66 protein-coding genes, 5 tRNA genes, 6 rRNA genes, 3 pseudogenes, 1 riboswitch and 1 other annotated feature (1 of these 82 only partly in view) are annotated in these 82,071 nt (G+C 36.1%); of the genes and pseudogenes, 13 read left to right on the top strand and 67 right to left on the bottom strand.

Annotated elements, in window-relative coordinates; genetic code table 11:
• The 7 genes and pseudogenes from FP433_RS07030 to FP433_RS07060 form a co-directional block, all read right to left on the bottom strand.
• The gene (locus FP433_RS07030; RefSeq protein ID WP_265486670.1) for an IS3 family transposase occupies positions 1–431 on the bottom strand (it extends 975 nt beyond the left edge of the window). Within the gene, positions 1–431 belong to an annotated coding region that runs on past the window's edge; the region does not span the whole gene.
• 82 nt (positions 432–513) lie between these two features.
• Positions 514–1,143 carry an LVIS_2131 family protein gene (locus tag FP433_RS07035; RefSeq protein WP_265483881.1) on the bottom strand — a complete coding sequence of 210 codons (630 nt, stop codon included), beginning with the start codon at positions 1,141–1,143 and terminating at the stop codon, positions 514–516.
• Between the two features lie 20 nt (positions 1,144–1,163).
• The gene (locus FP433_RS07040; protein ID WP_265486671.1) at positions 1,164–1,670 is read right to left on the bottom strand and encodes a hypothetical protein; all 507 of its coding nucleotides are present in this window, start codon (positions 1,668–1,670) and stop codon (positions 1,164–1,166) included.
• 255 nt (positions 1,671–1,925) lie between these two features.
• Entirely contained in the window at positions 1,926–2,396 is a 471-nt protein-coding gene (locus FP433_RS07045; RefSeq protein ID WP_265484614.1) for a threonine/serine exporter family protein, read from the bottom strand.
• Positions 2,397–2,399: 3 nt separating this feature from the next.
• Complete coding sequence (locus FP433_RS07050) at positions 2,400–3,182, bottom strand: threonine/serine exporter family protein (RefSeq protein ID WP_265486672.1); 783 nt, start codon at positions 3,180–3,182, stop codon at positions 2,400–2,402.
• Positions 3,183–3,195: 13 nt separating this feature from the next.
• Positions 3,196–4,736 (bottom strand): annotated as a pseudogene (locus tag FP433_RS07055) (ABC-F family ATP-binding cassette domain-containing protein).
• A gap of 191 nt (positions 4,737–4,927) precedes the next feature.
• Positions 4,928–6,067 (bottom strand): LCP family protein, encoded by a 1,140-nt coding sequence (locus FP433_RS07060; protein WP_265483877.1) that lies wholly within the window; start codon positions 6,065–6,067, stop codon positions 4,928–4,930.
• Between the two features lie 105 nt (positions 6,068–6,172).
• Between FP433_RS07060 and pepF the strand changes: the two genes are divergently transcribed.
• On the top strand, positions 6,173–7,972 hold the full coding sequence (pepF, locus tag FP433_RS07065; protein ID WP_265486673.1) for an oligoendopeptidase F: 1,800 nt from the start codon (positions 6,173–6,175) through the stop codon (positions 7,970–7,972).
• Between the two features lie 130 nt (positions 7,973–8,102).
• Here pepF and guaA read toward each other — a convergent pair whose 3' ends face one another.
• The 20 genes from guaA to rsmG all read right to left on the bottom strand — a co-directional run bounded on the left by guaA (position 8,103) and on the right by rsmG (position 29,883).
• Entirely contained in the window at positions 8,103–9,653 is a 1,551-nt protein-coding gene (gene guaA, locus FP433_RS07070) for a glutamine-hydrolyzing GMP synthase (protein WP_416202973.1), read from the bottom strand.
• Positions 9,654–9,667: 14 nt separating this feature from the next.
• Positions 9,668–10,822, bottom strand: a complete 1,155-nt coding sequence (guaB, locus tag FP433_RS07075) for an IMP dehydrogenase (RefSeq protein ID WP_265486675.1) — start codon at positions 10,820–10,822, stop codon at positions 9,668–9,670.
• Positions 10,823–10,892: 70 nt separating this feature from the next.
• Positions 10,893–10,990: riboswitch (purine riboswitch) on the bottom strand.
• A 54-nt stretch (positions 10,991–11,044) separates the two neighbouring features.
• Complete coding sequence (locus tag FP433_RS07080; RefSeq protein WP_265486676.1) at positions 11,045–11,836, bottom strand: metal ABC transporter permease; 792 nt, start codon at positions 11,834–11,836, stop codon at positions 11,045–11,047.
• Positions 11,836–12,459, bottom strand: a complete 624-nt coding sequence (locus FP433_RS07085) for a metal ABC transporter ATP-binding protein (protein ID WP_265484613.1) — start codon at positions 12,457–12,459, stop codon at positions 11,836–11,838. The genes FP433_RS07080 and FP433_RS07085 overlap by 1 nt, the downstream gene beginning before the upstream one ends.
• Before the next feature lie 125 nt (positions 12,460–12,584).
• The gene (locus FP433_RS07090; RefSeq protein ID WP_265486677.1) at positions 12,585–14,579 is read right to left on the bottom strand and encodes a PTS fructose transporter subunit IIABC; all 1,995 of its coding nucleotides are present in this window, start codon (positions 14,577–14,579) and stop codon (positions 12,585–12,587) included.
• Positions 14,580–14,600: 21 nt separating this feature from the next.
• The gene (pfkB, locus tag FP433_RS07095) at positions 14,601–15,515 is read right to left on the bottom strand and encodes a 1-phosphofructokinase (RefSeq protein ID WP_265483871.1); all 915 of its coding nucleotides are present in this window, start codon (positions 15,513–15,515) and stop codon (positions 14,601–14,603) included.
• The gene (locus FP433_RS07100) at positions 15,515–16,267 is read right to left on the bottom strand and encodes a DeoR/GlpR family DNA-binding transcription regulator (RefSeq protein ID WP_265483870.1); all 753 of its coding nucleotides are present in this window, start codon (positions 16,265–16,267) and stop codon (positions 15,515–15,517) included. Before FP433_RS07100 ends, pfkB begins: the two co-directional genes overlap by 1 nt.
• 128 nt (positions 16,268–16,395) lie before the next feature.
• Positions 16,396–17,145: an aspartate/glutamate racemase family protein gene (locus FP433_RS07105; protein ID WP_265483869.1), complete on the bottom strand. Its 750-nt coding sequence runs from the start codon at positions 17,143–17,145 to the stop codon at positions 16,396–16,398.
• A gap of 19 nt (positions 17,146–17,164) precedes the next feature.
• On the bottom strand, positions 17,165–18,736 hold the full coding sequence (locus FP433_RS07110) for a UDP-N-acetylmuramoyl-L-alanyl-D-glutamate--2,6-diaminopimelate ligase (protein WP_265486678.1): 1,572 nt from the start codon (positions 18,734–18,736) through the stop codon (positions 17,165–17,167).
• Between the two features lie 45 nt (positions 18,737–18,781).
• Complete coding sequence (locus FP433_RS07115) at positions 18,782–19,939, bottom strand: sensor histidine kinase (RefSeq protein ID WP_265486679.1); 1,158 nt, start codon at positions 19,937–19,939, stop codon at positions 18,782–18,784.
• Positions 19,939–20,628 (bottom strand): response regulator transcription factor, encoded by a 690-nt coding sequence (locus FP433_RS07120; protein WP_265483866.1) that lies wholly within the window; start codon positions 20,626–20,628, stop codon positions 19,939–19,941. The genes FP433_RS07115 and FP433_RS07120 overlap by 1 nt, the downstream gene beginning before the upstream one ends.
• A 130-nt stretch (positions 20,629–20,758) precedes the next feature.
• The gene (locus FP433_RS07125) at positions 20,759–22,609 is read right to left on the bottom strand and encodes an ABC transporter ATP-binding protein (protein ID WP_265483865.1); all 1,851 of its coding nucleotides are present in this window, start codon (positions 22,607–22,609) and stop codon (positions 20,759–20,761) included.
• Between the two features lie 10 nt (positions 22,610–22,619).
• Positions 22,620–24,338 carry an ABC transporter ATP-binding protein gene (locus tag FP433_RS07130; protein ID WP_265486680.1) on the bottom strand — a complete coding sequence of 573 codons (1,719 nt, stop codon included), beginning with the start codon at positions 24,336–24,338 and terminating at the stop codon, positions 22,620–22,622.
• A 49-nt stretch (positions 24,339–24,387) separates the two neighbouring features.
• Positions 24,388–25,245 carry a DUF1129 family protein gene (locus FP433_RS07135; RefSeq protein ID WP_265486681.1) on the bottom strand — a complete coding sequence of 286 codons (858 nt, stop codon included), beginning with the start codon at positions 25,243–25,245 and terminating at the stop codon, positions 24,388–24,390.
• Positions 25,246–25,255: 10 nt separating this feature from the next.
• The gene (gene ychF, locus FP433_RS07140; protein ID WP_265483862.1) at positions 25,256–26,356 is read right to left on the bottom strand and encodes a redox-regulated ATPase YchF; all 1,101 of its coding nucleotides are present in this window, start codon (positions 26,354–26,356) and stop codon (positions 25,256–25,258) included.
• 23 nt (positions 26,357–26,379) lie between these two features.
• Entirely contained in the window at positions 26,380–26,628 is a 249-nt protein-coding gene (locus tag FP433_RS07145; protein ID WP_265483861.1) for a DUF951 domain-containing protein, read from the bottom strand.
• 12 nt (positions 26,629–26,640) lie between these two features.
• Positions 26,641–27,528 (bottom strand): ParB/RepB/Spo0J family partition protein, encoded by an 888-nt coding sequence (locus tag FP433_RS07150; RefSeq protein WP_265486682.1) that lies wholly within the window; start codon positions 27,526–27,528, stop codon positions 26,641–26,643.
• The gene (locus FP433_RS07155) at positions 27,512–28,285 is read right to left on the bottom strand and encodes a ParA family protein (protein WP_265486683.1); all 774 of its coding nucleotides are present in this window, start codon (positions 28,283–28,285) and stop codon (positions 27,512–27,514) included. The genes FP433_RS07150 and FP433_RS07155 overlap by 17 nt, the downstream gene beginning before the upstream one ends.
• A complete protein-coding gene (gene noc, locus FP433_RS07160) occupies positions 28,285–29,142 on the bottom strand; it encodes a nucleoid occlusion protein (protein WP_265483857.1) in 858 nt (285 codons plus the stop codon). The genes FP433_RS07155 and noc overlap by 1 nt, the downstream gene beginning before the upstream one ends.
• Before the next feature lie 21 nt (positions 29,143–29,163).
• A complete protein-coding gene (rsmG, locus tag FP433_RS07165; protein ID WP_265486684.1) occupies positions 29,164–29,883 on the bottom strand; it encodes a 16S rRNA (guanine(527)-N(7))-methyltransferase RsmG in 720 nt (239 codons plus the stop codon).
• Between the two features lie 188 nt (positions 29,884–30,071).
• Between rsmG and FP433_RS07170 the strand changes: the two genes are divergently transcribed.
• Entirely contained in the window at positions 30,072–30,608 is a 537-nt protein-coding gene (locus tag FP433_RS07170; RefSeq protein ID WP_265486685.1) for a CvpA family protein, read from the top strand.
• 36 nt (positions 30,609–30,644) lie between these two features.
• Here the strand turns inward: FP433_RS07170 and FP433_RS07175 are convergent, their stop codons facing one another.
• The 5 genes and pseudogenes from FP433_RS07175 to FP433_RS07195 all read right to left on the bottom strand — a co-directional run bounded on the left by FP433_RS07175 (position 30,645) and on the right by FP433_RS07195 (position 34,136).
• Positions 30,645–31,562 (bottom strand): FAD:protein FMN transferase, encoded by a 918-nt coding sequence (locus tag FP433_RS07175; protein WP_265483854.1) that lies wholly within the window; start codon positions 31,560–31,562, stop codon positions 30,645–30,647.
• Positions 31,555–32,346 (bottom strand): tyrosine-protein phosphatase, encoded by a 792-nt coding sequence (locus tag FP433_RS07180; RefSeq protein ID WP_265483853.1) that lies wholly within the window; start codon positions 32,344–32,346, stop codon positions 31,555–31,557. Before FP433_RS07180 ends, FP433_RS07175 begins: the two co-directional genes overlap by 8 nt.
• Before the next feature lie 8 nt (positions 32,347–32,354).
• Positions 32,355–32,905 (bottom strand): annotated as a pseudogene (locus FP433_RS07185) (NADPH-dependent FMN reductase).
• Complete coding sequence (locus FP433_RS07190; protein WP_265486686.1) at positions 32,905–33,459, bottom strand: NAD(P)H-dependent oxidoreductase; 555 nt, start codon at positions 33,457–33,459, stop codon at positions 32,905–32,907. The pseudogene FP433_RS07185 and the gene FP433_RS07190 overlap by 1 nt, the downstream one beginning before the upstream one ends.
• A gap of 98 nt (positions 33,460–33,557) precedes the next feature.
• Complete coding sequence (locus FP433_RS07195) at positions 33,558–34,136, bottom strand: TetR/AcrR family transcriptional regulator (protein WP_265483850.1); 579 nt, start codon at positions 34,134–34,136, stop codon at positions 33,558–33,560.
• Between the two features lie 239 nt (positions 34,137–34,375).
• On the opposite strand from FP433_RS07195, the gene FP433_RS07200 reads away from it, so the two are divergent.
• On the top strand, positions 34,376–35,782 hold the full coding sequence (locus FP433_RS07200; RefSeq protein WP_265486687.1) for a C69 family dipeptidase: 1,407 nt from the start codon (positions 34,376–34,378) through the stop codon (positions 35,780–35,782).
• A 17-nt stretch (positions 35,783–35,799) separates the two neighbouring features.
• Here FP433_RS07200 and FP433_RS07205 read toward each other — a convergent pair whose 3' ends face one another.
• Genes FP433_RS07205 through FP433_RS07215 form a run of 3 tightly spaced genes read right to left on the bottom strand, consistent with a single transcriptional unit; the run spans position 35,800 to position 38,190 of the window.
• Positions 35,800–36,486, bottom strand: coding sequence for an ABC transporter ATP-binding protein (locus FP433_RS07205; protein ID WP_265486688.1), 687 nt, complete (start codon positions 36,484–36,486; stop codon positions 35,800–35,802).
• A gap of 16 nt (positions 36,487–36,502) precedes the next feature.
• On the bottom strand, positions 36,503–37,561 hold the full coding sequence (locus FP433_RS07210) for an ABC transporter permease (protein WP_265486689.1): 1,059 nt from the start codon (positions 37,559–37,561) through the stop codon (positions 36,503–36,505).
• 32 nt (positions 37,562–37,593) lie between these two features.
• Positions 37,594–38,190 (bottom strand): histidine phosphatase family protein, encoded by a 597-nt coding sequence (locus FP433_RS07215; RefSeq protein ID WP_265486690.1) that lies wholly within the window; start codon positions 38,188–38,190, stop codon positions 37,594–37,596.
• Positions 38,191–38,277: 87 nt separating this feature from the next.
• Between FP433_RS07215 and FP433_RS07220 the strand changes: the two genes are divergently transcribed.
• A complete protein-coding gene (locus tag FP433_RS07220) occupies positions 38,278–39,018 on the top strand; it encodes an alpha/beta hydrolase (RefSeq protein ID WP_265486691.1) in 741 nt (246 codons plus the stop codon).
• A 40-nt stretch (positions 39,019–39,058) separates the two neighbouring features.
• Here FP433_RS07220 and phnE (FP433_RS07225) read toward each other — a convergent pair whose 3' ends face one another.
• From phnE (FP433_RS07225) to FP433_RS07245, 5 genes are all read right to left on the bottom strand, one after another.
• Positions 39,059–39,871 carry a phosphonate ABC transporter, permease protein PhnE gene (gene phnE / locus FP433_RS07225; protein WP_265483844.1) on the bottom strand — a complete coding sequence of 271 codons (813 nt, stop codon included), beginning with the start codon at positions 39,869–39,871 and terminating at the stop codon, positions 39,059–39,061.
• Entirely contained in the window at positions 39,871–40,662 is a 792-nt protein-coding gene (phnE, locus tag FP433_RS07230) for a phosphonate ABC transporter, permease protein PhnE (protein WP_265486692.1), read from the bottom strand. The genes phnE (FP433_RS07225) and phnE (FP433_RS07230) overlap by 1 nt, the downstream gene beginning before the upstream one ends.
• On the bottom strand, positions 40,655–41,428 hold the full coding sequence (gene phnC, locus FP433_RS07235) for a phosphonate ABC transporter ATP-binding protein (RefSeq protein ID WP_265486693.1): 774 nt from the start codon (positions 41,426–41,428) through the stop codon (positions 40,655–40,657). The genes phnE (FP433_RS07230) and phnC overlap by 8 nt, the downstream gene beginning before the upstream one ends.
• A 23-nt stretch (positions 41,429–41,451) precedes the next feature.
• Complete coding sequence (locus tag FP433_RS07240) at positions 41,452–42,381, bottom strand: phosphate/phosphite/phosphonate ABC transporter substrate-binding protein (protein WP_265483841.1); 930 nt, start codon at positions 42,379–42,381, stop codon at positions 41,452–41,454.
• A 378-nt stretch (positions 42,382–42,759) separates the two neighbouring features.
• The gene (locus tag FP433_RS07245; RefSeq protein WP_265486694.1) at positions 42,760–43,575 is read right to left on the bottom strand and encodes a hypothetical protein; all 816 of its coding nucleotides are present in this window, start codon (positions 43,573–43,575) and stop codon (positions 42,760–42,762) included.
• Positions 43,576–43,719: 144 nt separating this feature from the next.
• On the opposite strand from FP433_RS07245, the gene FP433_RS07250 reads away from it, so the two are divergent.
• Complete coding sequence (locus tag FP433_RS07250; protein WP_265483839.1) at positions 43,720–44,424, top strand: hypothetical protein; 705 nt, start codon at positions 43,720–43,722, stop codon at positions 44,422–44,424.
• On the opposite strand, the gene FP433_RS07255 is transcribed toward FP433_RS07250, so the two are convergent.
• The 3 genes from FP433_RS07255 to FP433_RS07265 are packed head-to-tail and all read right to left on the bottom strand — an operon-like array spanning position 44,421 to position 47,888.
• Positions 44,421–46,175, bottom strand: coding sequence for a glycerophosphodiester phosphodiesterase (locus tag FP433_RS07255; protein ID WP_265486695.1), 1,755 nt, complete (start codon positions 46,173–46,175; stop codon positions 44,421–44,423). The genes FP433_RS07250 and FP433_RS07255 overlap by 4 nt on opposite strands.
• Positions 46,176–46,178: 3 nt before the next feature.
• Positions 46,179–46,970, bottom strand: a complete 792-nt coding sequence (locus tag FP433_RS07260; RefSeq protein ID WP_265486696.1) for a DUF4931 domain-containing protein — start codon at positions 46,968–46,970, stop codon at positions 46,179–46,181.
• Positions 46,971–47,018: 48 nt separating this feature from the next.
• Entirely contained in the window at positions 47,019–47,888 is an 870-nt protein-coding gene (locus FP433_RS07265) for a cytochrome C5 (RefSeq protein WP_265486697.1), read from the bottom strand.
• A gap of 142 nt (positions 47,889–48,030) precedes the next feature.
• Between FP433_RS07265 and FP433_RS07270 the strand changes: the two genes are divergently transcribed.
• Entirely contained in the window at positions 48,031–49,251 is a 1,221-nt protein-coding gene (locus FP433_RS07270; protein WP_265486698.1) for an MFS transporter, read from the top strand.
• A 26-nt stretch (positions 49,252–49,277) separates the two neighbouring features.
• Here FP433_RS07270 and FP433_RS07275 read toward each other — a convergent pair whose 3' ends face one another.
• Both FP433_RS07275 and FP433_RS07280 read right to left on the bottom strand, forming a co-directional pair.
• Entirely contained in the window at positions 49,278–49,763 is a 486-nt protein-coding gene (locus tag FP433_RS07275) for a hypothetical protein (RefSeq protein ID WP_265486699.1), read from the bottom strand.
• 188 nt (positions 49,764–49,951) lie between these two features.
• Complete coding sequence (locus FP433_RS07280; RefSeq protein WP_265483833.1) at positions 49,952–51,910, bottom strand: sucrose-specific PTS transporter subunit IIBC; 1,959 nt, start codon at positions 51,908–51,910, stop codon at positions 49,952–49,954.
• A 225-nt stretch (positions 51,911–52,135) separates the two neighbouring features.
• On the opposite strand from FP433_RS07280, the gene FP433_RS07285 reads away from it, so the two are divergent.
• Both FP433_RS07285 and FP433_RS07290 read left to right on the top strand, forming a co-directional pair.
• Entirely contained in the window at positions 52,136–53,602 is a 1,467-nt protein-coding gene (locus FP433_RS07285) for a sucrose-6-phosphate hydrolase (RefSeq protein ID WP_265486700.1), read from the top strand.
• A 9-nt stretch (positions 53,603–53,611) separates the two neighbouring features.
• Positions 53,612–54,600: pseudogene (locus tag FP433_RS07290) on the top strand (LacI family DNA-binding transcriptional regulator).
• 37 nt (positions 54,601–54,637) lie between these two features.
• Here the strand turns inward: FP433_RS07290 and FP433_RS07295 are convergent.
• On the bottom strand, positions 54,638–55,096 hold the full coding sequence (locus FP433_RS07295; protein WP_265486701.1) for a tyrosine-protein phosphatase: 459 nt from the start codon (positions 55,094–55,096) through the stop codon (positions 54,638–54,640).
• Between the two features lie 17 nt (positions 55,097–55,113).
• Positions 55,114–55,407: a tyrosine-protein phosphatase gene (locus FP433_RS07300; RefSeq protein WP_265486702.1), complete on the bottom strand. Its 294-nt coding sequence runs from the start codon at positions 55,405–55,407 to the stop codon at positions 55,114–55,116.
• Positions 55,408–55,497: 90 nt separating this feature from the next.
• Here FP433_RS07300 and thiD point away from each other — a divergent pair, with 90 nt between their 5' ends.
• The 3 genes from thiD to FP433_RS07315 all read left to right on the top strand — a co-directional run bounded on the left by thiD (position 55,498) and on the right by FP433_RS07315 (position 58,484).
• On the top strand, positions 55,498–56,313 hold the full coding sequence (thiD, locus tag FP433_RS07305) for a bifunctional hydroxymethylpyrimidine kinase/phosphomethylpyrimidine kinase (protein ID WP_265486703.1): 816 nt from the start codon (positions 55,498–55,500) through the stop codon (positions 56,311–56,313).
• A gap of 121 nt (positions 56,314–56,434) precedes the next feature.
• On the top strand, positions 56,435–57,118 hold the full coding sequence (locus FP433_RS07310; protein ID WP_265483828.1) for a type 1 glutamine amidotransferase: 684 nt from the start codon (positions 56,435–56,437) through the stop codon (positions 57,116–57,118).
• On the top strand, positions 57,099–58,484 hold the full coding sequence (locus FP433_RS07315; RefSeq protein ID WP_265486704.1) for an APC family permease: 1,386 nt from the start codon (positions 57,099–57,101) through the stop codon (positions 58,482–58,484). Before FP433_RS07310 ends, FP433_RS07315 begins: the two co-directional genes overlap by 20 nt.
• 387 nt (positions 58,485–58,871) lie before the next feature.
• Here FP433_RS07315 and FP433_RS07320 read toward each other — a convergent pair whose 3' ends face one another.
• The gene (locus tag FP433_RS07320; RefSeq protein WP_265486705.1) at positions 58,872–59,786 is read right to left on the bottom strand and encodes a DMT family transporter; all 915 of its coding nucleotides are present in this window, start codon (positions 59,784–59,786) and stop codon (positions 58,872–58,874) included.
• Between the two features lie 117 nt (positions 59,787–59,903).
• Positions 59,904–60,162: a binding site (T-box leader), on the top strand.
• A 60-nt stretch (positions 60,163–60,222) separates the two neighbouring features.
• On the opposite strand from FP433_RS07320, the gene asnA reads away from it, so the two are divergent.
• Positions 60,223–61,236, top strand: coding sequence for an aspartate--ammonia ligase (asnA, locus tag FP433_RS07325; protein WP_265483824.1), 1,014 nt, complete (start codon positions 60,223–60,225; stop codon positions 61,234–61,236).
• A 95-nt stretch (positions 61,237–61,331) separates the two neighbouring features.
• On the opposite strand, the gene FP433_RS07330 is transcribed toward asnA, so the two are convergent.
• From FP433_RS07330 to FP433_RS07365, 8 genes are all read right to left on the bottom strand, one after another.
• Positions 61,332–62,729 carry an APC family permease gene (locus tag FP433_RS07330; protein WP_265486706.1) on the bottom strand — a complete coding sequence of 466 codons (1,398 nt, stop codon included), beginning with the start codon at positions 62,727–62,729 and terminating at the stop codon, positions 61,332–61,334.
• A 13-nt stretch (positions 62,730–62,742) separates the two neighbouring features.
• Positions 62,743–63,468 carry a gamma-glutamyl-gamma-aminobutyrate hydrolase family protein gene (locus tag FP433_RS07335; RefSeq protein WP_265483822.1) on the bottom strand — a complete coding sequence of 242 codons (726 nt, stop codon included), beginning with the start codon at positions 63,466–63,468 and terminating at the stop codon, positions 62,743–62,745.
• Positions 63,469–63,546: 78 nt separating this feature from the next.
• Entirely contained in the window at positions 63,547–64,932 is a 1,386-nt protein-coding gene (locus FP433_RS07340) for an amino acid permease (RefSeq protein ID WP_265483821.1), read from the bottom strand.
• A 4-nt stretch (positions 64,933–64,936) separates the two neighbouring features.
• On the bottom strand, positions 64,937–66,316 hold the full coding sequence (locus FP433_RS07345) for an amino acid permease (protein ID WP_265486707.1): 1,380 nt from the start codon (positions 66,314–66,316) through the stop codon (positions 64,937–64,939).
• A 158-nt stretch (positions 66,317–66,474) separates the two neighbouring features.
• The gene (locus tag FP433_RS07350; RefSeq protein WP_265483819.1) at positions 66,475–66,837 is read right to left on the bottom strand and encodes a DUF956 family protein; all 363 of its coding nucleotides are present in this window, start codon (positions 66,835–66,837) and stop codon (positions 66,475–66,477) included.
• A gap of 31 nt (positions 66,838–66,868) precedes the next feature.
• Positions 66,869–67,807, bottom strand: coding sequence for a PTS system mannose/fructose/sorbose family transporter subunit IID (locus tag FP433_RS07355; RefSeq protein ID WP_265483818.1), 939 nt, complete (start codon positions 67,805–67,807; stop codon positions 66,869–66,871).
• A 19-nt stretch (positions 67,808–67,826) separates the two neighbouring features.
• Entirely contained in the window at positions 67,827–68,630 is an 804-nt protein-coding gene (locus tag FP433_RS07360) for a PTS mannose/fructose/sorbose transporter subunit IIC (RefSeq protein ID WP_265486708.1), read from the bottom strand.
• A gap of 11 nt (positions 68,631–68,641) precedes the next feature.
• Positions 68,642–69,643, bottom strand: a complete 1,002-nt coding sequence (locus FP433_RS07365; protein ID WP_265483816.1) for a PTS sugar transporter subunit IIB — start codon at positions 69,641–69,643, stop codon at positions 68,642–68,644.
• Between the two features lie 547 nt (positions 69,644–70,190).
• On the opposite strand from FP433_RS07365, the gene FP433_RS07370 reads away from it, so the two are divergent.
• Positions 70,191–71,840, top strand: a complete 1,650-nt coding sequence (locus FP433_RS07370) for an IS1182 family transposase (RefSeq protein ID WP_265486709.1) — start codon at positions 70,191–70,193, stop codon at positions 71,838–71,840.
• 85 nt (positions 71,841–71,925) lie between these two features.
• Here the strand turns inward: FP433_RS07370 and rrf (FP433_RS07375) are convergent.
• The 11 genes from rrf (FP433_RS07375) to FP433_RS07425 form a co-directional block, all read right to left on the bottom strand.
• Positions 71,926–72,042, bottom strand: a 5S ribosomal RNA gene (gene rrf / locus FP433_RS07375).
• Between the two features lie 59 nt (positions 72,043–72,101).
• Positions 72,102–75,008, bottom strand: a 23S ribosomal RNA gene (locus FP433_RS07380).
• Positions 75,009–75,137: 129 nt separating this feature from the next.
• Positions 75,138–75,210 (bottom strand) — tRNA-Ala (locus FP433_RS07385).
• Between the two features lie 36 nt (positions 75,211–75,246).
• A tRNA-Ile gene (locus tag FP433_RS07390) sits at positions 75,247–75,321 on the bottom strand.
• 140 nt (positions 75,322–75,461) lie between these two features.
• Positions 75,462–77,032, bottom strand: a 16S ribosomal RNA gene (locus FP433_RS07395).
• A 237-nt stretch (positions 77,033–77,269) separates the two neighbouring features.
• A tRNA-Asn gene (locus tag FP433_RS07400) sits at positions 77,270–77,342 on the bottom strand.
• A 12-nt stretch (positions 77,343–77,354) separates the two neighbouring features.
• Positions 77,355–77,471, bottom strand: a 5S ribosomal RNA gene (gene rrf / locus FP433_RS07405).
• A 59-nt stretch (positions 77,472–77,530) separates the two neighbouring features.
• A 23S ribosomal RNA gene (locus FP433_RS07410) occupies positions 77,531–80,437 on the bottom strand.
• A 129-nt stretch (positions 80,438–80,566) separates the two neighbouring features.
• Positions 80,567–80,639 (bottom strand) — tRNA-Ala (locus FP433_RS07415).
• A 36-nt stretch (positions 80,640–80,675) separates the two neighbouring features.
• Positions 80,676–80,750 (bottom strand) — tRNA-Ile (locus tag FP433_RS07420).
• A gap of 140 nt (positions 80,751–80,890) precedes the next feature.
• A 16S ribosomal RNA gene (locus FP433_RS07425) occupies positions 80,891–82,071 on the bottom strand.
• The 16S, 23S and 5S rRNA genes sit together here with 5 tRNA genes alongside, the layout of an rRNA operon.

Genomic DNA, 82,071 nt, shown 5'->3' on the forward strand with positions numbered 1-82,071 from the left:
TTCTCTTCATATTTTTGCTTCTCACTAAGTTTTATCTTTTGAGCTTGTTTCTTTTTAGGTTTCTTAGGCATTTTGGATGGATGTCCTTTCTGCTTAGGAAGTAAACCAGCCATACCTTCTTTTTTAAATTTATTAACCCAAGTGTAAACCTGAGAAGAATTTATATTGAACTTGGCAGCTACCGGAGTTATTCCTAAATTAGGATTATTTAAATAATAGCGTACCACATTTAACTTAAACTCAGGAGAATAGTTCATCTTCTTATGTTTAATTTTAAGAGATTCAAGGCCATTTTCATCAGCCTGATGAATCCATTTATATACCATAGAGTAAGGAATATTGTACTTTCTACTTAATCCCTTTATTGAATCTTGATGATTAAAGAATTCAGAAACAATCTTAATTTTGAACCCATTAGAATATTTAGTCATAAAAAATACCTCACAATCGTTAGATCTATGTCTAACAATTATGAGGCACTTCAGACTAAGCAGATTCTTTTTTATGCTCAAATTAGTGAGTTACTTCTTTAACAAAGGTCCGATCTGGAACGCGAATTAAGTAATATTTAGTAGCTTGTCGACCACTATGAAGGGCTAAGCCATTGTACCAGTTCTTTTTATAGGTTGCTGTATAAATGGCGACGTAAGCTTTTTGATATTCCTTATCTGCATTTTTTAAAGCCTTGGTTGAAAATGGAATAACGTTAGATGCTATATTTTTAGGATCTGTACCATCAGAAATAGTAGCGTAAGTACTTTTTACAGTATAACGACTGCCATTGCTGTAAAAATTATAAGTCTGAACTGGACGCATCCCTTTATCAGAATTAGCTGTCACATAGTATGACTTGTGACTGTTAGTACTTAAAATTAGTGGCTGATACTCCACCTCACTAGTAATTAAAGTATTATCTTCTAAAACTGGTTGACTAAAGAAAGTTAAAAAGATCATTCCACTTGTAGCTGCTAAAAAAATAAAAACTTCAATCGCATCTACAAATGTTGTTTTCCATTCAAAGCGTTTGCGATCCCTAACAATCATCATTAAATGTCGCTTACGAATGTTTTGCACAATAAATACTAAATACAAAACAATTGCCAACCAGGCAATAATTCCTAAGATATTCCAACCAATGCTCATTTTAAATCCTTCACTTTTCTTTACTTACTAGTTTCCTTTTTGGCTGCAGTTTTTTTAGTTGTTGGTTCTGGCTTTTTATAAGAGCGAACTTCTTTTAATTTTTCAACAATATTTTCTGCCAAAATTTCACTAAATTTTTCTGCGTCAGCAACTATTTCATCTACACTTGCCAAAATATCAATTCTAAAATGCGAAACATTAATATAGTCTGAAATTGTTTCAAAATAAATATTTACTGGGACTGGGGTCTCATCATCAAAAAAGTTACTAATCTTCTTATAGTTGGCAAATGGCAAGTTAATAATATTACTTTCCAAAGCAAATGTTACTGGTCGCTGTCCACTAACTGCTAACTGCGTTTGAATCAATGAATCATGGTTGCTAGCTTGCACAACTTCTTGAATCATTTTACTAGCAAATTTTTTGATTTTTGTTTTATTTAGTTCACTATATTTTACAGTTTCTAAATCCTGTAAATAATCTTGATCTTCAATTTTTTTGGTAATTGCTTCTTGATTAATTTTCACAGTAAATCTGTTCCTTTTCACATTATTTCTTTTATTAACCATAATTGATTAAGACAAAAGTTTCAAGAAAAACAAAAAAGAGATTGGAAATTCCAACCTCTCTCAAGCAAAGAAGATATAAATATATCTCAGGGTCTTCGTTTCACAACCGAAGTAGCCCAACATCAACACTTCCCGTGTTTTAGTATCTAAACTTAGATGTCTTTTGTCAAAGAACGCACTTCGCGTTTTTCCTCGACTCGTCGCTAACAAATATTATAACATATTACGTTTCCTTTTTCTACCATTTTTATATTTAAAAAAGAATTCAATTACTAATTGAGCTAACATAAAGCCCATCGCAATCGCAATTGTAACAATTGCTACTTTTAATAACAAATCTTCCCCTTCGGATAACTGACCACTAACTAAGGCACGGACAGCTTGATAGGCAGGCACGCCCGGAACCAAGGTTACAATTCCAGGAATATTAAAGATTATTGCAGGACATTTTTTTCTAATTGCAAACATATATCCTAAAATCCCAATTGTAAAAGCACCTAATAAGTTAGATCCAAGTCTACCAAAACTAGCTTGGGTCCCAAACCAATAAACCATCCACCCACTGGCTCCGGTAATTCCACAAGCAACTAATGCACGATGTGGCACATTAATAATCAGTGCAAAACCAACAGAGGCAATCCAGGAAAACGAAAGATTAATTAAAACATCTAACCAAGATGGTATCATTTAAAGCCCTCCTGCAAATACTTTAATCGCAAACCCAATTCCTCCTCCAAGTGCTACAGCGGTTAGCAAGGCTTCCACTGCTCGTGAAATTCCCGATAACAGATCACCAGTGAAAAGGTCTCGCAAAGCATTTGTAATTGCCACACCTGGAACTAAAGTCATTAAGGCTCCAATAATAATATTATCTACTTTCAAAATTGGCAATAAGCGGCATAAGCAAATCGTACTGGTTGCCATAACGATTGCAGTTACTAATTCTGCTAAAAATCTCACACTTGTGTAACGCTTCATCCCCAAGAAAAAGCCATAGCTTCCTCCACCAATAATCGCTGCTGGTAAAAAATCTGCCCAATCATATGCTCCCATAAACAAAATCATTAAGGTTGGACTCATAATCGTTGCCCCCAATATTTGAAGCCAAATTGGAAAATCTGGGAGTGCACGAGATATTTCTTGCAATTTTTTCCGTAGCTGTTTTAGCGTAATTTCTTTGGCTGCGAATTTTCGTGAAAGCTCATTAACACGATCTACTAGCTCTAAATTAATATTCCGATTCTTTACCTGGGTAATTTGAGTATAGGAATGCTGACCTAAACTCATGAAGATTCCTGTAGGCGTAATAAAGCAGCGTGCTTCTTCTACTCCGGCATTATGTGCAATTCGGAGCATTGTGTCTTCAACACGGTAAATTTCACTTCCACCTTCAAGCATCAGCCGTCCTGCTTTTAAGCAAGTATCTAAAATCTCATCCGCTTGCTTTTCAGCTAATTTTGTTTGTGTCATCTCTTAACCTCAATTACTGCATATTTTCAATGTCAATTGTTTTATCAATCCAATCTCCCCGGAAAAAATCACGCTCGTGACTTACGATAATTACCCCACCTGAAAATGCTTCAATCGCCTTGCGCAATGAATCTTTAGTAGCAACATCTAAGTGGTTAGTTGGCTCATCTAAAAATAATAAATTGGCAGGTTCAAAGGCCATCTGGGCTAATTTAACTTTTTCTTGTTCTCCTCCTGAAAGTTCCTTGAGCGGACTCATTGCTTGTTGGGCAGTTAACCCCATTCGTGCTAAGCTTTGGCGAAGTTCTCTTGGACGTAAACGAGGAAATTCTTCTTGCAAATATTGCAAGGGAGTCATGTTCTTATTTGGCCAAGCTAAATCTTGTTTAAAATAGGCTAATTTAGCAGTAGTAGAAAGCTCAAAAGAGCCATAGATCGGTTTTAATTTTCCCAATAAAGTTTTAAGTAAGGTAGTTTTTCCAATTCCATTAAAACCAGTGACTGCTACTTTTTCACCATTTCCAACGCTAAAATTAAAAGCCGACTTAACCAAAGCTTTATCATATCCAATTACCAAATCACGTGTTTGAAGTAATAAATTGGAAGCTGTTGCTACATAAGGGAAAACAACATGAGCCTTTTTATTAGTTTTAGGAGGATTTAAAAGTTCCATCTTAGAGAGCTGTCTTTCACGTGACTTTGCACTCTTTGATCGTGATCCAGCCTTATTTTTTCGAATGTAAGCTTCTGATTTTTTGATTTTTCGCTGCTGATTAGCATAAGCTTTCAAATAACTTTCTCGATCTGCTTCTTTTTGCCGCATAGCATGTTTTAAATCACCACTATAACGGGTAATAGTTCCAAAATCAATATCAATTATGCAATTAGTTATGCGTCCTAAAAAATCATAATCGTGAGAGACAACGATAAATGCTCCCTCAAAATCATTTAAGTAATCTGCTAGCCAATCAATATGATTAACATCAAGATAGTTTGTTGGTTCATCTAACACCAAAACATCTGGACTTTGAAGCAATAGCTTAGCCAAAATTAATTTTGACCGCTGACCACCTGACAATTTTTCGACATCATGGTCAAACCCTACTTCAGCTAATCCTAATCCTGTAGCCACACGTTCAATTTTGGTATCAATATCATAAAATTCTTTTTCTTCTAAAAGTGTTTGAATTTTACCAGCCTTTTCCAATAAGTCTTCATCCCCACTTTCACCATATTTCACATAGAGCTCATTAATTCTTTTTCTTTTTCAAAAAGTTCACTAAAAGCTGTTTGCAAAAATTGTTTAATTGTCATTCCAGGGGTTAATTTAGCATATTGATCTAAATATCCTACTTTAATTTTATTTTGCCACTTAATTTGACCGCTATCTTGGGTAATTTCTCCTGTTAACATTCTAATTAAGGTCGACTTTCCCACACCATTTTGGCCAGTTACACCCATGTGATCTTCTTTATTTAAAACAAAACTTGCATTTTCATATAAAGTTTTATCAACAAAAGTTTGACTTACATCTTTAACAGTTAATAAGCTCATATTTCCTCCGTAAGTTCAGGTTATTTAATAATAATTTTATGCGATTCATTGCTTTCTTCATCTTACCAATAATTAGTATTTTTACCACAAATTATTTAAAATTGGTTGACTTAATTAAAAAAAATACTAAGATAGACTTATCAACAGATACATAAGAAAAAGGAAACTAGTTTCATTACTAGCTTCCTTTTTTATTTGCTACTACTACTTGAATAAGGAATAGTATCAGAATTTTGATCGTAAACTACATAATTTTCAAATGCTGAAGGATCTTTCCAATCAAGATCTTTTTGTAGCTTATTTTGTCTTGTTTCCTCATTTTCTAATTTTTCTTTTGATAAATCTAAGTTAGTTCTTGTTAAATCAGAAGTATGCTGTAATACAGAAGTTGGAGCAACTTGCATAGCGGCATCCCCTATCCAAGCATCGTGTCCTTGAATGTAGCCACTCTTAACGTTTTTACCTGCAGAGCGATAATTCATTGCAATAGCCGTCATATCATCCGCTGTTAGGTTAGTGCGAACATATTTTGAAAAAACTTTCAAAATTTTACGATAATTTCCACTCATCACATTCACATTCATCCCTTTTTTGACAATGGCTTGAATCACTTGGCGTTGCCGCTTTTGACGTCCATAATCTCCGCGAGGATCATCATGACGCATGCGAACATAATTCAAAGCTTGTGACCCACTTAAGTGACGCCAACCTTTTTTAAAATGGTCGTTATAGGTAAAAGTAAATGGTACTTTAACATCAACTCCACCTAAGGCGTCTACTAAATTTTTTAAGGCATCCATTTGAACTTCCATTGTATAATCAACAGGAGTATTTAATAATTTCGAAACTGTGGCTGCTGATGCCTCTGAACCACCTACTTGATAGGCAGAATTAATTCTAAACATAAAGTATTTCCCGCCATCTTTACCATCGCCTTGAACATCTACAAGTAAATCACGAGGAATTGAGGTCATGGTGGCTTTTTGCTTCTGTGGATTCAAAGTTGCTAAAATCATTGTATCTGAATTTCCACGGTCATGACGTCCTTCAATTCCTTGATCTACTCCCAAAATCAAAATTGAAATCGGCTTTTTATTAATGATGGCAGTTGAAGTGTTTTTCCCAGGATGATAAGCATCTTGTGCACTTGAAAGAGCTGCAAAATAAATTCTTACAAAGTACGCAATTCCTATTCCTAATACGATAATGCCAATTAATCCTAAAAATTTAGGAAATTTTTTCCCTTTTTTGATCTTTGTCGCTTCCGCAGCAAAAAAACTATTTCTCTTTAGCTTCTTTGGCTTCTTCTTTTTACTCTTTTGAGGCTGCATTCCTATTTTCTCCCTTTTTCACACATTTTAATTATCGACAAACTTTTCCTATTTCGCAAGTCCTAACTAATAGCTTATAATTATTTTTAAAAAAGGAGAATTTTTATGGTATTACCAACAAGAAACGAAGTTAGCGATTCTTTAAAATGGGATCTAAGTCGCATTTTTAAAAACGACCAAGAATGGGAAGAAGAATTTAAAAATATTTCCCAGAAAATTGCTAAGATTCCAACTTATAGTCAGAATTTTACCCAATCAGCAACAAATCTATATAACGGGCTAACAGCCATCACTTCAATTGAGCGCCAGCTAGAAAAGCTTTATAGCTATGCTACTTTGTCTAGTGATGCTGACACTACAAATACCCACTACTTAGGTTATGTTGCACAAGTTCAAGATTTAGTTACTAAAATGAACGCTAATAGTGCCTTTGTAGATCCAGCAATTTTGGAAATTGACGAAAAAACATTAACTCAATTTATTGAGGATGATCCACGACTTGAACTTTTTACCCATAAATTTGAAGAACTTAACAAAAAGCGCCCTCATACCTTATCCGCAGATAAAGAAAAGATAATTGCTGATGCAAGCAGTGCACTTAATAGTTCTGCCAATACTTTTAATATTTTAACTAATTCTGATATTGAATACGGCTTTACTCAGGATGATAGTGGCGAAATGGTTCAATTATCAGAAGGAATTTACTCAACTTTGATTCAATCGGCCAACCGATCTGTGCGTAAAAATGCTTTTACTACTTTATATGATAGTTATGCTCAATTTACCAATACCCTTGCTTCAACTTTAGCAGGAAATGTCAAAATGCAAAATTACCAGGCTCAAGTTCATAACTATAACTCAGCTAAAGAAGCTTCTTTAGCTGCTAATAATATTCCTAATATTGTTTATGATACCTTAATTAAACAAGTTAATGAGCATCTACCACTTTTTCATCGTTATATTGCTTTGCGCAAAAAAATATTAGATCTGCCCGATTTACAAATGTATGATATGTATGTACCCCTAACTGGAAAGCCTGCCTTATCATATAACTTTGAAGAGGCAAAAATTGAAGCTAAAAAAGCACTTGCGATTTTAGGAGATGATTATTTAAAACAAGTTGATTATATTTTTAATAATCGTGTAATTGATCCTATCGAATCAAAAGGAAAAGTCACTGGTGCATACTCTGGTGGTTCTTATGATACTGATGCTTATGAGCTTCTTAACTGGACAAATGATGTCGATTCTCTCTATACCTTAGCCCATGAAACAGGCCATTCAGTTCATTCAATGTACACTCGACAAACTCAACCTTATATCTATGGTGACTACCCTATTTTTGTTGCTGAAATTGCTTCAACTACTAATGAAAATCTTTTAACGGAATATTTCCTAGAGAATATTCAAGATCCTAAAACTCGGGCTTTTGTCCTAAATTATTATTTAGATGCTGTTAAAGGCACTCTCTTTCGTCAAACACAATTTGCTGAATTTGAGCAATTCATTCATGAAGCTGATAGCCAAGGAATTCCGCTTACTGCAGAAACTTTAAATAATGCTTATTCCAACTTAAATAGTCGCTACTACGGTAAAGATGTCGAACCAGGTGGTGATATTGCGATGGAATGGAGTCGAATTCCACATTTTTACTATAACTTTTACGTTTACCAATATGCTACTGGCTTTGCAGCTGCTTCCGCTTTGGCAGATGGCATTATACATGGCGATTCTACGCAACGGAATAAATATCTTGAGTTTTTAAAGGCTGGCTCTTCCGATTATCCAGTTAATTTAGTAAAAAAAGCTGGTGTAGATATGACGAAACCAGATTACCTTGAAAATACCTTTAATACTTTTGAAAAGAGACTCAATGAATTAGAAAACTTGACTAATACATTATAAAATGTCTAGGATACTTTTGAAGAAATAACGGTTAAACCGTTAGCTAATCAAGACAATAGTTAAGATTGGTTACAGAAAAAAAGCTCCAACATAAGTTGGGGCTTTTTTGCATTATGTTCTATTAATTCTTTTATTCCCATTCAATTGTTGCTGGTGGCTTAGAAGTAATATCATAGACCACTCGATTAATATTAGGAACTTCATCAACGATTCGAGTAGAAATTCTGCTTAAAACATCCCAAGGAATTTGAGCAAAATCTGCTGTCATTCCATCAATTGAAGATACCGCACGAATTCCAATTGTATACTCATAAGTGCGCCCATCACCCATGACACCAACAGAACGCATCCCTGGTAAAACAGTAAAGTACTGCCAAATGGACTTATCTAAGCCAGCTTTTTTAATTTCATCACGTAGAATTGCATCACTATCACGCACAATTTCTAATTTTTCTGGTGTTACTTCCCCAATTACCCTAATTCCTAAACCTGGACCTGGGAATGGTTGGCGCCAAACAAGTGCATGGGGAATACCTAATTTTTCACCAAGTTCACGTACTTCATCCTTGAATAATTTACGCAATGGTTCAATCAATTTAAATTTCATATCCTTAGGCAAGCCCCCAACATTATGATGAGATTTAATTGTCCGCGCAGTATTTGTTCCACTTTCAATAATATCAGTATAAAGTGTTCCCTGAGCTAAAAAGTCTACATCAGTTAATTTTTGAGCTTCTTCATTGAATACATCAATAAATTCTTTTCCAATTATCTTACGTTTCTGTTCAGGATCGGTAACGCCCTTTAACTTACTCAAAAATCTATCTGCGGCATCAACGCGAATAATATTCACCCCTAAATCGCGACTTAAAGCAGCCATAACTTGGTCACCCTCATCTTTTCTCAGCATCCCATGATCAACAAAAATTGCTGTTAATTGATCACCAATTGCTCGATGTAATAAAGTTGCAGTAACACTAGAATCTACGCCTCCAGAAAGTCCTAAGATAACTTTTTTATCACCAACTTGTTTACGGATATTTTCAATTTCTACTTCAATAAAATCATCCATCGTCCAGTTAGCTTTTGCATGACAAATTTCAAAGGCAAAATTTTTTAAAATGTCGAGCCCATATTCTGAGTTACAAACTTCAGCGTGAAATTGGATGCCATAAATATTTTTCTCATGATTTTCAATAGCAGCAATCGGACAATTGTCAGATTTAGCTACTACTTCAAAGCCTTTTGGTACTTGCGTAACCAAATCGCCATGACTCATCCAAACTTCCTGCTTAGTCGGTAAACCTTTAAATAAAAGCGAATTTTTAGCGACTACTTCAATTTCTGCCCGACCATATTCTGAGTTAGCTGCTTTTTCAACTTTACCACCTAAGTTATGAGCGATTAATTGCATTCCGTAACAAATTCCTAAAATTGGAATTCCTAAATTAAAAATCTTTGGATTCACTTTAAAAGCTTCTGCATCATAAACACTATTAGGCCCACCTGAGAAGATAATTCCTTTAGGATTTATTTCTTTAATTTTCTCTAGTGAAATATCATGGGGTAAAAGTTCTGAATAAATGCCAAAATCACGTAAGCGTCTAGTAATTAATTGATTATATTGACTCCCAAAATCTAATACTATTATTTTATCAAAATCTTTATGTATGTTTTCCACTTGCAACCTCTTTCTTAATGGATATTATTGCTATAGTTAGGGGCACTTTTGGCAATTTGAACATCATGGGGATGTGATTCACGCAAACCAGCATTAGTAATTTGAACAAATTGACTTTCTTCAATTAATTCGTGAATATCTTTTGCTCCTACATATCCCATTCCTGCTCGCAGACCTCCATCAATTTGATAAATAATGTCACTTACATCACCTTTATAAGGGACCAAAGCTTCAATTCCTTCAGGAACTAATTTATTAGCTTCATTAACCCCACCTTGGAAATAACGATCGGAAGATCCATGTTGCTGTGACATGGCCCCAATTGAGCCCATGCCACGATAAGATTTGTATTTTTTCCCTTCATTTACAAAAATTGTTCCCGGAGCTTCCGTAGTTCCTGAAAGCATAGAGCCTAGCATGACAGCATTTCCGCCTGCTGCCAATGCTTTTACCACATCTCCTGAGTACTTTATTCCACCATCCGCAATGATTGTTTTATGATACTTTTTAGCAGCTTGAGCAGCATCATAAATTGCTGTAATCTGTGGTACTCCTACACCTGCTACTACTCGCGTAGTACAAATTGAACCAGGACCAATACCTACTTTGACAACATCAACACCGGCTTCAAATAGCGCCTCTGCTCCACTTTGAGTAGCTACATTTCCCGCAATTAAAGTAATATCTGAAAAATGTTTCCGGATCTCTGCAATTTTTCGCAAGACACCGGCTGAATGACCATGAGCTGTATCAATAACAATGGCATCTACACCGGCTTTAATTAAACCATTTGCTCTTTCAAAAGTATCACTCGTAATCCCAACAGCCGCTGCTACAAGCAGACGATTATTTTTATCTAAACTCGGATGCGGTAAATCCTTATTAATAGTTTTAGATTTTACAGTTACAACCTCTTGCGCCTGCGCTGGAATAGATAAATTTTTGTGAATAACACCTAAGCCGCCATTTTCAGCCATTGCAATTGCCATTTGTGCTTCAGTAACTGTATCCATCCCTGCCGAAATTAATGGTAAATGTAACTTCAAGTTTGGAGCTAGCTCAACTCCCAATTCAACCTCATTAGGCAAAATATGACTTTCAGCTGGAATAAGTAACACATCATCAAATGTTAAGCCTTTTTTAGCAAATTTATCTTCCCATGCACTCATTGTAATATCCTTTCAAAAACTTGATTTTCACTTATTCCGATAAAAAAAGCTTTATTGTCTCTAAGGCAATAAAGCTTTGGTATTGACCTATAGTCCAGAATTTCCGGTTCTGGGTAGAGACTGTCGACCATATTTCGACGTTATATAAGTGAATTTTATTTAAATAATTGTTTAACAGTTTAGCATGTTTTTTCCTATCAAGCAAGTTACGAAAAACATAAGCTACTTTCTTAAACGATGGATAAAATAAGCTACCAGATAAATTACAACCTCAATCATTGAAATGAAGAAGGTTACTGGTAAATTTGTCAAATAACCCAAAACTAATCCTACCCATACTCCAAAAAGAGCAATTCCAATTGACCAAATAGTCATCGAGCCGATACTGCGTCCTAAATAACGAGCAGTAGACGATGGTAGAGTCAACAAAATAAATACTAATAATGACCCAACAATCTGCGATCCAATCGCTACAGCCATTGCCAATACAATTAAAAAAATTATTGAGACTAAACCTGTATTCAAGTGATGACTTTTTGCTCCAATCGGATCAAAGGAATCATAATTTAGACTCCCTAAGACTGCTGCAATGAGCACTAAGACAATAATTGATAAGATGACCATCTGAATTACACCAGAACGATCAACACCAATAATACTCCCAAATAAGATACTAGTAGCGTAGCGGCTGTTTTCACCTGAAATCGCTAAAAATAAGACACCTAACCCAATAAAAAGGGCACTTATGGCTGAAATTGCAGATTCTTTTTGGTTAGTTTTAAGGGTTAATTCTCCTACACCTAAGGATCCTAATAACGTAAACAAAAGCATTCCCCATAACGGTTGCCAACCAAAAAAGGCCGCAAACGCACCACCAGCAAATCCAATTTCAGACAAAGTATGGGCTAAAAAACTATAACTACGCGCTACTACATATACTCCTACTACACCACATGTTATAGCAATAAATGTACTTGCTAAAAAAGCATAGCGCATAAATGCATATGAGACCATTACTCACTTCCCTCCTTATTAAAGTTTGCCATCTTTCCAGCCTGCATTTCTTTATTTTCAAAAAGCAAATAATCCTTCATATATTTTCTTGCTAAAGGAATATCATGGGTAGTAAACAACACAGTGATGCCGTGTTCTTCATTCAAATGCTTTATTAAAGCCATTAATTCTTCCTTAGCATTCGGATCTAAACTTGCAGTTGCTTCATCCAAAATAATAAAATTAGGATTATTAATTAAGGCCTGAGCTAAATAGGCACGCTGTTTTTGCCCTCCGGAAGCCTCTCCCATTCGAGTATTTTGAATTTCAGTTAAATTAGTTTCTTGTAAAATGTGATTTACACGCTCTTTAATTTTTTTATTTTTAAATAAAGGTGTATTAAGTTCGATAAAAGATTTAATTGACAAGGGATAGTCTGCTTCTAAATTCCTAAACTGCGGAACATAGCCAATTTTAGTATCCGGAGAAAATGTTACTTTCCCACTAGTTGGATGAATCATACCCATCAAAATTCTAATTAAGGTTGTTTTCCCAGTTCCATTTGCACCTAATAGCGCAGTCATTGAACCTTTTTCTAAAGTAAAGTTGACATTCTTGAAAACTATTTTATCCTCAAATTTCATTGATAAGTTCTCAACAGTCAATGCGGTATTTTCCAATTTCACCCATCCTTTCTAATGTAATTAATCTTACCACAAAAGAAAAAGCACTACGACACCGTAGTACTTTTTCTTTTGAATCTAATTGTTTATTCATCTGGATCTTCAGATACAGGTTTCTTCCAACGACTCATAATTACACCAGCTAAAATTGAACCGATAATAACTGATAAGAAGTAACCCCAAATATTAGTTGCAAGTGGTGATACCCAGAATCCACCGTGAGGAGCAGGAACTCCAACATGCCAAATTCCTACTAAAGCACCAGCAATACCTGAACCAATCATACATGATGGAATAACACGACCTGGGTCTGCTACAGCAAATGGAATTGCACCTTCAGTAATGAATGAGAATCCTAGTACCCAGTTTGAAACTCCTGCACGACGTTCTTCCTTAGTGTATTTATTCTTAAAGAAAGTAGTACCAATCGCAGTAGCAAATGGTGGAACCATTCCTCCAACCATAACAGCAGCCATTAAGATAGCAGCAGTAACTGATTTTGGATCATTAGCAAATGCACCGGAAGCAAATACGTAAGCAGCCTTGTTGAAAGGACCACCCATATCAATAGCCATCATGGCTGCAAGAACAGTAGTCAAAATAGCTAAGTTAGCAGTACCCATACTGTTTAAGAAGTGAGTAATAGCTAAGTTAATTCCTGAGAAAATTGGGTTTACAATGTAGTACATTAACAAAGCAATAATCAATAATCCCAAGATTGGATATAGAAGCATTGGCTTCATACCTTCAACAGATTTTGGTAACTTAGCAAAGATCTTCTTAAGCAAGACCATAATGTAACCTGCTAAGAAACCTGCAGCAAGTCCACCTAAGAATCCTGATGGTGAAGCAGTTTTAGCACCCATTACACTGGCTGTGTAAGTGCCACCATATGCGCCACCATAAACTGTAGCCATAAAACCACCAACAAAACCTGGCATTAAGGCTGGTAAATCACCAATTGATTCAGCGATATAAGCAGCTAGTACTGGTACCATGAAAGCAAAGGCCATATTACCTGCATTGTTTAAGAAAATAAATGCTGGATTGTTTGCTCCACCAGCAAAGTAGTTTTCCACAATGAAGGAAATAGCCATTAAGATACCACCACCAATGATGAATGGCAACATGTGGCTAATACCACTCATTAAGTGTTTGTAGATGGTTGCCCAAACACCTTGTTTTTCTTTACCACTATCATCAGAACTTGAAGCACTGCTATCAGCATGATAAATTGGAGCTTTATTTTCCAAAATATCTTCAATCAATTCTTTAGGGTGGTTAATCCCATCAACAACTGGCTTAATTACAACTTCTTTACCGTTGAAACGTGGCATATCAACCTTTTTATCAGAAGCAATGATAACACCCTTAGCTTCTTTAATTTCTTCTGGGGTTAATTTATCCTTAACACCTTCAGAACCATTTGTTTCAATGCGAACGTCCACACCCATCTTTTTACCGGCTTTAATTAAAGCTTCTTGGGCCATATAGGTGTGAGCAATACCGTTGATACATGCAGTAACTCCAACGATTAAAGGTTTCTTTTTATCATCTGGAGTTGAGTCTTTCTTTGATGCTGCGGCTTTTCTTGCTTCAGCATCAGCTTTATCTTGGGCATCTTTTTCTGCTTCAGCTAACTTAAAGATATCAATAACTTCTTCAGGTGATTTAGCTGCCTTTAAAGCATTAACAACATCGGGATTGATTAACAAACTTGATAATTTTGCTAAAGCTTGTAAGTGAGTATTATCAGCACCAGCTGGAGCTGTAATCATAAAGAATAAGTGAACTGGTTGACCATCTAAAGCATTATAGTCAATTCCCTTAGGACTTTTTGCAAAAAGCACTGCGGCACGATTAATATATTTATTACGTGCGTGTGGCATTGCAATTCCTTCACCAATCCCAGTGGTTGATTCATTTTCACGAGCCCAAATTGATTTAATGAATTCATCTTCATTATTTACAACCCCTTGCGCTACTTCTAAGTCAGCCATTTCTTTAATAGCTTCCTTTTGAGTAGTTGCTTTAAGGTCCATAATCATTAAATCAGGACTTAAAAGATCCTCAATTTTCATATCATTTCCCTTTCTTAAAAATTACTCTACTTCTTCAACTTTAATGTCAGGTAAAGTTGCTTCGATTTGACTTCTAACTGCAATATCTTCAGTAAAGGCAGTAGCTCCTCCACAAGCCATTCCCATTCTAAAGGCTTCAACAGGATTCTTAGTCTTATAATAAGTACCCACAAATCCTGCAATCATTGAATCACCTGCACCAACTGAGTTTACTGCAGTACCAATTGCAGGAGTTCCATGATAAACATGGTCCTTAGTTACTAAGTAACCACCATCGCCCGCCATTGAAATCATGACATTTTGGGCACCCATCTTGAGCAACTTTTTAGCAGCTTCAAGCATTTCTTCATTATTTGAAAAAGTAGTATGGAACAAATCAGCTAATTCATGATGATTTGGCTTAATAACTAAAGGTTTGTATTCCAAAGTATCAAGTAAAGCTTCTCCAGTAGTATCAATTGCAAATTGGGCACCAGCTTCTTTAATAGTTGGTAATAATTGCTTATAAAAATCAGTTGGTAAACTTGGTCCTAAACTACCACTTAAAACTACAATATCGCCCTCTTGCAAATCATCTAAGCGAGCTTTAAAAGCAGTAATTTCTTGCGCATCAATCTTAGGACCAGCCGCATTAATTTCTGTTTCTTTTTGAGCATGAATCTTAACGTTAACACGGGTATCATCACTGATAGTCACAAAATCACTTTCGATTTTTTTGACATTTAATTGGCGAACTAATTCTTTACCAGTAAATCCTCCGACAAAACCCCAAGCTGTATTTTCAACAGAGAGTTGATTAAGAATTTGTGATACATTAATTCCCTTTCCACCTGCTAAAAATTGGCAATCATTAGAACGGTTTACTTCTCCAGCATTTACTTTTTTTAATTGCATTACGTAATCTAGTGCTGGATTAACCGTAACAGTATAAATCATTATTTTGCCTCCTCAAACTTTAACTCCTTTGGTAGAAGAAGTTTTTGCTTACTTGATAATTGATTGGTAATTAAAACTGCATTTTCTGTATTAGATAAACTTGCAAAATTTGAAGTTCCAATCTTACTGTCATCCATTAAGATAAAACTTCTTTTTGCTTGAATAATAGCCGTCTGTTTTATCTCAGCTTCACTTGGATCTGGGGTAGTAAACTTACCTTGTTTATTTAAACCATTGGCTCCAATAAATGCAGTTGAAAAATTCATTGCTTGCATCTGCTTGATGGTAGAACTTCCAATAACCGCATTGGTTTGTTGCTTAATCTCTCCACCTAAAATTTGGGTTGAAATTCCAGCATCAATACATGCTAAGGCTGTATCTACTCCGTTAGTAATTACATGAAGGTCAGGAATATCTTTTAAAAAATTAATCATTTCATAAATAGTTGTTCCTGCATCTAAAAACAAATGCTCTGCTGAACTAATCTTTTTTGCAGCATACGCAGCAAGTCGATGTTTCTTGTCAATATTTAAATTAAATCTTACTTGTTGCTCTACATCACGAGAATAATTTTGCACTGAGCGTGCACCACCATGGACTCTAACAATAAGTCCACGCTTCTCCATCTCAATTAAATCTCGTCTGATGGTTGATTCTGACGAATTTGTCAATTTACATAACTCTGCTACTCGGCAGATGTCTTTATCATTGATGTAAGCAGCAATCGCTTGTTGACGCTTTTCCGTCAGCATCTCTTACCACCTCTATCTAATATGATAACCGCTTACATTATAAAAAGCAATCAAAATTAATCATTTTAATTCAAAATAATTCATTTTAATTCAAAAAAATAATTTGAGTTAAAGAACTCAAATTATTTTTACTTATACAAATATTTTTTTGTGGCCTCTTTAGGATCCATCCCATTACGGATGTTTTGCGCTAATTCTATAGAAACATCTGCAATAATTGATTGAGGATCAATAACATTATAAGGATGATCTGGTGCCTGCTCTTGAGCTAAAGAAAGTTCAGTACAACCTAACAGTATCACATTACAGTTATATTTATCATGCATTGTCTTTAAAATCTTATGGTAAAGTTTTTTATCAACAATCCCTTTTTCTTTAATATTACTGTAAATGAGCTCATTAACCATAGGCTGGATTTCAGGACCACCTAATTCAACTTTTTTTCCAACTTTTTCTAATTCATCAGCATACAGATGATCATAAATTGATCCTTCAGTAGCAATTAAGCCAATTTTATCTTCTTTAGGATAATTATCTACAAAATTATGAACTGCAATTCTCATCATATGCAAAAAAGGAACGTCAGTTAATGCAGCTAAATCATCATAAAAATAGTGAGCTGTATTGCAGACCATTATAATAAAATCAGGATTTAGCTTCGATTGATTTTCTATATCATCTTTTAAATCATAGAAAAAATTAGGTTTAGTATGATCCATAATATATGCTGTTCTATCTGGAACTTGAGCATCATTTACAAGTAAATAATTTAAATAGTCCTGGTCACGTTCTGCTTTTATCCGATGATTAATCAATCTTACATAGCTCTCAGTAGCAAGGGTCCCCATGCCACCAATTATTGAAAAAAAGTGTTTCATACTTTCTTTTCCTAACTAATTAGTCTTCGCCTTTTTCCAATTCTTTAAGAATACTTTCAGCAACCTTAATATCAGTTGGATATGGCGTATCAATTCCACGAATCTTTTGGAAAGGATCTGCTCCCTTTCCACAAATTAAGACTACATCATCTTTTCCAGCCAATTCTATTGCTTCATGGATAGCCTTTTCACGATCCAGCTCGATCTCAACATCTACTTTATCATGGTCAATGCCTGCATCAATTTCTTCAGCAATACTCAAAGGATCTTCAAACCCTGGATCATCAGTAGTCAAAAATACTTTATCAGCATAAGCTGTTAAACTTTCACTAAAGCCTGGACGCCGTGAAACTCCCTTATCTCCTGGAGCTCCTACCACTACAATAATTCTTGGATTATTAAATTCTTTTCGCATGAAACTCATTAAAGCCATCATTGAAGCTTTATTATGAGCATAATCAACAACAATTGTACCATGCTTCTTACTTGGCAAAGTTTCCATACGCCCTGGAATTGTCACATGGCGAATTCCTTTGGCAGCTTCTTCATAATTCTCTCCAGCTAAGCCGGCACCAATTATTGCTGCCGTTGCATTGATTTCATTAAAGTCACCAATCATTTGCAAAGTATACTCACCAGCAATTGGAAGTTTCTTTGCCTTGTCAGTTACACACTCCAAGTCAAATTTAGTTTCAGCCATATCAGTCTCTACTGACTTAAAGCGAAAATCAATTGGACTCTTTAAATTTTTTGGACTTTCAAAATCACTTCTTGCAAATAAGTAAATACTATCTGGTTGAGTAGTAGTTGTTGCAGCTGCATAAACTTCTTGGAAGTGATCGGTCATCGCATTAATGATACATTTACGAGAATTTACCATTAATTGTAATTTACAATGCAAATAATCATCAAAGTTAGGATGTTCATTTGGTCCAATATGATCAGGACTAATATTTAAGAAAAATCCTAAATCATAGGTTAATCCAAATACACGGTTCTTTTTATAAGCTTGTGATGAAACTTCCATGACTAGGTGGGTCATTCCATTGTCAACTGCAGTTCTCATATCTCTAAACAGGTCTAAAGACTCAGGAGTGGTTAAGCTAGACTTAAAAGTGTCTTCAGGTTTAGGACCTACAACATCATCTACCGATGAAATTAAGGCAGTACGGCCACCATTAATTTTATCGAGCATCCCCTTCAAAAAGTAAGCAGAAGTAGTTTTTCCTTTGGTTCCAGTGAAGGCCACCACATATAAATCGTCTTGTGGAAATTGGAAAAAGGCTGCAGAAAGAAGTGCCATTGCCTTTGAAACATCACGCACAATCAAGGCATGCATTCCCTTTCCTTCTGGATAAGGTTGCTCAGCTACATAACAGATGGCTCCATTATCTTTAGCCATTGAAAGATAAGTTGGTCTAAAGCCTTGTCCTTTACAGAAAAATAGGGTATTAGTTTTAATATCACGTGAATCATATGAAATATAATCCATTTTTGTAGGAACAGCATCTTGAACAGCGCTTGACTTGAGCAAGTGGTGTTCTTTTAATATTAAAATACATGTGTTTAAAGAAATGCTAGATTCACTCATTTTTTCTCTCCAAAATTAAATCTTTTCAGCTTAAATTATACCACATCATTTTTGAGGAAGGGATTCTGTAATTTTTAAAGGTAAACTAATAATAAAACTTGTCAATTTTTGGTTTGACTGACAAGTTATAGTTCCCCCATGTAACGCTACGATACTTTGTGTAATGGCTAAACCAAGCCCTGTGCCACCAGTTTTAAGATTACGAGAAGATTCTACACGATAAAATCTTTCAAAAATTTTTTCTTGTTCTTTCTTAGGAATCGGAGTTCCGTTATTCTCTACTCGTAATTCAACTTGATCATTATTTACCTTATTTGCAATTAGAAAAATTTTAGTTGCCCCATGCCCATACTTTAGTGCATTCGAAATTAAGTTATTCAAAACCCGCACGATTTTTTTAGCATCTGCATCAATAGTTAAATCATTGGGCCGACAAGCAATTTCAAAAGTAACTTTCTTTTTTTCTGCTTCTAATTCAAATCCTGCAGCCACTTGTTCTAACATTGATTTCACGTGGAGTGGTGCAATAGTTAATTTATTGCGATTTGTTGAACGTAGTGTTGTATATTCAAACAAATCTTCAGCCAAAGACTTCATTTGTAAAGCCTTTTGATAGGCAATATCAATATATTTTTTACTTTCTTCTGGAGTTGGATTTCCATCTTTTAACAAACCTAAGTATCCAATAATTGAGGTGAGTGGTGTTCGAATATCATGTGATACATTTGTAATCAAATCATCTTTGGATTTTTCAATTTGTCTTTCTTCTTCTAAAGAAGCAACAGTTGAAGCTACTAATACATTGATTGAATCTACAACGTGTTGTAGCTCTGTTCTTACCGTAAAGGGAATGGGATGATCAAAATGGCCATTAGCAATATAGTGCAATTCTTTAATCACATGACGCAGTTGCATTTGATGATAACGGCGAATTAGGCGCCAGTATACTACAGCAACATCAATTATAAGCATTCCACCGACAAACAATCTTTGCCATGACCATAAATGGTAACCACCTGCAAAGGTAACATTTTTTTTGAAGAAAAAAATACCATTTTCTAAGCCTGGATTATTGATTACGATTAAATTGATTAAAATTACTAGTGAAAGATTTAAAAGTAATAATAAAATTACTGTTACAATTCCCTCACCCAATAGTTCACTTTTTTCGCGACCAGTTAATTTAACCTTTTCTTTTTTCATTATTCTACTTCTACTTTGTAGCCAACACCCCAAACGGTTTGAATAACTTCTTCTCCATTAGTAGCTTTTTGAATTTTATCACGCAAGTGCGAAACGTGAACCATAACCGTCTTAGCTGAGACAACAGATTCTTGTTGCCATACTCGTTCAAAAATTTCTTCAGCACTAAATACTCGGTTGGGATGACTAGCTAACATGTACAAAATTCCAAATTCGAGGGCAGTCAATTGCACAGATTTTCCTTCAATTGTTTTAACTTCATGTGAATCCTTATTAATTACTAAAGGACCTACTTCTAAGATATCAGGTTTGTTATCAACTAGTTTCTTTTCACTGCGGCGTAACAATGAACGAACACGTGCCATTACCTCAAGTGGATTAAATGGCTTAACAACATAATCATCTGCTCCAGTGATTAATCCTTGAATTTTATCCATATCACTTGTTTTAGCAGAAACTACTAAAATTGGAATTTCAGAATCCTTACGTACTTCTTTGATTACTTCAATTCCCGTCATTTGAGGCATCATAATATCTAAAATCATACAACCAATTTCCGGAGTAGTTGATAATTTGGTTAAAGCTTCTTTTCCACTATAAGCAGGAATTGGTTCATATCCCTCATTTTTTAAATAAATACTTAATAATTCAACAATTTCTTTATCATCATCAACAACTAAGATTTTCATGCAGAATTTTCCTTTCTGTATTAATTTCATTAATTACTATTATTTCTATTGTACATAGTTTATGTGAATTATTTTAGATCAAGCAAATAATTTAAAAATTAGTTAAAAAAAGCGTCGTCAGACGCTTTTTTTAATCTAATTCTTTCTTACCAGTATAGAGTTGGTAATAATAACCCTTTTGTTTGAGAAGTTCTTCATGATTACCACGTTCAATAATATGTCCATGATCTAGTACTAAAATTAAATCTGAATTAACTATTGTAGAAAGCCGGTGAGCGATCACAAAACTTGTTCTCCCAGCTAGTAAGTTGTCCATCCCAGCTTGGACCATCTTTTCAGTTCTGGTATCAATACTTGAAGTTGCTTCATCCAAAATCATTACTGGTTCATCAGCAATCATTGCTCGAGCAATACTTAATAATTGCCGTTGCCCTTGAGATAATTCACTTCCATCTCCATCAATTACAGTATTATACCCATCTTCAAGCTCACGAATAAATTCATCAGCATGAGATAAACGTGCTGCTTGATAAACTTCATCATCACTTGCATCAGGTTTACCAAAACGAATATTATCCATAATTGTTCCAGAGAATAAGTGAGTTTCTTGTAAAACAATTGATAATGAGTGACGTAAATCATTTTTTCTAATTGTTTTAATTGGGACACCATCATAGGTAATTTCCCCAGATTGAATATCATAGAAACGGTTTAACATGTTAGAGATAGTAGTTTTACCAGCTCCAGTTTCACCTACCAAAGCAACCTTCATTCCAGGTTTAGCATTGATGTTAATATCGTATAAAATTTGATGCCCAGGAACATAAGAAAAATTTACATCCTTAAAAATGATGTGTCCTTTAATTGGAACTTTCTTAATGCTCCCATCTTTTTGAGGTACATCCCAAAACCAAGAATTGGCTACCTTATTACTTTGAGACATAATAACGTCACCATTATCTACTTCTGATGGCTCATCTTCTAACTCAAAAATTCTTCCTGCACCAGCTAGTGCTAAAACAATTGAATTCAATTGTTGTGAAATTTGAGAAATTGGCATTGAGAATGACTTCGATAATTGTAAGAAAGAAGCAATTGCACCTAAAGTTAAGGGTGCCCAACCATTAATTGCAGCTGCTCCTCCTAAAAACGCAATCAAAACATAAAGTAAATTACCCATGTTACCCATAATTGGGAACAAAATGGTTGCATAAGTATTAGCCTTACCAGACGCAATTCTTAATTCATCATTATAATTATCAAATCCTTTTTCTACTTCTTTTTCATGAGAGAAGACTTTAATGACTTTTAACCCATTCAACATTTCTTCATCGTATCCATTAATTTGACCGAGTTTATTCTGTTGTAATTTGAAGTAGTAAGCAGATTTTTTAGTTAAAAATCTTACAATTCCAATTGATAAAGCAAAAACAAATAAAGAAAAGACGGTTAATTGCCAGCTTAAAATAAACATTGCACTAACCACAAAAATCAAACTCAACAAGGAGTTTAAGAATTGCGGAATTGATTGTGAAATCATCTGCATTAAAGTATCAATGTCGTTAGTGTAGCGACTCATAATATCACCATAGTTATTTTGATCAAAATAAGCTACTGGGAGTGATTCCATGTGAGCAAACATTCTTGTTCTCACATCAAATTGTACTTTTTGTGCCAATACAGCCATTAAAACAGTGAAAAGATAGTTAGCTAATGCACCAATTGCAAAGATTCCTCCCATTACTAAAATTGCATTGAGTAATGGCGTAAAATCAGGATTACTTTGCTTAGTTAAAGGTGTGATGTATTCATCAATTAATCTTTCAATAAATAATGATCCATATACTGTTGCTCCTGCACTAAGCACAATACTGACCATTGAAACGATAAACATGCTAGGACTTGTACGCAAAATTAATTTCAAAAGTCTTCCTAATGTCTTAGCGTGTTTTACTTTAGGTTTTCCTTGAACTTCAGTCACTAATTTTCACCTACTTTTTTTCTTGGAATTCTACAATCGAACGATAAAGTTCATTTGTTTTCATTAATTCATCATGGGTTCCAATCGCTTGAATCTTACCATGATCCATTACAATAATTCGATCAGCATCTTTAATTGAAACTATTCTCTGGGAAATAATAATCTTTGTAGTCTGTGGCATATCATTTTTTAATGCTTCCCGAATATCACGTTCTGTCGAAGTATCTACTGCTGAAGTAGAATCATCTAAGATTAAAATTTCTGGATTTTTCAAAAGAGCACGGGCAATAGTTAAACGTTGTTTTTGACCCCCAGAAACATTATTACCACCTTGCTCAATCATTGTATTATAGCCATCTGGCATTTCTTCAATAAAGCCATTGGCATGAGCAATTTTAGCAGCCCTAATTATTTCTGCATCAGTCGCATGTTCGTTACCCCACATCAAATTTTCTTTGATTGTTCCAGTAAACAAGACATTTTGTTGAAGAACAACTGCTACTTTATCTCTTAAAGCCTTTAAATCATAAGCCTTCACATTATGACCTGCAACCCGAACTTCACCTGATGTCGGGTCATATAATCTAGGAATCATTGAAACTAGGGTTGACTTAGATGAACCTGTTCCACCAATAATTCCAATTGTTTCACCAGGTGCAATATGAAGATTAATATCATCTAGAGCATAATGTTTGTCATTTGGACTATACTTAAAACTCACATGATCAAAGATAACATCCCCATTAGTAACATCCATTAATGGCTTCTTAGGATCAGTAATAGCCGGCTTTTCCTTGATAACTGCTGCAATTCTTTTACCACTAGCATCTGAAATAACCAATTGTGTAGTAATCATTGCCAAAATATTCAAACTAAATAAAACTGAATTTGAATATGAAAACATTGATACTAATTGACCTGTTTGTAAGTTTCCACCAATAATTTCTTTAGCCCCAAACCAAGAAATCAACAGCATTGAAAGATCTAAGACCGCAATCATAATTGGTGAGTTTAAAGACATAATTTTTTGTGCAGTTGAAAATAGAGTGTAGATGTTGCCCGAAGCTTCATCGGCTTTTTGAATCTGTGATTCTTCTTGAACGTAAGTTTTAACTTCACGGATTCCCCGCACATTTTCACGTACAACCTGATTTAACTTATCGTACCCTTTAAAAATTTTAGGGAAATATGGATATGCATTTTTAATAATTAAAAATAATGCAAGTACCAAAATTGGTCCTAAAATCACAAAAATAAGTGCTAAATGCGGGCTCACTATGAATGACATAATTACTGAAATAATTAGCATTAGTGGTGCACGAACTGCAATACGGATTATCATCTGATAAGCATTTTGAATGTTTGTCACATCTGTTGTTAAACGCGTAACTAAACTTGCACTAGAAAATTTATCAATATTTTCAAAAGAATAATCTTGAATGTGATAAAACATATCTTTTCTTAAATTGGCTGCAAATCCTGCTGCTGCATGCGCTGAAACATAACTAGCGCTAGCTCCCAAAATAAGTGAAATGATAGTCAAAATCAATAAGATTAATCCCCACTTGTTGATATAACCCATATTCCCTTTTAAAATTCCGCGGTCAATTAAAAGACCAACTAAGTAAGGAATTAACATTTCAATTAATACTTCACCAGCAACAAGTACTGGAGAAGTAAGGGACAATTTTTTATATTGCCGAATAGATTTTTTTAGTGTATTGATCACAGGCACTTCTCCTTCCCTTGAATAAAAAAGACGCTAAGCGTCTTTTTTATTATTTATTTTTTGCATTGTTTACTGCACGTTGGCGTAATGGATCAATGACATGATATTTTTGTTTGAAATAGCGTCTTCCAAGAAAGGCTATCACTGCTAAAACAATTTCAACCCATGGATTAATTACCGGATTAATCACTCTCAATGCTGGTAAACTCGTTAAAGTGATCCAAGCAAATATTACAATTAAGACTCCAATTCCTCCTAAAATTAATTTCCAAATAGCTGGACGTTCATCTTTAGGTTGAACCAAAATATTATTGTAGTACGCCATAATTATTCCAAATAATACTGCTACAGAAATAAGGGTTAAAATTCCTAAAGTTTGTCCCCCTTGCAAAGATTTTTGTGGAGTAAATAGTTGAACTAGACCAAACATTCCAAGGAAAAATGTTAAATAAAGTAACACATTATCTACAGCTTGCATCCAGAATTTTTGCTTTATCGGCTTAGCCTTAGGATGAGCTAACTCTTTGGCTTTCTGAATTGGTGATTGATGGTACAAAGTAGCTGCTGGAACTCCCTTGTACTGGGCAATAACGATTTCTGGCAAAATTATATCTATTGTCTCAGTAACTTTTTCACTAGGTAGCCCTTCATTATTATTTAGGGCTTTTTCTAAGCGAAAAATATAATCTACATTTTTATTACTTAGTTGCTTTCGTAATTGTTCTGGTGATGCCTGTTTTATTTTTTCAATATTTGCAGCACTTTTTTCTCGTTTTTGAAGACGAGCTTGTTGCTTTTGGCTAACTTTGGCATTTGCGTTCTTTTTTTCAACATCTACTGCTTCAGCAGCTTTTTTATCTTCTTGGTTAAGTGAGTTTTTTTCTTTATTCTCGTTTTCTTGACTCATCTAACCCCTCCTAGACATTGAATCTAAATTCGATGATATCGCCATCTTCAACTAAATAATCTTTTCCTTCAAGACGAAGTTTTCCAGCTTCTTTTACTTTCTGCATAGTTTCTAATTCGTCTAAATCATCGAAGGAAACTACTTCTGCACGAATAAATCCACGTTCAAAGTCAGAGTGAATTACTCCAGCAACTTGAGGAGCTTTCATTCCTTCATGGAAGGTCCACGCACGAGTTTCAGTTCCACCAGCTGTAAAGAATGTTCTTAAACCTAAAAGGTGGTAAGCTGCCTTAATTAAACGATCTAGGCCTGATTCTTCTACACCTTCCATTTCTAAAAATTCTTTTCTTTCTTCATCATCCATAGCTGCAATTTCTTCTTCAGTAGCTGCACTAATTCCTAAAGCTTCAGCGTTTTCACTTTCTGCATGCTTTTTAACAATTTGGAAATATTTGTCAGCTTCTGGATCAGCCATTGACTCTTCTGCAATATTCGCTACATAAATAACTGGTTTAGAAGTTAGAAGGAAGAGACCTTTTACAATCTTTTTCTCGTCATCATTAAAGTCAATTGATCGAGCTGCTTTTCCTTCTTCCAAAACTGGTTTTAATTTTTCTAAAACTGCCATTTCTGCTTTAGCTTCCTTATCACCTTGTTGAGCAATTTTTTGTACCTTACCAATTCGGCGATTTACAGCGTCTAAATCTGCAATAGCTAATTCTAAATTAATTGTATTAATATCTTCTTCTGGATCTACTTTACCACTAACAGAAGTAATATTAGGGTCATCAAATGCTCGCACTACATGAACAATGGCATCAGTCTGGCGAATATTTTCTAAGAATTTGTTTCCTAATCCTTCACCCTTTGAAGCACCTTTAACTAATCCTGCAATATCAGTAAATTCAAAGGTGGTATGAACAACTTTTTTAGCAGGAATTAATTCTTGAATGCGAGCTAATCGTTGATCTGGAACTTCCACCATCCCCACATTTGGTTCAATTGTGGCAAATGGATAATTTGCCATTTCTGCTCCCGCTTTTGTAATTGCGTTAAACAAAGTTGATTTTCCTACGTTTGGTAATCCTACAATACCAGCAGTTAATGCCATTTTATTTTCTCCCTTATTAAAAATTAATCAAAATGTGGAATAACAATATTTTCCTTAGGTACATAATGAGCCAACTTTTTATTAGCTGGATCATTTTCTTTAGCTAATAATTTTTTTACTTTCTTATTAAACTCAGCATGGGGCATCATAATAATTCTGCCACATCCCATACACTTAAGTTTAATGTCAGCACCTAATCGCAATATTTCCCACTTATTTTCCCCACAAGCATGGGGCTTTTTCATTTGTACAATATCTCCTAATTGATACATTTTCAACCTCAATTATTTATCTAGATTTACTCCTAATAAATCTAAAATTCTATTTAACTCTTGCGTAGAATCAAAGTTAATTGACAAATGTCCCTTACCTTTTTTACTTTCAGTAATATTCACTCCCGTACCAAATCTATCTTTGAGCTGGGATTCACTAGCAACAATAAAAGCTGACTTTCTTATAACTTTTTTCTTAGTTAACTTGTTTTTTTCATTAAGCTTATTAACCAGTGCTTCTAATTGTCTAACTGTAATACCTTCACTTACTACTTTTTTAGCTAGTTTATCAATTCCTTCTTTATTTTTTAACCCTAATAAAGTTCTAGCTTGTCCCATGGATAACTGACCATGCTGAAGCATCCGCTTTGTTTTTTGGGGCAAAGTTAGTAAGCGTAAGTAATTAGCAATATAAGGGCGAGACTTTCCCAATCGTTTAGAAACTTCTTCTTGAGTAAGGCCAAGATTTTTTTGCAAGGTATCATAGGCTTGAGCTTCTTCTAATGGAGTTAAATCTTCTCTTTGTAAATTTTCTAAGATTGCCACTTCCATCATTTGTGCTTCATCAAAATCACGAATGATAGCAGGAATTGTTTTTTCTTTAGCTAGTTTAGATGCCCTAAATCTTCTTTCACCAGCTATAATTTCATAGCCATTGAGAGATTTACGCAAAATAATCGGCTGAAAAACTCCATTTTCTTTAATGGATGCTGAAAGTTCTTGCAAACTCTTTTCATCAAAAGTTTTTCGTGGCTGATAAGGATTAGGTCTAATCTCAGTTAAAGTAATCTTTTGAACTTCTTCACCTTGGTCATTTTTCACCTTAGGTGCATCTTCAAATAATGCCTCTAATCCGCGCCCTAATCCTCTTTTCTTCAAATCCTTAGAATTCTTTACCATGTGCACTTAATACCTCTTTTGCTAGTTCATCATACACTTTTGCTCCACGTGATTTAGGAGCATATTCTGTAATTGCCTCTCCATAACTTGGAGCTTCAGCAAGCTTTGTAATTCTAGGAATAATGGTCTGATAAACTTTTTCTCCAAAATATGATTGAACTTCTTTCACTACTTCAGCGCCTAAATTTGTTCGTGCATCCAGCATGGTCATTAATACACCTTCAACATCTAGGTTTTTATTAAAGTGCTTTTGAACTAAACGAATTGTATTTAAAAGCTGGCTTAACCCTTCCATAGCATAATATTCACTTTGAACTGGGATAAGAATTGAATCTGAAGCGGTAAAAGCATTGATTGATAATTGTCCTAATGAAGGTGGGCAATCAATAAAAATAAAATCATATTGATCATTTACTTCATCAATTCCTTGTTTTAATCTAGTTTCTCGTGCCATCATTGAGGTCAATTCCATTTCAGCACCTGCTAATTGAATTGTAGCTGGTACAATATCTAAGTTTTCAACTTCAGTATGATGAATAGTCGAAGCAATAGGCACTTCATCAATCAGAACATTATAGACATCTTGATCAACATCAGACTTTTCAATTCCAAGTCCAGATGTTGCATTCCCTTGTGGATCTGTATCTACTACTAAGACCTTATAGCCATGCTTTGCTACACTAGCTCCTAAATTAATTGTAGTAGTGGTTTTCCCCACTCCACCTTTTTGGTTAGCAACAGATATAATTTGAGCCATTAGTCCTCCTGCTTTCTGAGCATTTCAATGGTAAGAGTATATGAATCTTGATTCTTATCTTCCTTATATTTAACTTCCATTCCTGATTGTTTAGCCTTCTCAATTGCTTCTTTAAAAGTATTAATTTGTAACCTAAAGTCTTTAGGTGTACGCATCCGAACAGTTGGTTTTTTAACTTTTTTCTTTTTAACTTCTGGTTTTTCTTCTTCAGCTAAAAAGCCATCAATATCCTTTACTAAACGTTCAGTATCCTTAACATTCAAATGTTGCTCAATAATTATTTGAGCAGCTCTTTCTTGATCCGCTGGTGTTAATTTTAAAAGAGCTCGTCCATGACGTTGCGTTAAAGTCCTATTTACTAATAATTCTTGAATCTTAGGATCTAGTTTTAAAAGTCTTACCTTGTTAGCAATATAAGATTGACTTTTTCCCACTTGCTTAGCCAATTCTGTTTGCGTTAATTCATTTGATTGCATTAATTGAACATAAGCTTGTGCTTCATCAATTGGATTCAAATCTTCTCTTTGAAGATTTTCAATCACAGCTAACGAAGCTACTTTTTCATCATCCATCTCTTCAACAATGGCCGAAATTTTATTCCAGCCTAGCGATTTTGCAGCCCGATAGCGTCGTTCTCCTGCAATAATTTCATACTCGTCATTCTTTTGTGGACGAGAACGTAAAATGATTGGTTGGAGTAAACCTTGTTGTTCCAAAGTTTGTGCCAATTCTCCAATTGATTCCTCACTAAATGTTTTTCTTGGTTGATAAGGATTAGGAACTATTTTACTTAATTCAATTTCTTGAACTTGTTTTTCCTTAGGAACATCATTTTTTCGATTAAAGAATAATCCCATACTTTCCTCCACTTTATCTCATTATAACGGCTTGCGAGCAGGCGTACCTGCTTGACGCGGGTATTTTTTAGGGGTTACTGCCACCTTTTTTATGACAATTAAAGTTCTTTCATCTGTACTATTTGGTAGCACCAACTCTTTTACTTCTTGAACTTCTCCACCTAAAATTTTAATCGCCTTTTTTGCATCATTTAATTCTTCTTGAGCTTTAGGACCCTTTAAAGCAATTAAATATCCATCTTTTTTCACTAACGGCAAACAATACTCACTCAATACGCTCATTCTTGCAACTGCACGACCAGTTACCAGATCAAATTTTTCACGTAAAGCTGGATTTTTTCCTGCATCTTCTGCTCGACTATGAACTAATGTAACGTTCTCCAATCCTAACTTTTCAATTAAAGCCTTTAAAAAGTTTAATCTCTTTCCTAAAGAATCAATGATCGTTACTTTTAAATCAGGTTGCAAAATTTTAATAGGTAAACTTGGAAATCCAGCTCCTGCACCTACATCACAAAGAGTTTTATTACCTTCAAAAAGCTCCTTAAATTCTATTAAAGGAGTTACACTATCATAGAAGTGCTTACTGTATACTTCTTCTTTATCAGTAATTCGTGTTAAATTTACCTTTTCATTTGTTGCAATCAATTCTTCATAATATGTAGCAAATTGTTGTTTTTGTTTCTCAGTTAATTCAATTCCATTCTGAGCAAGATTTTTTGTAAAAATTTCTGGATTCATTTTTTCACCCGTGAAACCTTGTTTCACACCTATTTAATGTACCGCATTTTACGGTCATCGACAATATTAATTAAATAATTCTTCTTATTTAATTATGTAGTATTTTTAAAAAAACGTCAAAAATCTCATTAAAAATTTCTTTTTTAAAATTCTAATCTATAATAGAGCAAAGAAAGGTTGTAGTTAGAATGATCATTACTATTTTAGTGCTCTTATATCTTGGTTATGAAACCTATAGTGGCTATAAAATCGGATTTGCACAACGAATTATCAATATGATTTTTTCAGCAATTATCTTTGCGGCCGCAATTTTAGGACAAGATCCCCTAGGTAACTTGTTATACAGTAATTTTTCTGGAAACGTTGTTCCTACTTCTGGAAACATTAGCTTAGAACTAATGGCTTATAGATTTTTTGCTTTCATTGTTATTTGGCTTTTCGGAAAGTTAATTATTAAAACCATTCAAAGCTGGCTTTCTCGAAGAGATCCTACTCGCAAAGGATTAGGGCCATTATTAGACCATGTATTAGGAGCTTTAGTTTCATTTATCGCTTCTTATTTCGTTGTCTATGTTGTTTTATCAATGTGTGCCATTTTTCAAAATCAGTGGTTTATCCAACAAACAATCGATGCACCATTTTTAAGATGGATCATTTATAGTACACCTGGTCTCTCTAATGGTGTTTTCAAAACGATCTTCGGAATTAGTCGAACTGTAGGCTAACGAAAAAGGTGTCTAGTTTAATGCTAGACACCTTTTTTATACTCCCACTCTTTTTATAGTGCGATCTTTATAAATTATAATTGCTCCATAGCGACCTTTTTCACTATTTTGCCAATGATCTATCAAATCCGGGCAAAAAAACAATCGTTTACATTCTAACTCAGCTTGTATTGAATCTTTAGTAAAAGTAGTTACAGAAAAAAGGTTAGTTTCTAAAGGATAGCCTGTAGCTGGGTCAAGTAAATGATGGTAAACTTTCTCGCCCACTTGTAAAAAACGTTCATTTACGCCACTTGTTACTACTGAACATTCATTAACAGTAGCTAACGTAATATTTTTCCCTCGCTCTTTTTGCGGATCTTGGACTCCTACTAGCCAGCGTCCATCTTTTCTTTTAGGGGACTTATTTACAAACAAAATATTACCCCCTAAATTAATAATACCTGCTCTGACATCGTAAGCATGCCACAAATCACAGATCCTATCAGCAATATAGCCTTTAGCAATTCCACCTAAATCTAGTTCCATCCCAGAAGCTCGCAAAAAAATACTTTCTGTTTCCTGATTAATTTCAATATTTTTTGGATTAGTTAATGCTAACTTTTCTCTAATAGTTTCCTTACTGGGTACATGGGCATCCTCAAAGCCAATGCGCCAACTATTAACGACAGGACCCATTAGAGCATTGAATCCATAATTTTTTTGACTCTCTAAAATAGCTATTTTTGCTAATACAAAACTTGGGTGAGAGATAGTAACTTGGTTTTTACCAGCTGCTTGATTAACTGCTATTATTTCTGAATAAGATCTATTTACTGTAAACAGATCTTCATAATGATCAATTAACTTGACAGTCTCAGCTAAGATTGACTCATATCTGCTTCCCCAGACTTTTAAGGTGATCTTTGTTCCTAAGGCATAGTGCGTTGTTGTTAGTACATCTAAATTAGTCATCAGCTAAGTAATTATTTCTTAAACTTTCTTCAATATCAGGAGTAATTTGGAGTGCAGTCCGAATATAATTTTGGATGCTTCCCCATCTTTCTTTCATCAAAAAAATCCCTGTATCCAAATATTCATTGGCAACACTACCCAAAGATCGAATAGCTGCTTGTAATTGGAAATTACCACCATTTGCAATTACCCTTTTAGTCATTTGAGCCCGGTAATCATCTAACATTAAATTTGAAAACAAATAGTCTTGTCGAATTATTTCTAAGTCTACTCCCAAAATAAATAGAAGATAAAATGTTACCAGTCCTGTTCGATCCTTGCCTTCAGAACAATGAAAAATAGTTGCTCCTGATTTATTTTCTGCTAAGGCTACTAAAACTTTATGAAAAGCTGCCTGAGCACCTTTATCTAGCACAGAACTCCGATATTGCAAACACATCTTTTTAAAGCCTGCATATTGATCTTCAGCATATTTAGAGCGCAACTGTGCTAACCGTTCTTCAACATCTGCATCCCCACGGGCATGAATAGGGATCACCAAATGTTTTGCAGCTAAAATTTTACTATCAGGTTCAGCTTTAACTTCTCTTAAAGACCGTAAGTCAATGATTTGATTTACTCCATATTTCTCTAGAAAAGCTACATCACTTTGGGGCAGTTTGTATAATTTACCTGTTCTAATTAAACGTTGCTTTTTAATTCTTTGTCCAGATTGGGTAGAATAATTTCCTAAATCTCTCGCATTAGGAACTTTCTTTAGTGGTAAAATAAGCGGATCTATCATTTCTTTGCCTATTTTTTACTTTGATCCACAAACTTAACAAAGTTAGAAAATGCTTGATCAATTTCTTTAATTGTATCTTGATCCACTAACTTACCAGTTTCTTTATCAAACTTATCAGCAACATGTCCAATTAAAACTTCATTACCTGGTAAAACATTGGCTGTTAAATCGGGAGAAAGTAAGATTTCACGCATATCCTCCTGGGCACGACTAGCACCTTGAATCCCATAAGAACCTCCTAAGACCATAACAGGTTTCATATAAAGAGCGCTTTTATCAAAATTACTTTTACCAAGCCATTCCATAGCATTTTTAAGTGGAGCAGTAATTCCATGATCATATTCAGGGGTGGAAATTATTACGCCATCTGCTTGACTAACTTTTTTCTAAAATTTAAAACAGCATCATTTTCACTAGCTCCATTCTTAAAACGAGGAAGATCATTAATTTCTAGAATTTCGATTTCTGCCTCATCTTTATAATGGTTAGCCATAAACTTTTCGATTAAACGATTAAAAGAAAAATCTGCATTTGTTCCAACAATAGCTACTAATCTCATTATTTTCTCTCCTCTTTTCTAGAACTAACTGTATTATAAAATTCATCAAATTCTTCCAAGAAATATTTCAAGAATTTAGCAGTTCCTTCTGGCAAATTACCATCTTTATCAAATTGTTGGTGTGATGCTCCCATCATAAACTCATCATTGTTAAAAACAATTGCACCAATTCCTGGTGAAGCTAAAACATTTTTTAACCGCACTTGAGCGCGTGCTGATCCTTGAGGTTCTTTGGCTGCTCCAATAACTAATAGAGGCTTTTCTTTAAATGGATGTTCTGCTGAAGATAACCATTCCACTACACTTTTTAATGAAGACGGCACTGAATTTTGACTTTCAGCAGTTGAAATAATTACCGCATCCGCTTCATTAATCGCCTGTCCCATGTTTTTTAAATCTTCAGGTTCATCTACGCCCTCTTTAAACATAGGCATCGCTGCAGCTTCCATAATTTTAACATCATATTTATCATTAAAATTTTTCTTAATATATTCTAAAAGTTGAGTTTGATCAGAGTTAATTTCATTACTCCCTGCAATTGCAAGAACTTTCATTTAACTTTCTCCATTTCTACTAAATTATTCTTTACTATTATACGATTTATTTTTTCTAGAACCAAAAAAGATACTAGTAGCCCTAGTATCTTTTTACATTATTTTCCAACTTTATCTAAGTGGAAACGGTCATTCTTCATTGAATCCTCTAATTGAGATTTTAAAACAATAACAATTTGATCTTCTGAAAAATTAGACATTTGATTTAATTGCAAAGTAGCTAATCCAGTTGCAGATACCCAATTAGAGATTAGGATATTATGAATTCTTTCGTCAGAAAAGTCCGTTTTCCCAAATTGTTCCTTAAATTTTTCTTTTCCTAATTCCATTAATGTTTGTGAAATTCTATCAGTACCAAAAGTATTATTTACAAACATTGCTTTAAATAAACCAACATGATCCTTTACAAAATAAATATAAGAAAGATCTAAATCAATTAATGGTTCTCCTGTAAAGTGTTGTTGAAGAGTTCTGTTCTTTAATTCATCAGAAATTTTTGCTAATACTTGCTCTTGCAAGTCTGACATATTCGAGAATTCTAAATATATTGGTTGAGTAGAACAATGTGCTGCTTTAGCAATATTACGCGCCGTTAAGCTTTCTACACCCTCTCGAACAGCAAGCTTGTAAGCGGCATCCAAAATTTTCTTTTTATCTATTTCTTTTCGTCTAGCCACTTTTTCATCCCCTATTCACTCTATACATTAAGTAGTTATCGATGTTATATAACGTTAGTTACTTTACATTATATATTAAATAACCAAAATGTCCAACCTCTTAGATAAAATTCTTCCAACTACTTAACCTATCCTTCAAAAAAATCTGTATTGTTCATTTTTTTCAATTTCTAAATCTAAAACTGTTATAATTAATACACTATTAACGACCTAATGTATTTGTAAGAGAGGAATTTTATATGACACATCAACTTGGACGTTCTTCATGTACTTCTATTTTAATTGGAAAAAGTGCTACAACTGACGGAAGTGTAATTATCGGCCGCAATGAAGATGCAAAAACTGCTTGGCCTAAACATTTAGCTTTTAACCAACATGAAATAATTGAAAACAATTTTTTTAAATCAAAAGACAATAAATTTGAGTTAACTTTACCCCAAGAAAAATATGCTTATTCTTCTACCCCAGAGTGGACAGATAAATATGGTATTTTTGAAGAAGATGGAATCAACGAATTCCACGTAGCAATGAGTGCCACCGAAAGTGCCTATGCTAATGACCGAGTACAAGCTGCTGATCCATTTAATGAAAAAAGTGGGATTTTAGAAGAAGCAATGGTAACAGTAGTTTTACCTTATATCAAAACTGCTCGTGAAGGTGTAGAAAGACTGGGGAAAATCGTGCAAGAACATGGAGCAGCTGAAGCAGATGGAATTTTATTTGCTGACAAAAATGAAGCTTGGTACATGGAAATTGGTTCAGGGCATCACTATGTAGCCCAACGGATTCCTGATGACTCCTATGCCGTTGTGGCCAACCAACTCGCAATCGAAAAGGTTAATTTCCGTGATCCAGCTAACTTCATTACTTCGCCTGGCTTACAAGAATTTGTGAATCAAAATAATCTTTGGCCTCAAAACCAACCGTTTAATTTTCGGCTAATTTTTGGTACCCACGACGATAGTGATTTAACTTACAATACCCCTCGCATTTGGAGTGGGCAAAAACTTCTTACCCCTTCCCATGAACAAAGCCCTACCACTTTCAATCTTCCTTTTATTCAAAGACCAGACCATCCAATTGCCATTCAAGATGCGCAACGCGTGTTAAGCGATCATTATAACGGTAGTCAATATGATTTAAGTAAAGCTAAAAATCCTGCTCGTTTTCGTCCTATTAGTATCGCTACAACGCAAGAATCTCATCTATTGCAACTTCGAAATGATGATATGTACCACTGGTTAGCAATGGGAATTCCTTCTCAAAGTGTATATATTCCATTTTACCCACAAGGGACAAAAGTTCCTACCATGTTTAAGTACGGTAAGAAAGAATTTACCACCAACTCTGCTTATTGGGTCTTTAAAGAGGCAAGTGTATTAGTAGATCGAAATTGGAGTAAGTATGGTAGTTTACTTACCAATACTCAAAAACAAACCAATGAGCAACTTGTCAAATTACGTTATGATACTGACAAAAAATTACACAAATTATCTCAACAAGAAGAAAAATTAAAGCTTATTAACACCGCTAATCAGAAACTAGCAAACTGTGCAATAAAAAATTATCAACAATTAATCGCACAACTAATTACCTTACAAACTGAAGATTCTCCTTTAAAATTTAAAATTGATCCTAATTTATAAAAAATTAAAAACGTAGCTTAAGAGCTGCGTTTTTTTGTTATATCTGACATTCTTCCATCAATCATTTCATACACCTTATCAGCATACTTTTCTAACCGTAAATCATGCGTAACAAGTAAAATAGCTTTGTGCTGCTGGCGCGCTAAGTCCTGGAACATTTGCCCCACTTCCTCTACGCGTTCACTATCTAAGGAAGCTGTTGGCTCATCAGCCAATAAAATTTGTGGATTAGCAAATAATGCCCGGGTAATGGCTACCCGCTGTTTTTGACCACCAGATAATTCTTTCGGATACTTTCTCAATAAATTAGTAATTCCCAATTTTTTTAAAAGCTGATCTAACTTTTCTTGAGTTAAGTTATTTTTCTTAACTTTCTCTACCAATTTAAATTGTTCGTTCACTGTTAAATATGGAACCAAGTTGTAGGCTTGTAAAACAAATCCAATATCATTTAGCCGTAATTTTTCTGCCTGCTTGTTTTTTAAATGACTAACATCTTTACCATTAATTAACACTTGTCCACTGGTTGGTCGCTGCAAAGCTCCCGCAATTGTTAAAAAAGTACTTTTCCCTGCTCCAGAAGGTCCAATAATTAAAACAACTTCACCCTTATTTGCTTCAAAATTAATATTTTTTAAAGCTTGAACTTGTGCGTCACCTTTCCCATAAATTTTATTAACATCTTTTAAAGTAATTACTGGCATCTTTATCCTTCTTTCTTTAGCCAATTGCTTTCGCTGGATCTACTTTCATAATTGAGCGAATTGGGATTAAACCACCAATAATTCCTGTAGCAATCATCCCTGCAAAGCCACTAATCATGATCCATGGTGCAAAATCAAGCGGTACCGCTGCTGGTAATACTTTTGTCATAATTAACATTACTACCCAGGCAATAACTGTTCCTAAAATTACTAAAATTAATGATTGCCCTAAGGTAGCTCCGATTAATGTTTTCATTGGAATTCCTTGAGCACGTAAAACCGCATAATTTGGAAGTTTTTGAATAGTTAAGATATATAAAAAGACTGCAATTACAATTAAAGATATTACATATAAAAAGCCAATCATCATTTCAAAAGTTAAATTTTGTGCCATATAACCTGGAAGCTTTTTAACAAAAGTATTGCGGTCATAGGTTTTTGTATTTGTAGAATCTAGCTTAAAGCTATTTTTTGAGATAATCCCTGAGGCAACGGCATTAGGCATCATTGGCCGAATTGCCTTCCAAACAGATAACTTGCCGTAGATAATTGGTGCAATATTAATCTTGGCATTTTTTACAAAACCGACGATTTTATATTTTTTCTTGCTGCTATTAAAAGTTACTTCATTATTTAAGCGATATCCCTTTTCTTTTAAAGCAGTATCAGCTAAAACTTCATTATTTTTTGTTGGTTTTGTTCCTTCTACAATATCTAAGTTTTTATAAATATATTGTTTATAATCTAAACCAATAAATTGTGCTGAAACTGTACCATCTCCTGAATGTTTTACAACAACTGGTGTTTGACCCACGTATGCTTGCTTTTGGTTATTTAACGTGGTATCTTTCATATCCTGTTTGGTAATCACCGATTGGGCAAGATTAATATTTGAATTTTTATTCAATACCACTGAATTCGTCTCCCAACTATTAATTGCTTGTGTATTTTCAGAAGCCAAGCCTGTGGAGAGGGAAGCTAACATAAAAATTAAAAAAGCAATTAAAAAGATCATAAAGGTTATTAATCCGTACCGTAATTTTTCATATTTAATTTCTTTTAACGCTAAAAACATCAATCCACCTCAAAACTCTACTTCTATTCTTTCTAGGCATAATTTTTATTATAGAAAACTAAACTCTGCTTTTGCTCATCCAAATAAAGCTTACAGGCACAACAATTTCCCATTTGAGCAAAAGATGTCATATCTCCCTTACTAATATAATGGGCACAAATCATGCGACTAACTACTCCATGACAAACTATTAGTATTTTACCACTTCGAAGCTTTTGGACTAGTTCATTCATAAAACTTACGAGCCGTTTTTCAAAATGCTCTTTGCTCTCAATATCTTTTGCATACTTATACATATTAGTATTGGTAAAGCCATTTTTATCAAAAGCGTCAGGATATTTATCTTTTAAGTAGGAGACTGGTTGCTCATCCCATGATCCAAAATCAAATTCTTTAATTCGGTCATCAATCTGATAAGAACGTTCACCTACAAAAATTTTAGCCGTTTCTTGAGCTCTTTGTAAAGGACTCACATAAATAGCATCAAATAGACTGGCATCAAAGTTTTTTGCTGCATTTTCAGCATCTTCTCGTCCAGTCTTACTCAAACTTGGATCTACCCTAGCACCTTGAACCTTTCCTTGTGCATTTAATTCTGTTTCACCATGTCTTAAAATTACTACTTCCATTATTATACTTTCCCCATTAATAAGTCACTACTTTTCAATTTCTCTTATAAAAAGTATACAATACTCTTAGAAATGGAGGTTAATTTTATGACTCAAGTAACAGTTCAAAGAGATGGCTTAACACTAGTGGGAGACTATATTAAGCCTAATCAAGAAACTTATGATCTAGCCATTCTTTTTCACGGCTTTAAAGCAAATCGTAACTCACCAATTATTAAAGCAGTAAGCGATAGTCTGAACCAAGCAGGACTAGCAACAATGCGTTTTGATTTTGATGGTTGTGGCGATTCAGATGGTAAATTTGAAAATATGACTGTACCAGGAGAAATTGCAGATGCCAATGCAATTTTCCAATTTGCCTTAGCAGATCATCACGTTAAAAATATTTACTTAGTAGGCCACTCACAAGGTGGTGTAGTTGCTTCAATGCTTGCAGGGCTCTATCCTAATGCTGAGTTAATTAAAAAAGTTGTCTTACTTGCTCCTGCTGCCACCCTACGTTCAGACGCACTTAAGGGAGATTTACAAGGAATTCCCTATAATCCAAATGATATTCCGGAAGCAATTCAAATTGGTAACTTTACTGTGGGAGGTTTTTATCTACGAACTGCGCAAATTTTACCAATTTATGATGTTGCCAAGCACTATCAAGGGCCTGTTTGTCTAATTCATGGTACTAACGATCAAGTAGTGAGTCCTAACGCTTCCAAAAAATATCATGAAGTTTATAAAAATAGTATCTTACACCTAGTAAATGGAGCAGATCACCGCTTCACTCCTCCTTATCAAAAAATTGCTGTTGATTATACAACTAATTTTCTTCACTAAAAAATGTACCCTCCCGATGCAAGGGAAGGTACATTTTTTATTACACTAATTTTTTTCGAATCTTTCCAGAAATCCAATCGATTAGAATTACCATTACAATAATTCCTAATAAAATGATCCCTACTCTGTTCCATTCGCGATATTGAATAGCGATGATTAATGGATATCCAATACCACCTGCACCAACCAAACCTAGGATTGAAGCTGAACGTACCGAAACATCAAAACGATAAAGCGTAGTCGAAATTAACGCTGGCATTAAATTAGGCATCGTAGCAAACATTGTGATATTAAAACGTGATCCCCCAGCTGCTACTATCGCTTCATTGACATCCTTTTCTAAACTTTCAATTGACTCTGAATATAGTTTAGCTAGCATTCCAATTGAGTGAAATCCAAGTGCAAATACACCCGCTGGGGCTCCAGGGCCAACTGCTTTAATAAACATCAATGCTAGAACAATTTCAGGGAAGGCTCTAATAATTGCTAAGATAGTTTTTCCTGTTCTAGAAACATACCACTTCTTATGTTTCCCAGTTGCGGCCCAAAATGCAAGAGGAAGGGAAATAAACGCTGAAATAAATGTTCCTAAAAATGCAATACATAATGTATCCCATAGTTGTGAAATTAAGTCTTCTCCCGTACCGTTATAAACATATGACCAGTCGGGATGAATAATTCCATCAAAAATTGCACCTGTAATTTGCCCAGCTGTAGGTTTGATGCCAGAAAAATCTAACCCCGTGCATGACCAAACAACTAGTAATGCTACAATAATTCCAATGCACCAATTAATTATCTTCTTTTTATTTCCAGTATTTTGTGGGGGTAATTTTTTTACTGCATTATCCATTATTTCATCAATGCCTCCCTAAATTTACTTGAAATATAGTCAATTATTAACACTACAATAATAATCACAAAAATGATTAACCCAGTCTTTTCATACTCAAATACTTGAAGTGTCTGCTGTAAGTAAAGTCCGATACCACCTGCACCAATATAACCAAGTACTGTTGATGCACGAACGTTAATTTCAAAAGCGTAGAGAACATCTGAAATAAAATAAGTCATAATTTGTGGCAATACCGCATAATGAATAACTTGAATTTTACTCGCTCCACTAGCTGTTAAGGCCTCAATTGGGCCAGGATCAATGGTTTCAACAGATTCATAAAATAGTTTTACTACAATTCCAAAAGTGAACACTGACAGTGCCATAATACCAGCGATTGGTCCAATCCCCACAATTGCTACAAAAATCGCACCCAATAACAAATCTGGAATTGTGCGAATTACATTCATAATTAAACGCAAGATTCCAGTTACCGCTTTATTTTTAACAATATTTCTTGCAATTAATAAACCATAAATAAATGAAATTACTGATCCAATAAATGTTCCTAAGATTGCCATCTTCAAAGTTTCAATTAACTTAGGAATTGCTAAGGTTGCATAAGACCAATCAGGATGGAACATTTGAACCAAAATTTCTGAAAAATTATCAAAATTATTTGGATCAAATAACTCACTAATATGTGCCCCTGTATCTCCAATTGACACTACACACCCAACTATTAGCACTAGAATCCAAACAATCGTCCAGGTCTTTAACTTTTGTTTAGGTAACTTTTCCTTATTCATTTACTTCCTCCAACTTTTGTCCTTGATATATTTGATCAAAAATTGAATCAGGTGTTTCACTCATCTTTCCATCATAGACAATCTCGCCTGCATGTACCCCAATTACACGATCCCCAAATTCTTTAGCCAATTCAACACTATGGAGATTGGCTAACACAGTCATCCCATACTCTTGATTTAGCATTTTTAAATCATGCATAACATGGTGAGAAGTTTGTGGATCAAGTGAGGCTGTTGGTTCATCAGCCAAGATAATTTTAGGATCTTGTGTCAAGACTCTGGCAATTGCTACACGTTGCTGCTGTCCACCAGATAGCTTATCTGCTCGTACATAAATTTTTTCTCCAAGATTTACTCTTTGTAATGCTTCATAGGCTCTTAATTTATCTTCCTTTGTAAATAAATTAAAAGTAGTCTTCCACGTTGGATAATATGCTACTCTCCCAGTTAACACATTTCTTAAAACGCTGGAACGTTTTACTAGATTAAAATTTTGAAAAATCATACCAATATCACGTCTAATCAGGCGCAACTGCTTTCCACTTGCCTTAGTAATAGATTTACCATCAATTTCAATGTCGCCTTCACTAATATCTTGCAAACGATTAATGGAGCGTAATAGTGTCGACTTCCCTGCTCCCGATAAACCAACTATTACTACAAATTCACCCTTATTAATTGTTAAATTAATGTCCTTTAGGCCAACTGTACCATTAGGATAGACTTTTTTAACATTTCTTAATTGAATCATTGGTTGATTTTTCATTTATCTACTCCTTAACTTAATAATTAATTTTTCATATTTGAAATAACTTTATTATAGTCACGTACTACATTGAAATCGGCATCTTTTGTAGGAACATAAGCTTCATGACTATAGATTGATTCGATTAATGCTTTACCCTTCTTAGATTTTGAAATATTAACCATTGCCTTCATCAATTTTTTACGAAAACTTTGTGACATATCTGGTCTAACTGCAATTACGTCATTAGGTATTTCTCTTGTAAAGTAAATTGGTACAACTTCTTTTTTAATATTTGGTTGATCTTTAAGTACAGAATTTCTTGCATCCCCAAATACAAATGCTGCATCAGTATCACCATTCAAAACGTTTAAGACAGCTTCATCTTGTCCAGTAACAGTTACTAATTTACTATCTTTAGGGATGTTTAATCCTTTTTTATAAAGCTCTGCAATTGGAAAGACATATCCAGCAGATGACGTTGGATTCTGAACTGAGATGCTTTTTCCTTTTAAATCTTTCCACGATTTAATTTTTGATCCCTTTTTAACAAGAATTTCTGAAGTATAAGATCTTGTTAATGCCTTGGTCCAATTTCCATCTGGTTTCGTTACAGAAAAGCGCTCTGCTTGCAATAAAACGTCTGCTGCATGAAGTTTATCATGAGCTAGAACATAACCGTTAGGTGGTAAAAATCCTGCATCAATTTTTTTAGACTTCATTGCTTCGACTACAGTGGTATAGTCTGTCGACATTGTTACATGAACTGGTATTCCCAATTCTTTAGATAGCAATCCTTCTAAAGGCTTAGCTCTTCCCTCCAATTTATCAGCTGCCTGACTTGGGACAAATTGAATTTGAAGCTCTTTGGGAGTATAAGATTTAGTCTTTTCTTTATGATTTCCACAAGCAGTCATTACTGTAGTGATTAGTACTAAACCAATCATTACAATAATTTTCTTTAACCCTCTCATTTAAATCCTCCGAAACTTAGCATTACTAAATAAATGATAGAAAAAAAGACTTAAAAGAGACACCGGATAATGTTTCTAATAAGTCTTTTATGCGAACAGCAAAATATAAAAGTATAATTTTTAAAGAAGGCACAGATGAGAATGAGTCGTCAAAAACGCATACGTTAGATCTTTTAAGTTGTGATCTAGCTGGCTGACGCATTGTTTAATACCTCCTTAACAAATTTACTTTCACTTTTGTTGTATTATATAGTACTAAATATTTGACAATTTGAAAATATATATTTCTAAATTTAACCCGATTTTTTTATTGGTACCAACCAATTCTAAATGAAAAGATCACTGAATAATAAAATTCAATGATCTTAATTTAGGTTATTATTTTTTTCTAAACACTGGTTTTAAATCTTTGACATCACTTGCGCTTACCCAAAAGTTTGCAGACTTGTTTTTAACATGGTAGTAAATCTTTTTACCATTTTTTACTGGTGTTTCTAATTTAAAACTTTTTGCTTTAATCTTATATTTATTCTTCTTGAAAGTATAAGTTGCTTTAGTAGACTTCTTGGTACTTCTAGTTTTTCTATATAGGGTGTAGTAATAGGAAGATTTTTTGCTACTTTTCTTTTTAGCAGTATAGTAAAGAAATCTCTTTTTCAAATCTGCTTGTTTAGCTTCTTCTTTTTGAAGTTTTTCCTTATACTCTTTTTGAGCATTATTTAAATTAGTTTGAATGTTAGCAGAATACTCATCTCTTGTTGGAATAGAAGTAGATGCATTTACTTCATCTGCCAAAATAAAAATCCCGTATTCTTTTCCAGCAATTGTTTTTCTTTCTATAAAGTATCCCTTTACAGGTTGGTTGTTTTCTTTACTGGTAAATTCATAAGAATATTGAACCTTAATGGTTTCACCAGCTTTATAGTCACTTTTTTCTGGTGTAACAGCATTTGCTGAATCAACTTTTAAAATAACTGGATTATTTTCTTTAACTGTCACATTCACAGTAGAAAAAATAGGTTCAAAATGGATTGTGCCTTTTTCATCTTTAGTAATGTTAACAGTTTTATCTGTTGAAGTACCAATTATCGTATTAGCTGCTTTAACAATGTTAGGTGTCATACTGATTCCAGTCCCGATTAAAAGAGCAGTCGAAACTTCAGCCAAAATTTTAACAAAATTATTTTTTTTCATCATTTTCTCCGAATATTATATTAAATCATTAACCTTAAATATCATAACACATGTTACCTTTATTCAACTAGCTTCTTTTCTTTTATCCTTCACTTTGTGGTAGCATATTAAGTAAAGAAACTTTAGAAAGAATTGATAATTATCATGAGTGAAGATTTATATGCAGATAACCCTGAAGATTTAAATATTGGGATCGTTTTACAATACCATATTAACTGGGAAGGTAAGATCGACAGCGATACCTTGATCAAAAAAGCTCGGAATAATGGTTTTCGTGGTGTAAGTGTTCGTAACGCTACTAAGGAACAAATTACTAGTTTACAAAAAGCCTGTGAAAAATATAGCATTAAGTTTTGTCAATCACGTCCTGCTTTACGCCTTTACGATGCTGATGACATCACCAAAATTATTATTGCTCGTTTTGAAAAACGCAATGCTTATTTTGAAGTGGACTTAACTAAAGAAGGACATTTAACTTCTGAAGACAGTGACCTTTTACTTCACTTGCGTAACTGGCTTGATTCGTTTGGACATGCTTTTTACGAAGCACGACCTGAAAAAAATATTACTAGTAATCCTCATGCTTATATTTTTAAAAATGCAATTGCACCTTACCAGATTTATATTTTTATTCATCAACCTCTTCCAGAAACTATTACATTAGTTGGAATGCCCGAAATAAAACGTGCTATGTGGATTGATAGTCGCACTGAAATTGATTTTAACCAAAACAAAGATCAAGTAACTCTTGAACTTAAGCGTAACGATGAAGATAAAAAGTTCAACATCTACGGCATTCGTTTTGAAGCGCACCGACCTGAGGATGACTTAGGTCCTACTAAATATTAACTAGAAAATACTAAAACATAATTTGTCAGTTGCGTCGCATAGCTATTTGCTTGATTAAATTTTTTAATAGTTTGTCTAGTTTTTTCAATGTCATCTGTAATTATTCCATTTACATGGTAGTACATCATCTTTTTCATAATCTTAGAATTATTTACTGTCCAAGCATAAACAACTTTCTTCTGTAAATGCGCCTGCCAAACAAAGCTATTATTCAAAGTGGAGTATTCCATGGCATAGCCATCAGCTAAACTATGAGGGTAAGTAAAATTATAAGGCTGGATATAGATTAAAAATAATCTTGGATTAAGCTGATGTAGCTCTTCAATTACATGGTAATCAAGCGACTGAACTTGATAATTTTTACTCAAAATTAATTTTCCATATTTTTTATTAAATCGCTTTAACATCCCTGAAGAATCCTTTGGGGTTGTTTTTATTTCAAGCAAAAGTTTCTGATGCAATTTTTGCGCTTCTTTTATATACTCATCAAAACTAGCAATTTTCCCCTGATAACCATTTTCTGTAATTGTTATCTTTTGTAATTGACGCAAAGTTAAATCATGGGGAGATAAATTTTTACCTGCTAATTTTTTTAAATTTTCATCATGCAGTACTACAAACTTTTTATCAGCAGTTTCATGAAGATCAATTTCAACATAATCAGGTTTTAACGAGGATGTTTTCTTTAAAGCGGTTATCGTATTTTGGATGCCATTTTTATCACTAACCCCTCGATGTGAAATAATCAATGGCTTCTCAAACTTGATTTCTCTAAGATAAAAACTATTGTTCAAAAAAATTAATCCTGCTTCTACTAGTAAAAGGGCTCCTAAAAAGTATTTCCTATTACGCTGAAAACTAACTTTTCTACTATCTTTTTTCTCGTTATCTGTTTTATTCAACAACATCAAACTGCTCACGACAAAACTATAGCTAATTCCCACAAAGGCGATCATCTGAATTAATACTAAATTAACCTGTGCAAATCCAAAGGAAAAATTTCTTGGCAATAAGTCTACTCCAGTTTGAAAGGCAATGATTGCTCCATAGCCAATTGCCGTAGTAATACCAGCAAATATTTCTATTAAAAATAATTGCTTAATTATTCTTAACCCATTTTTTCTCCTAGTCCATTCCCAGCTTTTTTTACGTGCTTCTTTTGCAGATAAATTCTTATTAATCATTAACGGCAGAATAAAAATACTGCGAAATCCCAAATATAAAATTAGTAAATAGCTGCTTACTAAAAGCATAAAAAGTATCCCATTTCTTGTCATATAATCCATAATAAATTGTGGTAAATGGATCTTTGCCAATAATGGCGTCCGATAGACAAGATCTGCAAATGGAACAATTAAGAGAAAATAGATTATCAAATAAACCAAAGAACTTATTTTTACTTTTGTAAGTACTCCTTTAGTTCGAAAAATAGTTTTCCTTAGTCTAAACCCCTGTTTATTAATTTCCTCTATTCCTATCATCAAATAACTAAATTCACCATAAATTACAATAATTATTGCTACCAATTCTACCAGCAATAATAAACACACCAAGGGATGAGTAGTTAACAAGATAACAATATTTTGATAAGAAATGAAGGGAACTTTTCCCGCTTGTAAAATAAATGTTGTTAAGAATCGAAAAAATGGAATTAGGATTAACTCTAAAAATAGACTCACACTCAACAATAGACCAATATACTGCCAAAAATTTTGAAAAAATTTCCTAGTCCATAATTTTACTTCTTTCAATTTTTATTCACCCATTTTTTCTAATGCAAATTCATTTAATTTTTTAACTTCTTGTTTTAAAGTCTCATTATCATTACATTGAGAAAGTTTATAGCCTACAAAATAAGGTGAGGCATAGAAACGTGGAATTATTTTACAGCAGAATCCTTCACCTTCAAAGCGTGGATAGAAAAAGAGATTATAAGAATCTGTTCGTCCGTTATACATTTTTTCTAGGACATATTGCGCACTGATTTGGATCCAATCAGCCCACAGATCAGTTTCCCCATTATCTAAAATATTTACATTAATCTCTTGATAACCTTGAATTGGGTGCGTAGAAAAATTCACTTCAATATTTTCTTTTTTCAATACTGTAATGCCTTCAAAATTATTAGCCTGAATATATTTATATCCATCTTCTTTTTCTAAGCCGACAATTTGCATATGGGGGTGAATTAAGGAGCCACTAGATTTAGGACCATAATTTTTATACCATAATACACTTTGAAACCGTTCAGTCTTTTCTGTTTCCCAATAACAATCGCGTGCAAAAGCAATTAACTTTCTATTTTTATTTTTATCATAAGTCGTTATATCGCCATTATGATCATCTGATTCTATTAATACAGTTTGTAAAGTATCAGTCAAAGTAGGATAACGATTGTGGAGCCAAATCATTTCTTCTTTTTGCTTATAAATATCCGTCAAGTGCTCCACGTCACAAAATGGACAAACGTTGTTCTTGTCCTTTCTAAATGTCGATGGTTTATTTTTGGCAATTTTTAATTTAAAAATTAGAGGATTATTTTTCATAATTTTCCTTTCAAACAAAAAGTAGATAGTTTCCTATCCACTTATTACTTAATTAGCAAATTTATCTTGTGTCTTACTACGAAAAAGTGCAATCACAAATACTAAAATTCCGCATCCAATTGCAATGTAGGCCATGTATCCAACGCTGAAAGCTTGATGAACCTGCGCCTGGTTAAGTTGGTTATTTGCTGCAAAAACATTTGCCCAATGATAAATTAAAAAAGGTGTTAATGCAAAACAAATCATTGAAATTGCTGAACTAATCAATAACGCTCTTCTCGAATATGGTTCTCTAAAAAATTGTGCTAAAACACAAATAGCTGGTGCTACCATCAATACAAACATCCAAATCATAATTGCGCGGCCACCCGGATCATTCATAAACTGAGCACTATTTGTTGCATAACGGTAAGTTCCCCAAAGCGATCCACCTAGTAGTTGATTTAATGTTGAAAGAATGTTTGCCCCCTGAGCAGCATAAGCATTATTTGTTCGAGCTGCTGCTCCCTGAATTAAGTTCAAAGAATCTTGTGAGCCAATAACTTGAAAATTAATAGTTATTACTTGGCGCATATATGTGGCTAAAAACATTAATAATGAGCCACCCAACTGAAGTGCTTTTAATAAATTTAGTGTTCTTGACCCACCTAATTTAAATTCAAGACTAAAAATTCTCTGCGGATGTTTACTGAGTACAATAATCAAAATCCCAACAATAAATAAAACTCCTAAAATCGCTAACCCAAACCACCACTTTGCCATTATAAATAAAAGCGCCAATACAATGAACGCAACTGTTACATAAGGTCGATCTAAGCAAATATCCCAAATATTTAACTTACCTTGACGCTCTACTTGCTTGCGATATTCTTCTCTGGTAGGGATTTTTTTAGAATGCGGAGTTTTTGAATTTGCCATGTTCTTACTCACTTTCTGATTTCTTTCGTCTTTATCTTAGCAAACTCCATACCAATAGACTATTACAAAAGTTAAAAATTTGTGTAATTTTTTGTGATAAAATAATCACCGAATATTATTAATGAATATTGGAAGTGACTCTTTGAATAATACAGATTCTGTAAAACTACCAACTGGCTGGCATAAAACTTTTATTACCTTATGGGCCGGGTGTTTTATTACTGGTCTAGGGTATTCGATGACTATGCCATTTATTTCACTTTTTATGGAACAACTTGGCAATTATAGTAAATTTCAAATTAACCTTTATTCTGGTTTAGCATTCGCAATGACTTTTATTGCCCAAGCCATTATCTCACCTTATTGGGGAAATTTAGCTGACCGGAAAGGACGTAAGCTAATGTGTATGCGAGCAGCTGGGGTAATGAGCTTGACCATTTTTATTACTGGATTAGCCCAAAGCGCTATTTTTATCATTTGTATGCGTTTTTTACAAGGGCTATTTTCCGGCTACATTAATAATGCAACTGCCCTAATGGCTGGTGAAACACCTCATCAACGTAGTGGCTGGGTAATGAGTCAAATGATGACTGCAGGAACTGCTGGTAATTTAGTCGGTCCATTACTAGGAGGGGCTCTTTCTAGTGCCTTTGGATACCGTATTCCTTTCTTTATTACTGGAGGATTAATGTTTATGGTATTTTTAGGAACCTTGCTTTTAACTAAAGAAGACTTCACTCCAATTCCAGCTAAAAAGATGAAGCCAATGAAGAACATTATGCAAGAGCTACCTGATCTACGCTTAATTATCATTATGTTCATTACCACTATGATTGTTCAATCTTCCACTATGTCAATTGATCCAATCGTTTCCCTCTATGTAAAATCTTTGATGCCACATAGTCATAGTGTTGCACTAGTCGCCGGAATTGTTGCAGCTACTCCAGGACTCGGAACAATGCTAGCTGCTTCGAAAATTGGCCACCTGATGGATAATGTGGGAGCAAAAAAGGTGTTACGGTGGGGATTGTTAGTAGCTACTATTCTTTTTATTCCCATGACTTTGATTGCCAACGCTTGGTCCCTAGCTTTTTGGCGTTTCTTACTGGGGATTGCAAGTGCTGCCTTGCTTCCCGCTGCTCAAACTATTCTTACTTTAAACGTTCCACCTGAAGCCTTTGGTAGAATCTTTTCTTATAACCAGTCCTTTCAAGCAATTGGATCTGTTCTAGGATCATTACTTGGCTCATTAATTTCAGGTATTTTTACTTATCAATGGGTTTTTGCAGCTACTGGCGCTATCTTATTAGTAAACCTAATTATTGTTTTATTTGATAGAAGAAAAAACATTATAAAAGACTAGAACATTGGCTGTTCTAGTCTTTTGCTTTACTTTTTCACCTTAATTACAAATCCATTTGATAAAAGTTGGCCAACCAAATAATTTTGTCCAATATCAACTTGTTTTTCCAAACCGATTGCTCCTCTTGTTGGATTAAAGTAGCTATCTAATACTTTAGTTTCGCCAATTCTTTTTACCACTATTAGTTCACGTTCAGGGCCCGTGATCTTCACTCTTCCAGTAGTAAATAGTTCTTTGTGATCATCAATATACTGATTTAATCCTCTTACCCTTATCATTAAGTCTTCGGATAAGTCTTTTCCTTCATACTTTGTCCCATCAACGACTGCAATAAAGGCCAAAATTAAGAATTTTCTTTGCTCATCTTTGAATTTATCCAATAACTTGCTAATTTCCTCTTGGGATTCTTTACCAAAAGCTTCTTGACTTTGATTTAGAAAATCAACAAATTCTTTAGTATCAATTTTTCTATCGACACAATACTCTGTGAGCCCTTCAATTAATTCATGCATTCATTTTTTCCTCTACATAACAACTTACCTTCTATTTTTAATTTATTTTGTCTTACTTCCTTGCACATTTCAATTTTTTACTAGTTTAGTAAATAAAATGTTTACTTAATAATATCAATAGTTACTTCCTTCTCAAAAGCTATCTTAAAAAATATCCCACAGTCGTTCCAACCGTGAGATATTTTTAATTAGTTAATTATTCTTTTTGTAACAGCGATTAAATCATCACCATGATTCTTATTTTCACCGTCAATCTTTTGAACATTTGCATAACTTGGAGTGTTCGTAATAACTACCATTACAGTTGGATCGTAACCAGCGTCAATTACACCTTGTACATCCACTGTTCCTAAGACATCACCTTTTTCAACATGTTGTCCTTGTTTTACCTTGCTGGTAAAGTTCTTACCCTTCAAGTTAACTGTATCAATACCAATATGAATTAAAACTTCTGCACCTTCGTCAGACTTAATTCCATAAGCATGTTTAGTTTCATAAGCAACTGTAATTTCACCAGAAACTGGGGAATATACTGTACCTTCACTTGGAACAATTGCAGCACCTTTACCCATAGCTTCAGTTGAAAATACTGGATCATTAACTTCTGTTAAACTCTTTGCTTCACCAGAAACTGGAGCTGCTATAATTTCATCATGTAATTCTTTGTTTTCTTTGATAATCTTTTCTGCTTCCTGTTGTTGTTCAACAGCTTCGCCTGCAGAAACAACTTCTTGTTTTGGATTTACCAAAGCCATATGACTACGTCCGTATACATAAGTTACAGCAAATGCTACTACAAAGCTGATTAGTTCAGCTACCAGGTACATTGGAATTGAATGTGCATTAATTGATAAAAATCCAAGCAAACCTGCAGAACCTAAGGATACTGAAATAACTTTCATAATTCCTGCAAAAGCTGCCCCAACTGCAGATCCCACTAAAGCGCAGAAAAATGGGAATTTAAGTTTTAAGTTAACACCAAATAGTGCTGGTTCAGTAATTCCAAGTAAAGCTGAAATTCCTGATGATGATGCTAAACTTTTCATCTTATCATTTTTAGTTAATGACCAAACTGCAAATGTTGCAGCACCTTGAGCAATATTAGCCATTGAGGCAACTACAAAGATAAAGTCACCTGCACCTTGACCATTTCTAAAGGCAGTAATCAATTGAGTTTCAAATGCTGGGAAACTTTGATGAAGTCCAGTCATCACAATTGGTGAGTACAAAGCACCAAAAATTCCCATACCTACAAATCCTAAAGTATTGTAGAGCCAAACCAGACCATAAGTTATCCAGTTAGATACTTCACGAAAGACAGGTCCAATAATTATAAATGTTAAGAATCCTGTAATGAATACAGAAAGAAGTGGCGTAAAGGTAAAGTCCACCGCTTGTGGTAAATGTTTGTGGAAGAATTTTTCTAAAATTGCTAAAACCCATACTGCTACTAAAACTGGAATAACTTGGTAGTAGTAATTAGTTTGGGAAACATGGAGACCAAATAAATTCCAAAAATGTCCTCCTTTTGTTCCAACATCTACTAAATTTGGAGATGTCATCATCATACCCACAGCAGCACCCAAATATTGATTTGCTCCAAAACGTTTAGCAGCGGAAATACCTACTAAAACTGGCATAAAAATAAATGGAGCTGCAGACATGATTTGAATCATTTCAGAAGCACCAGCAATTTGTGGCACCATTTGGATAACTGATTTCGGACCAAATAATCCTGGTGAAGTTAAAAAGTTATTTAAAGCCATTAACAAACCAGCTGCAACTAGTGCTGGAATGATTGGTACAAAAATATCAGATAAAAGTTTAATAAATGACATTATCGGATTAAACTTTTGATTCTTTTCAGCTACCTTCTTTAGATCATCTGTAGATAATGGAGATAACCCTGTCATTTTAATTAATTCATCATAAACGTTATTTACATCCCCAGGACCAATAATAACTTGGAACTGACCATTAGTTTTAAAAGTTCCTTTGATATCAGGATCTGCATCAAGCATTTTAACATCAACTTTACTGTCATCTTTTAAAACTAATCGCAAACGGGTTGCACAGTGAGCAGCTGCGACTAAATTGTCTCTTCCAACAGCTTTAATCACAACTTCAGCAACTTTTTTGTGATCCATAGTGTTGTTCCTCCTCATTTTTGAAAGCGTTTTATATTACATCTATTATATTAGCGCTTTCAAAAAATATGTCAAGCGTTTGACAGAAAAAATATTTTATTTTTTCTTACTTATTCTTTAACAAGCTCACTCATCAGTTCAACGTTTGACATCTGATAGTATTTACCTTAAACTTGCTTATATCAAAACGAATGCGTTTACATTTTAAGATTAAGGTGATAATTTATGGAATGGTCTCGAGAAAAAAGATATACTCCCTACAATAAATGGGATGCAGAAACTTTACTAAAGTTGCAAACACAAGCAGCAACTTCCCCTTATCAAATGCACTATCATGTGCACCCTCTTTCAGGATTAATGAATGATCCAAATGGATTTTCTTATTTTAACGGTGAATATCACTTATTTACTCAATCTTACCCATTTGGACCAGTTCATGGCTTAAAATCTTGGGCACAATTCGCCTCAGATGACTTAGTGCACTGGCACTATTTAGGCCAAGCTATCTTTCCAGATAGCGATTTAGATAATGCAGGTGCATATTCTGGCTCTGCTTTAGAAAATGATGGTAAGCTTTTACTAATGTATACAGGTAATCATCGCGATCCTGACTGGACACGGATCCCTTATCAAATCATTGCAGAAATGGACGAAAATGAAAATATCACTAAACCTGCTAAACCTGCCATTCTGCCCCCTGATCATGTTAGTGAACACTTCCGTGATCCTCAACTAATTAAACATGATGGAACTTACTTTGTATTAATCGGGGCACAAGATAAATTAACCAAAGAAGGTAAAATTGATATTTTCAAATCTAAAGATCTAGAAAACTGGCAAGAAGTTGGCTATCTTGATTTTTCCAAACAAAAAATGGGGTATATGATTGAATGCCCTAATATTATTTGGGTAAACAAGAAACCTGTCTTAATTTTTTGTCCTCAAGGATTAGAAAAAAATATATCAAATTATAGTAATATTTACCCCAATATGTATTTAATTGGTGACAAGGTTGATTTAAACACAGGTAGTTTTTCTACTACACACTCATTACTTAATTTTGATGATGGTTTTGATGTTTATGCAACGCAAGCTTTTAATGCTCCTGACGGAGAAGCTTACGCTATTGGATGGGTTGGACTTCCTGATTTATCTTATCCAACTGATAAAGAAAACTGGGCAGATGTCTATACTCAAGTTCGGCGTCTTGAAATTAAAGATAATCATTTATACCAACATCCAGTAGATTCAATCAAAGAACTCCGCTATCAAGAAAAGGAAATAGTTAATACTCCAATTATTTCCGATAAAAGTGGACGCCAATATGAATTAAAGTTACACATTGATGCAGATCAAGCCTCTACTTTATTTTTAAATGCTGATGATAAATTAGAACATGGCTTGAAAATTACTTTTAATACAAGAAAAAATGCTAGCTTAACTGTTGACCGTGGTCAATTAAAAGAAGCTGTCAACCCTGAATATGGCACTGAAAGATCCATTCACTTGCCAGGTAATCAAGCCTTGGATCTAGATATTTTTGTTGATGGCTCTTTAGCAGAAATTTTTGTTAATGATGGCCGGCACGTCTTAACCTTGCGCTTTTTCGCTGATAAAAAGGACCAAAAAATTGCGTTTTCTGAAACTATCAAATACACAGGCCAACTTTGGAAGATGCATTCAATTCTTTAGGTGAAAATTATGATCAAATTAACTGATGTAGCAAAGAGAGCTCATTGTTCTCCCACTACAGTTTCCCGGGTAATAAACAACTATGGCTATATAAGTGAAAAGACTCGCAACAAAGTCTACCAGGCCATGAGAGAATTAAATTACCAACCAAATACTGCTGCGCGTTCACTTCAAGGCAAGAAAACTAAGCTAATAGGTGTAATTTTCCCCGATGTAGCGCATCCCTTTTTCGGAGAACTAGTTAGTAAAATAGAAGATTCTCTTTTTCAAGCTGGTTACAAAATGATTCTCTGTAATGCCGGAAAAATAAAAAAAAAGAAAAAATGTACTTGCAAATGTTAATGGCAAACAAGGTAGATGGAATTATTGCTGGTGCGCACAATTTAGGTATCGAAGAATACAAAAAAACTGGACTCCCAATTGTCTCCTTTGATCGGAAACTTTCCCCCAATATTCCAATTGTAACTTCAGATAACTTTCATGGCGGAGAACTAGCTACTAAAGACCTCTTTCAAAACGGCGCTTCCAAAATTTACTTTGTTGGTAATCCAATTTCTGATGGTCATCCTACTGACCGACGCTTAAAAGGCTACCAAAAAGCTATGGCTGATTTACAGCTAAACCAACATATTTATCCTGTAATTTTTGGTGATACTCCGGCTCTTAAAGAAATGGCTATTGAAAAACTACTAAAAAATCATCAAGTTGATGGAATTGTAGCTGCAGATGATCTAACAGCCCTCTTAATCATTAAAATTGCAAAAAGACTAAAAATTTCTATTCCCCAAGAATTGAAAGTCGTCGGTTTTGATGGAACAAATTTTATTCAAACCTACTATCCAACTCTCTCTACAATTGTTCAACCAATTAGTGATATTGCCCAAGTATTAGTAAAACTTTTAGAAGAAAGAATTAAAAATCCTGACTTAACACTTTGTAATTCCCCCTACATTTTGCCTGTCAAACTTTTAAAAAGTACTTCTTCTACCGCTCTTTAAAAAGACTACCGTACCAATTTAATGTACGGTAGTCTTTTTAGTTTAAATAGTTTTCTCGAAAAGATTTAAAGTCACTTTCTGTAAATCCTAATTCATTAATAAAGTAATTTTTGAATCCTCCAAAACTTTTGAGGGTTTCAATGAGTGCTAAAATTGATTCTTGATCAGCGGCAGTCACATTCATCTTTTCAATCATTTCTTCTAGATCATTGCCAGAGCCATATTGGTCCTGCCAATTAAGAAGTTCCACTTTATTAGTTAATAAGTAGTCTTTTGTGATTGTCTCTAAGTCCACACTTAGACCTATTAAAATTAGAGCTGCTACTATTCCTGTACGATCTTTGCCCATCGTACAATGAAAAACAAGTGCTTGGTCTTGCTTTAAGGTTAATAACGTTTCAAAAACTTTCCTAAAAGCCATTTTAGCTACAGGATTTAAAAGAGCCTTTTGATAAATTTGCCCCAAATAGGTCTTCACCAAAGGTAAAGGTTCCACTAATACACTTTTTTCATTTATTTCCGGAGAAATTTTCTCATCTCCTTCTTCATAAAGATGAACATCAATTTTTTAACATTTTTCCATACTCGATCAGGGGCAATTGTTTGTTCATAATTTGAACGTAAGTCTAGATCCTCTACAATATTCAACGCAGAGAGTTTTTCCAAATCCCTTTTTGTAAGGTCTGCTAATGAATCAGAGCGGTATATCTTATGCCACTTTACTGTTTTACCTTCCTTATTTTGATATCCACCTAAATCTCTAAAATTACTTGCTCCTTCTAATTTTACTAAACGTTCATTTTTCATATCTTTTTTCCTTCTTTAGTTTCTTTTCTGTGACTAAACTTCTATACTATAATAAAACAACAAAAAAGTATCAATAGAAAGGAGTTTTTTATGGCTCAATTTACACAAGCTCTTACTATTGCAGGACATGACAGTGACGGTAGCGCAGGAATGCCTGCTGACCTTCATGCATTTTACGCACGAGGTGTTTATGGCATGGGATTATTAACAGCCGCTGTAGCAGGGAATTCTAAAGGAATTTTTGACCAACAAATTATGCCTGCAAGTTTTATTAACAAGCAATTCGAAGTCTTAAATGACGACTTTGATATTAAAGCAACAAAAACAGGAATGTTAGCTAATAAAGAAATTATTGATTTAGTAGCGCATAATATCAAAAAGTATCATATGAAAAACATCGTGTTAGACCCTGTAATTATTACTAAACATGGTGCAACTTTATTAGCTGATGATGCTTATCAAGCTTTTTTAGAAAAACTTGTTCCGTTGGCTACCATTATTACACCAAACTTTTTTGAAGCACAAAAATTAACTGGTTCACAGCTAGATAGCGATGATGAGATTCAGCGTAGCGCAAAAATGCTTCAAAATATGGGTGCTAAAAATGTTCTTTTAAAGGGTAAACATCCTGAAGGATCTACTGAAGTGCGCGATTACTTACTTCTAGAAAATGGTAATGATATCTGGCTAACTAAACCATACGTTGCTACTGATCGGGTAAATGGAACTGGTGATACACTTTCTGCTGTTATTACAGCTGAATTGGCTAAAGGTACTAATATACTTACTGCTGTAAAAATTGCTAAAGATTTTACCTATCAAGCAATTGCTCATCCAATTGAAGTAGGAAGTAAGTGGGGGCCAATTAACCATCTTAAAGCTCAAGAAATTAGCAATAAAGAATAATAAATTAGTCTTAGGAAATTACTCCTAGGACTTTAATTTTAACTACATTGCATATATTTTTCACCCTATGCTAAAATTAACTATATTTTTAATCAATATTTCATTATTAAGGAGGACAGCTATGTCTGACCACAAAATTAAAATTGCATATTTATACGAAGACTTAATGAATACTTACGGTGATTCTGGGGACGTTAAAGTAATTGCTTATCTTTTAAAAAAACAAGGTTATGAAACTTCAGTTGACAATATTTCACTAGAAGACAAATTTAACGCTCAAGACTATGATTTTATCTTTTTCGGTGGTGGGCAAGATTTTGAACAAACTGTAATTGCTAAAGACTTATTACGCCATCGCGATACCCTAAAGAATTATATTGAAAGTAATAGTCCTATGCTCTGTATTTGTGGCGGTTATCAATTAATGGGTTCTTATTATAAAACAAATTCTGGTGTAACTATTAAAGGATTAGATATTCTTCCACTTCATACTATTTTTAAAGCTGACAAGCGAATGATTGGAGATACCCGTTTTAAAACCGAATGGGGTGAAGTTAAGGCATTTGAAAATCACTCTGGTCAAACGTACTTTGATGACAAAGAAAAAGTTCGTCCTTTTGGAAAGATGATCGAAGGGTTTGGCAACAACCCTCAAGATCAGCAAGAAGGATTACGCTACAAAAACTTTATTGGATCTTATGCCCATGGACCTTTATTGCGTAATATTAATGTCGCACAAGGGATAGTTAAGTTAATATTACAGCGACATGAGGAGCGATTAAAGAATGAAATTCAATCCCTTTAGAAAAGAAAACCTTTCTCGTTATTTAGGAACTGATAAAAAATTTGTCAAAACTTTAGGTGCAGGCGATTTACTAGCGTTGGGAATTGGAGCTGTTATTGGTACTGGTATTTTTATCTTACCAGGAACTGTAGCGTCCACTGAAGCTGGTCCTGGCGTTACATTGTCATTTGTTATTGCGGCTATTGTGTGTGGTCTTTGTAGTATGTGTTATGCTGAGCTTTCTTCTAGCATCCCTGTTGCGGGAAGTGCCTATTCTTATGGTAACTTACTTTATGGGGAAGTTATTGGTTGGATTTTGGGATGGGCACTAGTATTAGAATATATGTTATCAGTCGCCGCTGTTTCAGCTGGTTGGGCTGCCTATTTTCATTCTTTAATTAACAGTGTGGGCTTGCATTTGCCGCACCAATTAGAGAACGCCTATAATCCTGCCAGTGGAACTTATTTTAATTTAGTTGCTGTTATCAGCGTGTTTTTAATTGCTTTACTCTTATCACGGGGTTTAAAAACCTCAATTAAATTAAATAATATTGCTGTTGTAATTAAAATTGCTATCATCTTTATTTTTATAGGAGTAGGGTTATTTTTCATTAAGCCAGCTAACTATAAACCCTTTACTCCTTTTGGTGCTAATGGAGTTTTCCATGGCGCTACTACTGTTTTCTTTGCCTTTCTTGGATTTGATGTTGTTTCTGCTTCAGCCGCAGAAGTTAAAAATCCTAAAAGAAATATGCCCATCGGGATTATTGGGACTTTAATTATTGCGGCTATTTTGTATATGGCGGTCTCAATTGTATTAACCGGAATGGTTCATTTTGATAAATTAAATGTTGCTAATCCTGTAGCTTTTGCTTTAAAGCAAGTTAACCAAGGATGGATTGCTGACTTACTTTCAATTGGTGCAATTGTAGGGATGAGTACAATGATGCTTTCCATGATTTACTCCAGCTCACGCCTTATTTATTCAATCGGACGTGATGGGTTACTTCCTAGCTTTTTAGGAAAAATTGATAAACATGGTCTACCAGAAAATTCTCTCTGGATTGTCACCACTATTATTGCTTTAATGGGTGGAATTTTTTCATTAGACGAACTTACTAATTTAGTTTCAATCGGAACTTTATTAGCCTTTGCCTTTGTTTCTTTTGGAGTAATTTTATTGCGCCAACGTAGTGATATTCCAGATGCAAGTTTTAAAGTTCCTTTCTACCCTGTAATTCCAATTCTTTCCACCTTGGCATGTATTGGAATGATGTTCTTCTTACCAATTAAAACTTTCATTTTTGCTGCAATTTGGTTTAGCTTTGGTCTCTTAATTTATTTCACATATGGCTATAAACATAGTAAATTAAATACACAAAAATAGTGCTCCATACCGAGCACTATTTTTTATGTCTTATCTCGTGAATTATTTCTTTCAAATAATATATACTTGCTAATGCAAAAATTGGAATAAAGATTGGTAGGATGTATTCTTGTTGTAGAGTAACTCTAATCAAAAAAATCACTATAATTAAACATGATCCTCCCTTATAAATATTTTCCTGTAACTTAGAAGCACCATCCTGATGAATCATTCTTCTAATTATAAATACACTAATGACAATTATTATATAAATTATATGTTCTGATAAAAAATGTAACATTTTTCCTTTTAGACGCAATTACCTATTGACTAGCATTTTTATTTCTTTTTTCTTTCTTCGAGCAAAAGTAACTCTAATATTTCCTGGAAAAACCAACCATTTCTTGATCAATTCGGTCTTTCTTTTAATCTTTCACTTTTCGGTTGCCAACTTAAAGCCATTACTGCCAAAATAATCATTACTGATCCAATCCAATCAATTGGAACCATTACCAATCCAAAAACTAATACAGATCCTAACGTTGCAGCTACCGGCTCAAAAGCATCAAGCAAAGTTGCAGTTGAGGGTTTAATATAGCGTAACGACCCCATCATCCATTGAAATGGAATAATCGTGCCAATTACTATTACCCCTAGCATTAGCCAAAATACCATTTGATTTTTAGGCAAATGAGGCCAAGATGGATGAACAATTACTAAAGAAATTCCTGCTAACAGGAGACCCCATCCCGTTACTACAAGACTTGAGGTATGATCCAATAGTCTTCTAGGAATCAAAGTATTTGTAGCTACTCCCACGGCTGATAAAAACCCCCAAAATAACACAACAGGAGTCAAAGAAAGATGATTAAAGTTTCCATGTGTTGCTAAAAAGAAAACACCAATAAATGCTCCTACTGCTGCAAGAACATCTAACACACGCAGAACTTGGTGCTCAAAAACCACCATATAAATCATCACAAAAAAAGGTCCTACAAACTGCAAAATAGTTGCTATGGACGCATTTGCCTGCTGTACAACTACAAAGTAACAATATTGCACGGGCAATAGTCCTAATAATCCATAAGCTATTACAGTTACCATATCCTTTTTATCTGTCATTACTTTAAAAGGCTTTTTTCCGGTTGCTTGAGCTAAAATTAATAACACAATTCCACTAACTATCATTCTTACCTGCGTTACCCAAATTGGAGTAATTTCAGCGCTGATATTAAATAAAGCTTTAGCAAATAAACCAGAAACTCCCCAAAATACACAAGCTAATGCCGCTAAAAATGTCCATAATCTTTTTTTCTTAGCCATCTTTTTCCCTCTCTTTTTCTAAGCATCATCAATCATAACAGAAAAAAATAATTTTTTCTGCATATTTTTAGTTGCAATTTTTTCTTAAGAGGGTTTTAATATAGTTAACATAATAATTAAACAGCTATGAAAAAGAAGAGTAAATAATTTATTTCTTTCAGTGAGTTAATGATAGTGAAAATTTAGCAGACCCTGAATTATTGAAAAACACTTTTTCCTCAAGCCGCTCACCCAACTAACGATGTTAAAGTAAGTGATAGCCGTCGCCGGTACGTTACCAAACCGGGAGAACATGTTGGTGTTCTCTAATAAGTTGGTCTATACTTGCTATAGACAATTTGGGTGGTACCGCGGAAAAAAGCCTTTCGTCCCTGTATTCAGGGAAGTGAAGGGCTTTTTCTTTACTTCAAATTTTAAATTTAAGGAGTAATTTATTATGACATTGATTTTACCAGAAGGTTACCATTCAGCTTTAAACATTCGTGATACAGAATCAGCAATTGGGTTTATTAGACAAACATTTCAAGACAACCTCAGCGAAGCCTTAAACTTGCAACGTATGTCTGCCCCAATGTTTGTCGAAAGAAAAACAGGTCTAAATGATAATTTAAACGGTGTAGAGCGCCCCGTTGCATTTGATATGAAATCAATGGACAAAGATAACATCATTGAAGTAGTTCATTCATTGGCAAAATGGAAACGACTTGCGCTTAAACGTTACGGCTTCAATATGCACGAAGGTTTATACACTAATATGAATGCCATTCGACGTGATGAAGATGTTGACAACTTCCACTCTATTTATGTAGATCAATGGGATTGGGAAAAAATTATCTCTAAAGAAGAACGTGATTTGAGCACCCTATATAAAACTGTTGAAACCATTTTTGAAGCCATTAAAGCCACTGAGCATAAACTTCTTAAGCGTTACCCTGGTTCTATTTATCGTCTTCCTGAAAAAGTAGAATTTGTTACTACTCAAGAATTGGAGGACAGATGGCCTAGTTTAACGCCAGAAGAACGCGAAAACAAAATTGCTGAAGAACTCAAAGCAGTATTTTTAATGAAAATCGGTGATAAGCTACAACGTAGCGGTAAACCACATGATGGCCGTGCTCCTGACTATGATGATTGGCAATTAAATGGCGACCTTATTTTCTGGTACGAGCCTCTTAACCGTAAAATTGAAATTTCTTCTATGGGGATCCGCGTTAGTGAAGAATCATTGAAACGCCAATTAATAAAAGCTGATGCTGAAGAAAGAGCCGAATTACCTTTCCATAAGATGCTTCTCAACGGAGAACTTCCTTACACTATTGGTGGTGGTATTGGCCAATCAAGACTTTGCATGATGCTTTTAGGAAAAGCTCATATTGGTGAAGTGCAAGCAAGTATTTGGCCACCTGAAATGATTGATGCATGCGAACGTCACGGAATTAATTTATTATAATATCACATAAAAATCGTCAATATTTTGGTTTTATTACCTTAATATTGACGATTTTTGTATTTTATTTAGCTTAAGTAAGACTTTTTTCACAGCCTTTATTTTTCTTTGCTTCTCATTGAGTGAGAAATGATAAACATAATTAGTGGCAAGAGAATGAATCCAAATATCATCATTGCAACCGCATACCAATTAATCCCTACTATTTTATTATTTACAATAATTCCAAATTGTGCTTTCCAATTGTATTCGATTAACAAGAAAATAACAATTATTACAGAAATTATTGGTAAAATTACATCAGTAAATAAATTTCGATGGCCTTTTAAAATAGGTTCCGCACTTTTTCCACGATAGAATTGAATCACAGCAATTGGAACAACAATGAACCCTAAGAATCTTACCATTGCACTTAGGGTAATCAAATTAGTCATATTATATTCAAAAGCTAATGGAATTAATATTGCTAAAGCAACTGATACAAAAAATGTTCGAATAGGGAAATTATTCTTTGTTCTTTTAGTTAAACTTGCAGATAGCTGCTTTTCTCTTGCCATCGCTTCTAAAATACGTGGAGCATTAAAACTGGAAGCCACATTAATTCCAAACATTGAAATTAATGCTCCAACTAAAATTACATCTCGTAAAATTTCATTTTTAAAAATAGCTGCAATTGCCACAACTTGTGTTGTAGTCATTAAAGCTTTTGGATCTAGTACCATTGCTACTGCTACTACTCCAATATATATCACGGCAATTACCAAAATTGCCAATGGAATTGCCCGAGGTAAATTCTTATCTGGATCCTTCATGTCATCAGATCCCGATGCTACTGATTCAAATCCTGTAAAGGCATAAAACGCCGCTACAATTGCCATTACAAAACCTGTAGTAGTTAACGGTGGTACAATTTTATGACCATTTTGGGTAATATTATTTACTTCAGATAAATTGCTTGAAGCACCTGTAATTATTAACAGAATCACTCCAGCAATAATAATTAATACTAAAGCCGCTAATTTCCCAATAGTCGCTAAGTTCATTACCCATTTTAAAACTTTTTGACCAAATAAATTAATCACTGTAATTATTGCCATTAAAATTAAAAAGCCAATTGTCACACTTAACTTTTTATTTGGGTTTCCACCAAAAATTGAAATTGTTGACTTTATAACACCTACAGCCATTACTCCCCAAGCTACACTTGCAGAAAAATATCGCAAAATTCCCATGTAAAATCCTACATTATTCCCAAAAGCAGCCTTGGAATAAGCATAGGCTGCTCCCGATTTTGTAACATATTTTGCAGCTGCAGAAAAAGAAATTGCTAAAATTGAAGCAAAAATTGCCGCAATAAAATAAACTAGTAAAGCTTGTGATCCTGCCTGCTGAACTACACTTCCAGGCGTTAAAAAGATTCCTGAGCCAATAATAGCATTAATCGCTAATAAAACTATCGACCAAAAACCTAATTTATCACTTTCATTTTTATTCATAGTAATTTATTCCTTAGTTCTTTTTAGCATTATCAATTATATGTTTAAAAAGATTATTTTGTACTTTACTTACTCTATGAAGCATTTCTGGATGCCATTGTACCCCAATTACAGACCCATCGGAATTTTCAATTCCCTCTACTACTCCATCTACACAGCGTGCAGTTACTTTAAAATCAGAAGCAACATCTTTTAGTAGTTGATGGTGAAATGAATTTGTTTGTAAGCTATCTGTCTCCAGCAACTCTGCAATCTTGCTTCCTTTAAGTGTTTTAACAGTATGAGTAACTAAAGTAGGAGTTTGTCCTTGAGAATGCTTTAAAGTCTTTTCTGGGCGATAGCTCAAATCTTGATATAAAGTTCCCCCATGGGCTACATTAATAATTTGTGCTCCTCTACAAATTCCCAAAACAGGAATATGGTTTTCTTCTGCTAACGTTAAAAGTAACATATCAAACTTATCCCGTTCTGGCCAGATGTTTCCTAATTTCTGCTCTGGTTCTTCACCATAATTATGAGGATCTACATCATGTCCGCCTGACAAAATAAGTCCTTGCACATTCTTCATCTGTTCTCTTATTACTTCTTCATCCTGATTAAATGGAATAATAAATGGAATTCCTCCATTTTGGATTACAGAATCAATATAATCATCATTTACATAGCTTCGATGGTACCCTGGGAAAATTCCTCCATCATCAATTATAACTGATCCTGATATTCCAATAAGTGGTTTCATAATCTTCTACCTCCTTAATCATTCTAAAATTAATATACAAAAAAAGCCCACTTACGACAAGTAAGAAAGGCTTTTTGCTTACTTTTTAATACTCTTATGTTTTACTAAATAAAACAGTACAGCAATGATTAATACTCCTGCCCCTACACTCACTGAAACTCGCGTCTCTGGATTAATAAACATGAATATTACAATTACTGTTAACATAAATAAAGCAAAATAATTTGAGAATGGATATAGAGGTAATTTAAACGGATGGTCCTTCATTAATTCTATATTTTCTTTTCTAAATTTTAATTCTGCTAATAAAATTACAAACCATGCTACCATCCCTGGTAAGACAGAGGAACTATAAACTGTAACAAATAATTCACTCATTGATTTATTAATTGTAGAAGCAATTAAATTTAAAATAAATCCAATTAAAATTCCCCCGGTAATTCCAAAAATTGCATAATTTGGAACGACTCTTTTAGAAATATGCTTAAATACTTTAGGTGCTTCCCCCGCATGTGCTAATTTAAAGAGCATTCTACTTGAAGAATAAATACCTGAGTTAGCTCCTGATAAAGCTGCTGTCAAGATAACAAAGTTAATAATACTTGCTGCTGCTGTTATTCCCACCTTCATAAATGTTTCCACAAATGGGGACTGCATGGCTTGAAGTTGATTCCAAGGATAAATTGTCACAATTACAAAGATTGCTCCCACGTAGAAAATTAAAATGCGCCACAATACTGTTCTTACACTTTTAACAATAGCTTTTTGTGGATCAGCAACTTCTCCGGCAGAAATTCCGATTACTTCAATTCCTTCATAGGATCCGACAATAATCGCCATTGAAAAGAAGAAACCTTTTATACCACCAGCAAAAAATCCACCATGAGACCACAAATTACTAAATCCAATTGGCTGCCCATGATTTCCTACACCAAATAAAATTACTAAAAAGCCTAAAATTATCATTAGAATGATTGTTACTACTTTGATCATTGCAAACCAAAATTCTAATGATCCATACGCCTTAGCACTTGCAATATTTGCTAATACTAAAAAGCCAATAATAATTAATCCAGTCCATAAATCGCTAATATTTGGCCACCAAACTTTTAAGTAACTTATGGCTGCGATAACTTCTGAAATTCCAACAACAATATATTGAAAAACAGCAGCCCATTCTGCCAAATATCCTGCTAACGGAGAAATATAATCAGTTGCATAATCAGCAAATGATCCTGTCGTTGGGTTCACATAGAGCATCTCCCCTAGTGCTCGCATAACGATATAGAGAATCACTCCTACAAACATATAGGCTAATAATACTGATGGCCCTGTCCACTTAATGGTCGAAGTAGAACCCATAAAAAGTCCAACTCCAATTGCTCCACCAAGAGAAATCATTTCCATCTGTCCTGCTGACATCGATCGTTTTAACTTGGGGGCTGACTGTTTTTCTTTTTCCATACTTTTATCCTTTCTTACGGTGTCTAACCAAATAGACTAAAACTGCTACAATTAAGACAATCGCTCCTACAGCAACTGAAATTCGAGTTTCTGGATTAATGAACATAAATACTACAATTAAAATTAAAACTATAAAAGCAAAATAATTAGATAGGGGGTATAAAGGCAACTTAAAAGGGTGATCTTTTAACAGATCAGGGTTATTTCTTCTAAATCGTAACTCTGCTAATAGGATTACAAACCATGGAATCATTCCTGGTAATACTGAGGATGAAAAAACTACAACAAATAAGTCCTGAGTAGATTTATTAATTGTTGCTGCTACTACATCCAATAAAAATCCAACAAATATTCCCCCGGTAATTCCCATAATTGCCCGGTTGGGAACAATTCTTTTCGAAATATGACCAAATGTTTTAGGCGCTTCTCCATCATGCGCAAGTTTAAAGAGCATTCTACTTGAAGAATAAATACCTGAGTTAGCTCCTGATAAGGCTGCTGTTAAGACAACAAAATTTATCACACTAGCCGCAGCTGTAATTCCTACTTTAGCAAATGTAGTTACAAATGGTGAACCCATACTGCTCAATTCATCCCAAGGATATATAGTTACAATTACAAAGATTGCTCCCACATAGAAAATTAAGATACGCCATAAAACAGATTTTACACTTTTTACAATTGCCTTTTGTGGATCAGCAACCTCTCCGGCAGAAATTCCTAAAAGTTCAATTCCTTCATATGAACCTACAATAATAGATAAAGAAAAAATAAATCCTTTTAATCCTCCCGTGAAGAAACCTCCATGAGACCACAAATTGCTAAATCCTGTTGGCTTTCCATTATTACCAACCCCAAAGAAGATAACTAATAAGCCCAATACAATCATTAAAATTATCGTAATAACTTTAATCATCGCAAACCAGAATTCCAAAGATGCATAAGCCTTTGCACTAGCTAAGTTAGCTAATAGCAAAAAAGCAATAATTATAATTCCAGACCAAAGAACATTGATATTCGGCCACCAAAACTTTAAATATTCTGTTGCGGCTACTACCTCAGACATCCCAACAACAATATACTCAAAAACGTTCGCCCATTCAGCTAAATACCCCGCTATTGGATGAACATATTCAGCCGCATAATCAGCAAATGATCCTGTTCCTGGATTTATATAGAGCATTTCTCCCAGTGCTCTCATTACTACATACAAAATAATTCCCACAAATAAATAGGCAAGCAAAACAGAAGGCCCAGTCCATTTTATGGTAGCTGTTGCACCCATAAACAAACCAACACCAATTGCCCCACCAAGTGAAATCATTTCCATTTGGCCTGCGGTCATCGAACGTTGCAAACTTGGGTTTGACTTACGCGTTTTCATTTTATTCTCCCATATTAAAACTAATACCTTAAATAATACTAGTTAAAAATAAATGTTACATTAAATTTAATTTTAATATATGGCTCCTTCCTTGACAACCCTAGATCCTATTTTTCTTTTTAATAACAAAAAAACCTGAGTATACACTCAGGTTTTTATCATTTTTCCATAAAGCCGCGTTTCAATTTTTGCCAAAACGATAAAGATTTTCTGATATTATCTGCTGGAATATGCTTCCTAATAGCTCGTAAAGTTGGTTTTACATGGCGAGCTGCAAAGTAAAAATCTCCATTTCTCTTTGTACGAATTTGAAATCTCGGAATATACTTTCCTTTAAAATATACATCAGCAATGATTAGATTAATTTCATTCCAAGGTATTTGAACATAATCCTTTATATTATTTTCTCGATAAAATTCAAATCCTCTGTTACCAATCATAATTTTCCCATAACTTGGCATCCCCCGAAACCAAGTTCCAGAGTCAACATATTCTACTGCTGAATTTAGTGACTGAACCATAGTCCTCCTCTTTTATTAAGAACTATCTTTATTAGAACAAGCCAATTACATGACCCACAATACCTAAGATAAAGATACCAATAATGATAATAATTGGTGATACTTTTTTCTTCAGAAGCCACATACATAAGAAGGTAAGTAAAATAGCTGCAAGCCCAGGAATCAATTGATCAAGGTTTTGTTGAAGAGTAGTCTCCTTTACCTTTGTCAAGGACATGCCATCTCCTTTATTCCATTCTAACAATGCTTTTTGGATTCCCTTGGCACCTGCTGGAAGACTATTCCAATCAATATATGCTCCTTTTTGGAGAGGAGTTCTTGATACTACAGGCTTAAAATCAATATTTACCCATCTTTCGATCAATGCTCCAATAACAAACATCCCCATCATTGAAGCTCCACGAGTTATCTTTTGTAATAGTCCACCTGAAGCATCTTCAGTAATCTTTGTTCCTGCGTTATAACCTAATTCTTGAGTATACCATAAGAAGGCAATTCTAATTACATTCCATAGAACAAAGAAAACAATTGGCCCTAAAATATTTCCACTTAAAGCAAGAGAAGCTCCCAAAGAACCAATAATTGGTCGAACTGTGTACCAAAATACCGGATCACCTACTCCGGCTAAAGGTCCCATCATACCAACTTTAACTCCAGAAATAGCTTGATTATCTACCTCTGCACCATTTGCTCTATCTTCTTCTAAAGCTAATGTTACTCCCAAAATTGGAGCTGCCAGATATGGGTGTGTATTAAAGAATTCTAAATGACGCTTTAAGGCACCACTCATATCTTTTTTCTCAGGATAGAGCTTCTTTAAAGCTGGGATCATACTATAAGCAAAACCACCATTTTGCATTCTTTCATAGTTCCATGAACCTTGAATAAATGTAGAACGCCAACATACTCTCCATCTATCTGCCTTACTTAATTTAATTTTATTGTCTTTTTTTAAAGTCGTTTCTGCCATCTTGCTACCTCCTCTCGGTTTAATAGTCATCTAAAATGTCACCGAGTGGATCTCCAGATCCACTATTACTGTCACTATTGTTACCCTTGTTTGAGCCTTCTAAAGCTAAGTACATTAAGGCCATTGCTAATCCAATCCCACCAAGGGCAATTAAAGTTAATTCCTTAATAGCAGCAAGACAGAAACCAATTGCAAAGAAAGGCCACACTTCACGACTAGCCATCATATTAATAACCATTGCATAACCAACCGCTACTACCATTCCCCCACCAATCGTCATTCCATCATTTAACCACTGTGGCATAGCTTCTAATCCTTGACGAACTACGCTAGCAGGAATGGCCAAAAGTAATGCTGCTGGAATAGCAATTCTTAATCCTTGAAGAGCTAATGCAACATATTGCCACATATCAATTCCGCGCCAATTTGCTTTTTCAGCTTGATTATCCATTTTATGAACGATCCAAATTGAAATTGTTCTTACCAACATTGTTAAAAATAGTCCTGCAACTGCTAATGGAATTGCAATACCAATTGCAGTACCAATTCCTTTTTGACCTTGTCCACCTTGCACTAAAATAATAGCAGATGCTACTGATGCTAAGGCAGCATCAGGTGCTACCGCAGCTCCAATATTTGCCCAACCTAGTGCAATCATTTGAAGGGATCCACCAAGAATGACACCTAAAGTTAGGTTACCTGTGACTAATCCAATTAATGTACATGCGACCAATGGTTGTTGAAATTGAAATTGATCTAGGATTCCTCCCATACCAGCTAAGAAAGCAACAACCACTACCAGAATCATCTGTATAGCATTCATATTATTTTCTCCTATTTACCTTGCTTCTTTAATTCATTTTCCGCTTTTGCCAAAAGGCTATCAATATTTTCTGGGCTATCACTCGGTACCTTTCGTACATCAAATTTTACTCCCATTTTTTTCATTTCTTTGATAGCATCTACATCTGCTTGATCCATTGCAATAGCCTTATTTACATTTACTTTTCCATCTGCATATGCAATAGACCCAAGATTAATTTCCTTTATATTTACTCCATCTTTAATCGCTTGAAGAGCTTCTTGAGGATTTTCGAAAAGTACTAGCGCCTTAGTATCTCCAAAGCGTGGATCTTTATCCACCTCTACCATTTTTTTAATAGGAATAGTATTAGCTGGAACCCCTGCTGGAGCGGCTTCTCTAATCATTGATTTTCTTAGTTTATCTTTTGCTACTTTATCAGAAACTACAATAATTCTTGAAGGATTGATACTCTTGGTCCAGCCAGTTGCTACTTGTCCATGAAGAAGACGAGTATCTATTCGAGCTAATCCATATTTTATGTGCCCATCTCCCAAGACTGTTCCTTCCGGAATTGATCCTTGTTTTCCAGGAGATTTTTCTTTAGATTGAGCCACTGTATCTTTTGGCATCAAACTTTCTGGTTGGGTCTTTATCCCATCACGTCCCGGTTTAACAATGGCACTGGCAATTTCATCAGCCTTTTCACTAGCCATTCGTTGCCCCAAGGCTTCAATAACCATTGGCAAATTCATTCCAGTAACAATTGCCCAATTATTACTCGAATGTTCCTTTACCAGATTGTTAGCTTGATTAAATGGGGTTCCTCCCCATAAATCAATTAAAAATAACACTTCATCTTGATTATCAAAAGACTCAATTGCCTTTTTCATCTTCGCTTTAATATCATCTGGGCCTTCATCAGGTTTCAATATACAAGGAACTAGATTTTCTTGTTTACCAAAAATCATCTCTGCAGATTGAAATATACCCTCAGCAAATCCCCCATGACTCGCTAAGATAATTCCTACCATCTTGATTTCCCCCTTAATCAAAAATTGCACGAAATACCTATAAATTAGGAATGTATACGTTTACTTTTATATAATACCACATTCTTAATGAAAATGCTTGCATAAACCTTATAGATACTTTATCAAAATTGAATTTCTAGAAGAGAGGGAGGAAATTATAATATTTTTTCCTTATCCAAAAAATTAAAGTCTTTTCTCAAATGAGGGTAATTAAGCGGATTAATTTTACGAGGAGGATCATGAGGGAGCCAAGCAAATTTTTCTTCTAAAAATCATAATACCTTTCCTTGTTAACGCTCTTATCTTTTTATCCAGTAAAAGAGATGTATATTAAAAGGTATCAACCGCACAATTGGTTCAATCAATCTAAATCTCAAAAAGAAGAATTTAAAATTCTATAAATAGAAAGTGTCTGGGAAAAAACTAGATGCTTAAAATAGAAAATCCGTTAGAACAGACAAGTTCTAACGGATTTTTTCTATACATTATCTCCCAACCTTGATATTATTAAATCACCACAAAATAAAAACAAAAAGGTGGAATTTTTATGTATCAAAATTATATCACAGGGCAAACTACTTTGACACTCAACTTGGATTTTTCTATCCCTAATAATCATTTAGCCCAGCTGATCAGTGATTTCGTTGATACTATTCCTAATGAGGTCATGTTAGATGATGACATGACAAAGACTGGTAGACCAGGCTATCATCCAGCTATGATGTTAAAAATTCTGCTCTTTGCATACTCCAGACGTGTTTTCTCTGGTAGAAAGATTGAGAGGATGTTAGAAGAAAATCTACCAATGATGGTGATTGCTCAAGGTCAACACATCTCCTATCACACGATCAATAATTTTAGATCTAGTGAGCATGCTAATGGCTTGATCAAAAAGAGTTTCATCTACTTCACTCATCTTTTACAAGAACAAGGACTACTTAGAGAAGGCTCTTTGTTTATCGATGGCACTAAGATCGAAGCTGATGCCAACAAGTATACTTTTGTTTGGAAGAAAGCTATCGAAAAATATCATACTAAACTGAAAGAAGATGCTCTCAAGCTTTATGAAGATTTGGTTCAAGAAAAAGTAACTAAAGCTATCACTGAAGAAGAAGCCATGACCAGTAAAGGTATGACAATGATGGCTAAAGAAGTCAATAAAGAAATTGAGCAACTTGATCAAGAAATAAAAGCTGAACGCACAGTCATTCCCGGTGGTTCAACTAAAAAACGGAGAAGACGTAGACTAAAGAAGTATTTACATAAATTAAATAAAGATTACGTTCCACGAGCAATGAAATATGAAAAAGCCAAACAAATCTTAGGTAAACGTAACAGCTTTTCTAAAACTGACCATGACGCAACCTTTATGCACATGAAAGAAGATCATATGAAAAATGGTCAGCTTAAACCAGGCTATAATATTCAAGCAGCTACCAGTAATCAGTATGTTATTGATTTTGCTTTATACCATAATCCAACAGATTTTAGAACGCTTGAACCTTTCTTGGGACAGATGAAAGCTAGAGAGTTATTGGATAAATTTAACAATATAGTTGCCGATGCCGGTTATGGTAGCGAGTATAACTATTCAATGCTTGAGGACAAGTACAAAGATAAAAAGTATTTTATTCCATACACCTTGTATGAAAAGGAACAGACACGCAAGTATAAGAATGATCCCAAAAAATTAAGTAACTGGTACTACAATGAAAAAGACGATTACTATATCGACTGGCAAGGTGTTCGCTTTAATTTTAAAGGATATCGTAAGCGTAAAAATAAAATTACAGGGCTAATATCCGATCTTAAGATCTACGAAGCAGATGAGTTCCAACTAAGTGAAGAACAAACTCGATTAGCTAAAACCAAGAGTGGTCGTCAACGGCAAGTTCAATACAATCCAAGCTGGCAATATTTTAAAGAAAAAGCAAAAGAAACTCTTCAAAGTGAGGAAGGCAAACACATCTATAGCATGAGAAAGACAGATGTCGAGCCAATTTTTGGACACATGAAGAGTGTATTTGGCATGCGCAGGGCACACCTAAGGGGTAAAAAGAATGTAGAAACAGATATTGGATTGATGTTTCTGATGATGAACTTAAGTAAATTCTGGAACGCAAGACTCTTAAACGGGGCTGTTTTAACAAAAAAGAGTAAGAATTCTATTTTTAGAAATCTTACTCTTAATTTTTAGTCTAGGGAGTTAGTTTTTTCCCAGACACTTTCTATCTGTTATATTAGTATAGAACCAACATACTCGTGAATATCATTCCCGAGTAGCACGGCAACTACCTATCCTCGCAGGCAGTTTCCCACCAACTACTTTCGGCGTTAAGAAGCTTAACTTCTGTGTTCGGCATGGGAACAGGTGTTTCCTTCTTGCCATTGCCACCGTACTCTTTCTGAGTTATTACACTCAAAACTGAATATAATCTAAAGCCTAAAACCTAGAGCTTTGGTCAAGTGCTCGACTGATTAGTACTAGTCCGCTTCACTCATCACTGAGCTTACACTCCTAGCCTATCTACCTCATCGTCTTTAAGGTGTCTTACTGCTTTCGCATCGGAAATCTCATCTTGAGGGGGGCTTCGCACTTAGATGCTTTCAGCGCTTATCCCGTCCATACATAGCTACCCAGCGATGCCGAAGGCTCGACAACTGGTACACCAGCGGTATGTCCATCCCGGTCCTCTCGTACTAAGGACAGCTCCTCTCAAATTTCCTACGCCCACGACGGATAGGGACCGAACTGTCTCACGACGTTCTGAACCCAGCTCGCGTGCCGCTTTAATGGGCGAACAGCCCAACCCTTGGGACCGACTTCAGCCCCAGGATGCGACGAGCCGACATCGAGGTGCCAAACCTCCCCGTCGATGTGAACTCTTGGGGGAGATAAGCCTGTTATCCCCAGGGTAGCTTTTATCCGTTGAGTGATGGCCTTTCCATACAGTACCACCAGATCACTAAGCCCGACTTTCGTCCCTGCTCGAGTTGTAGCTCTCGCAGTCAAGCTCCCTTATACCTTTACACTCTGCGAATGATTTCCAACCATTCTGAGGGAACCTTTGGGCGCCTCCGTTACACTTTAGGAGGCGACCGCCCCAGTCAAACTGCCCACCTGACACTGTCCTCGACCGCGCTTAGCGATCTGAGTTAGAGGATCCATCAAACAAGGGTAGTATCCCAACATTGCCTCCGATAAAACTAGCGTCCTATCTTCTCTGGCTCCTACCTATCCTGTACATGTTTAACAAATACTCAATATCAAGCTACAGTAAAGCTCCATGGGGTCTTTCCGTCCTGTCGCGGGTAACCCGCATCTTCACGGGTATTATAATTTCACCGAGTCTCTCGTTGAGACAGTGCCCAAATCATTACACCTTTCGTGCAGGTCGGAACTTACCCGACAAGGAATTTCGCTACCTTAGGACCGTTATAGTTACGGCCGCCGTTTACTGGGGCTTCAATTCAAACCTTCGCTTGCGCTAAGCTTTCCTCTTAACCTTCCAGCACCGGGCAGGTGTCAGCACCTATACGTCATCTTACGATTTTGCAGATACCTGTGTTTTTGATAAACAGTTGTTTGGGCCTCTTCACTGCGGCTGATCTTTTACAATCAGCACCCCTTCTTCCGAAGTTACGGGGTCATTTTGCCGAGTTCCTTAACGAGAGTTCTCTCGCTCACCTGAGGATACTCTCCTCGACTACCTGTGTCGGTTTGCGGTACGGGTAAAACTACTCTGGCTAGAAGCTTTTCTTGGCAGTGTGACATCATGACCTTCGCTACTTAACTTCACTACGCATCACGTCTCAAGCTTTTAAAGACAAGCATTTGACTCATCTTAACTCTTAACGCTTGCACATGGATATCCAACACCATGCGTCATTAGCCTCCTGCGTCCCTCCATTGCTCATAACAAGCAGTTTCAGTACAGGAATTTCTACCTGTTGTCCATCGGCTACGCCTCTCGGCCTTACCTTAGGTCCCGACTTACCCTGGGCGGACGAGCCTGCCCCAGGAAACCTTAGTCTTACGGCGGATAGGATTCTCACCTATCTTTCGCTACTCATACCGGCATTCTCACTTCTAAGCGCTCCATTAGTCCTCTCGATCTAACTTCACCGCACTTAGAACGCTCTCCTACCACACATATAATATATGCATCCACAGTTTCGGTACTATGCTTAGCCCCGGTAAATTTTCGGCGCAGCGTCACTCGACTAGTGAGCTATTACGCACTCTTTAAATGATGGCTGCTTCTAAGCCAACATCCTAGTTGTCTACGCAACTCCACATCCTTTTCCACTTAGCATAGATTTGGGGACCTTAACTGGTGATCTGGGCTGTTTCCCTTTCGACTACGGATCTTATCACTCGCAGTCTGACTCCCGTGCATTGATATCTGGCATTCGAAGTTTATCTGGATTCAGTAACCCATGACGGGCCCCTAGTCCAAACAGCGCTCTACCTCCATTATCATTCACACGAGGCTAGCCCTAAAGCTATTTCGGAGAGAACCAGCTATCTCCAAGTTCGTTTGGAATTTCACCGCTACCCACAACTCATCCCCGCGATTTTTAACTCACGTGGGTTCGGTCCTCCAGTGTGTTTTACCACACCTTCAACCTGGTCATGGGTAGGTCACTTGGTTTCGGGTCTACGTCACATTACTCTTTCGCCCTATTCAGACTCGCTTTCGCTACGGCTCCGTCTTTTCTGACTTAACCTTGCAACATAACGTAACTCGCCGGTTCATTCTACAAAAGGCACGCCATTACACTTTAATGTGCTCTGACTACTTGTAGGCACACGGTTTCAGGTTCTATTTCACTCCCCTCCCGGGGTTCTTTTCACCTTTCCCTCACGGTACTGGTTCACTATCGGTCACTAGTTAGTATTTAGCCTTACGAGATGGTCCTCGCGGATTCAATCGGGATTCCTCGTGTCCCGACCTACTCAGGATCCTGCTAAGTCTTGTCGCAATTTCGCTTACGGGGCTATCACCCTCTCTGGCTTATCTTTCCAGATAATTCTGCTATCACTTCAAGTACTACATCGCAGTCCTTCAACCCCAACTGGCAAGCCAGTTGGTTTGGGCTCTTTCCTGTTCGCTCGCCGCTACTTAGGAAATCGATTTTTCTTTCTCTTCCTGCAGCTACTTAGATGTTTCAGTTCACTGCGTCTTCCTTCGTATAACTATTTATTCATCATACGATAATACCTCTCGGTATTGGGTTCCCCCATTCGGATATCTCCGGATCATCGCTTACTTACTGCTCCCCGAAGCCTTTCGTGGTTCGTCACGTCCTTCATCGGCTTCTAGTGCCAAGGCATTCACCATGCGCCCTTTTCTACTTGACCTATTTCAAGTTTGAGTTTCTCTCTTCTTCTCGGTCGCTCTTCAATCTGTTTCTCTTTCGATTGTCTCGGTTTTTTGCTTTGATTATATTCAGTTTTCAATGTACTAACTCTTGAGGGCTTTCCCCTCAATGGAGGCTAACGGGATCGAACCGATGACCTCCTGCGTGCAAAGCAGGCGCTCTCCCATCTGAGCTAAGCCCCCATTCGCCATTCTTTCTCAAAGTTTTTCTACTTTGAATGGGCCTAAATGGACTTGAACCATCGACCTCACGCTTATCAGGCGTGCGCTCTAAACCAGCTGAGCTATAGGCCCGATTTGCTTGGCATTTATTCAAGTATGGTTGAGGTATTACCCTCAAAACTAAACAAAAATTCTTCTGTGTGCCTTTTTCTTGTTTGGCTTTCTGACTTCTTTTAGTGTCTTCACACTCTCCATCAGTTGCCCTTCCTTAGAAAGGAGGTGATCCAGCCGCAGGTTCTCCTACGGCTACCTTGTTACGACTTCACCCTAATCATCTGTCCTACCTTAGACGGCTGACTCCTTAAAGGTTATCTCACCGGCTTTGGGTGTTACAGACTCTCATGGTGTGACGGGCGGTGTGTACAAGGCCCGGGAACGTATTCACCGCGGCGTGCTGATCCGCGATTACTAGCGATTCCAGCTTCATGTAGGCGAGTTGCAGCCTACAATCCGAACTGAGAACGGCTTTCAGAGATCCGCTTGCCTTCACAGGTTCGCTTCTCGTTGTACCGTCCATTGTAGCACGTGTGTAGCCCAGGTCATAAGGGGCATGATGACTTGACGTCATCCCCACCTTCCTCCGGTTTGTCACCGGCAGTCTCATTAGAGTGCCCAACTTAATGATGGCAACTAATGACAAGGGTTGCGCTCGTTGCGGGACTTAACCCAACATCTCACGACACGAGCTGACGACAGCCATGCACCACCTGTCTCAATGTCCCCGAAGGGAAAGCCTAATCTCTTAGGTTGTCATTGGATGTCAAGACCTGGTAAGGTTCTTCGCGTTGCTTCGAATTAAACCACATGCTCCACCGCTTGTGCGGGCCCCCGTCAATTCCTTTGAGTTTCAACCTTGCGGTCGTACTCCCCAGGCGGAGTGCTTAATGCGTTAGCTGCAGCACTGAGAGGCGGAAACCTCCCAACACTTAGCACTCATCGTTTACGGCATGGACTACCAGGGTATCTAATCCTGTTCGCTACCCATGCTTTCGAGCCTCAGCGTCAGTTGCAGACCAGAGAGCCGCCTTCGCCACTGGTGTTCTTCCATATATCTACGCATTCCACCGCTACACATGGAGTTCCACTCTCCTCTTCTGCACTCAAGTTTAACAGTTTCTGATGCAGTTCTTCGGTTGAGCCGAAGGCTTTCACATCAGACTTATTAAACCGCCTGCACTCGCTTTACGCCCAATAAATCCGGACAACGCTTGCCACCTACGTATTACCGCGGCTGCTGGCACGTAGTTAGCCGTGACTTTCTAGTTGATTACCGTCGAATAAAGGCCAGTTACTACCTCTATCTTTCTTCACCAACAACAGAGCTTTACGAGCCGAAACCCTTCTTCACTCACGCGGCGTTGCTCCATCAGACTTTCGTCCATTGTGGAAGATTCCCTACTGCTGCCTCCCGTAGGAGTTTGGGCCGTGTCTCAGTCCCAATGTGGCCGATCAGTCTCTCAACTCGGCTATGCATCATTGCCTTGGTAAGCCGTTACCTTACCAACTAGCTAATGCACCGCAGGTCCATCCAAGAGTGATAGAAATCCATCTTTCAAACTCTAGACATGCGTCTAGTGTTGTTATCCGGTATTAGCATCTGTTTCCAGGTGTTATCCCAGTCTCTTGGGCAGGTTACCCACGTGTTACTCACCCGTTCGCCGCTAGCTTGTATCTAGTTTCATGAAATGCAAGCATTTCAATCATCTAGGCAAGCTCGCTCGACTTGCATGTATTAGGCACGCCGCCAGCGTTCGTCCTGAGCCAGGATCAAACTCTCATTTCCTTTTTGAAATGAGCTTTTCTTAGCTCTTAACGTTTTTTTGATTTGTTATCTCAAATTTATTGCTTGCGAATTGACTTCGCTTTGTTTGGGGTTTATTTCCCCCGCACACTTACGAATTTTTGTTCAGTTTTCAAGGTACTACCACTAACTTAATCTTTTATCAAGTTAGCTTAATAATTATAGCGCATTTTAAAATAAATTGCAAGTGTTTTTTGTAATTTTTTATTTCGCTATTAGCTCCGGCTGTCAGACTCGAACTGACGACAGCCTGATTAACAGTCAGGTGCTCTACCAACTGAGCTAAGCCGGAATAAGTAAAAGAGCACGGCAACTACCTATCCTCGCAGGCAGTTTCCCACCAACTACTTTCGGCGTTAAGAAGCTTAACTTCTGTGTTCGGCATGGGAACAGGTGTTTCCTTCTTGCCATTGCCACCGTACTCTTTCTGAGTTATTACACTCAAAACTGAATATAATCTAAAGCCTAAAACCTAGAGCTTTGGTCAAGTGCTCGACTGATTAGTACTAGTCCGCTTCACTCATCACTGAGCTTACACTCCTAGCCTATCTACCTCATCGTCTTTAAGGTGTCTTACTGCTTTCGCATCGGAAATCTCATCTTGAGGGGGGCTTCGCACTTAGATGCTTTCAGCGCTTATCCCGTCCATACATAGCTACCCAGCGATGCCGAAGGCTCGACAACTGGTACACCAGCGGTATGTCCATCCCGGTCCTCTCGTACTAAGGACAGCTCCTCTCAAATTTCCTACGCCCACGACGGATAGGGACCGAACTGTCTCACGACGTTCTGAACCCAGCTCGCGTGCCGCTTTAATGGGCGAACAGCCCAACCCTTGGGACCGACTTCAGCCCCAGGATGCGACGAGCCGACATCGAGGTGCCAAACCTCCCCGTCGATGTGAACTCTTGGGGGAGATAAGCCTGTTATCCCCAGGGTAGCTTTTATCCGTTGAGTGATGGCCTTTCCATACAGTACCACCAGATCACTAAGCCCGACTTTCGTCCCTGCTCGAGTTGTAGCTCTCGCAGTCAAGCTCCCTTATACCTTTACACTCTGCGAATGATTTCCAACCATTCTGAGGGAACCTTTGGGCGCCTCCGTTACACTTTAGGAGGCGACCGCCCCAGTCAAACTGCCCACCTGACACTGTCCTCGACCGCGCTTAGCGATCTGAGTTAGAGGATCCATCAAACAAGGGTAGTATCCCAACATTGCCTCCGATAAAACTAGCGTCCTATCTTCTCTGGCTCCTACCTATCCTGTACATGTTTAACAAATACTCAATATCAAGCTACAGTAAAGCTCCATGGGGTCTTTCCGTCCTGTCGCGGGTAACCCGCATCTTCACGGGTATTATAATTTCACCGAGTCTCTCGTTGAGACAGTGCCCAAATCATTACACCTTTCGTGCAGGTCGGAACTTACCCGACAAGGAATTTCGCTACCTTAGGACCGTTATAGTTACGGCCGCCGTTTACTGGGGCTTCAATTCAAACCTTCGCTTGCGCTAAGCTTTCCTCTTAACCTTCCAGCACCGGGCAGGTGTCAGCACCTATACGTCATCTTACGATTTTGCAGATACCTGTGTTTTTGATAAACAGTTGTTTGGGCCTCTTCACTGCGGCTGATCTTTTACAATCAGCACCCCTTCTTCCGAAGTTACGGGGTCATTTTGCCGAGTTCCTTAACGAGAGTTCTCTCGCTCACCTGAGGATACTCTCCTCGACTACCTGTGTCGGTTTGCGGTACGGGTAAAACTACTCTGGCTAGAAGCTTTTCTTGGCAGTGTGACATCATGACCTTCGCTACTTAACTTCACTACGCATCACGTCTCAAGCTTTTAAAGACAAGCATTTGACTCATCTTAACTCTTAACGCTTGCACATGGATATCCAACACCATGCGTCATTAGCCTCCTGCGTCCCTCCATTGCTCATAACAAGCAGTTTCAGTACAGGAATTTCTACCTGTTGTCCATCGGCTACGCCTCTCGGCCTTACCTTAGGTCCCGACTTACCCTGGGCGGACGAGCCTGCCCCAGGAAACCTTAGTCTTACGGCGGATAGGATTCTCACCTATCTTTCGCTACTCATACCGGCATTCTCACTTCTAAGCGCTCCATTAGTCCTCTCGATCTAACTTCACCGCACTTAGAACGCTCTCCTACCACACATATAATATATGCATCCACAGTTTCGGTACTATGCTTAGCCCCGGTAAATTTTCGGCGCAGCGTCACTCGACTAGTGAGCTATTACGCACTCTTTAAATGATGGCTGCTTCTAAGCCAACATCCTAGTTGTCTACGCAACTCCACATCCTTTTCCACTTAGCATAGATTTGGGGACCTTAACTGGTGATCTGGGCTGTTTCCCTTTCGACTACGGATCTTATCACTCGCAGTCTGACTCCCGTGCATTGATATCTGGCATTCGAAGTTTATCTGGATTCAGTAACCCATGACGGGCCCCTAGTCCAAACAGCGCTCTACCTCCATTATCATTCACACGAGGCTAGCCCTAAAGCTATTTCGGAGAGAACCAGCTATCTCCAAGTTCGTTTGGAATTTCACCGCTACCCACAACTCATCCCCGCGATTTTTAACTCACGTGGGTTCGGTCCTCCAGTGTGTTTTACCACACCTTCAACCTGGTCATGGGTAGGTCACTTGGTTTCGGGTCTACGTCACATTACTCTTTCGCCCTATTCAGACTCGCTTTCGCTACGGCTCCGTCTTTTCTGACTTAACCTTGCAACATAACGTAACTCGCCGGTTCATTCTACAAAAGGCACGCCATTACACTTTAATGTGCTCTGACTACTTGTAGGCACACGGTTTCAGGTTCTATTTCACTCCCCTCCCGGGGTTCTTTTCACCTTTCCCTCACGGTACTGGTTCACTATCGGTCACTAGTTAGTATTTAGCCTTACGAGATGGTCCTCGCGGATTCAATCGGGATTCCTCGTGTCCCGACCTACTCAGGATCCTGCTAAGTCTTGTCGCAATTTCGCTTACGGGGCTATCACCCTCTCTGGCTTATCTTTCCAGATAATTCTGCTATCACTTCAAGTACTACATCGCAGTCCTTCAACCCCAACTGGCAAGCCAGTTGGTTTGGGCTCTTTCCTGTTCGCTCGCCGCTACTTAGGAAATCGATTTTTCTTTCTCTTCCTGCAGCTACTTAGATGTTTCAGTTCACTGCGTCTTCCTTCGTATAACTATTTATTCATCATACGATAATACCTCTCGGTATTGGGTTCCCCCATTCGGATATCTCCGGATCATCGCTTACTTACTGCTCCCCGAAGCCTTTCGTGGTTCGTCACGTCCTTCATCGGCTTCTAGTGCCAAGGCATTCACCATGCGCCCTTTTCTACTTGACCTATTTCAAGTTTGAGTTTCTCTCTTCTTCTCGGTCGCTCTTCAATCTGTTTCTCTTTCGATTGTCTCGGTTTTTTGCTTTGATTATATTCAGTTTTCAATGTACTAACTCTTGAGGGCTTTCCCCTCAATGGAGGCTAACGGGATCGAACCGATGACCTCCTGCGTGCAAAGCAGGCGCTCTCCCATCTGAGCTAAGCCCCCATTCGCCATTCTTTCTCAAAGTTTTTCTACTTTGAATGGGCCTAAATGGACTTGAACCATCGACCTCACGCTTATCAGGCGTGCGCTCTAAACCAGCTGAGCTATAGGCCCGATTTGCTTGGCATTTATTCAAGTATGGTTGAGGTATTACCCTCAAAACTAAACAAAAATTCTTCTGTGTGCCTTTTTCTTGTTTGGCTTTCTGACTTCTTTTAGTGTCTTCACACTCTCCATCAGTTGCCCTTCCTTAGAAAGGAGGTGATCCAGCCGCAGGTTCTCCTACGGCTACCTTGTTACGACTTCACCCTAATCATCTGTCCTACCTTAGACGGCTGACTCCTTAAAGGTTATCTCACCGGCTTTGGGTGTTACAGACTCTCATGGTGTGACGGGCGGTGTGTACAAGGCCCGGGAACGTATTCACCGCGGCGTGCTGATCCGCGATTACTAGCGATTCCAGCTTCATGTAGGCGAGTTGCAGCCTACAATCCGAACTGAGAACGGCTTTCAGAGATCCGCTTGCCTTCACAGGTTCGCTTCTCGTTGTACCGTCCATTGTAGCACGTGTGTAGCCCAGGTCATAAGGGGCATGATGACTTGACGTCATCCCCACCTTCCTCCGGTTTGTCACCGGCAGTCTCATTAGAGTGCCCAACTTAATGATGGCAACTAATGACAAGGGTTGCGCTCGTTGCGGGACTTAACCCAACATCTCACGACACGAGCTGACGACAGCCATGCACCACCTGTCTCAATGTCCCCGAAGGGAAAGCCTAATCTCTTAGGTTGTCATTGGATGTCAAGACCTGGTAAGGTTCTTCGCGTTGCTTCGAATTAAACCACATGCTCCACCGCTTGTGCGGGCCCCCGTCAATTCCTTTGAGTTTCAACCTTGCGGTCGTACTCCCCAGGCGGAGTGCTTAATGCGTTAGCTGCAGCACTGAGAGGCGGAAACCTCCCAACACTTAGCACTCATCGTTTACGGCATGGACTACCAGGGTATCTAATCCTGTTCGCTACCCATGCTTTCGAGCCTCAGCGTCAGTTGCAGACCAGAGAGCCGCCTTCGCCACTGGTGTTCTTCCATATATCTACGCATTCCACCGCTACACATGGAGTTCCACTCTCCTCTTCTGCACTCAAGTTTAACAGTTTCTGATGCAGTTCTTCGGTTGAGCCGAAGGCTTTCACATCAGACTTATTAAACCGCCTGCACTCGCTTTACGCCCAATAAATCCGGACAACGCTTGCCACCTACGTATTACCGCGGCTGCTGGCACGTAGTTAGCCGTGACTTTCTAGTTGATTACCGTCGAATAAAGGCCAGTTACTACCTCTATCTTTCTTCACCAACAACAGAGCTTTACGAGCCGAAACCCTTCTTCACTCACGCGGCGTTGCTCCATCAGACTTTCGTCCATTGTGGAAGATT

The organism is Lactobacillus sp. PV012, from assembly GCF_014522325.1.
GTDB lineage: Bacteria > Bacillota > Bacilli > Lactobacillales > Lactobacillaceae > Lactobacillus.

Excerpts from the sequence above, each read along its gene's own strand:
- FP433_RS07265 (WP_265486697.1), bottom strand. The coding sequence starts at position 47,888 with ATGGCAAATTCAAAAACTCCGCATTCTAAAAAAATCCCTACCAGAGAA.
- FP433_RS07050 (WP_265486672.1), bottom strand. The coding sequence starts at position 3,182 with ATGACACAAACAAAATTAGCTGAAAAGCAAGCGGATGAGATTTTAGAT.
- FP433_RS07100 (WP_265483870.1), bottom strand. The coding sequence starts at position 16,267 with ATGCTGACGGAAAAGCGTCAACAAGCGATTGCTGCTTACATCAATGAT.
- FP433_RS07035 (WP_265483881.1), bottom strand. The coding sequence starts at position 1,143 with ATGAGCATTGGTTGGAATATCTTAGGAATTATTGCCTGGTTGGCAATT.
- FP433_RS07330 (WP_265486706.1), bottom strand. The coding sequence starts at position 62,729 with ATGAATAAAAATGAAAGTGATAAATTAGGTTTTTGGTCGATAGTTTTA.
- FP433_RS07280 (WP_265483833.1), bottom strand. The coding sequence starts at position 51,910 with ATGGATCACAAAAAAGTTGCTGAAGTTGTGATTAAAGCTGTTGGAAGA.
- FP433_RS07155 (WP_265486683.1), bottom strand. The coding sequence starts at position 28,285 with ATGGCTCAAATTATATCTGTTGCTAACCAAAAAGGTGGAGTGGGGAAA.
- phnE (WP_265486692.1), bottom strand. The coding sequence starts at position 40,662 with ATGAATAAGGAAAAGTTACCTAAACAAAAGTTAAAGACCTGGACGATT.
- FP433_RS07320 (WP_265486705.1), bottom strand. The coding sequence starts at position 59,786 with ATGGCTAAGAAAAAAAGATTATGGACATTTTTAGCGGCATTAGCTTGT.
- FP433_RS07215 (WP_265486690.1), bottom strand. The coding sequence starts at position 38,190 with ATGGAAGTAGTAATTTTAAGACATGGTGAAACAGAATTAAATGCACAA.
- FP433_RS07060 (WP_265483877.1), bottom strand. The coding sequence starts at position 6,067 with ATGCAGCCTCAAAAGAGTAAAAAGAAGAAGCCAAAGAAGCTAAAGAGA.
- phnE (WP_265483844.1), bottom strand. The coding sequence starts at position 39,871 with ATGGATAATGCAGTAAAAAAATTACCCCCACAAAATACTGGAAATAAA.
- pfkB (WP_265483871.1), bottom strand. The coding sequence starts at position 15,515 with ATGATTTATACTGTTACGGTTAATCCAGCACTAGATTACGTAATGCAA.
- FP433_RS07360 (WP_265486708.1), bottom strand. The coding sequence starts at position 68,630 with ATGAATGCTATACAGATGATTCTGGTAGTGGTTGTTGCTTTCTTAGCT.
- FP433_RS07085 (WP_265484613.1), bottom strand. The coding sequence starts at position 12,459 with ATGAAATTTGAGGATAAAATAGTTTTCAAGAATGTCAACTTTACTTTA.
- FP433_RS07090 (WP_265486677.1), bottom strand. The coding sequence starts at position 14,579 with ATGAAAATTGAGGATCTTTTAAGTCCTGATTTAATGATTATGGACCTT.
- FP433_RS07365 (WP_265483816.1), bottom strand. The coding sequence starts at position 69,643 with ATGGTAGGAATTATCTTAGCGAGTCATGGGGGATTTGCTGAGGGTATA.
- FP433_RS07080 (WP_265486676.1), bottom strand. The coding sequence starts at position 11,836 with ATGGTCTCATATGCATTTATGCGCTATGCTTTTTTAGCAAGTACATTT.
- FP433_RS07115 (WP_265486679.1), bottom strand. The coding sequence starts at position 19,939 with ATGAAAAAAGAAAAGGTTAAATTAACTGGTCGCGAAAAAAGTGAACTA.
- FP433_RS07105 (WP_265483869.1), bottom strand. The coding sequence starts at position 17,145 with ATGAAACACTTTTTTTCAATAATTGGTGGCATGGGGACCCTTGCTACT.
- phnC (WP_265486693.1), bottom strand. The coding sequence starts at position 41,428 with ATGAAAAATCAACCAATGATTCAATTAAGAAATGTTAAAAAAGTCTAT.
- FP433_RS07205 (WP_265486688.1), bottom strand. The coding sequence starts at position 36,486 with ATGCCAGTAATTACTTTAAAAGATGTTAATAAAATTTATGGGAAAGGT.
- FP433_RS07120 (WP_265483866.1), bottom strand. The coding sequence starts at position 20,628 with ATGAAAATCTTAGTTGTTGATGATGATAAAGAAATTGTTGAATTATTA.
- FP433_RS07175 (WP_265483854.1), bottom strand. The coding sequence starts at position 31,562 with ATGACTAATTTAGATGTACTAACAACAACGCACTATGCCTTAGGAACA.
- noc (WP_265483857.1), bottom strand. The coding sequence starts at position 29,142 with ATGGGATTATTCTTTAATCGAAAAAATGATGTTCCTAAGGAAAAACAA.
- FP433_RS07340 (WP_265483821.1), bottom strand. The coding sequence starts at position 64,932 with ATGGAAAAAGAAAAACAGTCAGCCCCCAAGTTAAAACGATCGATGTCA.
- FP433_RS07350 (WP_265483819.1), bottom strand. The coding sequence starts at position 66,837 with ATGGTTCAGTCACTAAATTCAGCAGTAGAATATGTTGACTCTGGAACT.
- FP433_RS07260 (WP_265486696.1), bottom strand. The coding sequence starts at position 46,970 with ATGAAAAATAATCCTCTAATTTTTAAATTAAAAATTGCCAAAAATAAA.
- ychF (WP_265483862.1), bottom strand. The coding sequence starts at position 26,356 with ATGGCATTAACTGCTGGTATTGTAGGATTACCAAACGTAGGAAAATCA.
- FP433_RS07180 (WP_265483853.1), bottom strand. The coding sequence starts at position 32,346 with ATGATAGATCCGCTTATTTTACCACTAAAGAAAGTTCCTAATGCGAGA.
- FP433_RS07300 (WP_265486702.1), bottom strand. The coding sequence starts at position 55,407 with ATGAAAAATGAACGTTTAGTAAAATTAGAAGGAGCAAGTAATTTTAGA.
- FP433_RS07310 (WP_265483828.1), top strand. The coding sequence starts at position 56,435 with ATGTCTGACCACAAAATTAAAATTGCATATTTATACGAAGACTTAATG.
- thiD (WP_265486703.1), top strand. The coding sequence starts at position 55,498 with ATGGCTCAATTTACACAAGCTCTTACTATTGCAGGACATGACAGTGAC.
- FP433_RS07220 (WP_265486691.1), top strand. The coding sequence starts at position 38,278 with ATGACTCAAGTAACAGTTCAAAGAGATGGCTTAACACTAGTGGGAGAC.
- FP433_RS07335 (WP_265483822.1), bottom strand. The coding sequence starts at position 63,468 with ATGAAACCACTTATTGGAATATCAGGATCAGTTATAATTGATGATGGA.
- FP433_RS07345 (WP_265486707.1), bottom strand. The coding sequence starts at position 66,316 with ATGAAAACGCGTAAGTCAAACCCAAGTTTGCAACGTTCGATGACCGCA.
- rsmG (WP_265486684.1), bottom strand. The coding sequence starts at position 29,883 with ATGAATCCAGAAATTTTTACAAAAAATCTTGCTCAGAATGGAATTGAA.
- FP433_RS07240 (WP_265483841.1), bottom strand. The coding sequence starts at position 42,381 with ATGAGAGGGTTAAAGAAAATTATTGTAATGATTGGTTTAGTACTAATC.
- FP433_RS07190 (WP_265486686.1), bottom strand. The coding sequence starts at position 33,459 with ATGAAAGTTCTTGCAATTGCAGGGAGTAATGAAATTAACTCTGATCAA.
- FP433_RS07145 (WP_265483861.1), bottom strand. The coding sequence starts at position 26,628 with ATGTATCAATTAGGAGATATTGTACAAATGAAAAAGCCCCATGCTTGT.
- FP433_RS07135 (WP_265486681.1), bottom strand. The coding sequence starts at position 25,245 with ATGAGTCAAGAAAACGAGAATAAAGAAAAAAACTCACTTAACCAAGAA.
- FP433_RS07210 (WP_265486689.1), bottom strand. The coding sequence starts at position 37,561 with ATGTTTTTAGCGTTAAAAGAAATTAAATATGAAAAATTACGGTACGGA.
- FP433_RS07355 (WP_265483818.1), bottom strand. The coding sequence starts at position 67,807 with ATGGCAGAAACGACTTTAAAAAAAGACAATAAAATTAAATTAAGTAAG.
- FP433_RS07110 (WP_265486678.1), bottom strand. The coding sequence starts at position 18,736 with ATGAGTGAATCTAGCATTTCTTTAAACACATGTATTTTAATATTAAAA.
- FP433_RS07285 (WP_265486700.1), top strand. The coding sequence starts at position 52,136 with ATGGAATGGTCTCGAGAAAAAAGATATACTCCCTACAATAAATGGGAT.
- asnA (WP_265483824.1), top strand. The coding sequence starts at position 60,223 with ATGACATTGATTTTACCAGAAGGTTACCATTCAGCTTTAAACATTCGT.
- FP433_RS07250 (WP_265483839.1), top strand. The coding sequence starts at position 43,720 with ATGAGTGAAGATTTATATGCAGATAACCCTGAAGATTTAAATATTGGG.
- FP433_RS07315 (WP_265486704.1), top strand. The coding sequence starts at position 57,099 with ATGAAATTCAATCCCTTTAGAAAAGAAAACCTTTCTCGTTATTTAGGA.
- pepF (WP_265486673.1), top strand. The coding sequence starts at position 6,173 with ATGGTATTACCAACAAGAAACGAAGTTAGCGATTCTTTAAAATGGGAT.
- FP433_RS07275 (WP_265486699.1), bottom strand. The coding sequence starts at position 49,763 with ATGCATGAATTAATTGAAGGGCTCACAGAGTATTGTGTCGATAGAAAA.
- FP433_RS07370 (WP_265486709.1), top strand. The coding sequence starts at position 70,191 with ATGTATCAAAATTATATCACAGGGCAAACTACTTTGACACTCAACTTG.
- FP433_RS07150 (WP_265486682.1), bottom strand. The coding sequence starts at position 27,528 with ATGGTAAAGAATTCTAAGGATTTGAAGAAAAGAGGATTAGGGCGCGGA.
- FP433_RS07245 (WP_265486694.1), bottom strand. The coding sequence starts at position 43,575 with ATGAAAAAAAATAATTTTGTTAAAATTTTGGCTGAAGTTTCGACTGCT.
- FP433_RS07200 (WP_265486687.1), top strand. The coding sequence starts at position 34,376 with ATGACACATCAACTTGGACGTTCTTCATGTACTTCTATTTTAATTGGA.
- FP433_RS07170 (WP_265486685.1), top strand. The coding sequence starts at position 30,072 with ATGATCATTACTATTTTAGTGCTCTTATATCTTGGTTATGAAACCTAT.
- guaB (WP_265486675.1), bottom strand. The coding sequence starts at position 10,822 with ATGAGTGCATGGGAAGATAAATTTGCTAAAAAAGGCTTAACATTTGAT.